Below are 115343 nucleotides of genomic sequence, written 5' to 3'. Positions count from 1 at the left end.
CTGATCGATCCCCATGCCTATGGCGCGATCGACGTGATCCGCGGCCCCTCATCGGCGCTCTACGGCAATTATGCGACCGGCGGCGCGCTCAATTTCCGCACACGGCCGGGCGGCACGATCGACGGCGTCGAATACGGCGTCGACGGCGGCAGCTATGGCTACCTCAACAATTACCTTGAGGCCGGCAAGAAGGTCGGGAATTTCGAGGGTTCTCTGTTTGCGAGCGACACAAGAGGCGACGGCTATATCGGCAATAGTTGGTTCAATACGCAGACCGTCAACTTCCTCGGCACGCTCAAGGCGACGCCGGACGACCGCTTCACGGTCAAGATCATCAACAACGATCTCAGCGCGCGGCTGCCGCTTCGACAGTCGCTGAACCAATTCTACACCAATCCCTTCCAGCAGGGCTGTGCGACCGGTGCCACGGCGGCGCCCGGATGCGGTACGGTCAGGCTGTTCAACAATGGCTTCAACGCGACCGCCGGGACCGATACGGAGACGGCCGTACAGGCCGGGCTCGGCCGCAACGACCGCCGCACCATCGTCGGGGGCCGGTGGGAGCACGATTTCGACAACAATACGACCTGGCGCAACCAGTTCGTGTTCGACGACCGGAACATCAGTCAGCCAACTGGCTCCACCAGCTCGATCGGCGACTTCCCGTCCTACAACTACATGAGTGATCTCACCAAGCGCGGAGAGATTCTCGGCCTGGAGTCCACCGCGTTCTTCGGCGCCTTCTACAACACCCTGACGGCATCGAGCGATACGCGAAACGTGATGCCGGGAGGCAACGCGACGCTCGGCAGGCTGTCGAGCAATCTGTACAGCGAGACGACCAATTATGGTGTTCGTGCCAGGGAAGAGCTCAAGCTCACATCGTCGCTAACGGCCGTTGCGGGCATCGGTTGGGAGACGACCTTGCTCAAGGGCACCAACACGGCCTATTCATATGCTGGTCCCACCGGCATCACCACGACGACGCCGACGACCGCGGACCGGCAGTTTCAAAATACTGCGCCAGAGTTGGCGTTGCTCTACAACCTCAACAACGAATGGCTGTTCCGGGCACGCGTTGCCACGGGGTATGGCACACCGCAGGTCTCAAATCTTTTCGTCGCTCAGACGGGATTGCCGGGCAACAATACCCAGCTCCAGGCCCAGAAGAATCTTGGCTACGATCTCGGTTTCGATTGGACGCCGAACAGCGCGTTCAAGCTCAGCGCGACCGGCTTTTACGAGTTTTTCCGTAACGAGATCGTCAACCAGGCGACGTCGGTCGCGGGTGTAAACTACTCGTTCAACGCGCCGCGATCGGAGCATCGGGGCATCGAGCTTGCCGCCGACTGGAAGTTCTATCCGGGCTGGCGGTTCATGGCGGCGTACACCTATCTCGACGAGGTCTACACCGAATATGTCGAGAACATCACCAATGGCGCCGTCTTCAGCTTCAACCGTGCGGGCAACAAAATTCCCGGTATCTCGCCCAACGAGCTGACGGCTCGAATTGGCTACGACGAGTTCGCCGGCCCGCTGGCAGGTCTCGGTGGCTTCGTCGAGGTCCAGTGGAAGGACTCTTTCTACATGGACAACGCGAATCTGCTGAAGGCGCCGGGCTACGAGCTGGTCAACGTGAACGTCCACTACAAGACCGACCTGATGTCCGACACCTTCAGGTCGCTTAATCTCTTCCTCGAAGTCAGGAACGTATTCGATCGCACCTATGTTGCGTCGGCAAACAACATCGCAAACACCGTGACGGCGGCCGGCCTGCAAATTCCAGGGAACACGCTCGCAAGCACGGCACCGGGGTCGATCTATGCGGGCTCGCCACGCCTGTTCGTTGCAGGTATGAAGGTGGCCTTCAAATGATCCGGGCTCTCGAAGGGAATAGGGCCATGATCCGAACTGGCTTGCTCGCGATAGCCGCTCTCGCATGCCTGCAAGGTGCGGCGCTGGGGCAGATGCACGGCAAGCACGCGTCCGAAGCTGCGTGCGAGGAGCCGACGCTGCGCTGTGCGACCAAGGCGACGCCCGCCTTCGGTCCGGACGGGACGCTGTGGCTGGTCTGGATGGCGGGAGGGCAGGTCTCGGTCGCAAGTTCGCAGGACGAGGGCCGAAGTTTCTCGACGCCCACTCAGGTCACGACGAAGCGGCTGAACCTCGATTGGGGGCCGGATGCGCGGCCGAAGATCGTGGTCGACCGCAAGGGGGGCATCGCGCTCGCGTTCTCGACCTTCAGGGACGAGGCCTTCAACGGTCAGGTGTTCACCACGCGCTCGGCCGACGGCGGGAAAAGTTTCGCGCAGCTGAAGCCGATCACCGCCAGCAACGAGAGCCAACGTTTCGAGGCGCTGGCGCTCGATCAGGATGGAACAGTATTTGCGGCGTGGCTGGACAAGCGCAATCGCATTTTTGCGAAGGAAGCGGGACAGAAATACGAGGGGGCCGGGCTGTTCTTCACGTCGTCCAGCGACGGCGGCACCACCTACGCAGACGCGAAGCTGGCGCGTGAGGGCACCTGCGAATGCTGCCGGTTGGGGCTGGCATTCGCTGCGTCCGGGCGGCCGGTCGCAATCTTCAGGAACATTTTTGAGGGCGGCGTGCGCGACCACGCGGTGATGACCTTCACCGACGTCGCGACGCCAGGCGAAGTCCGCCGGGTCAGCAACGACGACTGGCAGATCAATGCCTGCCCACACCATGGGCCGAGCCTCACCGTTGCGCCGAACGGCACCTATCACGTCGCCTGGTACACCAACGGAAAGGCGCGGAAGGGACTGTACTACGCCCACTCGCGCGACGAAGGCCGCACGTTCTCTTCGCCGATGGCGTTGGGGCGGCCGGATCGCAATCCGACTCGCCCCTTCGTGCTCGCGGGCGCGCCGGGAACGGTGATGGTCTGGAAGGAGTTCGACGGCGAGAAGACCTCCGTCCAGATGACGATCTCCCGCGACGATGGCGAGACGTGGTCGCCGCCGAAGACGATATCGAGCACGACCGACACGTCCGACCATCCTTTGCTGGTCTCCAACGGCAAGCAGACCTACCTGTCGTGGATGACGAAGGCGGATGGCTATCGGCTCAGGGCTATCGAGGACCAACCATGAGATTTCGATTTGTAGGCATTGCGGGTCTTGTCGTTCTGATCGCTTCAGTGGCTGCGCTTGCCGCATCTCCCGCTTTGAAGCCATTCGAACGCGGCACTTGGCAAAGCGTCCTTAGGGGGCACGCCGGCCGCCCCGTGCTCGTGCATTTCTGGGGCGTGACCTGTGGCCCCTGCAAGGTCGAGCTGCCGCTGCTCGGCCAGTTTGCCAAGGATCATCCTGACGTCGACGTCGTCACTGTCAGCGCCGATCTCGTGCCGAACCTGCCGGCTGCCACGCAATCGATGCTCGACAAGGCGGGTCTGTCGTCGACCGAAAATTTCATCTTCAACGACGGCTTTGTCGAGCGTTTGCGGTTCGAGATCGATCCGGCTTGGCAGGGCGACATCCCCAGGACCATGCTCATCTCCCCGGAAGGGACCGTCACGACGATCGAAGGCTCGGCTGAGATTGCCGATCTCGAAAAATGGTCAGCGCAACAACGCTCCAAACACTGAAGTTCAGTCTGCAAAGGGAATACCGATATGAAGACAATCTCGAAAAACGTGCTGCTCGCTGCGTTCGCTCTCGCGATCTCTGCAGCACCGGCCGTCGCCGACGACGTCAAGGCCGGCGATCTCGTCGTCTCGCAGGCCTGGAGCCGGGCGACGCCGGGCGGCGCGAAGGTCGCCGGCGGCTATCTGACCATCGAGAACAAGGGCACGGCGGCCGACAGACTGGTCAGCGTGTCCGCCGATATCGCGGGCAAGGCTGAGATCCACGAGATGGCGATGGACAATGGCGTGATGAAGATGCGCCCGCTCGACAAGGGGCTGGTGGTCGATGCCGGCAAGACGGTGAAGCTCGCGCCCGGCGGCAATCATTTGATGCTCCAGGAGCTGAAGGGCGCGTTCAAGCAGGGCGACAAGGTGCCGGTGACGCTGCAATTCGAGAAGGCCGGCAAGGTCGCGGTGTCCCTCGACGTCCAGGGCGTCGGCGCGCAGGCGCCTGGCGATGCCGGGCATTCAGGTCATATGGACATGAAGAAAATGCCGGATCACTCAGGAATGAAGATGAAATGAGACGGATCTGGACTCTCGGGAGACCGAACATGTCGAAGCAATCCTGCCTGATCCTGGTTGCCGCGCTCGCCGCCTCGCCGGCGGCGGCGCATGTGTCGATCGAGACCAAGCAAGCCACGGTCGGTACGTCCTACAAGGCCGTCTTCACCGTGCCGCATGGCTGCGCGGGCTCGCCGACGGTGAAGATCCGGGTGCAGATTCCGGAAGGTGTGATCGCGGTGAAGCCGATGCCGAAGGCCGGCTGGACCATCGATGTCGTCGAGGGCAAATATGCCGGTGAATACGACTATCACGGCAACAAGCTCTCCTCCGGCGTCAAGGAGGTGGCGTGGTCCGGCGGCAAGCTGCCAGACAAGAACTATGACGAATTTGTCCTCAGCACGTTCCTGACCGACAGCCTGAAGCCGAACACGGTTCTGTACTTCCCCGTCGTTCAGGAATGCGAGGCCGGCGTCAGCCGCTGGATCGAAATTCCGGCGGCGGGGGCAGGGCATTCACATGAGGGCAAGTCCGAGGGCAAGTCGCCGGCGCCGGGCGTGAAACTGCTGCCAAAACCCTGATGCGCCTCTTCGCCACGCTTGCGACGCTGCTCCTCGTTGCCGGCTTCGCGAGCGGTGCGTTGGCGCATGCGGCGCTGGTCTCGGTCGAGCCGGCGAGCGGCAGCATGCTTGCGACCGCGCCGAAGGCGGTGGAGCTGCGCTTCAACGAGACGGTAACGCCGGGCGCGATCCGGCTGATCGATGGTAGGGGCAGGGCGCGGGATGATGCGCGCGTCAGCGCATCGGGCGAGACCATTTCGGTCGCGATGCCGGCGGATCTGCCTGAGGGGACCGCGGTCGTCAGCTATCGCGTGATCTCGCAGGACGGTCATCCCGTCACCGGATCGGTGATCTTCTCGATTGGCATGCCGACCGCGACGAAGCCTGCCGCCGCTGAGGATAGCGGGTTGAACGCGCTGATCTGGCTGGCGCGCGTCGGCCTGTACGTTGGGCTGTTCATCGGCGTCGGCGGCGTGTTCTTCGCGCGCTGGGTTGCTTGGTCGATGACCGGCATGGCCGTGCCGCGCATGGCGCTCGCGCTCGGTCTCCCGAGCGCGGTGGCGTCCGTCGGCGCGTTGGGCCTCGATCTCCTCGGGCTGCCGCTGGCAGCCCTCGCGACCGCTGCTCCCTGGAAAGTCGCGCTCGCGACCAGCGCCGGCCCTGCGCTGCTGGTTGCCCTGCTTGCAATGCTACTCGCGTTGATGGCGCTGCGCAGTGCGTGGTACGCGCGTGCTCTTGCGATCATGGCGTTGGTCGGCGTCGGTCTGTCGCTCGCCATGACCGGGCACGCCGCAACGGCCCCGCCTGAGGCGTTGACCCGGCCTGCAATCTTTCTTCATGGCCTCGGTGTCACCATCTGGATCGGTGCTCTCGCGCCGCTCGTGGCGCTGGTATCGAAGCCGACGATTGCGACGCTCGCGATTGTGAACCGCTTTTCCCGCATTGCTGCGCTCGCGGTCGGCGTGTTGGCCTTGACCGGTCTCGCACTCGCGATCGTGCAGCTCGAAAAGCCTGGAGCGCTGGTCGAGACTCGCTACGGGCTGATCCTCTCGGTCAAGCTAGTTCTGGTCACGGGATTGCTGGCGCTGGCCGCGCTCAATCGGTTCCGGTTGACTCCGGCTCTGGCCCGGAACGAGACAGGGACGCCCGCGCTCAAGCGCTCGATCGTGCTGGAAGGTACGATTGCTCTCGCCATCCTGGCGGTGGTCGCCGGCTGGCGCTTCACGCCGCCGCCGCGGACGATCGTGCCGGAGACGCCTTTGGCGATCCACATCCATAGCGACAAGGCGATGTTCCAGGTCCTGGTCTCGCCAGGCAAGGCGGGGGCCAATGATGTGGTGCTCCAGCTCATGACCGGCGAGGGGACGCCGCTGGCGGCCAAGGAGGCGACGTTGACCCTGAGCCTGCCCGAGCGCGGCATCGAGCCGATGGAGCGAAGGGCCTCGCTCGGGCCCGATGGTTATTGGCATGTGCGCAAGGTCGAGCTGCCCTTTGCCGGCCGCTGGCACTTGCGGATCGACGCGCTGGTGACCGACTTCGAGCAGATCACGCTCGAAGATGAACTCGACGTCACGCCGCCGTGAGACGCAGCTCTGCTGAACCTGAAGTCCGACGGAAAAATGACAGGAATTCCGCTGCGTTAGCGGCTTTTCCTCATTCCCGGTCTTGTGTTTTCGCTCTCAATCCGGTTTCACTGCAACCCATCACTGATTCCCAGAGTATTACCATGCGGTTGTCGCGGTTCTTTCTGCCCATCCTGAAGGAAAATCCGAAAGAGGCGGAGATCGTCTCGCATCGGCTGATGCTGCGCGCCGGCATGATCCGGCAGGAGGCCGCTGGTATCTATGCCTGGCTGCCGCTCGGCTTCCGCGTGCTGAAGAAGATCGAGCAGATCGTGCGCGAGGAGCAGGACCGCTCCGGCGCGCTGGAACTGTTGATGCCGACGCTCCAGCTTGCCGATCTCTGGCGCGAGAGCGGCCGCTATGACGCCTATGGTCCGGAGATGTTGCGCATCGCCGACCGCCACAAGCGCGAGCTCTTGTACGGGCCGACCAACGAGGAAATGATCACCGAGATCTTCCGCGCCTATGTGAAGTCCTACAAGAACCTGCCGCTGAATCTCTATCATATCCAATGGAAATTCCGCGACGAGCAGCGTCCGCGTTTCGGCGTGATGCGCGGCCGCGAGTTCCTGATGAAGGACGCTTATTCGTTCGACCTCAACGAAGCCGCGGCGCGCGTCGCCTACAACAAGATGTTCGTGGCGTATTTGCGCACCTTTGCGCGGATGGGGCTGAAGGCGATCCCGATGCGCGCCGAGACCGGCCCGATCGGCGGCGATCTCAGCCACGAGTTCATCGTGCTGGCCGAAACCGGCGAATCCGGCGTCTTCATCAATCGCGACGTGCTGGACCTGCCGGTGCCGGGCGAGGACGTCGACTACGACAGCGACCTGACGCCGATCATCAAGCAATGGACCTCGGTCTACGCCGCGACGGAGGACGTCCACGACGCCGCGCGCTTCGAGCAGGAAGTGCCCGCGGACAAGCGGGTGAACACCCGCGGCATCGAGGTCGGCCAGATCTTCTATTTCGGGACCAAATATTCCGACGCGATGAAGGCCCTGGTGGCGGGACCTGACGGCGTCGATGTGCCGATCCATGGCGGTTCCTACGGCGTCGGCGTCTCGCGCCTGCTCGGCGCGATCATCGAGGCCTGCCATGACGATGCCGGCATCAAATGGCCGGAGGCTGTCGCGCCGTTCCGCGTGTCGATTCTCAATCTCAAGCAGGGCGATGCCGCCGTCGATGCGGCCTGCGAGAAGCTTTATGCCGAGCTCACCGCCAAGGGCGTCGACGTGCTCTATGACGACACCGACCAGCGCGCCGGCGCCAAATTCGCCGCCGCCGATCTGATCGGTATCCCCTGGCAGATCATGATCGGCCCGAAGGGGCTCGCTGACGGCAAGGTCGAGATCAAGCGGCGAGCCGACGGCTCCCGCGAGACCATGTCGCCTGCGGACGCGGTCGCAAGACTTGTGGGCTGATAAGCCTGGTCGGCTGAATATTGTTCATCGCCCGATATCGCGGCCGCCAATCCGGCCACAATTGACCCCGAATCATGGGATTATCGAGCGATGGATGAGACCATGACCGAAACCGTGCAAACCGCGCCTTTTGCGCCATTCGAGTGGATGCTGTCGGCGCGCTATTTGCGGGCGCGCCGCAAGGAGGGATTCATCTCGGTCATCGCCGGGTTCTCCTTCCTCGGCATCATGCTGGGCGTGGCGACGCTGATCATCGTCATGGCCGTGATGAACGGCTTCCGCAAAGAGCTGCTCGACAAGATCCTGGGGCTGAACGGGCACATCCTGGTCCAGCCGCTGGAATCGCCGCTGACCGACTGGAAGGACGTCGCCGACCGCCTCAGCCAGGTCAAAGGCATCCGGCTTGCAGCGCCCGTGGTCGACGGCCAGGCGCTGGCGTCCTCGCCCTGGAACGCCTCGGGCGTGCTGGTGCGTGGCATCCGCTCCGACGACCTCAACAACCTCACCTCGATCGCCAAGAACATCAAGCAGGGCTCGCTCGAGGGCTTTGACGACGGGCAGGGCGTCGCGATCGGCCGGCGCCTCGCCGACCAGCTGTCGCTGCATGCCGGCGACAGCATCACGCTGGTGGCGCCGAAAGGCGCGGTGACGCCCATGGGCACGACGCCGCGCATCAAGCCGTACAAGATCGTCGCCGTGTTCGAGATCGGCATGTCCGAGTACGATCTCGGCTTCGTGTTCATGCCGCTCGCGGAAGCGCAGGCCTATTTCAACCGCAGCAACGACGTCACCTCGATCGAGGTGTTCACCACCAATCCCGATCAGATCGTCGCCTTCCGTCAGGCCGTGACCGAGGCTGCGGGCAGGCCGGTGTTCCTGGTGGATTGGCGGCAACGCAATTCGACCTTCTTCAACGCGCTCCAGGTCGAGCGCAACGTGATGTTCCTGATCCTGACCATGATCGTGCTGGTCGCAGCGCTCAACATCGTCTCCGGCCTGATCATGCTGGTGAAGGACAAGGGCAGCGACATCGCGATCCTGCGCACGATGGGGGCCTCGCAAGGCTCGATCATGCGCATCTTCCTGATCACGGGCGCCTCGATCGGCGTGGTCGGCACGCTGGTCGGCTTTGTCGTCGGCCTCGTGATCTGCCTCAACATCGAATCCATCCGGCAATTCCTGTCATGGCTGACCAGCACCGAGCTGTTCTCGCCAGAACTCTATTTCCTGTCGAAACTGCCCGCCGAGATCGACGTCGGCGAGACCACGGCCGTCGTCATCATGGCGCTGACGCTGTCGTTCCTGGCGACGCTGTACCCGTCGTGGCGCGCCGCGCGCCTCGATCCCGTCGAAGCGCTGCGGTACGAGTGAGGGGTTGATGGAGCAGCAGCAGGGGGCGGAAGACGTTCCGGTCATTTATCTCCACGAGATAAAGCGGCAGTACTTGCAGGGCGAGGTGCCGCTGACGATCCTCGATGGCGCCAAGCTCGCGCTGTGGGCCGGCCAGTCGGTGGCGCTGGTGGCGCCGTCAGGCTCGGGCAAATCGACGCTGCTGCACATCGCGGGGCTATTGGAAGCGCCCGATTCCGGCGAGGTCTATGTCTCGGGCGCGCCGACTTCGCAGCTGCCCGACATCGAGCGCACCCAGCTGCGCCGCACCGATATCGGCTTCGTCTACCAGTCGCACCGGCTATTGCCTGAGTTCTCGGCGCTGGAGAATGTCATGATGCCGCAGATGATCCGCGGTCTGAAGAAGTCCGAGAGCGTCAAGCGCGCCAAGGAGATATTGGGCTATCTCGGCCTCGGCGACCGCATCACCCATCGCCCGGCCGAGCTGTCCGGCGGCGAGCAGCAGCGCGTCGCGATCGCGCGCGCGGTGGCCAACGCGCCACGGGTGCTGTTTGCGGACGAGCCGACCGGCAACCTCGATCCGCACACGGCGGATCACGTGTTCCAGGCGCTGATGCAGCTGGTCAAGGCGACCAAGGTGTCGATGCTGATCGCGACCCACAACATGGAGCTCGCCGGGCGCATGGACCGGCGCGTCTCGCTGTCGAACGGCCAGGTGATCGAGCTCGAATAGAAAATCGCGAAAACAACCCCATGCACAGTAGCCAAGTGCTTGGCGGGGCTCGCGAAAAAAATCGCCATTTCGCCGCACCCTGAGACTCAAGGCCGGATCACCGTCAGCTTGAATGGCCCGCCATTGGCCGCGGCGTGCGCCACCGCCTCGTTGGCGTGGTCGAGGTCGAAGGCCGTCGTCTCATATTCCTCCAGCCTGAGCAGCCCCGCGCGCACCAGCGCGATCAGACGGCTCGCGGCATCGGGCGGGTACATCCAGACGCCGTGGATACTGATGCAGTTGCGCATGATCCAGGGATAGGGCAGCTCGAGGCCCGCGCCGCCGGCCATGCCGACGCCGCCCATCAGCACGACGCGTCCATAGGGGCGCACCGTCATGATCGCCGCGCGCACGACCTCCGTGCTCACCGAGGGCGGCATGATGTCGAACACGCAATCGATCGGGCCTGATGCAGCGCGCTTCATCGCCTCGCGGTCGTGATCTTCATTGCCCGTAAGCCTGACCGGTTGCACGCGGCTGCCGAAGCGGCGGACGAGGTCGGCGAGGATTTTCTCGTTGCGGCCGGGCGCGACCACGCCGGCTGCGCCCATCGCGAGCGCGACCGAAACGGCGGCGCTGCCGAAATTGCCGGTGGCCCCGCTCACCAGCACGGTCTCGCCTGGTCTAAGGTTGGCGGCGAGAAAGCCTCCGTAAGGCACCAGCAGCGTGCCGAGCGCGCACCATTGTGTGGCTTCCTCCGGCGTGATCGCGCCGAGCCGCTTCACGTTCTCGGTCGGCACCATCATTTGCTCGGCGAAAGAGCCGTGGCGAAAGTGCTTCTGCAGAAGCATGCCGCCGGGGCCGGCGGCGGTGAGCCCTTGCAGGGCGATATCGGGCGCAACGTTGTCGTCGCGCGAGCGCACCGTCGGGTCGCAAAACACCCAGTCGCCGACGCTGAGCTTGGTGGCATCCGGGCCGATCGCGCGGACCCGGCCGATGCCGCCGGGACCGGGGATAACAGGCAGATCGAGCGCGTAATTGCGCGTCCCGTCAAATACCTCGTTCATGTAGGACAGCACGCGCGTGGCGACGACGTCGACGACAACCTCACCGGTTCCGATGATTGGCTCCGGGACATGCTCGATCACCAGCGGCGATCCAAAGGATTTGAGTACGGCTGCTTTCATGGATGTTCACCTCAAAGTCGCGGTGAAACCCATATGCGCCGCCTTGGAGAGGGCAAGAAGGCCTGGTATTATCCTAGTATTCCCGGGGCCCTCCATGTGGGAGTGACATCATGGCCGATCCGCGCCGCGTTGAATTCGGCGACTTCCTGAGGTCTCGCCGCGAAAAGCTATCGCCGAAGACCGTCGGGCTTCCGATCGGCGGGCGCCGGCGCACCGCGGGGCTACGCCGCGAGGAGGTCGCGCAGCTCGCCGGCATCGGCGTCGACTGGTACATCCGCCTCGAGCAGGGCCGCACCGTCAGCCCTTCGCTCACCACCGTCGACGCGCTGGCCCGCGCGCTGCGCCTCAGCAAGACCGAGCACGCGCATCTGAAGGCGTTGGCGCGCGACGGCGCCAGGGGGGCGTTCACGCGCGAGATCGTGCCGCCGCCCATTCGGCGGATGATCGAGAGCCTGCACCAGCCGGCCTATATCACCGGGCGCCGCTGGGATGTGCTGGCCTGGAACGCGGCGGCCGAGGAGGTCTTCGGCTTCGGGCAGTTGCCCGAGCAGGATCGCAACACGCTGCTGCTGGTGATGACCAACAAGCAGACGCGAAAATTCTACGGCGCGAGTTGGACCGACGTCGCCAGGAGCATGGTCGCGATGTTCCGCGCCAATCACGACGTCTGGGCCGGCGATCCCGCTTTCACGGAGCTGCTGACGCGGCTGCGCCAGGGCAGTCCGGAATTCGTCAAATGGTGGGAAGCCCACGACATCCGCAACACCGCCGCGGGTCTCAAGACCATGAACCACCCGACCAGGGGCGTGCTCCGGTTCGAGCACACCAGCTTCCAGGCCAACGACGATCCCGCGCTGAAGCTCGTGATCTACACGCCGGTCGAGAACTGAGGGAGGGGCAGGCTCCAGCTCTTGAAGACTGCTTTGCAAGCCTGCGCGCTACGGCAACTGCGTGGCCGCGGGCGTTGCGCGGGCGTTCGGCAGGGTACCGCCTGCTGTCCATGGACTGTCCGTCCAGGGTGTCGGCTGCAGAGAATTCGCCGGCCAGGGTTTTGCCGGGCCTGTCGCCACCGAGGTGCACGATGTCCCGAGCTGCGTCCATACCGAGGCCAAACCGGTCGTGTCGATGTTGAAGCTCGTGACGTCAGCCCGTCCCTCTGGTTCCGGCGTGGTTTCCTGGACCTGCAGGGAGTGCGAGGCCAGTACCGCCTTGACCATGTCGGGGTCGACGGCGCCGTTCCAGACCTCGTACTTCCCGAACCGCACCGGAGGCCCTCCGGCTTGCTTGCTCATGTCGGCGCTGGCTGCGATGAGAATCGTTTTCTTGCCGGCGGCCGATGCGTCGATCTCACCCGCGAACATCAGCGGCACGCGCTTCTTGTTTTCGCAGTACAGGCGCCATTCCATGGTCCGGAACGAGGCGTCGCTCTCCTTCTTCACCGCGGCGATCTTGCTGATGAAGGGCCGCGCTCCCTTTTCCAGCCGCCACATCGTCTCGGCCAACGGTCGCGTGTCGATCCCGAACCGGTAGAGCTCGGGCCGCGTCAGCACGTGCAGGCTTTCGAACTTCACGGTGCTGATCAGCGCATCGAGCTCGCGGCTGATTCCCATCGCCGCAATGAACGCGGCGCGGTCGCGGTCGGCGCCGGCGATCCGGCGCCGCCGCGCTTCGGCGACCACTTCCGGAGGCGGATCGCCTCGAAACCGGAGGATCAGCCTGGAGTTATGGACCGCCAGCGCGGCATCGGGCGCAACCTCGCGAGAGGTCGCTCCGAGAAACAGGTAGCCGCAGGCCGAGTTGCACATCGCATGATAGGTGGTGAGTTCGGCCTCGACCTCGCCGGTCGCGTTCTTGATCTTCAGGCATGCGGCGTCGATCTGCGTGCCCGCGGCGCACGCCGTCGCGATCGTCCGGCCAACCCGGGCGATCGCCTTGCGGCTGCGCAGCAGCCGGGCGATGGCATAGGACTGCTCAACGTTTCCACCGGGCGAATGGAGGTAAATCGGACGCTGCAGGTCCTTGACGCCGGCGAGGAAGCGGCGAATGCGGGACGCTGCGTCCTGATCGATCTGGCCCTCGATCGCGATCCAGCGGTCGCAGCCCGGCCCGCACGCGTCGGGCGCGCCTTTGGCGAGATAGATCGTCAGCCTGGAGGCAAAGCCGGGTTTCTCGGCCGGGGTTCCTTCGGCACGCAATGCGCCGGGAAGCGACAGCAAGGCCAGCAGAAGCAATATTCGGGCGAGCATGGAGCGATCGACTACGTATGGTGAGGGACCGTGACTGACGCTATACGACGATCGGCGTGGTCACAACTTGCGGTGGCATGGCGGTCCACGTTTTTTTCGCCGGGATCCGGAGTGGACATCTCGAACGGCACAGGGACGCGGATCAAGGATTTGACCGTAACCATTCCGAAAAGGCGCGGATGGTTCTCTCGCGCGGATGGCCTGCCTTGCTGACCACATGGAAGCCGTAGCCAGGCAAGCTCAACTTGAACGCCTTCACGAGCGTACCGGCGGCGAGGTCGTGTGCCGTGAGCACATCACTGAACACTCCGATTCCTTGTCCCGCGATCACCGCCTCGATGGCGTGCAATTCCTCGCGGAAACTCAGATGCTGCATGTCCTTGAACGGGGGCACAGCACGCCATCTGCGCTGAGCCGCGGAGAGCCATCGCTGCCAGGTGGGCGGCTCACGATCGGCCGGCGACCAGTAAGAGTGGATCAGGACGTGATTTGCGAGGTCGACCGGTCGCTTCAGGCGCCCCGTTGCAAGCAGGCGCGGACTGCAGACGGCCCAGAATGTATCGGTGAAGAGATCTTCGACGATGCCGTCTGTCGGCCGTACTCGGCTGGTCGCGTAGCGAATGGCGACGTCGCCGTCTCCGGCCTGCAGATCGAGCACCGTGTCGGTGCCGATGACCTCTAGCGGCACGTCGGGATGCAACTTGCGCCACAGGGGCAGGCGGGGCACGAGCCAGCGGCTGGCGAATGCGTTGGTTGTCGTCACCCGGAGAGGCTGTTGGGCGCCTTCCTGCTTGACGCTCGCAATGGCCGCGGCAAACACCTCGAGCCCGCCGCGTATGGCGGGGAAAAGCCGCGCTCCGGCATCGGTCAACGAGAGCGGCCTTGGTCTGCGGCGGAACAGAGCGCGACCGCAATAAAGCTCGAGCAATCCGATCTGGTGGCTGATCGCCGTTGGCGTCACGCCGAGTTCTGCCGCTGCCTTCTTGAAGCTCAGATGGCGGGCGGCGGCTTCAAAAGCCCGAAGCTCGATCAGGGGCGGGAGCTTGTGCATGCCGTCCAGTCTAGGTGAAACTAATTCATCGTCACCTGAATTCTTCGGATTTGCGCGGAGATAGTGCGCGGTCAAGGATATGGCGGGTCAAGCTGAGGAGATCAGGTCATGTCGTCCATCGCATCTGTCGCAAGCGCTGCCGCCGATCTTGGCACCTCCTTTGGAGGGCAACTCCTCAAACCGGCGGACGAGGGCTATGAGGAGGCGCGAAAGGTCCATAACGGGCTGGTCGACAAGCGGCCGGCATTGATCGCCAGGTGCCGCAGCGTGGCCGACGTCGTCGACGCCGTCGCTCTTGCGACCAAGCTCGGCCTCGAGGTCGCCGTTCGCGGCGGCGGCCACAATGTAGCAGGACGCGCGACCATCGACGGGGGGATCATGATTGACCTCTCGCCCATGAAGGGTGTCCGGGTCGACCCTGTTGGCAAGACCGTTTGGGCGCAGGGCGGGGCCACCTGGGGCGAGGTCAATCGCGAAACGCAACTTCACGGACTTGCGGTCACCGGCGGCGTGGTCTCGACCACCGGGATTGCCGGCCTGACCCTCGGCGGAGGACTGGGCTGGCTGATGGGCAAGTACGGTCTGGCACTGGATAATCTGCGGGCCGTCGAACTCGTCGCCGCCGATGGCAAGGTTTTGCGCGCCAGCAGGCAGGAGGAGCCCGATCTGTTCTGGGCCCTCCGCGGCGGCGGCGGAAACTTCGGGATCGCCACCAGTCTCGAATACGATCTTCATACGGTCGGACCGATCATGACCGGCGGTCCGATCGTCCATCCCATCGAACGCTCCCGTGAGGTGCTCGAATTCTTCCGGACCAGCACACGGTCGCTCGCGGACGAGCACATGCTGTTTGCGTCCCTGACGCATGCGCCGGACGGCTCCGGCACGGAGGTCGCGGTCCTGGTCACCAGTCACTGCGGACGGCTGGCGGATGCCGAACGAGCGGTGCGGCCGCTGAAACAGTTCGGGACTCCGATCCTGGATGCAGTCGGGCCGATTCCCTATTGCGACCTCAACCGCATGCTCGACGCCAACTATCCGAAAGGCGCCTTCAACTATTGGAAATCGAACTTCCTCGCGGAGCTCAGTGATGGCGCGATTGCGACCATGATCGAATGCTTCGCGCGCTGCCCGACTCCCATGGGGCAGTTCCTGGTCGAACACGTCCACGGCGCGGCGGCCCGCGTCGATGCCGGGGATACGGCATTCCCGCATCGGCAGGAGGGCTATAATTTCCTGATTCTCGCGCAGTGGATGCAGGCCAGCGATACCAGCCGCTGCATGTCCTGGGCGCGCGACACCTACGAAAGGATGCGACCTTTCTTCGCCTCCGGCCGATATGTCAATTATCTCGACGATGACGAGACGGGCGATCCTGTCGCGGCCGCCTATGGACCGAACTACCGGCGCCTGCAGCGGATCAAGGCGAAATACGACCCGACGAATTTCTTTCGGATGAACCAGAACATCCGGCCCCTGGCCTGATGGCCGGTTGAGGATTTCGTCGCTCTCATGGCCGTCTTCGGGAGAATTCGAGAATGGCTGTCGTGTGCCGACCCGCTTGTAGCGACGATTTGGCGAGAGCCGACGAACTCGTGGTCGCCAGCATCAACGAACTCACGGAACGGCGGGGGTTCGGCAAGATGGCGTCCTCCCGCCCGCAGCATTTTCAAGCCTTCTCGCTTGCGGATGATCCCGAAGGTCTATGGGTTGCGGAGGATGACGGAGACATTGTCGGCTTCGCGTGGAGTTGGGTGTGTGGCGAGCTTTGGTTCTTGGCGCAGCTGTTCGTGGCGCCTGATCGGCAGAGCGACGGCATTGGCAATCAATTGCTCGGCAAGTCATTCGCTCACGCGGCAACGCGCGGAGCATCCGTCAAAGCGTTGATCACCTTCGCCTTCAACAACGTGTCGCAGGGCCTCTACATCCGTCACGGACTATTCCCGCGCTGTCTGATCTACATGGTCAGCGTGCCCAGCAAGCGCTTGGCGTCGCGGCTGGCCGAGCCGCTGCTCCGTCTTGAACCACTTGCCGCCGGGACGGCCCGGTTCGAAAACCTGGTGCCGATCGATGTCAGCGCTCTCGGCGTCTCCAGAGCGAAGCATCATCGATATCTCATCGGCGACAGCACGACGAACGGGTTCACCATTCACGCCGGCCGCGAGTGCGTCGGGTATGTCTATATTTCGGATGGTCACATTGGTCCGCTCGCGGTCCGCCGGCCGGATCTGGTTGGCCCCGCCTTTGCGGCTGCGCTTTCGTTGGCGGCGCGGAGCGATGTTGCAACCATCTCGGCCTTCCTGCCGGGTTCGAGCGAGCCGGCGCTCAAGGTGGCGACCGACCACGGCATGCATCTGACGTTCCCGATGCTGCTGATGTCCAATCGACAGTTCGGAGATTGGGTTAGTTACCTTCCGCGCAATCCGGGCTTCATGTAGGTCTGGCAGGACTTGCGATCCCGCGTTGGCGGAACGCTGACGCGGCTGCGCGAACGATTCTGGCGTACCTGCTGCGTTTGCAAGCCGACCTTGCAGGGGCTATGTCCGGGCCTCCCGGACAAGAGCCCTGACATGACAATCTCCGATGACAACGACCTGACGCGCCTGAAAGAGATCGGTCGCATCGTCGCCAATGTGCTGGAGGCGATGGGGAAGGCGATTGAGCCGGGCATGAGCACCTCCGAGCTCGACCAGATCGGACGAAAGTTGCTGGAGGCCGCTGGCGCGCGTTCGGCGCCGGAGCTGGCCTATGATTTTCCCGGGGCGACCTGCATCAGCGTGAACGAGGAGATCGCTCACGGCATTCCGGGCGAACGGCGGATCGCGCGCGGCGACCTCGTGAACATCGACGTGTCAGCCGAGAAGAACGGCTTCTTTGCCGATACGGGAGCCTCGTTCGCCGTTCCCCCCGTAAACCGCGCGATCGAACGTCTTTGCCGGGACGGCCGGCGGGCGATGTGGACCGGCCTGCAGCAGGTTGGCGCCGGCAGGCCGATTGCCGGCATCGGCCAGGCGATCGGGACATTTGCGCGAAAGAACGGCTACAGCCTGGTCAGGAATCTGGCCAGTCACGGCGTCGGCCTGTCGCTCCATGAGGAGCCGACGGAGATCGCAACCTGGCCCGACCGCTCCGAACGCCGCATCATGAAGGATGGCCTCGTGTTCACCGTCGAGCCGTTCCTCTCCATGGGTGCCGAATGGGCGGAGAATGGCGACGACCCATGGACGCTCTACAGCAGCCCCGAGGCGCCGACCGTTCAATACGAGCACACGGTTGTCGCCACCCGCAACGGACCTTTGATCGTGACGAGGGCGGGTTAAGGCCGCCGAGGTCGGAGTCGGATCATGTCAGACGGTCGATGATCTGAAGGAGCCGGTCGCAGGACGCGTCGATCCTTTTGAGTGGAGACGTCGCGACGCCCAGCATCAGTCCCGGACGCGCCGAAGCCTTCGAGGCATACCAGAGCGAGAGCGGCGTGGGCCCCAGTCCGAACGATGCAGCTTGCCTGGCGATGGCGAGATCAGGCGCTCCGTCCGGCAAGCGCAGGACCGCGGCCAGTCCTGCAATCGCAACGTTCGTGGTGCGCGTTCGAAGCTGCTTCAGCAATGCATCGCCTTGCGCGGTGTAGGCGCGCTTGGTGCGCCGCAGATGCCGCAGATAATGGCCTTCGCGGATGAAGTCTGCCGTGGCGAGCTGCACCGCTGGTCCGGGTGCCGGCGCGAGGCACGCCGCAGTCTCGGCAAATCGCGACGCCAGAGCGGCCGGTGCAACGACAAAGCCAAGCCGTAGGGCAGGCGTTACGGTCTTGCTGAAGGAGCCAATGTGAATGACGCGGCCGGCGCGATCGAGCGAGGCGAGCGCCGGCGTGGCCCGGCCCTTGAGCTGAAGTTCGCTGAGATAGTCATCCTCGATCACCCACGCGTTGTTTTGGGTTGCCCAGTCGAGCAGGCGCGATCGACGTGCCAGTGACAGCGTGGATCCGAGCGGCGCCTGCTGCCCCGGTGTCACGACAACCAGCGCGGCGTCGGGCGCTTGTTGCAGGCCGTCGTCGACATCGATCCCATCTGCGTCAACCTTGATTGGCACGATCGACAATCCCGCAAGTTCGAGGCCGTGCCGGGTGAAGGGAAAGCCGGGATCCTCCATCCAGACTTTCTTCCTTTGCCCGACGTCGAGGACACGGAGCGCCAGGCCGAGGCCGCCGCTGAAGCCGCTGGTGATGATGATCTGGGACGGTGCGCATTCGATCCCGCGCGCCAGCGCAAGATAGGCCGCGATCTCGCGGCGCAAGTCCAGCTCGCCGCGCGGATCGGGGTAGATCGCAGGTGCGCTCATCTCGACGCGAATTGCCCGTGCGCGCATTCGCGCGAGCAGCGTCGCAGGAAAGGTCTCCTGCGAAGGCACGCCCATCTGGAAGATCGCCGGCCCCGCCGTGAGCTCCTGGTACATCTCCATGAACGAGCCGGGGTCCGGCGCCTTGTCCCGCCGCACGGGAATGGACGGTCGGTCGGCGACGTGCGTGCCTGTCGCGCGGGCCGCGATGATCAGTTGGGCCGATGAGAGCTTTTCATAGGCTGAGCGCACGGTGCCGCGCGCGACGCCAAGCTGGGCCGCCAAATCCTGCCATGAGGGCAGGCGCGCGCCCGGGGCGAGCACGCCGCGCTCGATGGCGGCCCTGATCCCCCTGTGGATTTGCTCCGCCAGCGGCGTCTTCGCCGACCGGTCGAGCTTCAACCGCAGCGATCTGGTCATGATCCTTGGTACACGATTTTCTCGCGTTCTTGGTTCTTTTTTATAGACCACGACAGGGGCATCTGAGGGAGGAAAGAGGGGCTTCCTCGATGATCAAGGAGAAAGCGGATGAGTGAACGTCTCAACTACAACCACATTGCGCCGGCAGGCGCGAAGGCACTCGGCGGCGTCTATGGCTACGTGATGCAGAGCGGGCTTCCCGCGACGCTGGTGACCCTCACTTACCTGCGCATCTCGCAGATCAACAACTGCGCCTACTGCCTCGACATGCACACGCGGGATCTGCTGAAGAGCGGTGTGAAGGTCGAAAAGCTCGCGCTGCTGCAGGCTTGGGCCGAGGGCGGCGATCTCTTCGACGACCGCGAGCGCGCGGCTCTCGCCTGGGCCGAGACTGTCACCCGCGTCGCCGAGACCAACGTGCCCGATGAGGCCTATCAAGCCGCCCGCAAGGTCTTCAGCGAGCGCGAGCTTGTCGATCTTACGATCGCAATCAGCCTGATGAATGCGTACAATCGCATGTCGATCAGCTTCCGAAATACTCCGCAGGCCGCGCTCGAGAAGGCGGCCTGACGGATCGCGCGGCATCAGCCGAAACGCAAAGCAGGAGCTTGAAGATGATGAGTGTGATTTCCGGCGTCAAAATCCCCGACAGCAAGCTGGCGCGCGAGGCGGCTGAACTGGTGCGCAGCTACGAAGACGACATGCTTTTCAACCATTCCGTCCGGGTCTACGTCTTCGGCGCCGTGAAGGGGTTGCGTCAGCAGCTGAAATTCGATCCCGAACTTCTCTATGTCGCGGCGTTGTTTCACGATCTCGGCCTCGTCGACCATTACCACACGCAGACAAAGCGATTTGAGGTTGACGGAGCCGACGCTGCGCGTGAGTTCTTGCGGGCGCGCGGCATCGCCGAGCCGCAAGCCGATCTGGTGTGGGAGGCAATCGCGCTGCACACCACGCCCGGCATTCCGCAATTCATGCGGCCGGAAATCGCGCTCACCAACGCGGGTGTCCTGGTGGACGTCGTCGGCATTGGGTATGACGACTACACGCCGGAGCAGCGCGGCCAGGTGATCTCGGCGTTTCCGCGCGGTGACTTCAAGAACGAGTTCCTGAAGGTGCAGACCTGCTCGGCGCTGAAGAAGCCGCAGACGACGTTCGGGACGGTCAATTTCGACTACATCGAGGATCACGATCCCAGCTTCCGCAAGCCGAATGCGTGCACGCGCATCCGCAGCACGCCCTGGCAGAGCTGAGCCGATCGCCGCACGCCTACGCCGCCCTATCTCCGCCGGAAACTGGACGGTTAGGATCCGGGGCGAGGCGGCGGGCTCGAGCGGCGAGGGCGCGTTGGTTTCTTCAGCGGAAAATACGGGTTCATCACGCATGTCGCCGAACGCCCGACGGCGAGATATCGGCACTGCTCGAACGAGCCGTAGCGGCAGTCGAAATAGCCGACCTGGCCGTAGATCTGCATGCACACGGGATAGCTCGGATCATAGGTCTGCGCGCATGCAGATCCGCCCGCGAGAAGCAGGCCGATCACGGCCAGTGCGAGGCGAGCGCAGCGCATCTCAGCGCGGCAGGAAGTAGCCCGGTGAATAGCCCTGCGTCTGCGCGCGCGGACGATTCTGATAGGCGTAGGGGTCGTCGCTCTGTCCGACGAAATACGGATTGGCGATGCAGGTCAGCGCGCGTCCCGATGCGCTCGCCTGACATTGCGCATAGGTGTCGAACCTGCAATTGCTCAGGCCCGGCCATTCATCGCCGGTGAGGCAGAATGGATGATGCGTGCCGAACGCGCGCGCGGGTGTGGATGCGCTCGACACGAATGCGAATGTGGCGAGTGCGAGCGAAAGTGTGGCGACAATGGGGGGGGCAATTCGTCTGCGCATCTTCAATTCTCCATCACGCGAATGTGCGCGCGACGTTGTTACGCGCGCATGCAATTTATCTCGTGTCGCCGACAATGGAACTACAGAAAACACTTATTTCAAAGGGTTTCCAGAACGCGCTGATAAATCTTCATTAATGAAGCGCGGGCCTTTGGAGCGAACTGTTGCGTCGAGGTTACAGCAATTCCGTCGATCACTGTTATGACCACGCTGCGGCCAGGGGGCCTAACGACGAAACTGGAACGGGACTCAAATGAAGAAGAATTTGTTGCTTGCCGCTGTGAGCCTTGTCGCGCTGAGCGCGACTGCGCCGGCGCTGGCTGCTGACCTCGCAGCTCGGCCGTACACCAAGGCACCGCCGGCGGCGATCGCCGCGGTCTATGACTGGAGCGGCTTCTATATCGGCGTCAACGGCGGCGGCGGTTCGGCGGACACGTCGTGGAACCTGGTTAACTTCGGTGCGGAAGGCTCGCACAACTCGACCGGCGGCACGGTCGGTGGTCAGGTCGGTTACCGCTGGCAGTCCGGCCAGTTCGTGTTCGGCCTCGAAGGCCAGGGCAACTGGGCCGACTTCTCGGGTGACAACATCAGTGGCATCACCGGATTCCGGAATCGTACGCGCGTCGACTCGTTCGGTCTGATCACCGGCCAGGTTGGCTACGCCTGGAACAACGTCCTGCTCTACGCAAAGGGCGGTGCGGCTGTCGTCAGCAACAAGTACGACGTCTACAGCACTGTTACGGGTGCAAACCTCGACCGGGCTGACGAGACCCGCTGGGGTGCCACGGTTGGCGCGGGCCTGGAGTATGGCTTTGCTCCGAACTGGACGGTCGGCGTCGAGTACAACCACATCTTCCTCGGCGACCACGACATCACCTTTGCCAGCGGCGCTGTCGAGCGCGTCAAGCAGGACGTCGACATGGGTCTCGTCCGCCTGAACTACAAGTTCGGCGGCCCGATCCTCGGCCGTTACTGAGACTGATCGCTCGTCATCGAGCGGTCCTCGAAAAGCCCCGGCTTAGGCCGGGGCTTTTTTATTGCGTGAATTCAGCGAGTTAACCATTGCCTTTGGAGGTCGTCCGCCAGGCTTGACTCTTGAGAACGAAATGAGAACAATGTTCTGCATACGTTCCAACAAGGGAGCAAGCCATGTTCAGGGTTTTCGTGGAAGAGGCCGCCGCACTGGCGTCGATCACGCTGTTCGTCGGGATGATCGCGATCTGGGCGCAGGTCATACCGCAGCTCTAGGGGCAGCGGTTTTGTAAACCGATGCTCTCCCGACCGGTGCCCCTTGGGGAAAAGCGGGACGACGCGGCCAATTGGCCGCTCCGGCGTGGACTCTGAAGCTGCGACACCTCACCATCGCGAGGCGAGTCGGCAAGCGAAGGCAAATGGCGAGTGCATGATGCCTTTGAGGAGCCGGCGACCGCTCCATTCCATCTGCAAGAGGCCGTCACGCGACCATGCCGAGCGCCGGATTTGTCCACCTTCACGTTCACTCGGCCTATTCGCTGCTCAAGGGCTCGATCAAGATCGCCAAGCTCGCCGAGCTTGCCAAGAAGGACCACCAGCCGGCGCTGGCGCTGACCGACACCGACAATCTGTTCGGTGCGCTGGAGTTCTCCGACAAGATGGCGGGCTCCGGCATCCAGCCGATCGTCGGCTGCGAGCTGGCGATCGATTTCGGCGACCAGGATCCGAATGCGCGCAACGCGATGGGGCCGTCGCGCGTGGTGCTGCTGGCCGCGCAGGAGCGCGGCTATCGCAGCCTGATGCGGCTCAACTCGCGCGCCTTCCTCGAGTCGCCGGATAGCCACGCGCCGTTCGTCAAGCTCGACTGGTTCGAGGGCGAGACCGAAGGGCTGATCGCGCTGACGGGCGGACCCGACGGGCCGATCTCGCTGGCGCTTGCCGGCGGTCATGCCGAGCTTGCCGCCCTGCGCTGCGAGCGTCTGGCCGGCCTGTTCGGCGACCGCCTCTACATCGAATTGCAACGCCACAACACCGAGAAGGAGCGGCGCGTCGAAAGCGGCCTGATCGACATCGCCTACGCCAAGGGACTGCCGCTGGTCGCGACCAACGAGCCATATTTCGCCGCGACCGACGATTACGAAGCGCATGACGCGCTGCTGTGCATTGCCGGCGGGCGGCTGATCGCCGAGACCGAGCGCGAGCAGCTGACGCCGGATCATCGCTTCAAGACCCGCGCCGAGATGGCGGTGCTGTTCGCCGACATTCCAGAGGCGCTGGCCTCGACGGTGGAGATCGCCGAGCGCTGCTCGTTCCGCCCGATGACGCGCAAGCCGATCCTGCCGTTCTTCACCGTCGGCGCCGCGTCGAGCTCGGACGCCGCCGCAGTCGAGGCGGTGGAGCTGAAGCGCCAGGCGGAGGAGGGGCTCGCCAATCGCCTGCGGGTCCACGGCCTGTCGCAGGGCACGACGGATGAGGATTACAGCAAGCGCCTGGCGTTCGAGCTCGACGTCATCATGCGCATGAAATACGCGGGCTACTTCCTGATCGTGTCCGACTTCATCAAATGGGCGAAGGGCCAGGGCATTCCGGTCGGGCCGGGCCGCGGTTCCGGCGCAGGCTCGCTGGTGGCGTGGGCGCTGACCATCACCGACCTCGACCCGATCAAGTTCGGCCTGCTGTTCGAGCGCTTCCTCAATCCCGAACGTGTCTCGATGCCGGACTTCGACATCGACTTCTGCCAGGACCGCCGCGGCGAGGTGATCAGGTACGTCCAGGAGCGCTACGGCCGCGACCAGGTCGCGCAGATCATCACCTTCGGAACGCTGCAGGCGCGCGGCGTGCTGCGCGACGTCGGCCGCGTGCTGCAGATGCCCTATGGCCAGGTCGACAAGCTGACCAAGCTGGTGCCGCAGAATCCGGCCGCGCCCGTCACGCTCGCGGCCGCAATCGAAAGCGAGCCAAAACTCCAGGCGTTCCGCGACGAAGATCCGATCGTGGCGCGCGCCTTCGACATCGCCCAGCGCCTCGAAGGCCTCACCCGCCACGCCTCGACCCATGCCGCCGGCATCGTGATCGGCGATCGCCCCTTGAGCGAGCTCGTGCCGCTCTACCGCGATCCCAAATCCGACATGCCGGTGACCCAGTTCAACATGAAATGGGTCGAGCCCGCGGGCCTCGTCAAATTCGACTTCCTCGGCCTGAAGACGCTGACGGTGCTCGATGTCGCCTGCAAGCTGCTCAAGCCGCGCAACATCGACGTCGATCTCGCGACGCTGCCGATCGACGATGCCGAGAGCTACCAGATGCTGGCGCGCGGCGAGGTGGTCGGCGTGTTCCAGGTTGAAAGCCAGGGCATGCGGCGCGCGCTCGTCGACATGCGCCCCGACCGTTTCGAGGACATCATCGCGCTGGTGGCGCTGTATCGCCCGGGTCCGATGGCGAACATCCCGACCTATTGCGCGCGCAAGCACGGCGACGAGGAGCCGGAATATCTGCATCCCGTGCTGGAGCCGATCCTGAAGGAGACCTTCGGCGTCATCATCTACCAGGAACAGGTGATGCAGATCGCGCAGGTGATGTCGGGCTATTCGCTCGGCGACGCTGACCTCTTGCGCCGCGCCATGGGCAAGAAGATCCGCGCCGAGATGGACAAGCAGCGCGACATCTTCGTTGCGGGCGCGGTGAAGAACGGCGTGCCGAAGGGGCAGGCCGAGACCATCTTCGAGCTCCTGGCGAAGTTCGCCGACTACGGCTTCAACAAGAGCCACGCGGCGGCCTATGCGCTGGTGTCCTATCACACCGCCTACATGAAGGCGCATTATCCGGTGGAGTTCATCGCGGCGTCGATGACGCTCGACCTGAACAACACCGACAAGCTCTCGGAATTCCGCTCCGAGGCGCAGCGCCTCGGCATCAAGGTCGAGCCGCCGAACATCAACCGCTCCGGCGCGACCTTCGAGGTCGGCGACAAGGTCATTTACTACGCGCTCGCAGCGCTCAAGGGCGTCGGCATCCAGGCGATCGAGCAGATCATCGAGGAGCGCACCAAGCGCGGGCTGTTTACCTCGCTCGCCGACTTCGCCGCGCGGGTCAATCCGCGCGCGATCAACAAGCGCATCATCGAAAGTCTTGCCGCCGCCGGCGCGTTCGACACGCTGGAGCCGAACCGCGCCCGCGTCTTCGCCGGCGCGGACTCGATCCTGGCCGCCTGCCAACGCGCGCATCAGGCCGAGACCATCGGCCAGAACGACATGTTCGGCATGTCGGCGGATGCGCCGACCATCATGCTGCCGCAGATCGAGCCCTGGCTGCCGGCCGAAAAGCTCCGCCGCGAATACGACGCCGTCGGTTTCTTCCTGTCGGGCCATCCGCTCGACGATTACGCCACCGTGCTGAAGCGGCTGCGGGTGCAGTCATGGGCCGAGTTCTCGCGCGCGGTGAAGATCGGTGCCACCGCCGGCAAGGTCGCGGCCACCGTGGTCTCGCGCATGGAGCGGCGCACCAAGACCGGCAACAAGATGGGCATCATGGGGCTCTCCGATCCCACGGGCCACTTCGAGGCGGTGCTGTTCTCCGAAGGTCTCGCGCAATATCGCGACGTGCTGGAGCCGGGCGCTGCCGTGCTGCTGCAGCTCGGCGCCGAGCTGCAGGGCGAGGACGTCCGCGCCCGCGTGCTGCATGCCGAGCCGCTGGATGACGCCGCAGCCAAGACGCAGAAGGGCCTGCGCATCTTCCTGCGCGACACCAAGCCGCTGGAATCGATCGCCAAGCGCTTGGCCGGTCCCGACATGGCCGCCTCGAACGGCGCCGCGCCGAAGGTCGGCAGTCCCGGTATCGCGCCGCGCTCGAATGGCGACGGCGAGGTCTCGCTGGTGATGATGCTCGACCTCGAGACCGAGGTGGAGATGAAGCTGCCAGGCCGTTTCAAGGTCTCGCCGCAGATTGCCGGCGCGATCAAGGCGGTCGCGGGCGTGGTGGACGTGCAGCAGCTCTGACATTGCCGGCGCCCCCGCAAACCAAAGCTTAACTATTTGGCTCCCGCCCGGTTTCGAAGTCGCTCGCACGCAGCTATTAGTTGTTGTTCCGAGAATCTCGATTGGCGAAGCCAGGAAGAACAACAGCCATGTGCGACAAATGCTCTGAAAATCTGCATCAATCGGTTGCCCCCTCCCGGCGCTCGATGATGCTTCTTGCCGCTTCGGCACTCGGAGTGGCGGCGTTTGGCGGGACCGCATTAGCCAAGGAGGCGAAGGCGCCGCCCAAACCCCAGAACGTGCTTTCGCCCGATGCGGCGCTCAAGCGGCTGATGGAGGGCAATTCGCGCTATGTGTCGGGTGTGTCGCGCCGCCACGACTTCACGCATGAGCGCGAAGCGCTGGTCGGCGGTCAGAATCCCTACGCCGCCGTCTTGAGCTGCGCCGATTCGCGCATCGCGCCCGAATATGCGTTCGACAGCGGACGCGGCGATCTGTTCGTGTGCCGCGTTGCCGGAAACTTTGCCGGCGACGAGACGGTTGCGAGCATGGAATACACCGTCGCCGTGCTGGGCACGCCCCTGATCCTGGTGCTCGGCCACGACAATTGCGGCGCGGTCGATGCGACCATCAAGTCGCTGAAGGACGACAAGCCGCTGCCGGGACACATCCCCACGCTGGTCTCCGCGATCGCACCTTCGGTGAAGACGGCCGCCAAGCAGAGCGGGAACGCGCTCGACAACGCCATTCGCCAGAACGTCATCGACAACGTTGCCAAGCTGAAATCGGCCGCCCCGCTTCTCAACGCAGCGGTCGAACAGGGCAAGCTCAAGGTGGTCGGCGGCATCTACCGGCTGAGCACGGGGACCGTCGAGCTGATCGCCCAGGGCTAGAGCCCGGCGTTTGGAGCATCGGGCGTCGTGTGCAGCAGCTCCGACGCCCGGCCCGCGCCATCCACGCGATGGTTGCCGGGCGTTGTTGCAACCTGTCGCTGATTCCAGCTAGCATGAATCCCGGGGAATGGACTGGGGTGTGCGATGCTGCGACGGGGCGCGTTGTTGTTGGCCGTTGGTGTGATGCTGGTGGGCTGTGTCAGCGATCAGGTCGGGACCGACTTTGCCTCTGTGTCAAGAAAGGTCGGGCCTCCGCGCGCCGGGCACTCGCGCGTCGTCCTGCTCCAGGACAAGAGGAATGGCCTCAGCATGGCGATCTGCGCCTGCGAGGTGAAGCTCGACGGTGCTGCACTCGGCAAAATCGTCGCCGGGAAATATGCCTATGCCGATCGTCCCGCGGGTCGCCATGAATTGCTGGTGACGGAGCTGATGTTTCCGGGCGACACCAAGCGCGAGATCGTGATGGAAGCCGGCCGGACGCATTTCTATCTCATCAAGAGCAGCCCCAGGCACGACGCCGCGACGGGCGGCGCGGTCCTCGGCGGCCTGGTCGGGCTTGCGGCTGTTTCCATCGCGACGGCAGGAGAGGCGAATCCGGGGCCGGCCGAACTCATTGCGCTGGACGAGGCGACCGCGCGAACGAAGCTCGCCGAGCTGCAAGCTGTGGAGTAAGGTGAGGCTGACCTGAAGCTGACGCCAGCAGCGGCGTGGCCACGCCACTGCCTCAATCCGAGCTTTTCGTTCAACCGCCGTTCAGCCGGCCGCGCGCCTCATGCGTGGTGGCACCTCAACTACAGTAGCGGGCAAGCAAGCCATGCGTGGGACGTTCCGAGTCTTCATTTGCCTTCTCCTGCCGATCGTGGCCCTTGCCGCCGGTACGCCAGGAGCAGCAAACGCGCAGCAGCAGGAGAAGCGCATCGCGCTCGTGGTTGGCAACGGCGCCTATGCCAAGTCGCCGCTGGCAACGACTGCGAACGACGCCGGCCTGATCGCGCAGACGCTGCAGGCGGCCGGCTTCGACGTCGTCGGTGCCCGAGATCTCGACGGCGACACGCTGCGCAAGAGTTTTCGCGACTTCATCCAGAAGGCCCAGGCCTCGGGGCCGGGCACGGTCGCGATGATCTATCTCGGCGGCTACGGCGTGCAGCTTGCCGGCGAGAACTATTTCATCCCGGTCGATTCCAACATCACCCGCGACACCGACGTTCCGACCGAGGCGTTGCGGATCAGCGACTATGTGCGCCAGCTCGCCTCGATCCCGCTCAAGGCCAACATCGTCGTGCTCGATGCGGCCCGCGCGCAGCCCTTCATCGAGGGCGGCCAGCCGATCGCGAGCGGTCTGGCGCTGGTCGAGCCCGAGCCGAACATGCTGATCGCGTTCAACGCCGCGCCCGGCACGGTCGCGCCGGAGGAGCCGGGGCCCTACGGCATCTACGCCCAGTCGCTGGCCGAGATGATCCGGACCGGCGGCCTGCCGCTGCCTGAGGTGTTCGACCGCGTTCGCCTGCGCGTCAACGAGGCCTCCAAGGGCGCGCAGGTACCCTGGAACGAGCAGAAGATCTCGGCGCCGTTCTCGTTCTTCGAGCGCGGGCCTGACGCGCCGCCGCCGGAGGCCGCGCCCGACCAGGTCGCCGCGATCCGGAGCAAGCCGATCCGCGATCTCGGCGTGCGGGATGCCTATGCCGCCGCGCTCGAGCGCGACACGCTGCCGGCCTATGAGGAGTTTCTCGCCGCCTATCCCGGTGATCCCTTGGCGAAGCGCGTGATGGCGATCGTCGCGGCGCGCCGCGAAGCGATCACCTGGCGACGCACTTACCGGAACGACACGCCGGAAGCCTATTGGTCGTATCTGCGCCGCTATCCGCGCGGGCCGCATGCGGCGGACGCGCGCCGGCGCCTCGCGATCCTCACGGCGCCGGCCGAGCCGCCGCCGAGCTTTGCGATGATCGACTACGACGTGCCGCCACCGCCGCCGGAGGAGGTGGTCTATGTCGACCGTCCGGTGCTGTATTTCAGCGATCCCGATTTCGGCTTCGCGCCGCCACCGCCGCCTCCGGTCTATTATCTGCCGCCGCCGCCGCCGGATTTCGTCGTGTTGCCGCCGCCGCTGCCCGTGGTCGGCCTGTTCGTGCTGCCGCAGCCGGTGTTCGTGCCGATCCCGGTGTTCGTCAGGCCGCCGGTCTATGTCGCGCCGCCGCCGAACAACATCATCTACCAGAACATCCATAATACGACGGTGATCAACACCGTGATCAACCGCCTGCCGGCACCAGCACCGGCTACCGGGGCAGGGGCCGGACCGGGCAATCTGGCGCCAGCGATTGCCGGCCGTGCCAACCCAGCCGGGCCTGCCGTTCCGCAGGCGGTCGTGCAGCGCGCCGCGCTGATCCAGCAGGGCAAGGCGCCGATGCCCCCAAGCGCGACGATCCAGCCGACGGCGAGGCCCGGCGCGCCTCCGGTGACGCCGACGACGGCAGTCGCGCCGACCGCAGCGCCGACCGCAGCGCCAACGGCTGCGCCGCAGACGGCGCCGACACTTGCTCCGCAGACCAGGCTGCCCCAGGCCAACACGCTGCCGGTTCCTGGTGCCCATGGCGGCCCGCCGCCACCGCCAGCGGGGGCAGGGCCTCTGCCGGGCGGAAGGCCCGTACCGCCGACGGCGACCGCACCCGGTGTGACACCGCCGGCTCGTCCGGCGGCGCCGACCACAGCTGCTCCCGGCACAACGGCCGGTCCCGGCACAACACTGCCTGCTCATTCCAATGCGCCAACGGCTGCCGCGCCGGCAACCGCTGCGCCCGCCGTGACCAACCCGACTGCTGTGCCCGGCCAGCCCCCCAGGCCGCCGGTGGCGCAGACGCCGCCCGGCACCGGGCCTGCGGATCGCGCCAAGTCTGCGACCCGTGAGCCTGCTGGCTCGCCGCCCGCCGCTGCAGGCGCGCCGGCGACACCTCCGGCCGCGGCCGGGAGGCCGATCGCGCCGCCGCCTTCAGCGGCACGTGAGCCGATCAGGCCGCAGCATCTGCCATCTGCGGCCCCGCCGCAGGCGGCCAGGCCGGCTGCCCCGCCGCCGCGGCCGCAGGCCGTGGCGCGGCCCACGCCACCACCCCCGCCGCATGTGTCGGCGCCGCCACCGAGGATGGCCGCACCTCCGCCGCCACGCCCGGCTCCTCCGGTTGCCGTCGCGCGGCCGGCGCCTCCGCCCATGGCGCGGCCCGCTCCACCGCCGCCGGTGGCCCGACCGGCACCCCCGCCGCCGCCGCGTATGGCCGTTGCGCCACCACCCCCGCCGCGCCCGGCCGCGCCTCCGCCGCGTCCCGCACCTCCGCCGCCGGCGGCCAAGAAATGCCCGCCGAACCAGCCCAGATGCTAGTCGGGCGCTAGGGAGCGGCCCGGTCTCCAGGGAAAGGGCCTCTCGCGGGCGAAAACCGCCTCTGAACGGCCCTTATTTCCTTGCTTCTGGCCGAAATGGCGCTATATAGCGCGCCATCTCACACGGAAACATGGCTCACAAGGCCGTCCGGTGGCAACCGGGGCGAGGACGCTCCGTTTTGCTCACACGTTTCCGGAGGAACCAACCGGAGAATTAGAACGATGGCGCTACCCGATTTCACCATGCGTCAGCTGCTTGAAGCTGGCGTGCACTTTGGTCACCAGTCTCACCGCTGGAATCCGAAAATGGCTCCGTTCATTTTCGGCGCTCGCAACAACATTCACATCGTCGACCTCGCGCAGACCGTGCCGATGCTGCACAACGCCTTGCAGGCGGTCAGCGACACCGTCGCCAAGGGCGGCCGCATCCTGTTCGTCGGCACCAAGCGCCAGGCGCAGGACGGCGTCGCGGACGCTGCCAAGCGCTGCGCGCAGTATTTCGTCAATTCGCGCTGGCTCGGCGGCACGCTGACCAACTGGAAGACGATCTCGGCCTCGATCAAGCGTCTGCGTCACCTCGACGACGTGCTCTCGGGCGGCGATGCCAGCTCCTACACCAAGAAGGAGCGCCTGACGCTTCAGCGCGAGCGCGACAAGCTCGACCGCTCGCTCGGCGGCATCAAGGACATGGGCGGTCTGCCCGACCTGATCTTCGTGATCGACACCAACAAGGAAGACATCGCGATCCAGGAAGCCCAGCGGCTCAACATCCCGGTCGCTGCGATCGTCGACACCAATTCGGACCCGAAGGGCATCACTTATGTGGTGCCGGGCAATGACGACGCCGGTCGTGCGATCGCGCTCTATTGCGACCTGATCGCGCGTGCCGCGATCGACGGCATCTCCCGCGCCCAGGGCGATTCGGGTATCGACGTCGGCGCTTCGGCCCGTCCGCTCGCTGAAGAGCTGCCGGCGGCTTCGTCGAGCGGCTTCCAGGGCCTCGCAGGTCCGCGCGGCACCGCCGACGACCTCAAGAAGCTCCCGGGCGTGTCGGGTGCGATCGAGAAGAAGTTCAACGACCTCGGCATCTTCCACTTCTGGCAGCTCGCCGAGCTCGATCACGACACCGCGCACACGATCGGCGAAGAAGTCGGTCTGCCGAGCCGTGCGGACGCCTGGGTGGCCAAGGCCAAGGCGCTGACCGCGGAAGCGGAATAGTCAAGAGAGCGATGGGTTGGCCGGACAAGATCCGGCCACCATTTCAGTTGACGCGAATCCCTGAGATGGACCGCGGCGGGGCGCTTCGATGCCACGCCGCGGCGAACCAGCAGGCACAAAGGATTTTCAACGATGGCAACGATCACAGCTGCGATGGTCAAGGACCTGCGCGAGTCGACTGGCGCGGGCATGATGGACTGCAAGGCCGCGCTGACCGAAAACGACGGTAACATGGAAGCGGCGCAGGATTGGCTGCGCAAGAAGGGCCTGTCCAAGGCCGCCAAGAAGTCGGGCCGCGTCGCGGCCGAGGGCCTGATCGGCGCCCTGACCAAGGGCACCAAGGGTGTCGTGGTCGAGGTCAACTCCGAAACCGACTTCGTCGCGCGCAATGGCCAGTTCCAGGGCCTCGTCAAAATGGTCGCCCAGGTCGCATTCGACGCCGGCTCCGATGTCGAGAAAATCAAGGCCGCCAAGGTCGGCGACGTCACGGTCGAGGCCGCCATCAATGACGCGATCGCCACCATCGGCGAGAACATGACGCTGCGCCGCGCAGCTTCGCTCGAAGTGGGCCAGGGCGTGGTGTCGAACTACGTCCACGGCGCGGTCGTCGAGGGCGCCGGCAAGATGGGCGTGATCGTGGCGCTGGAATCGCCCGGCAAGGCCGATGAGCTCGCAACGCTCGGCCGCCAGATCGCGATGCACATTGCCGCCGCGAATCCGCTGGCGCTCGATCCGTCCGGCCTCGATCCGGCGGTCGTCAAGCGCGAGAAGGACGTGCTCGCCGACAAATATCGCCAGCAGGGCAAGCCCGAGAACGTGATCGAGAAGATCGTCGAGTCCGGCCTCAAGACCTACTACAAGGAAGTCTGCCTGCTCGAGCAGGCCTTCATCCACGACACCGGCAAGTCGGTGGCGCAGGCGTTGAAGGAAGCCGAAGGCAAGGTCGGCGGCGCTGTGAAGATCGCCGGCTTTGTGCGCTATGCTCTCGGTGAGGGAATCGAGAAGCAGGAAAGCGACTTCGCGGCCGAGGTCGCTGCGGCCAGCGGCAAGAAGTAAGCGCCGGAACGTTCCTTCCGGCGTGCCGCCGGAAGCGGCGCCCGGACAAGGAAAGTGCTCATGTCTGATCCGGTCTATCGTCGCGTCGTGATCAAGCTGTCCGGCGAATATCTCGCGGGACAGCAAGGCTTTGGCATCGATCAGCCGACCGTCGACCGGGTTGCGGACGATCTGATCGCGGCCCGCAAGCTCGGCACCGAGGTTGCAGTCGTGATCGGCGGCGGCAACATCGTGCGCGGCGTCGAGGTCTCCTCCCGCGGTGTGTCGCGCCCGACCGGCGATACCATGGGCATGCTCGCCACCATGATGAACTGCCTCGCGCTGGAAGCGGCGATCGAGCGCAAGGGCACGCCGGCGCGCACGCTGTCGGCCTTCGTCATGCCCGAGATTTCCGAGCTGTTCACCCGCACTGCGGCGCACAAATATCTCGCCGAGGGCCGGATCGTGCTGCTCGGCGGCGGAACCGGCAATCCGTTCTTCACCACCGATACGACCGCGGTGCTGCGCGCCGCCGAAATCGGCGCCCAGGCGGTGCTGAAAGCGACCAATGTCGACGGCGTCTACTCGGCCGATCCGAAGAAGGATCCGTCCGCCACGCGGTTTGACCGGCTGACCCATTCGCAGGCGATCGAGGGCGGCTACAAGGTGATGGATGCGACCGCCTTCGCGCTTGCTCGCGAGACGTCTCTGCCTATCATCGTATTCTCGATCGCGGAGCCGGGTTCGATCGGCGCGATTCTACGTGGCGTCGGCCACGGAACCATTGTCGCCGGCTGACCGCTCATCCGTCGCGTGCCTTTAGGGAAGGTCGCGGAGCGGTCGCCGGGATCTTGAAGGAGAAACGTGATGCCCACGGGTACTTTCGACCTCAACGAAGTGAAGCGCCGCATGCAGGGCGCCGTCCAGTCCCTCAAGCACGAGCTCGGCGGCCTGCGTACGGGGCGCGCCTCCGCCTCGATGCTCGATCCGGTGCAGGTCGACGCCTATGGCAGCCACATGCCGCTCAATCAGCTCGCCACCGTCAGCGTGCCGGAGCCCCGCCTGATTTCGGTGCAGGTCTGGGACAAGTCGATGGTCAAGGCGGTGGAGAAGGCGATCGTCGATTCCAACCTCGGCCTGTCGCCCGCGACCGAAGGCCAGGTGCTGCGCCTGCGCATCCCCGAGCTGAACGAGGAACGGCGCAAGGAACTGGTGAAGGTCGCGCATAAATATGCGGAAGCCGCCAAGGTCGCCGCGCGCCACGTCCGCCGCGATGGCCTCGACGTCCTCAAGAAGCTCGAGAAGAACCACGAAATGTCCGAGGACGACCAGAAGCGCCACGCCGACGAGGTGCAGAAGGCGACCGACGGTACGATCACCGAAATCGACCAGTTGCTGGCCGCCAAGGAAAAAGAAATCCTCACCGTCTGAAGCGCGATGAATGTCATCGCGCTTCAGGTTATTGTAAGCGCATGATCTTTTCGGAAAACCGCTTCGCACTTTTCCGGATCATGCTTTAAGGCCACCTTCAATGTCGAACGCCGCCGCGCCCGCAACGGAAGGACCCGATCGGTCCGAGGCGCCCGCGCATGTCGCCATCATCATGGATGGCAACGGGCGTTGGGCGGCCGCGCGCGGTCTGCCGCGTGCGGAAGGGCATCGCCGCGGCGTCGAGGCCTTGCGTCGCGTCGTGCGTGCCTCGCACGAGCTCGGCATCCGCTACCTCACCATCTTCTCCTTCTCGTCGGAGAACTGGTCGCGTCCGGCGAGCGAGATCGGCGATCTCTTCGGTCTGCTCCGCCGCTTCATCCGCAACGACTTGGCGAGCCTGCATCGCGACGGCGTCAAGGTCCGCATCATCGGCGAACGCGATGGGCTCGAGAGCGACATCTGCGCGCTGCTTAACGAGGCCGAGGAATTGACGCGCGACAACACGCGCCTGACGCTCGTCGTCGCCTTCAATTACGGCTCGCGGCAGGAGATCGCGAAGGCGGCGCAGAAGCTGGCGCGCGAGGTCGCGGAAGGTAAGCGCGATCCTGCCACGATCGACGCCGAAACGCTGGGCGCGCATCTCGATGCGCCCGACATTCCCGATCCCGATCTCATCATCCGCACCAGCGGCGAGCAGCGCCTGTCCAATTTCCTGATGTGGCAGGCCGCCTATAGCGAGCTCGTGTTCGTGCCGATCCACTGGCCCGATTTCGACAAGGCGGCGCTGGAAAGCGCGATCGCCGAATTCGCCAGGCGCGAGCGCCGTTTCGGCGGCCTGGTCGCGAAAACCGCCTCGTGAGCGAACAAGACGCCGCACCGGCGGGCGCCAAGCCTGCCCCGAACAATCTGGTGATGCGGGTCCTCGCAGCGCTGGTGCTGGCGCCGCTGACCATCGCGGTCGCTTATGCCGGCGGCTGGCTGTGGGCGCTGCTCGTCACCCTGGTGTCGATCGGGCTGTTCGCGGAATGGCTGACGGTGGTGGGCGCGGGCTCGGCCGCGCTGACCGGGGCGGGGACGATCGTCATCGCGATGATGGGGGCCGCCGTCGCTTTTGGCGGGCTGAAGACCTCAATCATCGTCGGCCTCGTCGGCGGCGCGATCGTGACGCTGATCGCGCGCGGCAAGTTCCTCTGGGCGGCGACCGGATTCGCTTATGCAGCGGCAGCGCTGCTGGCCTCGATCCTGGTGCGGAAGGATCTCGTCAACGGCTTCTCTGCGCTGATGTTCGTGCTGCTGGTGGTTTGGGCGACCGATATCGGCGGCTATTTTGCCGGTCGCAGCATCGGCGGGCCGAAGCTCTGGCCGCGGGTGAGCCCGAAAAAGACGTGGTCCGGGGCGCTGGGCGGCTTCGCCGCAAGCCTTCTGGTTGCGGTGGGCTTTGCGACTTGCGGGTTCGGAAAGATGGGACCATTGCTGCTCGTCAGCGCCATCCTTTCGGTGGTGTCGGCACTGGGTGATCTGTTCGAATCCGCGGTGAAGCGGCGCTTCGGTGTCAAGGATTCCAGTCACTTAATTCCCGGCCATGGCGGGCTTATGGACCGCCTGGACGGTTTTGTCGCCGCCATCCTGGCGGCATGGATTATCGGCTTTCTCCGCCATGGTGTGCATAGCGCCGGAAGCGGTCTTATGGTTTGGTGAGGATATGAGCGCTGTTCCATTGCGTAATAACAAGGCTGCGGCGTCCAGCGTCCGCAGCGTCACGGTTCTCGGCGCCACCGGCTCGATCGGCGACAGCACGATGGATCTGCTGCGCGCCTCGCCCGAGCGCTATCGCGTCGAGGCGCTGACGGCGAACGGCAATGTCGAAGCGCTGGCCAAGCTCGCCAAGGAATTCTCCGCGCGCTACGTCGCGATCGCCGACACCTCCAAGCTCGCCGAGCTCAAGGCCGCGCTCGCCCGGACCAGCACCGAATGCGGCGCCGGCGAAAGCGCGGTGATCGAAGCCGGCGCGCGTCCGGCCGATTGGGTGATGGCGGCGGTGAGCGGCGCTGCCGGATTGAAGCCGGCACTCGCCGCGGTCGACCGCGGCGCGCATGTGGCATTGGCCAACAAGGAATGTTTGGTCTGCGCCGGGGATTTCTTCATGCAGCGCGCCGCCAAGGCCGGCGCCTGCATCCTGCCGGCCGATTCCGAGCACAATGCGCTGTTCCAGGCGCTTGCCTCGGGTAATCGGGACGAACTCGTCCGCGTCATCATCACCGCGTCGGGCGGCCCGTTCCGCACCTGGAAGCCGGCCGACATCGAGCAGGCGACGCTCGAGCAGGCCCTGAAGCACCCGAACTGGAGCATGGGCCAGAAGATCACGATCGATTCGGCGTCGATGATGAACAAGGGGCTCGAGGTGATCGAAGCGTCGTACCTGTTCGCGCTGTCGCCCGACGAGATCGACGTCCTCGTGCATCCGCAGTCGATCATTCACGGCATGGTCGAGTTCTCCGACCGTTCGGTGATGGCCCAGCTCGGCGCGCCCGACATGCGCACCCCCATCGCGCACTGCCTGGGCTGGCCCGACCGGATCAAAGGGCCGGCGGCCAAGCTGGACCTCGCCAAGATCGGCCAGCTGACCTTCGAGGCGCCCGATTTCGAGCGCTTCCCCGGGCTACGGCTGGCTTTCGACTCGCTCCGGACCGGGAAGGGGGCGACCACCGTCTACAACGCGGCCAATGAGGTCGCGGTCGCCGCGTTCATCGCCGGCAAGATCCGGTTCGGCGCGATCGCCCGGCTGGTGGAGGCAACACTGGACGACTGGATCCGCAGCGGGAACCAGGCGCCCCTGACGTCCGCCGATGATGCAATCTCTGTTGACCATGTTGCTCGAAATAGAGCTGCCGCCCTATTGCCTCAAATTGCCTTAAAGGCATCCTAGATGGTTCGGGGCCAGGGCCTTGCGGCGCTGGATGAGGGAATTCGATGATCGACTTTTTTGTCCATAGTTTCAATACGTTGAGCCATGGGCTCCTCGGCTACGCGGTTCCCTTCCTGTTTGTCCTGACGATCGTCGTGTTCTTCCATGAACTCGGCCATTTCCTGGTCGCGCGCTGGGCGGGCGTTCGCGTGTTGACCTTCTCGCTCGGCTTCGGACCTGAGCTGGTCGGTTTCAATGACCGCCACGGCACCCGCTGGAAGATCTCGGCCATCCCGCTCGGCGGCTACGTCAAGTTCTTCGGCGACGAGAGCGAGGCCTCGACCCCTTCGGCCCAGACGCTCGCGGCCATGACGACCGAGGAGCGCGCCGGCAGCTTCCACCACAAGAAGGTCGGCCCGCGCGCGGCCATCGTCGCGGCCGGACCCATCGCCAATTTCATCCTGGGCGCGCTGATCTTCGCGGGCATGGCGCTGTATTACGGCAAGCCGAGCACGATCGCGCGGGTCGATGGCGTCGTCGCCGATGGCGCCGCGGCCGCGGCCGGCTTCAAGATCGGGGACGTCGTCGTCCAGATCGACGGCAAGCCGATCGAAAGCTTTGCCGACATGCAGCGAATCGTTGCGATGAATGCGGGTTCGGCGCTTGCCTTCCAGGTGAAGCGGGACGGCGCCATCGTGTCGCTGACCGCAACGCCGGCCCTGCTTGAGCGCAAGGATCCGTTCGGCAACAGCCACCGTCTCGGCGTGCTCGGCGTCGAGCACAAATCGCAGGCCGGCGAGGCCTCGACCGCCCCGGTGGGCATCGGTGAGGCGCTCAAGATCGGGGTCGAGCAGGTCTGGTTCATCATCACCAGCACCTTCAAGTTCCTGGGCTCTCTGTTCGTCGGAAATGGCAATCCCAACGAGGTCAGCGGCGTCCTAGGCATCGCGAAAATGTCGGGGCAGGCGGCCAGCGCCGGGTTCCAGTTCGTGATCAATCTGTGCGCGGTGCTGTCGGTGTCGATCGGCCTGCTGAACCTGTTCCCGATCCCGCTGCTCGATGGCGGCCACCTGATGTTCTATGCGGCGGAGGTCGTCCGTGGCCGACCCCTGTCCGAGCGGACTCAGGAGATGGGGTTCCGAATCGGGCTCGGTTTGGTGCTGATGTTGATGGTGTTTGCGACCTATAACGACATCCTGCGGATGGCGGCATCTTGATGGAGGCTTTTTTGTGGCGTTGCTGATGAGCAACGTCTTGGAATGAAATTGAAATTACGGCGCTTTCGGCCGTTTGCGGCGTCGGTGAAATTGGCTACAAGCGGCCTGAACTTGGGGAATCTTCCAGACCGGCGTTGGGGTTGGGTCTGGCTCGGAATGATAAGGGCGCGTTGCGCGATGAAGTTTGGACTGCGACTCCGGGGGGGCTTGCTCGCAACCCTGATCATGTTCGGCGCGCCGGTGATTGCCCCGGTCGGGGCTGTTTTTGTGTCTTCGTCTGCGCTCGCTCAGACCGTGCAGTCGATTTCCGTCGAAGGAAATCGCCGGGTCGAGGTGGAGACGATCCGCTCCTATTTCAAGCCGGGTCCGGGCGGCCGCCTGGATCAAGGCGCCATCGACGACGGCCTCAAGGCCCTGATCGAGACCGGCCTGTTCCAGGACGTGAGAATCAACCGCGGCGGCGGCGGTCAGATCGTCGTCTCCGTGGTGGAAAACCCGGTAATCGGCCGCATCGCCTTCGAGGGCAACAAGAAGATCAAGGACGAGCAGCTCACCACTGAGGTCCAGTCCAAGGCGCGCGGCACCTTCTCCCGCGCCATGGTGCAGTCCGACACGCTGCGAATCGCTGAAATCTACCGCCGGTCCGGCCGCTACGACGTGCGCGTCACGCCCGAGGTCATCGAGCAGCCGAACAACCGCGTCGATCTCATCTTCACGATCGAGGAGGGCGCCAAGACCGGCGTCAAGTCGATCGAGTTCATCGGCAATGTCGCATTCTCGTCCTATCGCCTCAGGGACGTCATCAAGACCCGCGAATCGAACCTGCTGAGCTTCCTGGCCAGCGGCGACATCTATGATCCCGACCGCGTCGAAGCCGACCGCGACCTGATCCGCCGCTTCTATCTCAAGAACGGTTTCGCCGACGTCCAGGTGGTGGCCGCGCTCACCGAATACGATCCGGAGAAGAAGGGCTTCAACGTCACCTTCAAGATCGAGGAAGGATCGCAGTACCGCGTCGGCGCGATCGACTTCCGCTCCAGCATTCCGAACTTCGATCCCTCGTCGATGCGCGCCTATTCGCGCGTCAATGTCGGCTCGCTCTACAACGTCGAATCGGTCGAGAAGTCGGTCGAGGAGATGCAGATCGAGGCCTCGCGCCGCGGCTATGCCTTCGCCGTGGTCCGGCCCGGCGGCGACCGCAATTTCGAGGCGCACACCGTTTCCGTCGTGTTCAACATCGACGAAGGTCCGCGCATCTATATCGAGCGCATCAACCTGCGCGGCAACACGCGTACCCGCGATTACGTGATCCGCCGCGAGTTTGATATCTCCGAGGGCGACGCCTACAACCGCGCCCTGGTCGACCGTGCCGAGCGGCGCCTGAAGAACCTCGACTATTTCAAGAGCGTGAAGATCACGACGGAGCCCGGCTCGTCGAGCGATCGCGTCATCCTGATCGTCGACATGGAAGAGAAATCGACCGGCGACTTCTCGATCTCGGGCGGTTACTCCACCACCGACGGCGCGCTGGCCGAAGTCTCGATCTCCGAGCGCAACCTGCTTGGCCGCGGTCTGTTCGCCAAGGCGTCGGTGACCTATGGCCAATACGCACGCGGCTACTCGCTGTCGTTCGTCGAGCCGTATCTGCTCGACTACCGCGTCGCGCTCGGCCTCGACCTCTATCAGCGCCAGCAGCTGTCCAACAGCTACATCTCCTACGGCACCAAGACGCTCGGCTTCTCGCCGCGCCTCGGCTTCTCCTTGCGTGAAGATCTGGCGCTCCAGCTGCGCTACTCGATCTACCAGCAGGAAATCACCCTGCCGAACTACTTGGCGAACTGTAACAACGTTGCCGGCTCCGCGGCATTCAATCCAAGCCCGGCTTACGCCGCCGCTAACGGCATCAGTCTTGTCTCCACCAACGGCCTCGGCTGCTACAGCGACGGTGAAGCCTCGCTGCCGGTGCGCAAGGAGCTTGCCAACGGCAAGACTTTGACCTCGGCGCTCGGCTACACGCTGACCTACAACACGCTGGACAACAACAAGAACCCCACCGACGGTCTGCTCATCGACTTCCGTCAGGATTTCGCCGGCGTCGGCGGCGACGTCTCCTACATGAAATCGGTCATCGATGCGAAGTACTACACTCCGCTGGTGTCGGACATCGTCGGCCTCGTCCGCCTGCAGAGCGGCATGCTGAACAAGATGGGCAGCGATCTGCGCATGCTCGATCACTTCCAGATGGGTTCGAACCTCGTCCGCGGCTTTGCTCCGAACGGCATCGGCCCGCGCGATTTGAATCCGTTCGGTACGCAGGACGCCCTCGGCGGCACCAAGTACTGGGGCGCTTCGCTCGAATTGCAGATGCCGTTCTGGTTCCTGCCGAAGGAAGTGGGTCTGAAGGGTGCGGTTTATGCCGACGCCGGCGGCCTCTACGACTACCAAGGACCAACCAGCTGGGCGTTTAACGGCGTCTCAGGCACCAACGAAGTCAATGCACCTGGTTGTATCCCGTCGTCGATCAATCCATCGAGCGCCGGAACCTGTACCGGCCTCGTGTATGACGACAGCAAGGTGGTCCGCTCGTCGGTTGGTGTCGGCCTGATCTGGCAGTCGCCGTTCGGTCCGCTGCGCTTCGACTACGCCGTGCCGCTCAGCAAGGGCAAGTACGATCGCACGCAGGAGTTCCGGTTCGGCGGCGGCACCACGTTCTAATTCGATCAGCACGGCACGATCCGGATCACTGGAACCGGTTTCCGAAAGGGATCGTGCCGATCCAAGAGATGGAGCATGATGCGGCTCGACCGCTTCATGCCGAAGCCGGACCGCGACGGGGTGGAATGGCGCAGCCGACCTTCTTCACAAAGCCGCCTGCCTCAACGCTGGCTGACATCGCCACGCTGACCAAGGCGCAGCTGGTCGATCCCGCCAGGGGCGGCCACATCATCACGGGACTCGCTTCGCTTGACGAAGCGGGCCCGATGCATCTGGCGTTCTTCGACAACCTCAAATACGCCGATGAGCTCAAGGCGACCAAGGCTGGCGCTTGCCTGGTGAGCCCGCGCTTCGAGCCCCAAGTGCCCGCGCACGTGGCCGTGCTGCGGGCGGCGCAGCCGTTCCGGGCCTTTGTCAGGATCGCGCGGGAATGGCACGGCGAAGCGCTGAGGCCGCAATCCTGGGTCGGCAATGACGGCATCGCGCCGTCGGCGATCATCGATCCCTCGGCCCGGCTCGAGGACGGCGTGATCGTCGATCCCCTGGCCGTGATCGGCCCGGACGTGGAGATCGGCAGCGGCACGGTGGTCGGCGTCGGGGCAGTGATCGGGCCCGGCGTCAAGATCGGCCGGGACTGCAATGTCGGCGCGCGCACCGCGATCCAGTGCGCCCTGATCGGCAACAATGTGCTGATCCATCCCGGCTGCTCGATCGGCCAGGACGGCTACGGCTTCATCTTCTTCGGCCCCGAGGGCCATCTGAAGGTGCCCCAGACCGGGCGGGTGCTGATTCAGAACGACGTCGAGGTCGGCGCCGGGACCACGATCGACCGCGGCAGCTTGCGCGACACCGTGATCGGCGAGGGGACGAAAATCGACAATCAGGTCCAGATCGGTCACAATGTTACGATCGGACGGCACTGCCTGTTGGCTGCCCAGATCGGGCTCGCCGGCAGCCTGTCCATTGGCGACAACGTGGCACTCGGAGCGAAGGTTGGCATCAACAACCACCTCAAGATCGGGGACGGGGCCCAGGTGACCGCGATGAGCGGCGTCAAGGACGACATCCCGCCGGGCGGACGCTGGGGTGGCTTTTTCGCCAAGCCGACCAAACAATGGTTCAAGGAGATCATCGCGGTGGAGCGCTTGGTACGCGACAGCAGGGCTGATCCGAAGGATGAGGGACGGGAATGACGGCGGAATCACCTGTTAAGTTCGAGCTGGTGGACATCAATGCCATCCTCCAGACGCTGCCGCACCGCTTTCCGATGCTGCTGATCGACCGCGTGATCAACATCCGCGCCGACTATAGCGGCATCGGCATCAAGAACGTCACCTTCAACGAGCCGGCCTTCCAGGGGCATTTCCCCGAGCGCCCGGTCTATCCCGGCGTCATGATGATCGAGGCGATGGCGCAGACCGCGGGCGTGATCGGTATCAAGTCCGTCGAAGGGACCGAGAAGCCGCGGGCGGTCTATTTCCTCACCATCGACAAGTGCAAATTCCGCAAGCCCGTGCTGCCCGGCGATACCATCGAGTATCACATGCGCTCGGTCGGCCGCCGCAAGGCCATGTGGTGGTTTCACGGCGACGCCAAGGTCAACGGGCAGGTGGTCGCGGAAGCCGACGTCGGCGCCATGCTGACGGACTGAGCGGCACGCGGGCCGCGCTGGACGGATTCCTCACGCGCCGCAATCGTAGCGGCCGCCGGGTGCCTCGCGCTTAATGTTTTGGTTGAAGAACTGGCCCATGGACGGTGCGCCCAGGAGACGGTCGGCTGTCTCGGCCGCGACGCCGCAATAGCGCGTATAGCTGCCGCCAGTCGCGACGACGAGGTCGCGCTGCGTACGGTCGTAGCAGACACGCTGAAGCACCGTGCTGCGGTTGATGTCGCGGCATTCGAATGTCGCGAGGTCGATAGGGTGGCGTTCGCCGGTCTCGACCGTCTCGGACACGATCGGTGCGGCCGCGAGCTGTGCGAGCAGAAGTGCCAGGGCCCTGACCATGAAAGCTGAAGCTCCGCATGAAGTTGTTGAGGAGCCGGGAAGGCACCTCATCCGGTACTTGAAACAGGCAGAGATGATACGTCACTGGACAGATCGGGCATAGTCGCGCTAACCACCGGAAAACTGAGCGACTTCAATGCATAACCAGACCTTCTTGACGAGTAAGATTGCTTGATGAGCAAGATTGATCCCACCGCACGGGTCGAGGACGGCGCCGTGATCGGCGAGGGCACCGAGATCGGGCCGTATTGCATCATCGGCTCAAATGTCGTGATCGGCGCGAACTGTAAGCTGATTGGGCATGTTACCGTCATCGGCCATACATCGATCGGGGACGGCGGCGTGATCTCGCCGTTCGCGGTGCTCGGCGGCGCGCCCCAGGATCTCAGCTACAAGGGCGAGCCGACGAGGCTCGAGATCGGCTCTGGCTGCGTCATCCGCGAAGGCGCGACGATGAACGTCGGCACCATCAAGGGCGGCGGCCTGACGCGCGTCGGCAACGGCGGCTACTTCATGAACAACAGCCATGTCGGCCATGACTGCATAGTCGGCAACAACGTGATCTTTGCGACCTCGGCGACGCTCGGCGGCCACTGCGAGATCGGCGACGCCGTCTATATCGGCGGCCTCTCCGCAGTGCACCAGTTCACGCGCATCGGTCCATATGTGATGGTCGGAGGGGTCTGCGGCGTGCGCGACGATGTCATCCCGTATGGGCTCGTTAACGGCCAGTATGCGGTGCTCGAAAGCCTCAACCTGATCGGCATGAAGCGGCGCAAGTTCACCAAGCAGCGACTGGCGACGGTGCGCGGGTTCTATCAAAAGCTCTTCCATGGGCCCGGTACCTTCGCCGAGCGGCTGGAATCGGCGCGCCCGCTCGCGGGCGAAGATCCGGCGATCGCCGAAATCCTCGACTTCATCGGCAAGGGCAAGCGCCCGCTCTGTCTTCCCGCCATTGCGAAGTGATTTCGGGATGGCCGCGGACATGACATCGGCGGCGTCGGACATCTCATCGCCGGTCGGCATCGTCGCCGGCGGAGGCGCGATGCCGTTTGCGGTTGCCGACTCGCTTGCCGCCCGCGGCATCACGCCGGTGCTGTTTCCGCTGCGCGGGGCCTGCGATCCTGCGCGGGTGGAGAAATTCCGCCATCGCTGGATCTCGGTCGGCCAGCTTGGTCGCGCAATGCGGCTGTTCCGCGAGGAGGGCTGCCGCGACCTGATCTTCATCGGCACATTGGTGCGGCCCTCGCTCTCCGAGATCCGGTTCGACGTCAAGACGATGCGGCTGCTCGGCAATGTCATCCGCGCCTTTCGCGGCGGCGACGATCATCTCCTGTCCGGCGTCGGCCGCATCCTCGAGCAGGACGGCTTTCGCATGGTCGGCATCAAGGACCTCGCACCCGATCTCCTGATGCCCGAAGGCTGCATCAGTCGCGCCTGGCCCAGCGATACCAGCAAGACCGACATCGCGCGCGGCCGCGCAGTGCTGACCGCGCTCGGCCCGTTCGACATCGGCCAGGCTGCGGTGGTGATCGACGGCCATGTGGTGGCGGTCGAGGACATCGAGGGCACCGACGCGCTGCTCGCGCGCGTCGCGCGGCTGCGCGAGGAGGGACGCATTCGCGCGGCCGCCGGCCGCGGCGTTCTGGTGAAGGCGCCCAAGAGCGGCCAGGATCTGCGCTTCGACCTGCCGACGATCGGCCCGCGCACCATCGAGGGCGTCGCGGCAGCCGGCCTTGCGGGCCTCGCCGTCATCGCCGGCAACACCATCGCCGCCGAACCGCAGGCGATGATCGGCCTCGCGGACGCCAAATATCTCTTCGTCATCGGACTGCCGGCGTGATGCAGTCGCGCGATCCCAAGCGCAAGATCTTCCTGATCGCCACGGAGGAATCCGGTGACCGGCTCGGCAGTGCCTTGATGAAGGTGCTGCGCCAGCGCCTCGGCGACGGCGTGCAGTTCGTCGGCGTCGGCGGACGTTCCATGGCGCGCGAGGGGCTGGAATCGCTGTTTCCGATCGAGGACCTGTCGATCGTCGGCTTCGCCGCGGTGGTGCAGCAATTGCCGAAAATTCTGCGGCTGATCCGTGAGACGGCCGACGCCGTGGCCGAGGCGGCGCCGGACGCGCTCGTCATCATCGACAGTCCCGACTTCACCCATCGCGTCGCCCGCCGCGTGCGCGCGAAGAATCCTGAGATCCCGGTTGTCGATTACGTCTCGCCCCAGCTCTGGGCGTGGCGGCCGGGGCGGGCGCGGACCATGCTCGGTTATGTCGACCATGTGCTCGGTCTGCTGCCGTTCGAGCCCGAGGAATACCGCAAGCTCGGCGGACCGCCATGCAGCTATGTCGGCCATCCCCTTATCGAGCAATTGCCCTCGCTGCGGCCGAACGCGGAGGAGCAGGCACGTCGCGACAGTGAGCCGCCGGTGCTGCTGGTGCTGCCCGGCAGCCGCCGCAGCGAGGTCAGGCACCATCTCGACGTGTTTGGCGGGGTGCTCGGCCGCTTGCAGGCGGAAGGCCGTGCCTTCGAACTGATACTGCCGACGATGCCGCATCTGGAAGCCACCATCCGCGAGGGCATCGCGAGCTGGCCGGTCAAGCCAAGGGTTGTGACCGGCGAGAACGAGAAGCGCGCCGTGTTCCGCATCGCTCGCGCGGCGCTGGCCAAATCCGGTACGGTGACGCTGGAGCTCGCACTGTCGGGTATTCCGATGGTGACAGCCTACCGTGTCGGTGCAATCGAGGCCTTCATCCTGCGCCGCGCGATCCGCGTCTCCTCGGTGATCCTCGCCAATCTCGTGATCGGCAGGGATGTGATTCCGGAGTACCTGCAGGAGGAGTGCACGCCGGAGAAACTGGCGCCGGCGCTCGCCGAGGTGCTGACGGATTCGCCGCTGCGCAAGCAGCAGGTCGAGGCCTTTGCCCAGCTCGATGAGATCATGTCGACCGGCAACAAGTCACCGAGCGTGCTCGCCGCCGACATCGTGCTGGCAACGATGCGCAAGGGCAGGCGGTAACGGAGGTCTCGCAGGGTGGGCAAAGGCGCGTCGCGCCGTGCCCACGATTCGTCGCGATGAGAAGAATTCGTGGGCACGCTTCGCTTTGCCCACCCTACGAGACCGTGAAAGTTGCGCCATTGTGGCCGGATCAAGTTCTACGCAAGTCCTGCATCTACCCGAAAACACTGGCTGGTGATGCGCTGGCTTTCGTCGGAGGCGAGGAATAGCGCCATGTTGGCGATGTCCTCCGGCGTCACCGCGTCGGGCACGGCCTGACGCGAGCGCATCTCGGTGATGACCTGCTCGTCCGGATACCACAGCCGGCGCTGGCGCTCGGTGATCACCATGCCCGGGGCAATCGCGTTGACGCGAATGCGGTCGGGGCCGACCAGCCGGGCCAGCGAGTTGGTGAAACCGACGATCGCCGCCTTGGCTCCGGCGTAGACCGGCAGCCCCGGCGCACCGCGCATCCAGGCGATCGACGACATGTTGATGATCGAGCCGCCGCCGCGCGCCTGCATCTGCGGCACCACCGCTTGCGCGGCAAAGAAGACGTGCTTGAGATTGACGCCGATCATCCAGTCGAACTCTGCCGGCGTCACTTCGGCCAGCACCTGGCGTTGATCATTAGCGGCGTTGTTGACGAGCACTGCGGCATCCCCGAGCGATCGCTGCACCTGTGCCATGGCGGCGCGCAAGGCCTCGATGTCCAGGAGGTCGCATGGCAAGAACAAGGGCGCGGTTTTGGACGCAGCGCTCACCTCCGCGACCAGAGCCCCGCCGGCTTCTTCATCCACATCGAGGAACGCAACGCGCGCTCCCTGCGCCACGAAGGCGCGCACGAAGGCGGCCCCGATGCCGCTGGCGCCGCCGGTGATCAGTACGACGCGGTCCGCAAGTCCGGCATAGCTCGTCTTTGTCATGCGATCAGTCGCTCCGTCTCGGGGTCGAACAGGCAGATGCGGCGCGTGTCGAGCGCGAAGGGGGCTGCCGTCCCCGGCGGGGGGCGGATGTCCGGCGTGATGCGCGCCAGCGCAGACTCGCCGCCGAGCCGCAGCAGCACGATGGTTTCGGCGCCGGTGGGCTCGACCATCTCCACCGGCGCGTGGACGACGATGGGTGCACCGCCGGAGAACACGCGGTTGCCCTCCGCGATGCATTCCGGCCTGATCCCGAACACCACCTCGCGGCCGAGATAAGGTGCCGCTGCATCGTATCCCTGCAGACGAAGGCGAACTTCGTCCGGCCGCCCGGCGCCAATCACGACCACAGGACCACCGGCGTCAGCCTCGAGCCGCGCCGGCATGGTGTTCATCGGCGGCGAGCCCATGAAGCGTGCGACGAACAGATTGGCGGGATAGCGGTACACGGTATCGGGATCGGCAAACTGCTGCACCACGCCGCGATGCATCACGGCGATCCGGGTCGCCATCGTCATCGCCTCGATCTGGTCGTGGGTGACGTAGATGATGGTCGCGCCGATGCGCTGGTGCAGCCGCTTGATCTCCATCCGCATCTCGACGCGCAGTTTTGCGTCGAGATTGGACAGCGGCTCGTCGAACAGGAAGAGCAGGGGATCGCGCACCAGCGCACGGCCCATCGCCACCCGCTGGCGCTGGCCGCCGGAGAGCTGCGATGGCTTGCGGCCGAGCAGTGCCTCGATCTGGAGCAGTTTCGCGACATTCGCGACCGCAGTGTCTTGCTCCGCTTTGGGTACGTGACGGCATTCCATGCCGAAGGTGATGTTCTGGCGTACCGTCATCGACGGGTAGAGCGCATAGGACTGGAACACCATGGCGATGTCCCGATCCTTGGGTGGGACGTCATTGACCACGCGTCCGCCTATCTCGACGGTCCCTGCGCTCGGATGATCGAGCCCGGCGACGATGTTGAGTAGCGTGGACTTACCGCAGCCGGATGGCCCGACCAGCACCGTGAACTCGCCGCTTTCGATGTCGAGATCCACGCCCTTCAGCACCTCCAGATTGGCGTAGCGCTTCGACAGGGTTCGAATGCTCAGTGCTGCCATGACAACTCCATCATTTCACGGCCCCGGCAGTCAGGCCGCGGACAAAGTATTTGCCACCAAGGAGATAGATCAACAGCGTCGGGAGCGCCGCGATGATCACCGCGGCGCTCTGCACGCCGTGCTGCGGGATGTCTGCGACTGCAGCGGACAGCGCGATGAGAGCGGCCGTGACGGGCTGCTGCTGGCCGCTCGTGAACGTCACGCCATAGAGGAACTCGTTCCAGATATGCGTGAACTGCCAGATCACGGTGACGATCAGGATCGGCGGCGAGAGCGGCAGGATGATGCGCCAGAAGATGCGGAAGAACCCGGCGCCGTCGATGCGCGCGGCCCTGATCAATTCATGGGGGATGGCGACATAATAGTTGCGGCAGAACAGCGTGGTGAAGGAGAGCCCCTGGATCGTGTGAATCAGCACGAGGCCCGCCAGCGTGTTGATGAGACCGATGTCGCGCAGCACGATGGTCCAGGGAAGCAGGCGCATCTGCTGGGGCAGGAAGAGGCCGAGGGTCACGATGCCGTAGATCCAGGTGTCGCCGCGAAAACGCCAGAGCGATACGGCGTAGCCGGCGACGGCACCGAGCAGGGTCGAGAAGATCGTCGCAGGAATCGTGACGAGGGCGGAGTTCAGCATGTACGGCCGGATGCCGGCGCAGGTCTCGGCGACGCAGAAGCCGCTCCAGGCAGCCAGGTAGTTGCTCCAGGCCCAGTGCTGCGGCCAGCCGATCATCGAGCCCTGCGCGATTTCCTCGTTGCTGCGGAGCGAGTTCAGCACGACAACAGCCAATGGCGCGAGCCATGCCGCAGCGATCAGCAGGACGATGAGGTAGATCAAGATCCGGCTTGGTGCGAAGGTCCGCTCACGCATGGGCGGCCCGCCGTCGCTGGACATATCGCCACGCCGCATACGGCAGCAGCACCGCGAGAAGAATGAGCAGCATGAGGACTGCCGCCGCCGCGCCCCGGCCGAGCAGGCTGCGCTGGAACATCAGGTCGTAGACGACCAGTGCCGGCAGCTGGGTCGCGATTCCCGGTCCGCCATTGGTGAGCGCGCGGACGAGGTCGAACGTCGAAATCGCGAATTGCAACTGGATCACGACGACGGTGATGGTGATCGGCCAAAGCGACGGCAGAATGATGCGCCGGTAGATTCGGATCGGTCCCGCGCCGTCGATCTGGGCGGCCTTGATGATGTCGGTGTCGACCGAGCGAAGGCCGGCAAGGAACAGCGCCATGGCGAAGCCCGAGGATTGCCAGATCGCGGCGATCACAATGGTCCAGATCGCCATGTCGCGGTCGATCAGCCAGTCGAACTTGAAGGAGGTCCAGCCGAGGTCGTGGACGAGCTTCTGGATTCCAAGGCCAGGATTGAGCAGCCAACTCCAGACCGTGCCGGTGACCACGAACGACACAGCAAGGGGATAGAGGAAGATGGATCGCAGCAGGTTCTCGCCGCGAATGCGCTGATCGAGCAGGATCGCAAGGGCGAGGCCTGTCACCAAGCTCAGCAGCACGAAAGCGCTGCCAAACAGCAGCAGATTGTCGAAGGCGATCTGCCAATTCCGCGACGCCGCGACCGCCGAGTAGTTGCGCAAGCCCACCCAGCCCGAGACGGGGATCAGCGTCGATGGCGTGAACGAGATCCAGATCGTCCACAGCGAGAACGAGACGAGGTGCGCGGCCGACAGCAGCAGCGGCACCCAGATCATCAGATATTCGGGCAGCCGGCGCACCCATTCGGGAAGCGCCGGCCGGCCCGGTCTGATCGAGACGGCATTGGTCAACGCGCGCCCTCGACGGCCTCGGCGAGGCGGGTGGCCACCTGCTCGGGCTTGATCGTCTTGTTCTTCACGTACTCCGTGATCACGTCGATCATCGCGGCGGTCATGCCGTTTTCCTGCGCCATGTTGTGCGCAAGGCTCAGGACCGCCTGGTTGCTGGCGATCGCGTCCTTCAGGGCTGCCGCGGTCCGCCGCTGACCGTCCGACCAGCCTTCGCCGGACAGATCGACGTCGGTGCGCACGGGGATCGATCCCGTGATCTGCGAGTACATGGTCTGGATCGCCGGATCCATGACGAGCTGGGCCATCAGGGTCTGGCCGGCCTGCAGGTCAGGCTCCTTGCGCTGCCAGAAGATGAAGGCATCGGCATTCAACAGGAACACCGGCTTGCTGTTGTCGCTCGGACCTGGCGCGATCATGAAGTCCTCGAACTTGAAGCCGGCATTGCGCAACACGCCCTGCGCCCAGCCGCCCATGATCATCATGCCCATGTCGCCGTCGATAAAGCGCTTGAGGTTGGTCGAGAAGTGCTGGGCGCCGACATTGGGGTCCATCCAGTCGGCGATCTTGCGCACCTGCGCGAACGCAGCCTTGATCTCGGGGCCCTCCAGGGCCTTCTTCTCGAGATTCATGATGGCGGCGCGGTATGCGAGGGGACTAATGCCGGCCAGGGCGGCCTCGAATTTTTGCCCGTCGTCGGGGCGGGTGCCGCCGTTGGCGACGGGATAGGGGACGCCGCCCGCTTTCATCTTCTCGGCGAGGTCGTTGAAGTCAGCCCAGGTGACGGGGATCTTGTCGGCCTTGGCCTTGTCCATCGCGCGCTTGGACAAGAACAGCATGTTGGTGCTGTAGATCTGCAACGGCAGTGCGATCCATTTGCCGCCCGGCTTGTGCAATTTCGCAAGGTCCGGCGCGACAACTTTCTCGTAGCCGGCGGCCGCGACCACGGCGTCGAGATCGACAGTCGGGGCAATCTTCGACCAGGCTGCGATCTCGGGACCCTTGAGCTGCGAGCAGGCCGGCGGATCGCCGGCCATGATCTGGGCGCGCAGCTTGTTCATCATCTCGGTGGTGAAACCGGGGACGGGCGAGTGCTGCCAGACGCCGCCTTTCTCCTCGAACTTCTTGCCGAGCGCGGTGATGGCCGCCCCGTCGCTGCCCGCGGACCATTGCGAGATCGCAGTCAGGCGCGGCTTGACCGCGCTTTGCGCGCGAGCAAATGCCGGCAGTGCGAGCGTGGCAACGGATCCAGCGAGCAGACGGCGCCTTGTTGTCGTGATCGGCATGGCAGTTCCTCCCGGTGTGAACTCTCTTGCGCGCGAGCCGCGCAGCTTCAGGCCATCTCAGGCGGCCTCCGTCGACGCGGCCGGCATGCCGCCGCGGCAGGCGAGGCAGAACGCGGCGAAGGCCAGCGCGGCCCTGGGATCATTGCCGTTCGACGGCGGCACGAAAGCCAGCGACACCTGCGCATGCTTGCGGCCGCCGAGCAGGCAGGCATCGACGCCGTCGACCAGCGCTTTCCGATCGCCTTCCGCAAGGAGCGAAGGCCAGCCGGAGATGGCGACGCCGTGACAGGGCTTGACGTTCAGCGTGTTGCCGATCGCGAGCCCAAGGCGATACAGGCGATGCCGCAGCTCCTGGCGCACGCGCGAGGAGATCGGGATCGCAGTCACCCAATCGCTGCCGAGCTGGAGCAACTCCGGCTCGGGCACGCCGAGAAGCTCGGCCAGCGCCGGAAGCGAGGTATAGGCCTCGACACAGCCGAGGTGGCCGCAGCGACAGCGCGGTCCGCCTTCGCCAAACACCATGTGACCGAGCTCGATCGGCTGGAGCGCGTCGGTCTCGACGGGATCATCCATCCAGGCGCCCGCAACGCCATGGCTGACAAACACGAACAGGTGCGTGTCGTTGAACGGATAGTTTTCGGTGCGACAGCGATGGAATGTGGCGTGCGCCACGACCGAATTGGTGAATTCGACGGGCACGTCGGCGAACATCTCGCCGAACATGTCGCTGATGCGCCCGACGTCACAGGGAATGATGGGATTACCCGCGGCGCTGAGCCGGCCGAGGCCCGGAATGGAGACGCCGACCTGCGAAAGGACGACGCGGCGGCGCCGCGTCCAGTCGCGCAACAATGTCATCGCTTCGCGAAAGGCCCGGCCGACGGTCTCGACGGTCGCCGTCTTCGGCAGCGGTACGCGCTCGGTGTAGTGCAGCTCGCCCGACAGGCCGCCGACGCCGACGCTGAGGTGCTGAGCGGTCAACTCGAAGGCTGCGAGCGCGACCGCTCCATCCAGCGACACGAGGCCGGTCGGGCCGCCGACGTAAGGGGCAGGGCGCCGTACTTCCTCGATCAGGCCTTCGGCTTTCAGGTCAAGCAGGATGCGCGACAGGCTCGCTTCGGACAGGCGCACGGCCTTGGCCAGCGGCGGGCGAAACGAGCCGCCCGACTGAAGCAGATGGGTCAAAATGGCAGCGCGCGTCTGCCGCCGACTTCTCGGCTGCTCCGGCATTTCCATCCCTGTCGTCATTCTTACTTAGTGTAAGAATTTGCGCGCGGAGCGCTCCGACTGTCAAGGCGTTTGCAGCCGTAAGCGTGGACTTGTTGTTGTGCGCGGCAGCAAGAATGTCACGGCCCGATTGGTCTCGTAGGGGGGCAAAGCGAAGCGTGCCCACGACTTCGTATCTGTTGCGCTTTGCCCACCCTACGGCACCGCCACAAACAAAAACGGCGCCATCCTGCGATGGCGCCGCTTCGAAAGCCGTATCGGCTTGGAGCTTACTTGCGATCCTTGATCGCGACGTAGTCGCGGCGCGTGACGCCGGTGTAGAGCTGGCGCGGGCGGCCGATCTTCTGCTGCGGGTCCTCGATCATCTCGCTCCACTGGCTGATCCAGCCGACGGTGCGGGCGACCGCGAACAGCACGGTGAACATCGAGACCGGGAAGCCCATCGCCTTCAGCGTGATGCCCGAATAGAAGTCGACGTTCGGGTAGAGCTTGCGGTCGATGAAGTACTGGTCGCTGAGCGCGATCTTCTCGAGCTCGAGCGCCACCTTCAGCATCGGATCGTCGCCATGGCCGGTCTCCTTGAGCACGGCGTGACACATCTTCTGCATGATCTTGGCGCGCGGATCGTAGTTCTTGTAGACGCGATGACCGAAGCCCATCAGGCGGACTTCGGAGTTCTTGTCCTTCACCTTGGCGATGAATTCGGGAATCTTGTCCACGGAGCCGATCTCGGCGAGCATCGCGAGCGCTGCTTCGTTGGCGCCGCCATGCGCCGGCCCCCACAGGCAGGCGATGCCGGCGGCGATGCAGGCGAACGGGTTGGCGCCGGACGAGCCGGCGATGCGCACCGTCGAGGTCGAGGCGTTCTGCTCGTGGTCGGCGTGCAGGATGAAGATCTTGTCCAGCGCGTCAGCCAGCACCGGGTTGATCTTGTAGTCCTCGCACGGCACGGCGAAGCACATGTGCAGGAAGTTCTCGGCGAACTTGAGCGAGTTCTTCGGGTACACGAAGGGCTGGCCGACCGTGTACTTGTAGGCCATCGCCGCCAGGGTCGGGATCTTGGCGATCATGCGCATGGAAGCGATCATGCGCTGCTTCGGATCGTTGATGTCGGTGGAGTCGTGATAGAACGCGGCGAGCGCGCCGACCGCAGCCACCATGATCGCCATCGGATGCGCGTCGCGGCGGAAGCCCTGGAAGAAACGGGCCATCTGCTCGTGCACCATCGTGTGATGGGTCACGCGGTCGTCGAAATCCTTCTTCTGCGCGGCGGTCGGCAGATCCCCGAACAGCAGGAGATAGCAGGTCTCGAGGAAGTCACCGTTCTCGGCGAGCTGCTCGATCGGGTAGCCGCGGTATTCCAGCACGCCCGCGTCGCCGTCGATATAGGTGATCTTGGACTGGCAGCTCGCGGTGGAGGTGAAGCCGGGATCGTAGGTGAACAGGCCGGACTGGCCGTAGAGCTTGCCGATATCGATGACATCAGGCCCGACGCTGCCGCTGTGGATCGGGAGATCGTAGTTCTTGTTTCCGACCGTCAGCGTAGCGGTCTTATTGCTCGGTTTTGCGTCCATCGTAGGTCCCCGATGAAATGTGAAGCGGGCCGGAGCCGGAGGCCCCCTTTGCGAGATGATGGGGCAGGCCGGATGTTCCAGAAGGTACGGGGGAGATGGGTATATTATTGCTGTGTGCGCTGCAAGATCACCGCACGCATGCTCGACTTACGTCGTAGACTGATCTTTAAGCCGGCCGAGGCTTTCCTGGCGTCCCAGGACGTCCAAAACCTCAAATATACCAGGCGACGTCGTCCGTCCGGTCAGCGCGGCCCGCAAGGGTTGGGCGACCGCGCCGAGCTTGAGACTATTTTCCTCGGCAAAAGCGCGCAGCGCAGCTTCGGTGGTGGCGCCGCTCCACGTCTCGACTTTCTCCAGCGCGGAATGAAGCTGGCCGATCAGCTTGCGGTTCTCTGGCGTCAGCAGCGCTTGCGCCTTGGGATCGAGCTCCAGCGGCCGGTCGGCGAAGATGAAATAAGCGCTGTCGATCAGCTCGATCAGCGTCTTGGCGCGCTCCTTCAGGGCCGGCATGGCCTTGAGAAGCTGGGCGCGCGTGGTGTCGTTTAACTTGGCCTTAAGCTCGTCGCGCGCGGGCACGAGATGGTCGAGCACGTCCTCGAACATCTTCACGAGTGATTGATCGTCGGCGTGGCGGATGTAGTGGCCGTTGAGGTTTTCCAGCTTGGCGAAATCGAAGCGGGCGGCGGCACGGCCGACGCTGGCGAGGTCGAACGCCGCGATCATCTCCTCGGTCGAGAAGATCTCCTGGTCGCCGTGGCTCCAGCCGAGCCGGACGAGGTAATTGCGTAGCGCGGCCGGCAAATATCCCATGGCGCGGTAGGCATCGACGCCGAGCGCGCCGTGGCGCTTTGAGAGCTTCGAGCCGTCCGGGCCGTGGATCAGCGGGATGTGGGACATGCTCGGCAGAGCCCATCCCATCGCATCGTAGATCTGCTTCTGGCGCGCGGCGTTGATCAGATGATCGTCGCCGCGGATCACATGGGTGACGCCCATGTCGTGGTCGTCGACCACCACAGCGAGCATGTAGGTCGGGTTGCCATCGCCGCGCAAAAGCACGAGGTCGTCGAGGTTCTCGTTCTGCCAGACGACGCGGCCCTGGACCTGGTCCTCGATCACGGTCTCGCCAGTCTGCGGCGCGCGCAGGCGGATCGTCGGCTTGACGTCGGACGGGGCTGTCGCGGGATCGCGGTCGCGCCACATCCCGTCATAGAGGCGGGTGCGCCCTTCCGCGCGCGCCTTCTCGCGCATGGCGGCGAGTTCCTCGGCGGTGGCGTAGCAGCGATAGGCCTTGCCGTCGGCGAGCAGCTGCTCGGCGACCTCGCGGTGGCGCGCGGCGCGGCTGAACTGGTAGATGACCTCGCCGTCCCAGCCGAGCTCCAGCCATTTAAGGCCGTCGAGGATGGCACCGATCGCAGCCTCCGTGGAACGCTCCCGGTCGGTGTCCTCGATCCGGAGCAGCATCTTGCCGCCGTGCTTCTTCGCGTACAGCCAGTTGAACAGCGCGGTGCGGGCGCCCCCGATATGGAGGAAGCCGGTCGGAGAGGGCGCAAAGCGCGTGACGACGGAATCGGTCATTCTTGGCAGGGCCTATGCTTTGGAGGCGGTGGTGTATAGCAGGAACGGGACATAAACAAAGCCCGCTGGCGGACCTGCCAGGCCCTGCTGAGGGCCTTGCTTAAGCTCTTGGCTCAGCCTCCCGAATTTGGCAGAAGGACCGCTGATTTCCCTGCAGGATTTTCGTAATGACAGAACCGGTGGCGATTGAGGTTGGGCGCGATTTCATTCGTGACATCATCCAGGCCGACCTCGATCAGGGCAAATACAGGGAGATCGTGACCCGGTTCCCGCCGGAGCCGAACGGCTATTTGCATATCGGCCATGCCAAGTCGATCGCGCTCAATTTCGGCATCGCCCAGGAGTTTCCTGGCCGCTGCCATCTACGTTTCGACGACACCAACCCGGTCAAGGAAGAGCAGGAATATATCGATTCCATCCAGGCCGACGTGCGCTGGCTCGGCTTCGACTGGGGCGAGAACCTGTTCTTTGCCTCGGACTATTTCGAGCGCCTGTACGAATGGGCGGAGCAGCTGATCCGCGACGGGCTCGCCTATGTCGACGACCAGACGCAGGAGGAGATCCGCCTCGCGCGCGGCACGCTGACCGAGCCCGGCAAGAACTCGCCGTTCCGCGACCGCAGCGTGGACGAAAACCTCGACCTGTTCCGCCGCATGAAGGCCGGTGAATTCCCGAACGGCACGCGGGTGCTGCGGGCCAAGATCGACATGGCCGCGGGCAACATCAATCTGCGCGACCCCGTGCTGTACCGCATCCTGCATGCGCATCATCCGCGCACCGGCACCAAGTGGCACATCTATCCGAGCTACGATTACGCCCACGGCCAGTCGGACGCCATTGAAGGCATCACGCATTCGATCTGCACGCTGGAGTTCGAGGACCACCGGCCGCTCTACGACTGGTTCATCGAAAAACTGCCGGTGCCGTCGCAGCCGCACCAGTATGAATTCGCGCGGCTCAACCTGACCTATACGCTGCTGTCCAAGCGCGTGCTGACCCAGCTCGTCCGCGACGGCCATGTCGCAGGCTGGGACGATCCGCGCATGCCGACGATGGCGGGGATGCGCCGCCGCGGCGTGCCGCCGGCCGCGTTGCGTGAATTCGTCAAGCGCATCGGCGTTGCCAAGGCCAACAGCGTGGTCGACGTCGGCATGCTCGAGTTCTGCATCCGCGAGGAGCTGAACCGCACGTCGCAGCGACGCATGGGCGTGCTGCGCCCGCTGAAGGTGGTGATCGAGAACTATCCGGAAGGACAGACCGAGGAGCTCGAGGCGATCAACCATCCGGACGATCCCTCGGCGGGCACGCGGAAAATCACGTTCGGCCGCGAGCTCTATATCGAGCAGGACGACTTCATGGAGAATCCGCCGAAGAAGTTCTTCCGCCTGTCGCCGGGCAACGAGGTGCGGCTGCGCTACGCTTATTTCGTCAAGTGCACGGGCGTGACCAAGAACGATAAGGGCGAGGTGGTGGAACTGCGCTGCACCTACGATCCCGCGACCAAGGGCGGCAACGCGCCCGACGGCCGCAAGGTCAAGGCGACGATGCACTGGCTGCCGGCGGCGAATTCGGTGCCCGCGGAGATCCGCATCTACAACCAGCTGTTCGCCAATCCGAGCCCGGACGCCTCGAATTTCGCGGCGGATCTCAATCCGCAGTCGCTGGAGATCCTCGCGGACGCGCGGATCGAGGCATCGGTCGCACAGAGCAATTCGACCGAGCCGATGCAGTTCGAGCGCCAGGGCTATTTCGTGCGCGACAAGGACTCGACGCCCGGCAAGCCGGTGTTCTCACGCACCATCGGCCTGCGCGACACGTTCGCGAAGGAAGTCGCGAAAGGTTGAGGCGCACATGAGCAGCGAAGCCGACGCCATCGTTTCCGCCATCATCGCGAAATGGTGCGCCGGCTTCGCGACGCTCGATGCGGCCGCGCTCTCGTCGCTCTATTCGAAGAACGCGTTCTTCTTCGGCTCCAACCCAAGACTCTATCGGGGCAGGGACGGCGTTGCCGATTATTTCAACGGCCTGCCGCGCTGGCGCAAGCCAAGCGCTGTGTTTTCCGATGTGAACGCAGCGCAGGCCGGCTCTGATCTGATCAACATGGCCGCGACCATCTCGTTCGATCTCGCGGGCGAGCGGGACGATCTCATCGTCAAGATGAGCTGGGTGATCGTCCGCGAGGACGGCGACTGGAAGATCGTCAATCACCACGCCTCGTCGCGGACATCGCTGATCTAGCGGCAGCGGAACGTCCTGCGTCCTGACGCAAGGCGGTTGCTGGGGCCCTTTCCAGCGACATACGTGTCAGGATTGGCGCCCCGGATCAGCGCAGCGGCAACATAACGCAGGTTGGATGGATGCATTTTCATCGGTGCGCCCCATCTAATTGGAAGAGGGGAGGTGAGCATTATGCGCATCCAACATTGGCAAGATGCTGCCAGCCTGTTGGTCGGCGTATGGCTGGTCCTGTCGTCCTTCATCCTGGGCTTGTCCGGAGCGGCTGTCTGGATCACCATCGCGCTCGGGCTCGGCGTCGTGCTCTTTGCCGTAGAAGCGTTTGTCATCCCGTCATATCTGGAAGAGTGGGGAGAAATGCTGCTGGGTCTGGCTCTTGTGCTGGCGCCTTGGACCATTGGCTATGAGTCAGCGTCAGCCACGGTGAGCAGCGTATTGTCGGGCATATTGGTGATCTTGCTCGGCGGCTGGGAACTGATGACCGATCGTGACTTCACCGCCTGGTGGCACGATCGCTGGCATCATCCAGCCGGCTGACAAGAGCGGTTAGCCGAACTTCGCCGACCTCTATCCACTGACGGTCGGAGAGGGGGGATTTGGCTCCGGCATTCCGAAGGAAATGTGCGGTGCAGGGCCTCGCGGTCCTGCACTAGGTCATCCCATCACAAGCCATTACAATGCGGCTCTGGGCTCGATCGGTTGCCAGATGCTGATCTTGCGCGTCTCCGGCATCAGGAAGACAGCGAGCACGAAGCACACCGCGGGGACCACGATCGGGTAGATCAGTGCGTAGCCGATGCTGCCGGTCGCGGCGAATGCCGCCGAGGTGATGAACGGCACCAATCCGCCACCCCAGCCGTTGCCGATGTGGTACGGCACGGAGACCGACGTGTACCTGATCCTGGCGGGGAAGAATTCTGCCAGAAATGCGCCGACCGGCCCGTACACCATCCCGACGTAGCAAACGAGGATGAAGATGATGAAGATCGCGGTCGGATAGTTGATGTTTCCGGGCTGCGTGACCGATCCCAGCCACAGATACAGCGGATAGTACGTGATCGCGGCGAGCAGCATGCCTCCGAGGATCACCGGCTTGCGGCCGATCTGATCCGACAGCCAGCCAAAGAAGATCAGGCTCGGCGTTGCAATGAGCAATGCTGCTCCCACGATGTAGGCCGAGGTCAGCGGGTCCACCTTGGAGACCTGCTGCAGAAAGTATAGCGCCCAGAATTGACCACTGTACCAGACCACGCCCTGTCCGATCAGGACCACGATGGCGATCCCGATGTATTTGATGTTCGAGCTGAGGAAGGCCTCCTTCCACGGATTCCTCGTCATCTGTCCGCGGGCCTTGATCTCCTGGAAGATCGGCGTCTCCTGGAGCTGGAGGCGAATATAAATCGCGATGGCCACCAGCAGGAAGGACACCAGGAACGGAATGCGCCACGCCCATTCGTCGAAGGCCTGATTGCCGGCATAGGTTCGGGTCAGGATGATGACTGCCAGCGATACCACGATCCCGAGAGTCGGAGAGGTCTGTAGCCAGCCGGTGTAGTAGCCGCGCTTGTCGTCAGGCACATGCTCGGCAACATAGGTGATGGCGCCACCATATTCGCCGCCCAGGCACAGCCCCTGGATCATGCGCAAGCCGAAGAGAAGGATCGCAGCCGTCAGCCCGATCGACTGGTAGGTTGGGATCAATCCGATCGCTCCCGTGCCCAGTCCCATTCCGCTGAGCGTGACGAGAAACGTATATTTGCGGCCGACCCGGTCACCCATCCATCCGAACAGGAATGCTCCCACCGGACGGATCAGAAATCCTGCCGTGAACAGCGCGATCGTGCTGAGCAGGGCGGCGATGGGGTGGGACTGTTCAAAGAACTTGACCGATAGAACTGCGGCCAGGCTGCCAAAGATATAGAAATCATACCATTCGATGATGTTTCCTACCGACGCAGCGATGATCACGCGGCGAAAATCGCTCGGTACCTGCATGTGCGCCTCCTATGGTTTCAAAACGCCTCCTCGCTTGATTCAGCGTCGATCTTCTCGCGGAGAGCGTGATGCGCGGCGTTGCAGGCGCCAATTCAAAGAGTTGCGTCGGCAACGTCTGACCTCAGGCGCGTTTGGCGCCACCTGAGAAGAGCTCCGGCGGCCTTAGAGCCGCGAGCCACCACTGCCTGCCCGTCTGTCGGGGAGGCGGGGAACAGTAGTGTAATCCCACCACGGGCTGCCAACTTATGAGACTTTCGGCTCAATCGATCTGACACGGGGCGTTTTTGCGACAGAGATCGCAAGGACTCGAATTGTCCGCGACATCTGGTAATCAGCGAACGGAAAGGCGTCTCAGGCGTTGTGAGGGGGCCGGAAAAGGAACCCACCATGCAGAACATCGCAGAGCATATGGAAGTCATCGGCGCCGACGGCGTCCACGTCGGCACGGTCGATCGCGTCGAAGGCAATCGCATCAAGTTGACCAAGAAGGACAGCGGTGAGGGTAGCCACAAAGGCCATCATCATTTCATCGACAAGGGTCTCGTTGCCGATGTCGAGGGTAACAAGGTGCGGCTCTCTGCCAAGGCGTCGGTCGCCGTGACCATGGAAGAGGAAAAGTAGGGGCGCCTTCTCGCGTTCCCGATCTGTACCGCTATTCGCGCGGTCGCACGTTCCGGTAGCCTCTGTGCCAGTCGCGTCGCGTTAGGTGCAGGGATATGGCGGAGCCGGGCCGGCCAATACGCTCCCAGGGAGTTGCCGGGACGTGGCCGGTCGGCCGTGCTGCACCGGCTGGCGGCTTTGCCCCCGCGGGCTTTGGAGCCTGGCCGGCAATCGTCGAGACGCTGCGTGAATGGGCCCGCGCCGAGGCCGGCGCGGGGCGACTGTTGCCGTGGGTGCCGGTCGCCTTCGGCGGCGGCATCGCCCTTTATTTTGCCGCCGATCATGAGCCAGTGCTGTGGGTCGTTGCCGCGACGGCGATCGCGCTCACGTTTGGCGCGATCCTGTTGCGGCGGAGCCGGCTCTTTGCGCCTGCGATCATGATTGCGGCGGTCGCTTCCGGCTTTGCCGTGGCGACCTGGAAGACGGCGCGCATCGCCCATCCCGTGCTGGCCAAGCCGCTCTATTCGGTGTCGCTGTCGGGTTTCGTCGAGGCCCGCGATATCCGCGAGCGCACCGATCGTTTCGTGCTGCGCGTCACCGCGATGGAGGCGCAGCGCAGCGAGGTCAAGCTGGAGCGCGTCCGGCTGTCGGTGCGCAAGGGCACTGCACCCGAGGTCGGCAGCTTCGTGCAGCTCAAGGCGCGGCTGATGCCGCCGCTTTCGCCGGTGCGTCCCGGCAGCTACGACTTTTCGCGCGACATGTTCTTTCAGGGCATCGGCGCTTCCGGCTTCGTGATGGGCGCGATCACGGCCTCAATCCCGCCCGATGCCGGTGGCCTGCGGCTGCGCTATGCCGCCTTCATGCAAGGCCTGCGCGATACGATCGATGCGCGCATCCGGGCCACGCTCGGGGGCGATAACCGCGCGATCGCGACAGCGCTGCTCACCGGGCGGCGCGATGCGATTTCCACGCCGGTCAACGACGCGATGTTCATCTCGGGGCTCGGGCACGTGCTCTCGATCTCCGGCTATCACATGGCGGTCGTCGCCGGCGTGGTCTTCTTCGCGGTGCGCGCATTGCTGGCCTTGATCCCGGGACTTGCGGCCGGCTTTGCCATCAAGAAATGGTCGGCGGCCGCAGCGCTGGTCGCGGCTGCGTTTTATCTGCTGCTGTCGGGCGCGGAGGTCGCGACGCAGAGATCGTTCTTCATGACGGCGGTGGTGCTGATCGCAGTGATGGTCGATCGCCGCGCCATCACCTTCCGCACGCTCGCAGTGGCGGCGCTGATCGTGCTCGCAGTCGCACCGGAGGCGCTGGTGCATCCGAGTTTTCAGATGTCGTTCGCCGCGACGCTCGGACTTGTTGCGCTGGTGCAGATCGGCATGCCGAACCTGTTTGCGTCCCCCGATCATTCGGCGACAGCGCGGATCGCGCTGTGGGGCGGCCGCGAGATCGCGATGCTGTTCCTGGCCTCGCTGATCGCAGGGCTTGCGACCACGCCCTACGCCGCCTTCCACTTCCACCGCGTCACGCCCTACGGCGTGCTCGCCAACCTCGGCGCGATGCCGGTGGTCTCTGCGCTGGTGATGCCGGCGGGGCTGTTGGGCCTGCTCGCAGCGCCGTTCGGGCTCGACGGCGTGTTCTGGTGGCTGATGGGGATCGGGATCGACTGGATGGTTGCGGTCTCGCGCTGGGTGGCGGCACTGCCGGGCGCGGTCGGCCGCATCCCGGCGTTCGGCATCGCGCCGCTGATCGCAGCGAGCCTGGGGGTCATCGTGATGGGCCTGTTGCGCACGCCCCTGCGCTGGGGCGGTGCCGTGGTGCTGCTGGTTTCCATCGGCTGGGGGCTGTCGGTGCGGCAGCCCGATATCCTGATCGCCGGGGACGGCGCGAGCGTCGCGGTGCGGGGCGCGGACGGGCGTTTGCATCTGATCAGGGCAGGCAAGGACAATTTCCTGCTGAAGGAGTGGTTGTCTGCCGACGCTGATCCGCGCGATGCCGGCAGTAGCGCGCTGGCGAGCGGCATATCGTGCGACGAGTCCGGCTGCGTGACGCCGCTCGCCGACGGACGGCTGGTCGCGCTGGCCTCGCGCATCGACGCGTTGGCGGACGATTGCAGCCGCGCCGCGCTGGTGGTGACGTCGCGGCCCGCGCCGCCGGATTGTGCCGCGATGGTGGTGGATCGGCAGCGGCTCGCTCGCCAGGGCGCGCTGGCATTGACGCAGCGCGGCGACGGCTTTTCGGTTCAGGCGGTGAGGGCGAGCGGCACGAACCGCCCGTGGTCACCGGCCGGTGTCGGCGAAGGTGATTTCGACAGCAGCCTCGTGCCGAAGGCGGCTCCCCGCAGCCGCGATGCAACGCCATCGGAGACCGACTTGCAGGCCGACGATTGATCGGACCGGTTACAGGTGCCAGCCAGCACGGCGTCGAGTATCGCCGTACAGCCGGCAGTGAAGGGCCGACCGTGACGAAGATAGCCAAAAAACAGCGAAATCTCACGTAGGCGTTTGGGGAGCTCTGACGAATTCGAGAAAGCGTTGCCCGAGATCGGTTAGGCGTACGTGCGCACTTGCCGTCTGCTCTTGAATAGTTCTTTCGCCGATCATCGATTGGTTGTTGCGGATCAAGAACGTGGAATACATGTCTGTCAGCAGAGCGTGCTTAAATTCAAAAGCCGATTGATCGTCGTCGACCACGAAGTCTTCCAGAGGGCCTGGTCGACTTGCAATAGCCTGAAGTAGCCGAACGTGCGCAGGCGTCATCCTGGCGAGCACATCAACGAGCTTGAGTCTCAGGCTCTCATCTAAGCTTGCAATCGCTGAGTTGAGAACGGCGTTTTGCAGGATCGTCTTTCTATCCGCGGTAGCCGACGTTGCCGCTAGGCGCACGGCGTCAAGAAAGGTCGCCTGAAACTGCGCATTTACTCTCAAATTCTCGGCCCGTAGCTGATCGAACGCCACCTGCAACTGGGTCGCTTGCTCGAAAATCCCGCGGATGAAATCGTCCCGACGTTCTTGGGCTGGGTCGCCAATGGCAAAAGCAAGAAATTCTACGAGTGGATTACCGACGACAGGCAGCAGGCCGACTGCAGCCCGCAGACCTTTGTTGAGAAAATCTTCCGGTCGATTGGAAAACGTTTCGTTCATCGTGCTTTCAGATCACGCAAGCGAATATTGTTCAGATTAAAATGGATCCTGCTCAACCTGATTCGCATCGTTAGTCCCATCTTGCCTCACAAGCAGAAGACATGGGAGCGAGATAGGGCAAAACAACTGATGAGATCGCAATAATTTCGGCGCTGATCAAATCGCCGGGAGCGCCGCCGTCGGCGGCCAACCTGCAGGCAAAGGATTGAGCGGCTACAGATACCAGGCCAGCACGGCCTCGAGCCTTGCGTTGCCGATGACTGGCAGGCCCACCATCCGGTCCAGCCCGGCTGCGCAGGCCTCGGACCCGGCGACCGAGCCGTCGTGGGTGAGATCGTCGCTGAGCGCCGGCATGCCGGTGGCCCAGGCGCCGCCGATGCTGCCTTCGCCTCGGGCGATGGATTTGTCCGCATAGCGTGCGGCAAGGTCGGTCTGCGCGCTGCAATCGCCGGCGCGAAAGACCAGTGCCGAACGGGCCTCGTTCGGGACCCAGATCTCGAAGCGTCGCGCAATCGGCGTTGCCTGCGCCGAGAGGAATGTCAAAACCCAGGTCTGGTCGGTGCCGGTTCGGTAGGGTACGCCGACCCCCAGATTGATCCCGACCTTGGCGGCGTCCTCCCAGCGCAGGAAGCTCTTGGCGTCGTGCAGGTCCTTGATGATCAGCGGCAGGCCCGCCTTCCAGGTGCGTCCGGGCAGGCCGAAGCCGCGAGGAAACCTGGTGTGGCGGGAGTTGAATTCGAACATCTCCGCCGCGCCGTAATAGCCGTCGACGAGGCCCATCTCGTGGGAGAGATCAGGATCGTTGTGCCAGAGCTCGATCGCGCCGACATGCGCCTCGTCGTCGCCGCAGAACAGCACCATCACGGCTTGCAGGAATTCGCCTGCGAACACCGGCACCGCCACGCCGCAGGTGAGGCCGGCCGCGACGGCCTGATCGGTTCGCTTGAAATAGGAGTTGGCGAATTTCGTGAGGATGACGGGATGGCCGCAGGCCCAGGCCTTGCCTGGAAGCCCCTCGTCATATCCGAAGTGCAGCTCTTCGCTGACGGCCTTGAACGCGGACAGCCCTTCATCGTAGAGGCCGCCGCCAAATTCCAGCCGCATGCGCGTCCGGTCAGGCACCCAGAGTTCAACGACGCGAATGAAGGTTTTCATCGAGCGTGTCCGCCGCCTCAAACCACGACAGCATCGGTCATTTGGCTGCGGAGCGGACGTTTAAAATTCAGGCAGCACGGCTCAAACTTCGTGCGGCGACGAGGCGAGGCGGCGGCGCTCGCCGATCGAATTTCATGAAACAAAAACCCACCGGGCTCGCCGGCCTCGGCCGGCGACGGCATTTCAATCCTGGCCCTCGGCCTATCGGGCGGAGGGCGTCAGCCGATCGGCAGTCGTGTGACCGTCGGGCGACTGTCGGCGATGATCTGCGGCTTGTGCTCGCGCTCGCCGATCGGCTGGGTCACCGGCAGTTGCAGCACGGTTGCGCGCTGGCCTTCGACCAGTTGCGTCACCAGCACGGATTTGCCGTCCGGGAATTCGATCGCGTCATGATGGCGATCGGGAATGTGCGGATCGATCTTGCCGAACTTGCCGACGCGGGAGTTGACGGTGCGCGTCCAGATCCAGCGGTTGTCGTAACGGACGTCGTCGGCGAAGGCGAGCTCCGTCCCCGGCAGCAGGCAGACCGCGACGGAGAGATCGGCTTCGGAGGCGAAGCCGCGCGTCGAGGTGCCGCGGAATGTTGTCGTAACGATCGTCTCGCCGACTTCTGCGGGGCGCGTCGCGACGGCATGCAGGCTGTAGTCACACATCGGGTGCTCCTCAATGCAGAGATAGCGACCCGCACCTCTTTCGGAGGCGCAGGCCCCTACCAGAGTGGAAGCACGTGACGGTCTGCTCGGTTGTAGGCAAATCTGCGGCTGGGATCCGCGAGCCCCGATCACATTATCTTTTCCATCTTTTCCGAATTTGTTAGGAACAAAGTCGGCTTCCGTGCATTTGGCAGCCGCGTCTCGACAACCGCGCGTGTCAACGACCGGCGGAGTGATGCGGTTGCGCGGCAACGCGATGCTGGTGATGCGATCAGCGTTGCTGCGGCTGCACTCAAACGAGCTGCGCATTTGGGCCGTCCCCCCTCGAACTCGAAAGGCCGCGAAGCGATGTTGCGTCGCGCGGCCTGCCGAGGATGTCGCGAAAGGAGGAGGGGCCGGACAATCTGTGCGATACCAGAAAGACTATCCAGCCGGAGCGGACCGTTATCCGCTCCAATCTCTGATCGGCGAGGCCGATCGAAGGCGCGCGCGAGGCGCTAAAGACTTCGGTATCGAGTACTTCCGGTATCAGTACTTGCGATAAAGCCCGATCAGCTTGCCCTGAATCTTCACGCGGTTCGGCGGCAGGATGCGCACCTCATAAGCGGCATTGGCGGGCTCCAGCGCGATCGAGGCGCCGCGGCGGCGGAAGCGCTTGAGCGTGGCCTCCTCGTCGTCGATCAGTGCCACCACGATGTCGCCGGTATCGGCGCTCTCGTTGCGCTGGATCAGCGCCATGTCGCCGTCGAGGATGCCGGCCTCGACCATGGAATCACCGCGCACTTCGAGCGCGTAATGCTCGCCGGAGCCGAGCATGTCGGGCGGCACGCTGATCGTGTGGCTGCGGGTCTGCAAAGCCTCGATCGGAGTACCGGCCGCGATGCGGCCCATCACGGGCACCGCAACGGGTCGCTCGCCCTCGTCCGCGGACGGGCTGGAGCTCGCGCGTAGCTTGCCGAGATTGCCCTCGATGACGCTTGGCGTGAAGCCGCGTCGGTTGCCGGCGGCAGCCTGGAGCTCCGGCAGCTTGATCACTTCAATGGCCCGGGCGCGGTTGGGCAGGCGGCGGATGAAGCCGCGCTCCTCGAGCGCGGTGATCAGGCGATGGATGCCTGACTTCGAGCGTAGGTCGAGCGCATCCTTCATCTCGTCGAAGGACGGCGGCACGCCGCTTTCCTTCAAGCGCTCGCTGATGAACCGCAGAAGCTCGTATTGTTTGCGCGTTAACATCTCGAACAAAGTCCCCCGGTTGATGTCGTTCGATTCCGAGACGATGAGTTCAGCGATAAGCCGCTACATCTCGAAACAAATCATGAACGGACACTATATGTTCGATATGTGTTCCGCAACTGCTTAATTTACCGTGAACAGAACGAAACTCACGGAATGCGTGTGGCGGCGCAGTTCAGACGGGGAGCCGCAGCACCTCGCAGGGGCTGCCGGCCTCGGCCTTCAGCGCAAACGGTGCGCGCACGAGAAGTACCTGTGCTGCAGCAAGATTCGCAAGCAGAGAGGAGTCCTGATGGCTGACGGGAAGGGCGACGAGCGCGCCATCGTCGCGCTTTTCCAGGCGCGCGCGCAGATAATCCTCGCGCTGGTCGTTGGCGCCGAGATCGCGGCCCAGCACGACGCGCTCGCGATGATGATGAATCACCGAACGGCCTGATAGCGCGCGAATCAGCGGCACCATGAACAGGAAGGCGCAGACGTAGGACGACACGGGATTGCCGGGCAGGCCGATGACGCCCATCGCCCCTAACCGCCCGTGCATCATCGGCTTGCCGGGCCGCATCGCGATCTTCCAGAACGCCATCGCGATGCCTTCGTCCTTGAGCGCCTGCTGGACCAGATCGTGGTCGCCGACCGATGCGCCTCCGGTCGTGACCAGGATGTCGGCGCCGCTTTCGCGCGCGCGGCGGATGCCGGCGGTGGTGGCCTCCAGCGTATCGGCGGCGACACCGAGGTCGATGGTCTCGGCGCCTTCGCTGCGGGCGAGCGCGTGCAGGGCATAGCCGTTGGAATAGACGATCTGGCCGTGCCCGGGCGTTGAGCCCGGCATCACCAGTTCGTCGCCGGTGGCGAGAATCGCGACCTTCGGACGGCGGCAAACGGCGAGCTGCGGGTGGTTCATTCCGGCGGCGAGGGCGAGATCGCGCTCCGTCAGACGGGTTCCCTTGCGCAGGAGAACGTCGCCCTCGCGGAAATCGACGCCGGCGGGGCGGATGTGCCGACCCACGATCGCGGCTTCCTTGATCGTTATGTGCTTGCCTTCGGCGATCGTGTCCTCCTGGATCACGACCGCATCCGCGCCGTCCGGAACGACGCCGCCGGTGAAGATCCGCACGGCTTCGCCGGCGCCGACCTTTCCCGTGAACGGACGGCCCGCCGCGACCTCACCGATCATTGTCAGCGTGGAATCCATTGTTGCCGCATCGGCCGCGCGCACGGCATAGCCGTCCATCGCCGACATCGCCTGGGGCGGCTGGGTGCGCCGCGCAGCGACGTCCTGCGCGAGCACGCGATGGTAGGCTTCGTCGAGTGAAACCATCTCTGCAGGCAGCGGCTCTGCACCCGCCAGCACCGCAGCAAGGGCGTCGGAAACCGGCATCAAGGCCACGGCGAAACTCCTGCTCGGCACGTTCGGATGAAATGTTCCGACAGTCTTCTAGCCGAGCGCGGGGGCAGAGGCAAAATGGCGGAGCGGGCAGGATTTATCCTGCCGCTTCCAGCCCAGGATGGAAGGCAGGCTCAGGCTTGGCGTGGCATGATCCAAAGAACGAGACCGATCGGCAGGAGGGTGGCCATGGCGAGGACGAGAATGACGAGCGCCACAGCCAGCATCGCTCAACTCCCGCTCGGCCGGTCCGGCCCGGCGTCCAGCGCGACGTCAGGAGCCTTCGGCCCTTGATCCTTGTCGGGCAGCGGATCGGCCTGGGATTTCAGGTCGGCGGCCTTGCTGATCAGCTTGGCGGAAAGGTCCGAATCCGAGGTGGTTCTTGCGAATTCAAGCAGGAGAGAGGCTTGCTTGGTGAGATAGGTTTTGCCCAGCACGTGCATAAGTCCGGTGTAGAAGTCCCAACGGACTCAAGAGTCCGCAAGGGGCCATTCCGTTCCCGGAACTCCGTACAAAAATACACAAAGCGCTCTGGTTCCTCATTTTGGGCAAAATTGGTTCCGGAAGACTTGGGCGACGTTGGCGTCTCCCGCTGCGCGGAGATCGTCAGATGCCCAATGCCGTCAAGGCGTTCCCGACGTCGCGCGGCGACGTCACATGCACCGCTGTCAGTCCGCGCGACCGCGCGCCTTCAACATTCTCGGCGAGATCGTCGAAGAAAACGATACGTCCTGCGGGCACGCCGATGGCGGCGACGACATGGTCGAAGGCTTCCGCATCCGGTTTGCGCAGGCCGATGCTGGACGACAGATATAGCGCGCGGAAATGGCCGAGCAGTTCGCCGTATTCCTTCGAGAAATAGTCGACATGCGGCCGGTTGGTGTTGGAGAAGGCGTAGAGCGGCATCTGCTTCGCCGCGCGCGGCAGCAGCTCGGCGATGTCAGGCATCTCGCCGGCGAAGATCGCGTTCCAGCCTTCCAGGAACTGGGCGTCCGAAATGCCGATGCCGAGCGAAGCACGCAGCGAGGCGAAATAGTCCTCGTCGCTGATCCTGCCGACCTCGTGCAGCCGGTAAGCCTCGTCACGCACATAGCGCGCGACGATGGCCTCGGGCTGGCAGCCGGCATGTCCCGCCCAGCAGGCGATCGCCTTGGAGAAGTCGATGTCGAGCACCACGCGCCCGAGATCGAACAGCAACGCATCCGCGCTGCCGGGAGAAAGCGAGTTCACTTGCATCCTTTCACTCAGTATCGATAGGGATCGTGGTCGAATAGCGGGAATGCGCTGAACACGCTCGGCGCGTTGGTGGCGGTCGCCGGATGCAGGCAGGATTTGTCGACCTCGGCAAATGACGTGGCGCCCAAAAGGCCGAGGCAGCGCAGCACTTCGTCCTCCAGCAGCTCCAGCATCCGCGCGACGCCGGCCTCGCCAGCCGCCGCCAGCGCCCAGCATTGCAGCCGGCCGATCCCGACCATGTCCGCGCCCGCCGCGATCGCCTTGACGATGTCAGTGCCGCGACAGACACCGCCGTCGACCATGATCTTGGCGCGGCCCTTCACGGCCTCGACGATCTCGGGCAACACATGCATGGCGCCGCGGCCGTGGTCGAGCTGGCGGCCGCCATGGTTGGAGACGTAGATCCATTCGACGCCGTGATCGATCGCGATCAGGGCGTCCTCGGCGGTGGCGATGCCCTTCAGGATCAGCGGAATCCTGAACTTGTCCTTGATCATCTTCACGGTCCGCCACTCCAGGCCCTTCTGGAAATCGCCGCCGGTGGCACGCAGGCGGCTTTCGCGAACGTAGCGCTTGGCGATGTCACGCTCACGACGGCTGTAATGGGCGGTATCGACGGTCAGGCAGAAGGCGGCATAGGCGCTCTTCTCGGCCCGGCTGACGACATCGGCGACAAAGGCGTCGTCGCCGCGGACATAGAGCTGATAGAGCCGCAGCGCATCGGGTGCGGCTTCGGCGGTCTGCTCCAGGCCGGGCTCGGACACCGAGCTCAGCATGTGCGCTGCACCGAAGGTGCCGGCAGCGCGCGCGACGCTCGCCGCGCCATCCGGATCGAAGATCTCGAGCGCGCCGACGGGGGCGAGCACCACCGGCAGGCGCATCCTGCGACCGAACTGCTGAACCGAGCCGTCGACCTTGCGGACGTCGCGCAGCACGCGCGGGCGGAAGGCGATCTCGTCCAGCGCCATGCGGTTGCGGCGCATCGTGGTTTCGGTCTCGGCGGCGCCCACGATGTAGTCCCAGGCGTTCTGGTTGAGGTTGGCCCGCGCTTTCCGAATGAATTCGTGCAGGTTTTGGAACGGCTCGTTGCTGGCGCCGAGCTCGACGTTCCGTTCCGGCCGGATCCGGGGTGCTTCGTTCATTGTTATCCTCCCGAGAATTTGAAGCCTTGTGTCATCGCCTAACCCGTCCAGCGTTCCAAAACCATCCTAAAATGGCATGGCTGCGCGGCGTGGACGGGCGCACCGATTGCCCCTTTAGGTACCTTTGGGGGCGGGCCAGTCCTGCAACGTTGCCAAAAGTTTAGGCCCGAACGAAGCGATTTTTGCGGTGTACCGGTCGGCGGTGCATCCCGGCCTTGAAGAAACCAGAATGGTATTGTGAGAAGTGGATTGGATCGCCAATTGCATGGCGCTTCCCAAGTCTGCTTCCCAAGTCTCGAGAGACGAGCCCAAGCAAGCTCAAGCGAACCGCCAAGCAAAAAGGCAAGCCCATTCATGCGGAAAACCCTGCTGTTCCCTCTGGGCGCGCTCACCGGAGCGTGTCTCACCCTTCTGGTCGCCAGCCCGCACGGTGGTGTATGGGCGGCACGGGCGGCAGCGAGCGCGGACAATGCCTATTCCCAGCTCAACCTGTTCGGCACGGTGTTCGAGCGCGTCAAGGCGAGCTATGTCGAGAAGCCCGACAACGCCAAGATGATCGAAGGCGCGATCACGGGCATGGTGACCTCGCTCGACCCGCATTCGCGCTACATGAATGCGAAGGCCTGGACCGAGATGCAGGAGACCACCTCCGGCGAGTTCGGCGGCCTCGGCATCGAGGTCACGATGGAAGACGGCCTCGTCAAGGTCGTTTCGCCGATCGACGATACGCCCGCCTCGAAGGCAGGCCTGATGTCCGGCGACCTCATCAGCAAGATCGACGGCGAGGCCGTGCAGGGCATGACGCTCGAGCAGGCCGTCAACAAGATGAAGGGCCCGGTCGATACCAAGACCAAGCTCACCATCGTGCGCAAGGGCGCTGACGCGCCGCTCGACGTCGCGATCACGCGCGAGATCATCCATGTGCGCCCGGTGCGCTTCCACGTCGAGAACGGCGACATCGGTTATATCCGCGTCACCTCGTTCAACGAGCAGACCACCGACGGCCTGAAGAAGGCGATCGCCGCGATCTCCAAGCAGGTGCCGCAGGAGAAGCTCACCGGCTACGTGATGGACCTGCGCAACAATCCGGGTGGACTGCTCGACCAGGCTGTGTCCGTGTCGAGCGCCTTCCTCCAGCGCGGCGAGGTCGTCTCGACCCGCGGCCGCAGTCCGGAAGAGACCCAGCGCTTCACTGCGCATGGCGGCGACCTCACCAAGGGCAAGCCGCTGGTGGTCCTGGTCAATGGCGGCTCGGCCTCGGCTTCCGAGATCGTGGCCGGCGCGCTGCATGACCACAAGCGCGCGACCATCATCGGCACGCGCTCGTTCGGCAAGGGGTCGGTGCAGACGGTCATTCCGCTCGGTGCCGGCAATGGCGCGCTGGCGCTGACCACGGCGCGCTACTACACCCCGTCGGGCCGCTCGATCCAGGCCCAGGGCATCGCCCCCGACATCGAGATTTTGCAGGATGTGCCGCCGGAGCTGAAGGGCCGCATGGACACCATGGCGGAGTCCCAGATGCGCGGGCATCTCTCAGCCGGCGAGGGTGGCGAGCAGACCGGATCGCAGTCCTACGTTCCGCCGAAGGAGGAGGACGACAAGGCCCTGCATGCCGCGTACGACTTCCTGCACGGCGTGAGCGCGAATGCAGTGGCCGCAAAGCCCGCGTCGAAGGCTGCAGTGCCGAACTAGGTCTGGCGGCCTCCAGACATCGATCGCCCGGGAGTGGATGTCCGCTCCCGGGCGATTTCGTTTGGGACCTTAGCGGTGTCCGCAGCGGGCCTAACTCGCCTCGCGGCGGCGGGCTTTCGCGCCGCCGCGCTGGGCGAGCCGGCTGCGATGCAGCGCAAACAGCTCCAGCACCTTGTCGGCGGGCTTCGCGGCGCTGAACAGATAGCCCTGCATCTCGGAACAGCCGAGCGCGCGGAGCAGACGCTGCTGCTCCTCGGTCTCGACGCCCTCGGCCGTGGTGGTCATGCGGCGCGCGGCCGCCAGATTGACGACGGCCTGGACGATGCTGGCCGAGCCGTCGGGGCCGGCGATGTCGTCGACGAAGCAGCGGTCGATCTTGATCTTGTCGAACGGGAAACGGTGCAAATAGCTCAGCGACGAGTAGCCGGTGCCGAAATCGTCGAGCGCGATGCGCACGCCGATGGCGCGCAGCTGATGCAGGATCGCCAGCGCCGTGTCGTCGTCGCGGATCAGCACCGCCTCGGTGATCTCGAGCTCGAGCCGGCTCGCCGGCAGGTTGGAAGCAGCGAGCGCCGCCATGATCTTCAGTGCCAACGTGCCGCTCTTGAACTGCACCGGCGAGACGTTGACGGCGAGGCGGATATCGTCGGGCCAGTTCGCAGCGTCCCGGCAGGCGGTCGCCAGCACCCATTCGCCGATCTCGTTGATCAGGCCGGTATCTTCGGCGATCGGGATGAACTCTGCCGGCGAGACCATGCCGCGCGCGGGATGGCGCCAGCGCACCAACGCCTCGCAGCCGGTGATGCGATCGTCCTTCAGGCTGAGGCAGGGCTGGTAATAGACCTCGAGGCCGCCGTCGCGCCCCCCTTGGGCGATGGCGTGGCGCAGGTCGCTCTCGAGCTGCCGGCGCTCGCGGACCTTGGCATCCATCTCCGGCTCGAAGAAGCGATAGGTGCGGCGTCCGGCGGACTTGGCGGCGTACATCGCCATGTCCGCGTTCTTGAGGACCTGGTCGAGCGCCGTGCCGTGTTCCGGCGCGAGCGCAATGCCAATGCTGGCGTCGGTGGTGAGATGGTGGCCCATGCAGTCGAACGGCGCGCGGATGGCGGCGAAGACCCGTGCGACGAGCTCGTTGACCTGGTCGAGCGATGCCACCGCGCTCTGGACGATGGCGAACTCGTCGCCGCCGAGCCGCGCCACGAAATCCGCCGGGCCGGCACAGCGGCGGAGGCTTGCGGCAATCGATTTCAGCAGCTCGTCGCCGACGAGATGGCCGAGCGCGTCGTTGACGCCCTTGAACTCGTCGATGTCGATGTAATGCACCGCGATCTGTTCGTCGTTGCCGACTGCGGCCAGCTCTTCGCGCAGATGCTCGTGGAACATGGTGCGGTTCGGCAGGTCGGTCAGCGCGTCGTAATGGGCGAGGTGGGTGATGCGCTCCTCGATCCGGCGGCGCTCGGTGACGTCCTCATGGGTTGCGACCCAGCCGCCGTCCGTGAGCGGCTCGTTGAGGATGTGGATCGAGCGGCCGTCGGAGGTGTCGACCACCATGGAATTGCGCGTATGGACGCCCTTCAGCACGCGCACGACATAGTCGTCGACGTCGCCCGTGAACGAGCCGGTCGCCTTGCGATGGGCGATGATGTCGTGGAAGCTCGAGCCGGGCTTCACGATCTCGGCCGACAATCCGTACATTTCGAGATAGCGCTGGTTGCAGACCACCAGCCGCTGCTCGGCGTCGAACAACAAGAGTCCCTGCGTCATGTTGTTGACGGCGCGGTCGAGCCGCTGCTTTTCCAGCGTCAGCCGTTCCCGCGAGAGGCGGTGCTGCTCCAGAAGCTTGCGCACGATCGCGATCAGCAAGCCTGCGATGGCGAGTGCGGAAGAGGCGGCGATCGAGATCAGCATGCCGATCTGCTCGCGCCAGTCCGTCAGGGCGGAGGCGCGCGTCGTGGTGGCCATCATCAGGATCGGGAAATGGGGCAGCGCGCGCGAGGAGATCAGCCGGTCTTCTCCGTCCACCGGGCTCGTGAAACGGCCGGCGAAGTGATCGAGGTCGAAAACCCTCTGATGCTGCACCGGACCAGTCTTGAAATTCCGCCCCATCAAGTCGCTGGAGTGGGGATAGCGGGCGAGCAGCGTCCCGTCGCGATGCAGCATCGAGATCGTCGCACCTTCGCCGAGCGCGACGGATGCGAAGAATTTCTCGAAATTGGCGGGCTCGATGCCGCGTCCAACGGTGCCAAGGAACTCGCCGTTCGGCCCGACGATCTTGCGCACGATCAGGACGGTCCAGGCGCCGGAGATGCGACTGTGCAGCGGCTCGATCAGGACATCCGGCGAATTGGGATCATCCTTGAAGGTGCGAAAATAGGCGCGATCGGCAACGCTCACCTTCGGAGCCGGCCATGCCGACGACGAATTGATCAGATTGCCTTCGGCATCGATGATGTTGACGCCCCCGATGTAGGGCAGCGCCTCGATCTTCGAGCGCAGCATCCGGTGGATGTCCTGGCCCGAAAGGCGCTTGCGATAGTCCTCGACGGTCGTGATTCCGGTCGTGCGGACGTGGTCGACGAAATCCTTCTGGATGACCGCGAAGTCCTGCAATTGCTGATCGAAATGATGGGTGAGCAGCAGCACGGTGTTTTCCAGCTCGCGGCTGGAGTTGCGTAGCGCCCGCTCGCGGAAATTCTGCGCCATCAGGACAGAGCCGACGGCGATGGCCGCGATCAGCAGCGTGCCGCCCACGACCAGCCAGCGGATCGGTCCGCTGCGCACGAAGGCCTGGTCAAAGAGGCGGCTGCCGAATCTCGTCATCATGCTGGATCGTTGCCGTGCACACGTCAGGATCAATTCTTGGCCCCAAAAACATCCGTTGGTTTACGGGAACGGTGTGGAGGCGAAGTTAGGAAGCGCGGTTAACGCTGTGTGAACGGCCGCGCAAATGCAACCGAGGTCCGCGATTACAGCGGGCAGGAATTGCCGAAGGCATTGGAGGGCGCCGGTCAATTCCTGCCGGCCACGCCACAATCAACCAAGCCCTAACCATCTAACGTGTTGGGGAGCCTCAAATCGGCGTTGGCACGTGATTTGCGACATGCCTGCTGACGACGACATGCCTGCTGACGACACAGAGAGGACGCAACGATGAAAAACACCCTGAAGAACTTCCTCGCCGACGAGCGTGGGGCAACCGCGATCGAGTACGGCCTGATCGCGGCCGGAATCGCGCTGGCCATCATCACCGTCGTGAACGGCATGGGCTCCAAGCTCAACAGCAAATTCACCGCGATCAGCGCGTCGCTGCGCTGATCGCGCGGGTTCCGCTGCGCGCCAGTATCGCCACCATGATCAGCGCCGCGAGGATGTTCGCGGCGGCACTGGTCAGAATCGGCATCGTGTAGCTGTGGTTGACGTCGTAGGCGAAGCCGGCCGCACTCGGGCCAATCAGCGTGCCGAACGCCACGCTGGTGTAGAGGATGCCGATGATTCCGCTGACATTGCGTCCGCCAAAATAGTCCATGACCACAGAGGGCAGCACCGCGACCCAGCCGCCGTAGAACACGCCGTAGATGAGGGCAAAAGCGGCGAGGGTCCAGACCTCAGCGGCAATGGCCCAGATCGCCATCGCGAGCGCCATTCCGGTCAGGACCATGATCAGCGAGCGGTCGCGGCCCATCCGGTCGGCGAGTGCGCCGAGAAAGAAGCGGCCTGCGGTGCTGCCGGCCCCGATCACGCCGAGCAGCAGCACTGCAGAGGACGCCGCGACCCCGTGATCGCGCGCGTAGGGCACGAGATGGACGAACGGGACGAAGGCTCCGAACGAGCAGACCAGACACGATAAATAGAGGGCGACAAATCGCGTCGACCGGACCGCCTCGCGCACGGATGCGCCGCCGGCGTTGCTGGCGCCCGCGGCATCGCGAGGCGGATCGCCGTCGGGTCCGAGGCCGCGGTGCTTCGGATCGTTCTCGATGAGCAGCGACATCCCGCCGCCCAGCACCAGCGCAATCGCGCCCAGCACCAGATAGGCTCCGCGCCAGCCCACCGAGGCGATCAGCAATGAGGCGAGCGGCGGCATCGCCAGCGTACCGAGCCCGATGCCGCTCACCGCGAGCCCGGAGGCAAAGCCGCGGCGCCTGACGAACCAGCGTTGCACGGCGCCGATGGCCGGAACATAGGCGCATCCGACGCCGAGGCCGACGCCGAGCCCGTAGGCGAGATAGACCTCGACGACGGACCGGGCAGCGCTAGCGGCCGCGAGCCCGACCGCGACCAGGATCATGCCGGCGACGGCCAACGGACGCGAGCCAAACCGGTCGGCGAGGGGACCGCTGACGAGGCCGAGCGCGAAGTACAGAAAGCCCGCGATCGAGAACACCAGCGAGATCGAACCGCGCGAGGCGCCGAAATCGCGCTGGAGCGGCTCGAGGAATGCGCTGAACGTGTAGGCGGAGCCGAAGCCGACGAACATGACGGCAAACGCCGCCGCGACGACGAACCAGCCATGGAAAATACCTCGCTGAGCGAGCGTGGATTGAATGGTCAATGCTGCCTCCGCGAGGTGAGGGAAGGATGGCGACGGTGCCAGGACGTGGCCCGCTGGAAGGCCGCGCCGGCGCGCACGAGCGTGGCCTCGTCCAGATGGGCGGCGACGAGTTGGAACGCGATCGGCAGCCCGTCCGTCGACGCACCGCCTGGCAGCGTGATGGTGGGATGACCGGTCATGTCGAACGGGCAGGTGTAGCGCTGCAGCTTCGCGATCAGATCCGGCTGTTCGCCGAGCGTCTGGATCATGGCAAGCGTCACTGGCGGGAACGGGTGCACCGGGATCAGCAGCAGGTCGATGGTCTCGAACAGCGCAGTCACCCGGCCGCGTAGCGCCAGCCGCCGCAGCAGGATCTTCTGATAGTCGAGAGCAGATAGAGCGCGGCCGGTCTCGAGCACGGAGGCGAGGATCGGACCATACTCATCCTTGCGAGCGGGATAGGTCGCCTCATGAGCGACCGCAGCTTCCACCGCACAGTTCGGCGTCCAGTCGGCGATCGCCTGCGTGACGTCGGGAAATCGGACATTAACGGTGTCGGCGCCAAGCGCGCGGAAGGCATCGATGGCGTCCGCCAGCACGCGCTGGGTCGCAACGTCCACGTCGTCGCTGTTCCAGGCGGAATCGACGCCGATCCGCAGCCCCGCACGTCCTGTGCGGCGGCGGCCAGATAGTCGGGCACCGGATCGACCAGCGACGTCGGGTCGTTCGGATCGTGTCCGGCGATGACGCCGAGCAGCGCACCGACGTCGGCCGCGCTGCGGCCGATCGGTCCGACATGGTCGAGCGTCGCGGCAAGCTCGAACGTGCCGTGGCGGCTGACGCGGCCCCAGCTCGGCTTCAATCCGGTCAGGCCGTTGGCGGCGCAGGGCCAGCGGATCGAACCGCCGGTGTCGGAGCCGAGCGAGCCGAAGCAAAGTCCGGCAGCCGTCGCGACCGCCGAGCCGCTGGACGAGATACCCGGCCAGTAGCTCGCATTCCACGGATTCTTCGGCGGTTTCACCAGCGGATGGTGATCGGCATAGGCGCCCTCGGTGAGTTGCACCTTGCCGAGGATGACGGCGCCCGCGTTCTTGAGCCGGCGCACGACGGTTGCATCTGCACTGGGACGAAAGTCGCGATGAAGCGTGGTGCCTGCCGCCGTCGGAATGCCCTCGGTCCAGAACAGGTCCTTGAGCGCAATCGGCACGCCATGCAGGGGCCCCCGATACCGGCCCTGCGCGATGTCGGCGTCCGCGGCTTCCGCCTCGGCCATGGCCGTTTCCGCCATCACGTGAACGTAGCTGCCGAGATCGCGGTCGATGGAGTCGATCCGGTCGAGTTGCGCGCGCGTCACCTCCAGCGCCGAGATTTCGCGCGCCTTGAGGTGTGCCGCGAGCGCGGTGAGTTCGAGATAGTGCAGGGCGTCGGCCACGGCTCGGTTCTCCATTCCGGTGATAGCAGAGGCGTTCGACCCCGAGGGATCGTTCGACACCAGTATGAGTAAGATACAGGTGTCGCTTGCTGTCAACCAGTAAATCTGTTTTACTGGTGTTCAAATCTTTGGTGTTCCGATGTCGAAAGAGTCGCGCAAATTCCAGGTTCCCGACGCGTTGGCGAACCTCTACGATTTCGCCAACACGCTCGATGTTCGCCACTTCACGCATTTCGGCGTGGAGCACCCGGAGAGCGATGAGCTCAGTGGCCCGAAGGACCTGGCGGACTGGATGCGGGAACGCGGCCTTGGCGCCAAGGGCGGCCATGTCACGCCGGCAATGTTCGAGACTGCGCTGAGGCTGCGCGGGGCGTTGCGTGCCTATCTGCAGTGTGAGCCGAGCGAGCGGCTCCGGAACAAGAGCGTTCTTGGCGCGCTCAATGACGCGCTGGCGCCGTTCCCGTTGCGGGTCGAGGCGCTCGCAGGCCGTGGCGCAACGCTGTCAGCGGCGCGCGAGGATGCGCTCGCCGGCCTGTCGGCCATCGCGATCGAGCTTCATGACGCAACCCTCGTGGGAACGCTGGACCGGCTGAAGATGTGCGCGTCGGAGGAATGCCGCCGGGTGTTCTTCGACCGGTCGAAACCATCGACGCGGCGGTGGTGCATGTCGACGCTATGCGGCAACCGGATCAAGACGCGCGCTTATCGCGAGCGGCAGCGCGAGGCGAAATAGAGCGGATTGCGCAGTCAGGCGCGGTAATGGCCGGACTTGCCGCCGAGCTTTTCGACCAGATGGATGCCCTCGATGCGCACGCCGCGCTCGACCGCCTTGATCATGTCGTAGATGGTGAGGCAGGCGACCGAGACGGCCGTGAGGGCCTCCATCTCGACGCCGGTCGGACCCGTCACCTTGACGCTGGCGCGGACGAGGCAACCCGGCAGTTTTGCGTCGGGCTCGATGTCGAGCGTCACCTTCGACAGCGCCAGCGGATGGCAGAGCGGGATCAACTCCGAGGTGCGCTTGGCGGCCATGATGCCGGCGATGCGGGCGGTGCCGAGCACGTCGCCCTTCTTGGCATTGCCGGATACGATCAGATCGAGCGTCGCCTTGGTCATGACGACGCGGCCCTCCGCGACCGCAAGCCGCTCGGTCGCGGGCTTGTCCGAGACGTCGACCATCCGCGCCTCGCCGGAGGCGCCGATATGGGTGAGGGCCGGGACGGCTTTTTTCGCCGGCTTGCGCGCCATGTCAGCGCGTGCCCGTCGCGCGCGCCGCACTCTGGCGCGCGAGCAGCGTGCGCGTCGCGGCGGTGACGTCGGCCTGCCGCATCAGGCTCTCGCCGACCAGGAAGGTCGACATGCCGACGCGCTCGAGCCGGGCAAGATCGGCGGGCGTGAAGATGCCGCTCTCGCCGACCATCAGTCGATCCCCGGGGATCAGCGGCGCCAGCGTTTCGCTGGTCGCGAGCGTGGTCTCGAACGTGCGAAGATTGCGGTTGTTGACCCCGATCATCGGCGAGCGGAGCCTGAGCGCGCGGTCGAGCTCGGCGCGGTCGTGGATCTCTATCAGCACGTCCATGCCGTAGGCGAGCGCGGCGTCTTCGAGGTCTTTGGCGGTGGTATCATCGAGCGCGGCCATGATGATCAGGATGCAGTCGGCGCCGTGCGCGCGCGCTTCCGCCACCTGGTAGGTGTCGAACATGAAATCCTTGCGCAGCACCGGCAGTGCCGTCGCTGCACGCGCCGCCACCATGAAGTCGAGATGGCCCTGGAACGAGGGCGTGTCGGTCAGTACGGACAGGCAGGCCGCGCCGCCGGCCTCATAGGCCTTGGCGAGCTGGGGCGGATCGAAATCGGCGCGGATCAGCCCCTTCGACGGCGAGGCCTTCTTCACCTCCGCGATCAGCGCGTAGTCGCCATTGGCGTGCTTGGCCTTGATCGCGCGCACGAAGCCGCGCGGTGCGGCTTGCGCCTTGGCCTTCGCCTCGACCGCCGAGAGTGGCTCGGCGCGCTTGGCGGCTGCGATCTCTTCGCGCTTATAGGCTTCGATCTTGGTCAGGATGTCCGACATGTCAGGCTTGGCCGTTCGAGATCGCAATCAGGTGCTTCAGCTTCGCCTTGGCCGCGCCGCTGTCGATCGACTTGATGCCGATCGCGACGCCCTCCTTGAGGTCCTTGGCGCGTCCGGCCACCACCAGCGCGGCGGCGGCGTTCATCAGCGCGACGTCGCGGTAGGCGCTCGGCTTGCCGTCGAGCACGCTCTGCAGGGCGATTGCATTGGCGTCGGCGTCACCGCCTTTCAGCGCGCCGGCCTCGCATCGCGGCAGGCCGGCGTCCTCCGGCGTCACCTCGAAATTGCGGATCTCGCCGTTGTGGAGCGCGGAGACGAAGGTCGGGCCGGTGAGGGTGATCTCGTCGAGGCCGTCGGAGCCGTGCACCACCCAGGCGGATTCAGAGCCGAGGTTCTTCAGCACCTGCGCCAGCGGCTGCACCCATTGCCGCGAGAACACGCCGACCATCTGCCGCTTCACGCCCGCCGGGTTGGACAGGGGGCCGAGCAGATTGAAGATCGTGCGTGTCGAGAGCTCGACCCGCGTCGGGCCGACATTCTTCATGGCCGGGTGATGAGCGGGCGCGAACATGAAGCCGATGCCGCATTCGCGCACGCAGTGGCCGACCTGCTCGGGCCTGAGGTCGATCTTCACCCCGAGCGAGGCCAGCACGTCGGCGGCGCCCGAGCGCGACGACAGCGCGCGGTTGCCGTGCTTGGCCACCGGCACGCCGGCGCCGGAGACGATGAAGGAGGCGCAGGTCGAGACGTTGACCGAGCCGGAGCCGTCGCCGCCGGTGCCGACGATGTCGACGGCTTCCGGCGGTGCCGTCACGCTCAGCATCTTGGAGCGCATCGCCGTAACGGCGCCGGTGATCTCGTCCACCGTTTCGCCGCGCACCCGCAGTGCCATCAACAGGCCGCCCATCTGCGAGGGCGTGGCTTCGCCCGACATCATGGCGTCGAAGGCGGAAGCCGCTTCCTCACGCGACAGGCTGGCGCCGGTCGCCACTTTTCCAATGATCGATTTCAGGTCGTCCATCGCGTGCTTTCAACTCACTGGTTCGCGCCGGTCACCTGCGCGAAGGCGGCCTGATTAATGGTGGTCCCGATGTCGGTTTCAAGCTTGTTGACGTAAGAGGCGACCTGCTCCTCGGTCTGGGCACGGTCGAGGCTTTCCTTCAGCTTCTTGATCGCGTCGGAGGCGGCGTCGACCGCGGGTTCGACGATGTCGGTGACGCGGAACACGATCACCTCGGTGCCGCCGGTCACCGGCGTCTGTCCGACGTCGTCCTTGGCGGTGCGGAAGGCGGCCGATACGACGGCTGCGGGCACGCCGGCGGGCGTATCGTCGCGCTTGAAGCCGGTTGCGGTCTCGACCTTGGCGCCGATCGCTGCGGCTTCATCGGCAAGCTTGCCGCCTGCTTCGAGCTTCTGCACCATCTCGGTCGCCTTGGCCTTGAGCTTGGTGGCGATCTGGTCCTGGCGCCAGCGCGCCTCGACCTGGTCGCGGACCTCGTCGAGATTGCGGTCGCGCGAAGGCGTGATGGCGAGCACGTCGTACCAGACATAGCCGCCCTTGAACGAGATCGAGTCGTTGTCGACGCCGACATCGGTGTTGAAGGCCTGCGACACCACGTCGAGGCCCTGCGGAATGTTGGCGACCGGCTGGCCGTTCGGGGCGCGGCCGGAGCGATCGACCGCGTCGATGGTCACGGCGGTGAGGCCGAGCTTCTGCGCAGCGTCGATCACGCTGGCGCCGCCGCCGCGCTCGTCTTCCATCTTGTCGCGGAGATCTGCGACCTTGACGCGCGCGCGTTCGGTGGCGATCTCGCGCTTGATGTCGCCGGCCAGGCTGGCGTAGTCCGCCTCCTTGCCCGGCTCGATCTTGTCGACCCTGACGATCGCGACGCCAAGCCCGCCCTGGATCGGCTGGCTGATCTCGCCGGCGGGAAGCGCGAAGGCGGCATCGCCGACGGCGGCAGCGAGCGAAGACTTGGTCACGAGGCCGAGGTCGACATCGGAGGCGCTCAGCCCGCGCTCCTTGCCGAGATCCTCGAACGACATTCCGCCGACGAGGCGCTCGCGTGCGGCCTGCGCGTCGGTCACGTTGGGAAACACGATCTGCTGGATCTGGCGCTTCTCCGGCGTGCCGAGCCGGTCCTTGCGCTGCTCGAACATCTTCTTGGCGTCCTCGTCGGAGACCTCGCTCCACTTGCCGATTTCTTCCGGCGAGACCACGACGAAGGAGATCTTGCGGTATTCGGGCGCGCGGAACTGAACCTTGTGATCCTCGAAATAGGCGGCGAGCGCCTCGGGCGAGGGCGCGTCGATCTGGCCGGCCTGGGCGGCGTCGAGCCTGACGAACTCGATGGCGCGCTGCTCGTTCTGGAAGCGCGTCAGCACGTCGATCATGGCTTTCGGCGGCTCGAGGCCGGCGCCGATCGTGCCGGTGATCTGCCGGCGCAGCGACACCTTGCGCTGCTCGGCGACGTAGCGCTGCTCGGTATAGCCGAAATTGCGGATCACGGCCTGGAACCGGTTCGCATCGAAGCTGCCGCCGACGCCCTTGAAGTTGGGGTCGTTCATGATGACCTGGCGGATCTGGTCGTCGGACTGGCCGAGCCCGAGCCGGCGCGCCTCTTCGTCGAGGGCGGCTTCCGCGATCGTCTGCTGCAGCACCTGGCGGTCGAGGCCGAAGGCACGCGCCTGGTCGGGCGTCAGCGGACGGCCGAACTGGCGGCTGATCTGTTGCAGGCGGTCCGTGTAGATCTGGCGGAACTCGTTCAGCGAAATCTCGGTGCTGCCGACCTTGGCCACCGTGGACTGCCCGAAGCCCTTGAAGATGTCGGCGATTCCCCAAATGCCGAAACTGACGATCAACACGCCCATCACCACGGCCATAATCGTCTTGCCGAGCCAGTTTGATGAGGCCTTGCGCATTCCTCGAAGCATTTGGTCCAACTTGTTTGAGCAGGAGGGGAACGGGAGCGCGTCTTAATGCAGATTCAGCAAAAGCGCGTCACCAAATTGATCAATCATCATAAAGTGGTGGCTTTCCCCCCGCAACCTCGGGTCCGGCGACCGTTTGCGGCTGCGGTTAAAAGCCTCTGGTCTCTGGAACTGCAGCAGGTCCTCTGCTAGCGCATGCACAAACCTCATTTTGCTGGAAATTGACATGACCGACGCCATCCGCCCCCTGATCGCCGGCAATTGGAAAATGAACGGCCTGAAAGCCCAGGCTGCCGAGTTCGACGCCATGCTCAATGGTGCGGCCGAGGTGACCGGCAAGGCCGATCTGCTGGTCTGCCCGCCTGCGACCCTGATTGCGGCCTTCGCCGACAAGGCGCGCGGCAAGAAAGTCGCGGTAGGCGCCCAGGATTGCCACCCCAAGGCCTCCGGTGCCCATACCGGCGATATCGCCGCCGAAATGCTGGCTGATGCCGGGGCGACCGCCGTCATCGTTGGCCATTCCGAGCGCCGCGCCGACCACGGCGAGGGCGACGCCCTGATCCGGCAGAAGGCCGAGGCCGTCTGGCGCGCCGGTGCGACGGCGATCGTCTGCATCGGCGAGACGCAAGGCCAGCGCGACGCCGGCCAGACCCTGGACATCCTGCGCGGGCAGCTCGCCGGCTCCCTGCCTGATGGCTCGACGGCCGCGAATCTCATCGTGGCCTATGAGCCGGTCTGGGCGATCGGCACCGGGCTCACCCCCACGGCCAAGGATGTCGAGCAGATTCATGGGTTTATCCGGGAGGTCCTGACCTCCAGGTTCAAGACCGACGGGGGGAAGATGCGCATCCTCTACGGCGGCTCGGTCAAGCCCTCGAATGCGGCCGAGCTGATGGCGGTCAAGAACGTCAACGGCGCCCTGGTCGGCGGCGCCAGCCTGAAGGCGGCCGATTTCCTTGCGATCGCCAAGGGCTGCCCCTAGCTAACCTCAAAGCGGCTGATCCGGTCCCGATCGGGGGTGGCAATGCCCCCTCTGATCGTGTAACACCGCGCAACTTCAGGAAAACCCGCGAAGCGCGATCGGCCGCCGTCAGGCGCCGCCCGCTTGTGACGGAAGGATACTATGCAGACCGTTGTCATCGTCATCCACCTCATGATCGTCGCCGTCATGATCGGCGCCGTCCTGCTCCAGAAGTCGGAAGGCGGCGGCCTCGGCATGGGCGGCGGCGCAGGCTTCATGTCGAGCCGCGGCACCGCGAACCTCTTGACGCGGACCACCGCGATCCTCGCCGCCGGCTTCTTCCTCACCAGCATGTTCCTGTCCTGGCATGCGGGCTACAGCCGCGCGCCGTCGTCGATCATCGGCACCCCGGCCTCGCAGGGCCAGCCGGCCGGCGGATCGCCGATCGCGCCGCCGACGTCGGGCGGCATCCTGGATTCGCTGAAGAAGGTCGACGAGCAGCAGCAGGCGCCGGCTCCGAGCGGCCCGCAGGTGCCTCGTTCGCAATAAAGCAGGGGGGCCATGCAGGGCGGTGGCTACCGTCCTGCATCAACAATCCCCATCAAGGCACTGGCACCACTCTTAGTTTTGGCTCACCCACAGGCCCGCAAAATCTTTGGGGCGGAATACGAATCGCTTTGGCGAATCGAATTCGAGGGATTAGAGGTTAAGTCCCATGGCGCGGTACATATTCATCACCGGCGGCGTGGTTTCTTCGCTCGGCAAGGGTCTGGCTTCAGCGGCACTCGGTGCGCTGTTGCAAGCCCGGGGCTACAAGGTCCGCCTCCGCAAGCTCGACCCCTATCTCAACCTCGATCCCGGAACGATGTCGCCGTATCAGCACGGCGAAGTGTTCGTGACCGATGACGGCGCGGAGACCGATCTCGATCTCGGTCACTACGAGCGCTTCACCGGCCGTCCTGCGACCAAGCAGGACAACATCACCACGGGGCGCATCTATCAGGACATCATCTCCAAGGAGCGCCGCGGCGATTATCTCGGCGCGACCATCCAGGTGGTTCCGCACGTCACCAACGCCATCAAGGAATTCGTCCTCTCCGGCAATGACGATTACGACTTCGTGCTGGTCGAGATCGGCGGCACCGTCGGCGACATCGAGGGCCTGCCGTTCTTCGAGGCGATCCGCCAACTCAAGAACGAGCTGCCGCGCGATCACGCCATCTACATCCACCTCACGCTGCTGCCGTACATTCCGAGCGCCGGTGAGTTGAAGACCAAGCCGACGCAGCACTCGGTGAAGGAGCTGCGTTCGATCGGCATTCAGCCGGACATCCTGCTCTGCCGCACCGACCGCGAGATTCCCAAGGAAGAGCGGCGCAAGCTGGGGCTGTTCTGCAACGTGCGTGAAAGCGCCGTGATCGAGGCGCGCGACGCCGACAGCATCTACGCCGTCCCCGAAGCCTATCACGCTGCAGGCCTCGACGATGAAGTGCTTGCCGCCTTCGGCATCGAATCGCGCATCCCGCCGGTGCTCCAGAGCTGGCACCAGATCAACGAGCGCATCCGCAATCCCGAGGGCGACGTCACCATCGCCATCGTCGGCAAATATACCGGCATGAAGGATGCGTATAAGTCGCTGATCGAGGCGCTCTCGCACGGCGGCATCGCCAACAAGGTCAAGGTCAACCTCGACTGGATCGAAAGCGAGATCTTCGAGAAGGAAGATCCCGCGCCGTTCCTCGAGCACGTTAACGGCATCCTGGTGCCTGGCGGATTCGGTCAGCGCGGTGCGGAAGGCAAGATCCGCGCGGCGCAGTTCGCGCGCGAACGCGACGTGCCGTATTTCGGCATCTGCTTCGGCATGCAGATGGCGGTGATCGAGGCGGCGCGAAATCTCGTCGGCATCGAGGACGCCAACTCCACCGAGTTCGGCCCGACCAAGGAGCCGCTGGTCGGCCTGATGACGGAGTGGCTGCGCGGCAACGAGCTCGAGAAGCGCTCGCAGGCCGGCGATCTCGGCGGCACGATGCGGCTTGGCGCCTATCCCGCCGCGCTCAACCGCGGCAGCCGCGTCTCGCAGGTCTATGGCGGCGCGACCGAGATTTCCGAGCGCCACCGCCATCGCTACGAGGTCAACACCGCCTACAAGGACCGCCTCGAGCAGCACGGCCTGAAATTCTCAGGCTTGTCTCCGGACGGCGTGCTGCCTGAAATCGTCGAGTACGAGGATCATCCTTGGTTCATCGGCGTCCAGTTCCACCCCGAGCTGAAGTCGCGCCCGTTCGAGCCGCATCCGCTGTTCGCGTCGTTCATCGCGGCGGCAGCGAAGCAGAGCCGGCTCGTCTGATGGATCAGCGCGCGGCGGAGTAGTCGCGTGCATGATGAATCGGCGCCAACGCGACCCGCGCTGATGGTTCGGGCGCAAGGGATCCAGTGATCAGCTTCATCTGCGGCCGCCGCGTCAGCCTGTAGACCGCGGCGGGCGGCACGTTCAGCAGGGCGCGATCCACCAGCTTTGCGCGCAGGCCGAGCCGGTCGAGCACCGGCCGTGGCACCGGGCAGCTCATGCCATAGGTGAACTGGTAGAAGGCGCCGCCGGGGCGGACATAGCTGAACGCGCCGCTGAGGATCGAGATGACCTTGCGCCTCGACATGTTGAGCAGCGGCAGGCCGCTCACGACCGCGCCGACGGGGGCGCCGTCGTAGAGGCGCTCGGTCGCGAGCCGGCCTGCGTCCATCCACAGCACGCGCGACCCGGGAAAGCGCATCTGCAGGACTTTCATGAAGTCGGAGCCGTATTCGATCAGCGTGAGGTCCTGCGGCCGCACGCCGCGTTTGAGCAGCTTGTAGGTGAACGCGCCGGTGCCGGGACCGAGCTCGAGAATCGGTCCCGTCGTTGCACTGATCTCGCGCGTGATGAGATCGGCGAGCGCCGCACCCGATGGTGCGATCGCGCCGACCCGACGCGGGGACGACATCCAGGACAGGAAAAAGGAAAGGAAATCGTTGGGCATGCGCACTCCGGCAACTTGAGTTTGCACCTCGATGGAGGTGCGACGCATGCAATGTCGCGGGAGCGCATTGCGACAGCATTGCGCTGTCGGACGTGAATACGATTGAATCAGCTTTGCCGCACCTCCGGCAGCGTCATCCGGAAACAGGCGCCGCCGTCCGGCCCGTCCGCCACCGAGACGTGGCCGCCATGCAGCTGCACGATCTCCCGCACCATGTTGAGGCCGAGGCCGGCACCGCGATCGAGCGGTGTGAGCCGATAGAACGGCTCGAAGATCTGCTCGCGCTGATCGGGAGGAATGCCGGCCCCTTCATCCGTGACCTCGATGCTCGCGGGCTTGCTGACGCGAATCCCGATCGTGCCGCGACGCGGGCCGTGCTGGATCGCATTCTGCACGAGGTTGGTCAGCGCGCGCTCGAGCGCGGCCGCATCGCCGATCGTCTCAACGGGGTTCGCCGGCGCATCGAGGGCAAGCTCATAGCCAGCTGCGATCGCCAGGGGAGCGAGATCGGCGGCGACACTTTGTGCAACGGCGGCGAGATTGACGCGCGTGAACGGATGGCCGCAGCGGTCGAGCCTCTGGATGTCGAGCAATTGCTCGGCAAGCGTCGCCAGCCGCGCGGCATCCTCCAGCAGGCGGGCCTTGTCCGGCCCGGGACTAAGCGACTCCAGGCGCGTGTTCAGGATCGCGATCGGCGTGCGCAGCTCGTGCGCGGCATCCGCAACGAAGCGCTTGTGGCGGGCATAGCCCTGGTCGAGCCGCGCCAGTGCATCGTTGATCGCGGTCACCAGCGGCATGACCTCCAGCGGAATACGTTCCACCGGCAGCCGCGCGCCGCGCTGGTGGATATCGATGCGCCGGGCCTCGTCCGCCGCGGTATCGAGCCCCCTGAATGCGCGCCGCACGATCATCGGCGTCGCGATGAACGTCGCCGTTCCCATCAGCAGTAGGCCGGGCAGGGCGATGCCGAGGAACGCAAGGGATGTCATGAACAGCGCCTTGGCGCCGGTCAGACGCCCTTGTGTCGCCGTGATGACCTGCAAATTGCCCGCATCGGTGTCGACCCGCTTCAGCCGCGCCGCCGGCTGGCGCGGATCGTCCTGGAACATCTGCCAGCCAAGCCGCGCCTGGCTGATCTGGTCGAGGCCGCTGCCGATCGCGGCGAATTCGGCTGGCACGTCGCCTTCGCTCAGCGAGTGGCCCCGCCGGTCCCGCACGAGGAACCAGAGGTCTGGCGTCTCGCTGCGCAACAACCGCAGCTCGGGCGTCGGCCGCAAGGTCAGTCCGCCTTGTGCATCGCGCGTAAGCGCGCGCTGGACGACATCGATGACGCGGTCCTCGTCGCGCTCGGCCAGCACGAAGCCGGAGGCGCAAAGCCCGGCGAGGACGACGGCAACCAGCGCAACGAGGATCGCGGCCTGAAGCGAGAGGAGGCGCCAGCTCAAGCGCGAGCGCAGGCAATAGGGATCGTCGTGCGTGCTCATGGCGCTCATGGCATTTTCTTCAGGAGATAGCCGACGCCGCGAATGCCGTGGATCTCGATGCCTGCGTCGGCGTCCGCGAGTTTTCGCCTGAGACGCGAGACATGCGTGTCGAGCGCGTTGGACTGGATCTCGTCGTCGAAATTGTAGACCGCCTCTTCCAGCGCCGAGCGCAGCACGGTCCGGCCCAGGCGGCGGACCAATTTTTCGAGCACCAGCAGCTCGCGGCGGGGCAGCTCGAACGGGGTGCCGTCGATGCTGGCCTCGCGATGACCGAGGTCGAAGGCAAGCCGTCCGGCGCGGATGACGTCAGGAGAGAGGCCGGCGGGCCGCCGCAGCACGGCGCGCAGCCGCGCCAGCAACTCCTCGACCGCAAACGGTTTTGCCAGATAGTCGTCGGCGCCGCCGTCGAGCCCTGCGATGCGATCGGCGAGCTCGCCGCGGGCAGTCAGGACAATGATCGGCACACCGTCGGCGCGCGCGCGGAGCTTTGGGATCAAAGCGAGGCCATCGCCGTCGGGAAGCTGGCGGTCGAGCAGGACGGCGGCATGGACGTCGGCCGAAATGGCTTCCTCCGCCTCGGCCAGCGTCGGAGCATGGTCCACCACCATGTCGTAGCGCTTCAGCGCCGAGGCCAGCGCGCAGGCCATTTCCGCTTCATCCTCGACCAGCAAAATCCGCATGTGACAGGCCCCGAACCGCAACTGCGCCTTTCTAGCGGCCCGATCATTGCGGCAGCATTGCGGGATCTGGCAGTGCCGGAGCTCAAGCCATGCGCAGAACGCCACATGGGGCGGCCGGGCGGGCTCAAGACACCGTCGGGGCCGGCCGCTATAACCGCCGGACCTGTTCAGGGAGGAACATGAATGATCTACGAAATGCGCGTCTATCGCTGTGTCCCCGGCCGGCTGCCGGCGCTGTTGAAGCGGTTCGAGACCGCAACGCTGAAGATCTGGGAGAAGCACGGCATCAAGCAGGCCGGGTTCTTCACGACCGTGATCGGTGAATCCAATCAGGATCTGACCTATTTCCTCGCCTGGGAGTCGCTCGCCGAGCGCGAGACGAAGTGGGGCAAGTTCATCGCCGATCCGGACTGGATGAAAGCTCGTGCCGAGAGCGAAGCCGACGGCCAGATCGTCGCCAACATCGACAGCCAGATCCTGGCGCCGACGGCCTTCTCCGCGGTGAAGTGAGCGCCGGCCGGCGTTGCGCAGCCGCAATGGGAGCCCCGGCGCAACCCTGATATTCTGACCGTCCGGGCCGAATAGGGTTGATCCGACCCTCATCGCGGCTATGGTCGCGCCGAAACGAGGGATTTGCCTTGAGCTCTTCGCATTCAGCGGCGCCGGTCGTCACCATCGGAAAGGTCAAGTTCGGCAATGATCTGCCGATCTCGATCATTGCAGGACCCTGTCAGCTCGAAAGCCGTCAGCATGCGCTGGAGGTCGCCTCCGCGCTGAAGGAGATCGCTGCGCGGCTGAACATCGGCCTCGTCTACAAGACCTCGTTCGACAAGGCCAACCGCACCAGCGCGTCCGCGGCGCGCGGGCTGGGCCTCGCGCAGTCGCTGCCGATCTTCGCCGAGATCCGCTCTTCGCTCGGCCTGCCTGTCCTGACCGACGTGCACGAGGCCACGCAATGCGCCGAGGTGGCGCAGGCCGTGGACATCCTCCAGATTCCCGCTTTCCTCTGCCGGCAGACCGATCTGTTGCTGGCTGCCGCCGCGACCGGCAAGGTCGTCAACGTCAAGAAGGGACAATTCCTCGCGCCGTGGGACATGGCGAATGTCGTCACGAAGATCACCAGCGCGGATAATCCCAACGTGCTCGTCACCGAGCGCGGCGCTTCCTTCGGCTACAACACGTTGGTCTCCGACATGCGTGCGCTGCCTATCCTGGCGCGCACCACCGGCGCGCCGGTGATCTTCGACGCCACCCATTCGGTGCAGCAGCCGGGCGGGAAGGGGACCTCCTCGGGCGGCGAGCGCGAATTCGTGCCGGTGCTGGCGCGCGCGGCCGTGGCGGTCGGCGTCGCCGGCGTCTTCATCGAGACCCACCCGGATCCTGATCGCGCGCCGTCCGATGGCCCCAACATGGTGCCGCTGCGCGAATTCGAGGGGCTGATCGCCAGACTGATGGCGTTCGACGCGCTGGCAAAGAACCCGCGCTGATGCAGCAAGGCGAGGCGCGGCCGCACGATCACGGCCTGCCGGCCGCCCTCTACGTCATATCAGGTGCGAGCTTCGCCGCGGCGCTTTCGGCGCGCGCACTCGACCCGGTGTTGCCGCATGTCGCCGAGGATTTCGGCGTCAGCATTGCCACCGCCGCGGGCTTTGCCGCGGTGTTCGCCTTCACCTTCTCGATCATCCAGCCCATTGTCGGCGCCGCCGCCGATCTGTTCGGCAAGACGCGGCTGATGATCGGCTGCCTCGCGCTGCTCGGCCTTGCCAACATCCTGGGCGCGCTCTCGTCCTCGTTCTCGGTTCTGTTTGCGACCCGCATCCTCGCCGGCATCGGCTCCGGCGGCGTGTTTCCGGTCGCGCTGAGCCTGACCAGCGATCTCGTCGGGCCCGAGAAGCGCCAGGTCGCGATCAGCCGCACGCTCGCCGGCGCCATGACCGGCAATCTGCTCGGTGCCTCGGCCTCCGGCCTGATCGGCGATTTCCTCGGCTGGCGCGGCGTGCTGGCGGTGCTCGGCGTGCTCGTCATCGCCGCCTCGATCGCGGTTGCCGCCGGCTTTCGCGGCGCCAAGGTCAAGCATCCGCCGAAGACCAGCCTGTCGGCGCTGAAGGCGGGCTATCGCACCATCTTCACCAATCCGAACGCCTATGTCTGCTACTCGGCGGTGTTCATCGAGGGCTGCGTCGTCCTCGGCCTGTTTCCCTACATCGCCTCGTTCCTGTTCGAGCTCGGACAGACCTCGCTCTCGATCGCCGGCATCGTCATCGCCGGCTTTGCGGTCGGCGGCCTGTTCTACACGCTGACGGTGTCGTGTCTGCTGCCGTGGCTCGGCGTCAAGGGCATGATGATCGCAGGCATGACGCTGGTCGCCTCGCAACTCGTCGCCGTCGCGTTCGGTCCGCGCTGGGAAGTGCAGGCGCTGAATCTCATCGTGATGGGATGGGGCTTCTACATCGCCCATGGTTGTCTCCAGGTCTTCGCCAGCGAGCTCTCGGTCGAGGCGCGCGCCACCGCGCTGTCGCTGCATTCGTTCTTTTTCTTCATGGGGCAGACGGTGGGGCCGCTCGCCTATGGCTTTGGGCTCCAGCATGCCGGCAAGATGCCGACCCTGTTCGCGAGCGCCGCGATCATGGTCGTGCTTGGCTTCGTCTGCGCTCAATCGCTCAAGGCGCGGGCACCGTCCGACGCGCGCTGACGTGCATTCGGTGACTTAAGCGGCCTCGGCGCCCATCGCGACACACACGCCAAAGTCGATCTGCTGAGCGCGTATTCCAGTGCGATATCGTCGGGTGCCTGGTAAATATGCAACCTTCTGTTGCCTTACAATCACACCGTAGTGGAAATCGCCGACTCATCCGCCGACGAAACCGATCATCAGTGGCTCGCTGGCGGCGAAGCAGCTAGATTTTTCTCGTTTGAAGAATATCTGGCGATTGAGGGCAGCGTAGGGCCCCAGCGGAATTTTTGATGATCCGGGCGGACGGGGTTGGGCCCACGCGCGTGGCGCTGTTCAGCAGGGCTTTTCTGGCCGGCACAGCTCTTGCGGCGGTTGTATTGCTGCCGTCCTTGGCGCGAGCGCAGGTCTGGCAGGACGGCGGCGTCGCCAACGGCAATTACAGCGAGCCAACCAATTGGTCGACTAACACCGTCCCCGACACCGCAGGCGAAACCGCGACCTTTTCCGCCACGGGCACGACGGCCGTCACCGTCACCCTTGGCCCCATCTCACCCCAGTCCTGGATTTTCGACGCTACGTCCCAGGGCTACGCGATAAGCGGTCAGGCAGTGAATTTTGTCACCGGCATCACCAACAATGCCGTCGGCGTCGGCACTTTCATCTCGATCAGCAACAACATGACGGGCGCCACGATCTCGCAGGCAGGGTCCAGCAGGTTGACGCTGTCCGGCACCAACTCGTTCACCACCACGAGCGTTACTGCCGGGACCTTCGTCAACACCGGCACCCTGACGACGTCGCTGACCGTCAGTGCGATCGCGAGCAATCAAGGTACCCTGATCGGCGACATTACCACCACCACCGGTTTCTCCAATGTCCCAGGCGGTATCATCTCTGCGACGACCATTGCCAACAACGGTGGCATCTTCTTCAACAATGGCTCGATCACGACGACCGGCGGCACGACCAATGCCGCGGGCGCCACTTTCAACACGACGGGCACGGTCAACGGCGGGTTGACGAATTCGGGCACGGCCAACGCGAGGGGCGTGTTCAATGACGGCATCACCAATCAAGGCAGCGGCTCCTTCGCGCTGATCAACGATCTCACCACCAACGGTGCGGTGACCAACAACGCGACGTCGAGCCTGGCCGTGCAGTTCGGCAGCTTCACCGGCATCACGACGCTCACGAACAATTCGACCTCGGCCACCGCGGTCCAGGTCTCGGCTGGCCGGACGCTGAGCGCGACCAGCATCATCAACAACGCCGGCACGTTCACCAACGGCGGTACGGTGACGACAACTGCCGGGACGACGAACGCAGCCGGCGGCACCTTCACGACAACTGGAACGGTCAATGGCGGACTGACGAATTCCGGCACGGCGAACGCAGCCGGCACGCTCAACGGCAACGTCGACCATCAAAGCGGTACCTTCACGGTGACCGGTGCGCTCACCGTCAACGGTACCCTTACCACCGGCGCGGCATCCGACCTCATCGTTTCCGGCGGCGATCTCAATGTCACCACGCTGATCAATCAGTCCAACGCGATGGTTCACGCGGTCTGGATCGACGCCGGGCGTACCGTCAATGCCACCACCTTCACGAACTCCGGGGGCCAAGTCAGCGTTTCTGGAGTGCTGAACGCCACCAATACCATCTTGAACGACGGCAAGATGATCATCGACGCCACCGGCACGGTGAATGCGTCGATCAACAGCATCTCCGAATACATCGCGCTCAACGGAACGATCAACGGGAACGTCACGATCTCGGCCCCTAGCCAGTTGAACTCGGGAGGCGGCAGCGTGTCGGGACGCGTGACCCTCGCCACCGCCGGCGCGATCGCCGACGTTGCCGGTGTCGGCGCGAGCTTTGGATCGGTAGCCGGCGTGGCGGGCAGCGTGCTCGATACCGGTGCCTTCACCATGACGGTGGGCGGCGACAATTCATCCTCGACCTTCGCGGGGTCCTTGACCGGGAGTGGCTCCTTCGTGAAGACGGGCTCCGGCATCATGAGCCTGACGGGCGACGGCAGCGCCTATACGGGCACGACCACGGTCAACGGTGGCACGCTCGTTGTCGATGGCTCGATGGCGTCATCGAGCCTCACCACGGTGAACGCGACTGCAGCGCTGGCCGGCATCGGCACGGTGGGGGCGCTCCAGGTCGCCGCGGGTGGCATTTTTTCGCCGGGTGGTGCGGGCGGGCCGGGAACGTCCATGACGGCGGCAAGCCTCGCGATGCAATCAGGGGCCCTGTTCAGTGTTTTCGTCGATCCCGTAACCTCCAGCTTTGCCAATGTGACGGGAAGCGCAACACTTGGCGGCGCCACCGTCGGTGCGCATTTTGTCGCTGGCTCTTACGTCGCCAAGCAGTACACGATCCTGAATGCGGGCAGCATCAGCGGCCATTTCGATCCCATCGTGGCGAACACCGGCCTGCCGTCGGGCTTCCACACGACGCTGAGCTATGACACCACTCATGCTTATCTGAATCTTGCGCTGAACTTCGCGCCGCCGTCCGGCAGCCTCAATGGCAACCAACAGAGCGTCGGCAACGCCATCATCAACTATTTCAACAGCAACGGCACGATCCCGATGGCGTTCGGTGGCCTCACGCCGGTCGGTCTGACCCAGCTCTCTGGCGAGGTCGGCAGCGCCTCGCAGCAGACCACGTTCAACGCGATGAACCAGTTCATGGGCGTGATGACGGATCCGTTCGTGGCCGGCCGTGGCGATCCCGTCGGCGCCGGCGGCGCGCCGAATGCCTTTGCCGAGGAGAGCATGACTTATGCCGCGAAGGGCGTGAGCCGCTCGAAGGGCGAGCGCGACGCCTATGCCGCGATCTACGCCAAGGCACCGCCAATCGTGCCAGGGTTCGAGCAGCGCTGGAGCGTCTGGGCGGCGGGGTTCGGCGGAGCGCAGCAAACCGACGGGAACACCACCATCGGTTCGAACACCACCACAAGCAACCTCTACGGCACCGCGGTCGGCGCGGATTATCGCATCTCCCGCGATACGCTGGTCGGTTTCGCGCTCGCCGGCGGCGGCACCAACTTCACCGTGACCAATGCGCTCGGCGGCGGCCGCTCCGACCTGTTCCAGGCTGGCGCGTTCTTCCGGCACATCGTCGGGCCCGCCTATATCACCGGCGCGCTGGCCTATGGCTGGCAGGACATCACGACCGATCGCACGCTGACGGTTGCTGGCGTCGATCGCTTGCGCGCCGAGTTCAACGCCAACGCCTATTCCGGCCGGCTCGAGGGCGGCTACCGCATCGTCACGCAGGGCGTCGGCTTCACGCCCTATGCCGCGGCCCAGTTCACCACCTTCGACCTGCCGGCTTACGCCGAGCAGGCCATCGTCGGCAGCAACCAGTTTGCGCTGGCCTACAATTCGAAGAGCGTCACCGACACCCGCACTGAGCTCGGCCTGCGCACGGACAAGGCCTTCGCGCAGGCAGATGGCATTGTCACGCTACGCGGCCGCATCGCCTGGGCGCATGATTTCAATCCTGACCGCGCTATCGGGGCCACGTTCCAAACTCTGCCCGGCGCGAGCTTCATCGTAAACGGCGCGCCAATGGCCTCGGCCTCCGCGCTGGTGACGGGATCGGTCGAGAAGAAATGGCTGAACGGCTGGTCGGCCGCTGGCACGTTCGAGGGCGAATTCTCGGGCGTCACGCGCTCTTACGCAGGCAAGGGCGTCGTGCGGTACGCGTGGTGATCGCAGGCGCGGGACGCGCGGCTCACCCCCGCCCGCGATAGGGCGCGACGCCTTGCTCCGGCACCCACAGGCCCTTGGGTACGCGGCCGGTCTGCCAGAACACGTCGATCGGGATGCCGCCGCGCGGATACCAGTAGCCGCCGATCCGCAGCCATTTCGGCTTGATCTCGCCGGCGATGCGCTTGCCGATCATCACGGTGCAGTCCTCGTGGAAGGCGCCGTGATTGCGGAAGCTCGCGATGTAGAGTTTGAGCGATTTCGATTCCAGCAGCCACGCATCAGGCGCGTAGTCGATCATCAGATGCGCGAAATCCGGCTGGCCCGTCACCGGGCAGAGCGAGGTGAATTCCGGCACGGTGAAGCGCACCAGATAGTCGGTGCCCTTTTGCGGATTGGGCACGCGGTCGAGCTGGGCGTCTTCCGGTGTGTGCGGCCATTCGACCGCGCGACCGAGCTGGAGGGATTTCTTCGCCATCGTCGTCACATCCTGTTTCGGATGCCGGGATGGACGCAAATGCCGCTGCCGTCAACCGGCCGCGATCGTCTGGATCATGACGATGCGATCGTTGCCGGACTCGCAGCCCCAGAGCTCGCCCGGTCGGCCGTCGAGCTGGCGCACATTGGCGTTGGCCCTGTCGCTGGCGAAGACGTTGAACGTCTCAGTGGCGGGATCGAAGCGCACGATGGCGTTGGCCGAAAAATCCGTCAGCCAGACCTTGTCCTTGTGGTCGACAAAGACAGCGTAGGCGCGGGGACGCTCGCCCGGCAGCTTCCAGCTCTTCCAGGATCCGTCGGCGGGATCGTGCACCGAGACTTGGCCGCTGTTCCACTCGCTGACCCAGATCCGGCTCTTCGAATCCGACCAGACGCGCCGCGATCCCTGGTTCGGCGTCGGTGGCGCGACCACGGCGGCATCGCCGCTTGCCGGGTCGATCTTCGCGATATAGCTGCCGGCAAGCGAGGCGTACCAGACCTCGCCTTTGGGCGTCACCGTGATGCCATAGGGGCCGACGCCCTTGGGCGCCTTGAACACATTCATTTCGCCGGACCGCGGCGCGAGGCGGCCGTAATAGCCGGACTGGCCGGTGAACCAGTAGGTGCCTTCCTTGTCGAACACGCCGGTGTTGAGATTGGCCGAGGCGAACTTTTCCGGCAGGCGGAACAGCGTGACCTTGAAATCGCCGGGATCGACCCGTGCGATCGCGTTCTGGCCGCCCTCGGTGATCCAGGGCGCGCCATCGGGGCCGACGGTCACGCCATGCGGCGCGGCGCCCTGACCGAGGCCGACCGTCTTGAAACTGCCATCCCGGGGATCGAGCCTGCCGAGCAAGCCCTTGCCCTGCGCCGTGAACCAGACCGAACCGTCAGGGGCAGGCGTCAGATCGTGCAGGCCGATACCGGCACTGATCGGGAAGTATTTTGTCCGGAACGGGCCCTCCTGGGCAAAACTTGGGCGAGCCACGAACAGGGCGGTGCTGGAAGCAAGAAACTGGCGGCGATTCATGGCGTTACCCCGACTGCTTGGGATTGAGGATGCACGCACAGACCGATGCCCTCGACCTTAATCCTGGCGCCTTCACGCGTCAGTCGAAGTGCCACCCTCAAGCGTTCACATTTGCTTGCGGCCCGTGTAAGACCCGCGGCGAACCGATCAGCTCCAACGAACGGAAGTGCACATCATGACCGCCATCATTGACATCATCGGCCGCGAAATCCTCGATAGCCGGGGCAATCCCACCGTCGAGGTCGATGTCGTGCTGGAGGATGGCGCGCTCGGCCGCGCCGCGGTGCCGTCCGGCGCCTCCACCGGCGCCCATGAGGCGGTGGAGCTGCGCGACGGCGACAAGGCGCGCTATCTCGGCAAGGGTGTCAGCAAGGCGGTCGGTGCCGTCAACGGCGAGATCTTCGAGGCCTTAAGCGGTCTCGATGCCGAGCAGCAGGCCCAGATCGACCAGATCATGATCGACCTCGACGGCACCGCGAACAAGAGCCGGCTCGGCGCCAACGCCATCCTCGGCGTCTCGCTCGCCTGCGCCAAGGCGGCTGCGAATTCGCTCGACATGCCGCTCTATCGGTATGTCGGCGGCACCTCGGCACGCCTCTTGCCGGTGCCGATGATGAACATCATCAATGGCGGCGTGCACGCCGACAACCCGATCGACTTCCAGGAGTTCATGATCCTGCCGGTCGGCGCCTCGTCCTTCGCCGAAGGCCTGCGCTACGGCGCTGAGGTCTTCCACACGCTGAAGTCGGAGCTGAAGAAGGCCGGCCACAACACCAATGTCGGCGACGAGGGCGGCTTTGCCCCGAACCTGCCGTCCGCCGATGCCGCGCTGGAATTCGTCATGAACGCGATCGGCAAGGCCGGCTTCAAGGCAGGGACCGACATCGTGCTCGGCCTCGACTGCGCCTCGACCGAGTTTTTCAAGGACGGCAAATACGTCTATGAAGGCGAGGGCAAGACCCGCTCGATCTCCGAGCAGGCCAAGTACCTCGGCGACCTCGTCTCGCGCTATCCGATCGTCACGATCGAGGATGGCATGTCGGAAGACGACATGGACGGCTGGAAGGAGCTCACCGACCTGATCGGCAAGAAGTGCCAGCTGGTCGGCGACGACCTCTTCGTCACCAACGTCAAGCGCCTCGCCGACGGCATCAAGACCGGCCGCGCCAACTCGATCCTGATCAAGGTCAACCAGATCGGCACGCTGACCGAGACGCTCGCCGCCGTCGAGATGGCGCACAAGGCCGGCTACACCTCGGTGATGTCGCACCGCTCCGGCGAGACCGAGGATTCCACCATCGCCGACCTCGCGGTCGCCACCAATTGCGGTCAGATCAAGACCGGCTCCCTTGCTCGTTCCGACCGCACCGCCAAATATAATCAGCTCCTGCGCATCGAGCAGCAGCTCGGCAAGCAGGCGCTGTATGGTGGCAAGGCCGCAGTGAAAGCGCTGGCATAAGCCAGCGACTCGAGAAAAGACGGACAGGGGAGGATCGACATGAGCGACGGCAAGACCGGACTGCAACTGCGTTCGCTGCTGAAGAAGAGCGGCGAGCTGGAATTGTCCCTCGTGAATGTCCCGACCCCGGAGCCGGCCGACGATGAGGTCGTGGTTCGCGTCGAGGCGACACCGATCAACCCGTCGGACCTTGGACTCCTGATCGGGCCCGCCGACATGTCGGCCGCCAAGGCCTCCGGCACGAAGGAGATGCCGGTCATCACCGCGACGATGCCGGAGGCTGCGATGCGGATGATGGGAGCCCGGCTCGATCAGTCGCTGCCGGTCGGCAACGAGGGCGCCGGCACGGTGATCGGGGCCGGATCGTCGGATGCTGCGAAGGCGCTGATGGGCAAGACCGTATCAATGATCGGCGGCGCGATGTACACGCAGTACCGCGTGCTGAAGGTCCGCGACGTCATGGAGCTGCCGGCGGGCACCACGGCCGCGGACGGCGCGTCCTGGTTCGTCAATCCGCTGACCGCGCTCGGCATGACCGAGACGATGCGGCGGGAGAACCACAAGGCGCTCGTGCACACCGCCGCCGCCTCCAATCTCGGCCAGATGCTCAACAAGATCTGCATCAAGGACGGCATCGGCCTCGTCAACATCGTCCGGAGCAAGGAGCAGGCCGATATCCTGTACAAGATCGGCGCCAAGCACGTCGTGGATTCCAGCGCGGCGAGCTTCACCGAGGATCTCACCAATGCGCTGGTCGAGACCGGCGCCACGATCGCCTTCGATGCCATCGGCGGCGGCAAGCTGGCCAGCCAGATTCTGACCGCCATGGAAGTTGCCGCCAACAAGACGGCGAAGGAATACAGCCGCTACGGCTCCAACGTGTACAAGCAGATCTATATTTACGGCAGCCTCGACAACCGTCCGACCGAATTGAGCCGGTCGTTCGGACTGACCTGGGGCGTCGGCGGCTGGCTGCTGACGCCGTTCCTCCAGAACATCGGTCCGGCCGAGATCGGTCGCCTGCGCCAGCGCGTCGCGTCCGAGCTCAAGACCACCTTCGCCAGTCACTACACCAAGGTGGTGTCGCTGACCGAGGTGCTCGATCCCGCCAACATCGCGGTGTACGCCAAACGCGCCACCGGCGAAAAATTCCTCATCAACCCAAATAAATAATCGTGATCTGCGACCGCAGGTCACCGAAGGAAGGTCTTGCCTTCTGAGCGAAGCCGGAGATTATTCCGCCGCCATTTGAACGCGGAAAAAACCGCGGGGCGCTCAGAAGGGGACCTCTCCATGACTGATCTCAATCGCCGTCATTTGCTCACGGGCGCCGCTGCACTCGGTGCGGCTGCCGTATCCGGCTTCGGGCCGACCGCGGCCAATGCCTCAGTGCCGCCGACCGGCACGCAAGCGCCGGGCTTCTATCGCTACAAGGTCGGCAGCTACGAGTGCACCTCGATCAATGACGGTGCGCGCACCTTCCCGATGCCGGATAAGTTCGTCGCCAACATACCGAAGGACGAGGCGCTGGCGGCGGGTGAGGCGGCTTACATGCCGAAGGGCATGGTCACGATTCCGTTCAACCCGCAGCTCATCAATACCGGCTCGAAGCTCGTCCTGATCGACACGGGAAACGGCATTGCCAATCTCGAGGCGAGCAAAGGCGCTGTCGGCCGCACATTGCAGAACCTCCAGGCTGCTGGCGTCGACCCCAAGAACGTCGACGTTGTGCTGCTGTCGCATATGCATGGCGACCACATCAACGGCATTCGCCTGGCCGACGGCGCGTTGGCCTTTCCGAATGCGGAGATCATGGTGCCCGGCCAGGAGTGGGAGTTCTGGGCCAGTGAGGAGAACGCTGCCAAGGCCGAGTCCAATCAGGCGCTGAAGAACAATTTCGCCAACGTGAAGAAGATCTTCGCTGGCCTCGAGTCCAAGGTGACGAAGTACGAGTGGGGCAAGGAGGTCGCGCCGGGCATCACCTCGATCGCAACTCCGGGTCACACGCCGGGCCACACCTCGTTCGCGGTCGCATCGGGCGATGCCAAGGTGCTGATCCAATCCGACGTCACCAACATCCCGGAATTCTTCCTGCGCAATCCCGACTGGCACGTGATTTTCGACATGGATGCAGCGATGGCGCAGGCGACGCGCCACAAGTTCTACGACATGGCGGCGGCGGAGAAAGCAACCGTGGTCGGCTTCCACTTCACGTTCCCGGCGGTCGGTCATGTCGTGAAGGACGGCGCCAAATACCGCCTGGTCCCGTCGGCGTGGAATCCGACGATCTGATCGGGGTTAGCCGTTCGTGCGAAAGATCGGGCCGCCGCTTGGCGGCCTGATTTGTTTGGAACGAATGTCGCGGATCAATCGTAGCCCGGATGGAGCGCAGCGTAATCCGCGACCAGCGTAGCTTGGGGCAGGGCCCTGGATTGCGCCGCGCTCCATCCAGGCTACGTCCCAAACATCTGCTTTCGTGAAACACAGCGTTTCCAAATCGGGCCGGTTCATGCACTTGCATTAAATGATCCGGATCGCTTAAGTGCCTCCCGGCACTCCAGCTCAAGCCCTCAAGGACAATCCATGGCCTACAACATCGTCACGATCGCCGGCAGCCTGCGCAAGGACAGCTTCTCGCTGAAGATCGCCAATGCGCTGGCCAAGCTTGCGCCAGCCTCGCTCAAGCTCGAAGTCGTCACGCCGGCCGGCATCTCGTTCTTCAACCAGGACCTCGAGGGCGCGCCGCCCGCGGACTGGCTGGCCTTCCGCGACAAGCTCCAGAAGTCGGACGGCGTCATCTTCGTCACCCCCGAATACAATCGCGCCATTCCGGGCGTGCTGAAGAACGCCATCGACGTCGCCTCGCGGCCCTACGGCAAGAGCTCGTTCAACGGCAAGCCGGTCGGCATCGTCTCGAATTCTCCTGGCCCGCTCGGCGGCGTCAGCGCCGCAAAGACTCTACAGAACATCCTGCCGGGCATTGCGGGCCCGATCATGCAGCAGCCGGAGATCTATCTGAACGCAGTCGGCGATGCCTTCGACGCCGGAGGTAACCTCACCAAGGACTCGCTGAAGCCCGTGCTCCAGGCCTATATCGACGCCTTCGCCGCGCATGTGACTAAGCACCACGGCTGAGGCGAATCACGCTCCGTCATGGCCGGGCTCGTCCCGGCCATCCACGTCCTTGCGGACACCAAGAACGTGGATGCTCGGGCCTTCGCCGCGCCGAAGCGTCGGCCGCGCAGGCGGGGCAAAGCCCGGGCATGACGATCGTCGGCAGGGGCAATTAATACCGCCTTAACCAACCTGTCCCATCTTCCCAAGATGGTCTCCCGCGCGCGCCTGAAATCGATCCTGACCGGTCTTGCCCTCTACGCGATGGCGGCCGCCATCGTCGGCTATTTCGGCGTCAACGCCTATACTGGCAAATACGGCCTCAACGCCCGCCAGGAGCTCGACCAGGAGATCATCGCGCTGACCAGCGAACTGGCCCAGCTCAAGCGTGAGCGCGCCAGGAGCGAGCAGCGGGTGTCGCTGCTGCGGTCCGAGAGGATCGACCCCGACATGCTGGACGAGCGGGCGCGCTTCCAGCTCGATTACGTCAATCCGCGCGATCTCGTTCGGATGATCCCCGCGCATTAGCGCTTTCCGCAGCTTTCGAAACCGACAACGAAAGTCGCTGCCGAAATCCGACCACAGTGCCTTTCCTCCTGCGAAGGTCGTAAGTCCGGAACCGGGCGGCCGCCTTGACGGCAGTGCCGCGGCGGGCCCATGGCTTCTGGTGGCACTCTTCCGAAGTTGACGCAGATCAAGCGGGCAGGGCCGGCACGTTCTAGTCTGTCATCCGGAGGAAACAGTGATGAATGGGTCAATGCCCCGGCATCACGCGGCCCGTGTCGAGGCCGCCATCGCGTCAGGCCAGGCGGCACGATCCGCGCTTGTGGCCTCGTGGCGCCGTTCGTCCAGATTGCATCATCTCGATCCCGGCGGCCGCACCTCGCCGATGCGGCTGACCGAAGCCGAATTGCATCAGGCGCGCGAGCGCATCGCGCCGCTGCTGGCCGCAGCGCAAGGCGCGATGGACCGGCTCTATCAGGCCGTCGGCGCGAGCGGCTGCTGCGTGCTGCTCGCCGACGGCGAGGGCGTGCCGGTCGATCGTCGCGGCACAGCGGCGGACGATGCCACGTTTCAATCCTGGGGGCTGTGGACCGGTGCGCTCTGGAGCGAGGAGCACGAAGGCACCAACGGCATCGGCACCTGCCTCGTCGAGCAGCGTCCGCTGACGATCGACCGCGACCAGCATTTCTTCACCCGCAACACGCTTTTGAGCTGCACCGCCGTTCCGATCTACGACCATGAAGCGGCGCTTGCGGGCGTGCTCGACGTCTCCTCCTGCCGCGCCGATCGCACCGACGCGTTTTCCAGTCTGATCGCGCTTGCGACGGGCGAGGCGGCCAAGCGTATCGAGGCCGATCTGTTCCGCACGGCGTTCAGCCATGCCCGCATCGTCTTGACCCAAGCTGCGGACGGTCAATGCGGAGGCCTCATTGCGGTCGATGCGGACGATCTCGTGATCGGCGCAACCCGCTCCGCCCGGGCTGCGCTCGGAATCGCGCCCGGCCGGGCCTTGCAGCCGGTGCCCGCAACCGATCTGCTCGGCGGCGATACCGCGCGCGATCATCTCGCCGGCGGGCAGCGCGCGGTGGTGCAGCGGGCGCTGCTTCGCGCCGGCGGCAATGTCTCGGCGGCCGCCAAGGCCCTCGGCGTCAGCCGCGCCACGCTGCACAGAAAGCTCAAGCGGTTCGAACTGAACCACTGAGCCGCGCTGCTACCTCAATCATCATTGCGGTGTTGATGCCGCGCGCTCGGCACTCCAGGCTCGTGCCCGGACGCAGCGCGTCGCTCTTTTTGCGACGTGGTGCGAGAGTGACGCGGCCCGCGACTGTCGCAGAACTGCGACAGGTCGGCCCCGCCATCGCTCCCATCGGGGCTGACAGAAAACACCTCCCGCGACATCGTCCGCGCAAGTCGCGAGTCACGCGACGAATTGCGCAAACAGCAAACATCGGGAGTGATCAATGAACAAGGTGGAATTCCTCAGCGTCACCAAAGTTCCCTTTGCCGAACGCTATGACAACTTCATCGGCGGCAAATTCGTCGCGCCGATCTCAGGCAAATATTTCGACAACGCCTCGCCGGTGAACGGCCAGGTCGTCTGCAAGATCGCGCGCTCGGACGCGCAGGACGTCGAGCTGGCCCTCGACGCGGCGCATGCCGCCAAGGGTGCCTGGGGCCGTACCAGCGTCGCCGAGCGTGCCGCGGTCCTGAACCGGATCGCCGACCGCATGGAAGAAAATCTCGAGCGTCTCGCCATCGCCGAGACCTGGGACAACGGCAAGCCGATCCGCGAGACCCGCGCCGCCGACATCCCGCTCGCCATCGATCACTTCCGCTACTTCGCCGGCGTGGTGCGGGCCCAGGAGGGCTCGATCGGCGAGATCGACCACGACACCATCGCCTATCATTTCCACGAGCCGCTCGGTGTGGTCGGCCAGATCATCCCCTGGAACTTCCCGCTGCTGATGGCCTGCTGGAAGCTCGCCCCCGCGCTCGCCGCCGGCAATTGCGTCGTGCTCAAGCCCGCCGAGCAGACCCCGGCCTCGATCATGGTCTGGGCCGAGATCATCGCCGACATCCTGCCGCCAGGCGTCCTCAACATCGTCAACGGCTTTGGCCTCGAAGCCGGCAAGCCGCTGGCATCGAGCCCGCGCATCGCCAAGATCGCCTTCACCGGCGAGACCACGACGGGCCGGCTGATCATGCAATATGCCAGCCAGAACCTCATTCCGGTCACGCTGGAGCTCGGCGGCAAATCGCCGAACATCTTCTTCAACGACGTCACCGCCGAGGACGACGATTACTTCGACAAGGCGATCGAGGGCTTCGTCATGTTCGCGCTGAACCAGGGCGAGGTCTGCACCTGTCCGAGCCGCGCGCTGGTCCACGCCGACATCTATGACCGCTTCATGGAACGGGCGCTGAAGCGCGTCGCGGCGATCAAGCAGGGCGACCCGCGCGATGCCGCCACCATGATCGGCGCGCAGGCATCCGGCGAGCAGCTCGCAAAAATCCTGTCCTACATCGACATCGGCAAGCAGGAGGGCGCCAAGGTGCTCGCCGGCGGCGGACGTGCCGAGCTTGGCGGCGATCTCGCCGGCGGCTTCTACGTCAAGCCGACCGTGTTCGAGGGCCACAACAAGATGCGAATCTTCCAGGAGGAGATCTTTGGCCCCGTGGTCTCGGTCACGACCTTCAAGAACGACGAGGAGGCGCTCGAGATCGCCAACGACACGCTCTACGGCCTCGGGGCCGGCGTCTGGAGTCGCGATGCCAACCGCTGCTACCGCTTCGGCCGGGCCATCCAGGCCGGCCGGGTCTGGACCAATTGCTACCACGCCTATCCCGCCCATGCGGCGTTCGGCGGCTACAAGCAGTCGGGCGTCGGTCGCGAGACCCACAAGATGATGCTCGATCATTATCAGCAGACCAAGAATCTCCTGGTCAGCTACAGCCCGAAGAAGCTCGGCTTCTTCTGATCGAGGTGCGGAGAGGGCGGCGCCATCTTGGCGCCGTCCGCTCCGAAGGCCCGGATCGGCATGGTCCATAGTTCTTGATCCGGCCACGAATCTGCACGCGCACGTGGCGCGCATAGATTTGTTGCCCGATCAGCGCCAAAGATTTTCCAATATTTCGGCCACGTTGCACTGCGGCATAATGAAAGTCGTGCCATGCCGCTGCGGTGCTTTCCAAGGGCGTTTGAGTTGGGTTAGAGAGGACGAAAGTTTTCTCTGACCCGGAATTCCCATGGCCGCACCCAAGAAAGCCGCCGCAAGCACTCCACAGGACAAGACCGACGGCGGTTCGCCCCCGGAATTCACGAAGGAGCAGGAGCTCAAGGCGCTCCGCGACATGCTCCTGATCCGGCGTTTCGAGGAAAAGGCCGGCCAGCTCTACGGCATGGGCGCGATCGGCGGCTTCTGCCACCTCTATATCGGCCAGGAGGCCGTGGTGGTCGGCATGCAGATGGCCCTGAAGCAGGGCGATCAGGTCATTACCGGCTATCGCGACCACGGCCACATGCTTGCCACCGGGATGGATGCCAACGGCGTCATGGCCGAGCTCACCGGCCGCCGCGGCGGCTATTCCAAGGGCAAGGGCGGCTCCATGCACATGTTCAGCAAGGAGAAGCACTTCTACGGCGGCCACGGCATCGTCGGCGCCCAGGTCTCGCTCGGCACCGGTCTCGCCTTCGCCAATCACTATCGCGGCAACGACAATGTCAGCGTCACCTATTTCGGCGACGGCGCGGCCAACCAGGGCCAGGTCTATGAGAGCTTCAACATGGCGGAGCTCTGGAAGCTGCCGGTGATCTTCGTCATCGAGAACAACCGCTACGCCATGGGCACCTCGGTCTCGCGCGCCTCGGCGCAGCAGGATTTCTCCAAGCGCGGCGCGTCCTTCAACATTCCCGGCAAGCAGGTCGACGGCATGGACGTCCGCGCCGTCAAGGCCGCCGGCGACGAAGCCGCCGCCTGGTGCCGCGCCGGCAAGGGTCCCTTCATCCTGGAGATGCAGACCTATCGCTATCGCGGCCACTCGATGTCCGATCCTGCAAAATATCGCACACGCGAGGAGGTCGAGAAGGTCCGCCACGACCAGGACCCGATCGAGCAGGTGCGCAACCGCCTCCTGGCCGCCAAGGTCAGCGAGGCCGATCTCAAGGCGATCGACGCCGAGGTGCGCGACATCGTCAACGCGTCCGCCGATTTCGCCCAACATGATCCCGAGCCGGATGCCGCCGAGCTCTGGACCGACGTTTACCGCTGAACGCGCGCAAGCTTTCTTTTGGAGTCGATATGCCAATTCAAGTGCTGATGCCCGCGTTGTCGCCCACGATGGAGAAGGGCAACCTCGCCAAATGGCTGAAGAAAGAGGGCGAGACGATCAAGTCCGGCGATGTCATCGCCGAGATCGAGACCGATAAGGCGACCATGGAGGTCGAAGCGACCGACGAGGGGACGCTCGGCAAGATCCTGATCCCCGAGGGCACCGCCGACGTCGCGGTGAATACGCCGATCGCGACCATTCTCGCCGACGGCGAAAGCGCCGCCGATCTTGCCAAAGCGCCTGCACCGGCAGCGCAGAAGGCTGCCGAGTCCGCACCGCCCGCTGCCGCGAAGGCCGAGGCGCCCGCACCCAAGGCCGCTCCTGCGCCGCAGGCCGTCGCCGAGCCCGATCCGGAAGTGCCCGCGGGCACCGAGATGATCACGCAGACCATCCGCGAAGCCTTGCGCGATGCCATGGCCGAAGAGATGCGCCGCGACGCCGACGTCTTCGTGATGGGCGAAGAGGTCGCCGAATATCAGGGCGCCTACAAGGTCACGCAGGGCCTGCTCCAGGAGTTCGGCGCCAAGCGCGTCATCGACACCCCGATCACCGAGCACGGCTTTGCCGGCGTCGGCGTCGGTGCCGCGATGACGGGCCTCAAGCCGATCGTCGAGTTCATGACCTTCAACTTCGCCATGCAGGCGATCGACCAGATCATCAACTCCGCGGCCAAGACGCTCTATATGTCCGGCGGCCAGATGGGCTGCTCGATCGTGTTCCGCGGGCCGAACGGTGCGGCTGCGCGCGTTGCCGCCCAGCACAGCCAGGATTATTCGGCCTGGTACTCGAACGTCCCGGGCCTCAAGGTCGTCGCACCGTTCTCGGCTGCCGACTACAAGGGTCTTCTGAAGGCCGCGATCCGCGATCCCAATCCGGTGATCTTCCTCGAGAACGAGGTGCTCTACGGCCACACCGGCGAGGTGCCGAAGCTCGACGATTTCGTGATCCCGATCGGCAAGGCCCGCATCGTGCGTTCTGGCAGCCATGTCTCGATCATCTCCTGGTCGAACGGCATGACCTATGCGCTGAAGGCGGCCGACGAGCTCGCCAAGGAGGGCATCGAGGCCGAGGTGATCGACCTGCGCACGCTGCGTCCGATGGACACCGAGACCATCATCAACTCGGTGAAGAAAACGGGGCGCGCCGTCACGGTGGAAGAGGGTTGGGCCCAGAGCGGCGTCGGCGCCGAGATTGCCGCGCGCATCATGGAGAACGCCTTCGATTATCTGGATGCGCCGGTTGCGCGCGTCTCCGGCAAGGACGTGCCGATGCCCTATGCCGCGAACCTGGAGAAGCTCGCGCTGCCCTCGGCGGCAGAAGTCGTCGAGGCCGCCAAAGCCGTCTGCTACAGGTAGACCATGGCGGGCCCGAAGGAGCAGCCACTTCCGCCCGACGTCATGACCCGCGACGACGCGGTCGAGATCCTGCGCGTGTTCGTGCTGGACGGCGGGCTGTCGATGGCGTTCCAGCGCGCCTTCGAGGAGCCCGACATGTGGGGGCTGCTGCTCGTCGATCTCGCCCGCCACGCCGCGCGCGCCTATGCGCGCGAGAGCGAATATACCGAAGAGGACGCGCTGAACCGGATCCTGGAGATGTTCCAGGCCGAGATCGAGCGTCCCACCGACACCGGCACCACGACGCCGCGCGGCAAGGGACACTGACCGTGGCGATCGAATCCCATCATTTCGATTTCATGCTGGAGGCGATCCGCGAGGCGGAGGCCTCGATCGCGCAGGGCGGCCTGCCGATCGGCGCGGTGCTGACGCGCGACAACAAAATCATCGCCCGCGGCCACAACAACCGCGTGCAGGAGAACAATCCGATCCTGCACGGCGAGATGAGCTGCCTGCGCGAAGCCGGCGCGATCTCGTTTCACGACACGGTCATGTACACCACGCTGTCGCCATGTTCGATGTGCGCCGGTGCGCTGGGGCTGTTCAAGGTCAAGCTCGTGGTGATCGGGGAATCCGTCACCTTCGAGGGATCCAAGGACATCCTCGACAAGTTCGGCATCCCCTGGATCGACCTTGCCGACGATCGCTCCATCACCATGATGAAGAATTGGCGTTCCATCCCTGCCAATGAACGCCTGTGGCAGGGCGACATCGGCAACTAAACCTGGTCTGTTCGTCTCCGCTGTCGGAGGCGACGTTTTGCAAAGTTCTTCTTGAGGTCAGCATGCCCATCAACATCCTGATGCCCGCTCTCTCGCCAACGATGGAGAAGGGAAACCTCGCCAAGTGGCTGAAGAAGGAAGGCGACAAGGTCAAATCCGGCGATGTCATCGCCGAGATCGAGACCGACAAGGCGACGATGGAGGTCGAGGCCATCGACGAGGGCACGATCGCCAAGATCCTGGTGCCCGAGGGCACGCAGGACGTCCCGGTCAACGACGTGATCGCGGTGCTCGCTGGCGAAGGTGAGGACGTGAAGGCTGCGGGTGCCGCCAAGCCCAGCGCTTCGGCCGCACCTCCGAAAGCCGCTGAGGCTCCCGCTGCGGCGCCGGCTCCCGCGGCTGCGCCTGCTGCTCCCAAAGCCGCGCCGCCGGCTGCTGCACCTGCGCCGCAGGCCGCAACTCCGGCCGCGCAGAGCAACGGCCAAGGTGGTCGCGTGTTCTCCTCGCCGCTAGCGCGGCGTCTCGCCAAGGACGCCGGCATCGACGTGGCGATGGTATCAGGCACCGGCCCGCACGGCCGCGTCGTCGCGCGCGACGTCGAGCAGGCCAAGTCGGGCAAGGGCCTCAAGGCGCCTGCCGCGGCACCGTCCGGTGCGCCCTCGATCGCGCCCACCATGTCGGACAAGCAGATCCTGTCGCTGTTCGAGCCCGGCTCCTACGACATCGTCCCGCATGACGGCATGCGTCGCACCATTGCCCAGCGCCTGACCGCATCGATCCAGAACGTCCCGCACTTCTACCTGACCATCGACTGCGATATCGGCAAGCTGCTCGCTGCGCGCGAGGAGATCAATGCGGCTGCGCCGAAGGACAAGGAAAAGAAGCCGCTCTACAAGATCTCGGTCAACGACTTCGTCATCAAGGCGATGGCGGTGGCGCTGCAGAAGATCCCGAACTGCAATGTCAGCTGGACCGAAAGCGGCATGGTCAAGCACCACCATTCCGACGTCGGCGTCGCCGTGGCGATGCCCGGCGGCCTGATCACGCCGATCATCCGCAAGGCCGAGACCAAGACGCTGTCCACCATCTCGAACGAGATGAAGGATTTCGCCGCGCGCGCCCGTTCGCGCAAGCTGAAGCCCGAGGAGTACCAGGGCGGCACCACCGCGGTCTCCAACCTCGGCATGTACGGCATCAGCCACTTCACCGCCGTGATCAACCCGCCGCATGCGACCATCCTCGCGGTCGGCACCAGCGAGGAGCGGCCCGTCGTGCGCGGCGGCAAGATCGAGATCGCGCACATGATGAGCGTGACCCTGTCCTGTGATCACCGCGCCATCGACGGTGCGCTCGGCGCCGAGCTGATCGGCGCGTTCAAGCAGCTGATCGAAAACCCCGTCATGATGATGGTCTGACGCGGCGGCAGAGGGCGCAATTTTGCATGTCCGTACCCGCTGGCCATGGATATCGCTGCTGCTCGGAGCCGTCGTCGCGCTCAACCCGATCGGGCTCGATTTTCTGCACTCTGCGTTCTTTGCCGGCGAGCAGCTGGCACGGAACATCGCCCAGCCCATCGTGCTCATTGCTCTGGCCGTCATGGTCCTGGCGCTGATGCTCGAATGGCTGGTGAGGTCTTTTCTGGTCAAGCGCCGCGCCCGCGGCGCCTCTTGAGTTGAACGGGAGCCGCCATGGCCGACACATCCTTCGACATCATCATCATCGGCTCCGGTCCCGGCGGCTATGTCACCGCGATCCGCGCCGCTCAGCTCGGTTTCAAGGTCGCGATCGTCGAGAAGTCGTATCTCGGCGGCATCTGCCTGAACTGGGGCTGCATCCCGACCAAGGCGCTGCTGCGCTCCGCCGAGATCTATCACTACATGCAGCACGCCAAGGACTACGGCCTCTCGGCGGAGAAGGTCTCGTTCGACCCGAAGGCCGTCGTGCAGCGCTCGCGCGGCGTCTCCAAGCGGCTGAATGACGGCGTCGGCTTCCTGATGAAGAAGAACAAGGTGAGCGTGATCTGGGGCGCGGCTTCGATCGACGCGCCCGGCAAGATCACCGTGAAGAAGTCCGACGTCGAGGCGCCGAAGGGCACGCTGGGCGAGGGGAGCTACCAGGCCAAGCACATCATCCTCGCCACCGGCGCGCGGCCGCGCGTGCTGCCCGGGCTCGAGCCCGACAAGAAGCTGATCTGGACCTATTTCGAGGCGATGGTGCCGGAGAAGATGCCGAAATCGCTGCTGGTGGTCGGCTCCGGCGCGATCGGCATCGAGTTCGCCTCGTTCTTCCACACCATGGGCTCGGACGTGACCGTGGTCGAGGTGCTGCCGCAGATCCTCCCCGTCGAGGACGCCGAGATCGCAGGCCTTGCGCGCAAGCGGCTGGAGAAGCAGGGCATCAAGATCATGTCCTCGACCAAGGTGACCAAGCTGGAGAAGAAGGCCGACAGCGTCGTCGCCACCATCGACGATGGCAAGGGCAAGCCTGTCACGACCGAGTTCGAGCGCGTGATCTCGGCCGTCGGCGTCGTCGGCAATATCGAGAATCTCGGCCTGGAAAAAATCGGCGTGAAGACCGACCGCGGCGTCATCGTGATCGACGGCTACGGCAAGACCAACGTCCCCGGCATCTACGCGATCGGCGACGTTGCGGGGCCCCCGATGCTCGCCCACAAGGCCGAGCATGAGGGCGTGATCTGCGTCGAGGCGATCAAGGGCCTGCATCCGCATCCCATGGACAAGAACCTGATCCCGGGCTGCACCTATTGCCAGCCGCAGGTCGCGTCCGTTGGTTTGACGGAAGCCAAGGCCAAGGAGAGCGGCCGGGAGATTCGCGTCGGCCGCTTCCCCTTCGTCGGAAACGGCAAGGCGATCGCGCTCGGTGAGGACCAGGGCCTGGTCAAGGTCATCTTCGACAAGAAGACCGGCCAGTTGCTCGGCGCCCACATGGTCGGTGCTGAAGTGACCGAGCTGATCCAGGGCTACGTCGTCGCCATGAACCTGGAGACCACGGAGGAAGAGCTGATGCACACAGTGTTCCCGCATCCGACCCTGTCGGAGATGATGAAGGAAGCCGTGCTGGATGCGTATGGGCGGGTATTGAACATCTGATGGATGAGCCGGCGGGCTGAGGGACCCGTCATCCTGAGGTGCGAGGCCAGCGGTGCATAGCACGGCTGGCCCAGTTCGAAGGATGAAGGGCCGAGCTGCAGCAGCCGGGCTCGTCGCCCTTCGAGGCCTCCGCTTCGTTCCGGCGCCTCAGGGTGACCGGTTTGATAGAGAAATACGAAAACAAGAAGAGGGAATGAACCCATGCACGACAACGACAACCTCACCATCGAACGCCCGACCTTCGTCACCCATCTCGAATGCGCGATGGAAGGGGATCATTACGCGGCCGACCAGGTCCACAATCTCTCCAAGGCCGGCAAGCCGCTGCTCGTCCGCTACGATCTCGCCGGCGTGAAGAAGGCGCTGACCAAGGACGCGCTCGCGCAACGCCCCGGCGACATGTGGCGCTACCGCGAGCTGCTGCCCGTGCGCAAATGCAAGGACATCGTCTCGCTCGGCGAAGTCACCACGCCCCTGATCCGGCTGCCGAAGCTCGGCAAGAAGCTCGGCGGCGGCGAGATCATCGTCAAGGACGAGGGCCGTTTGCCGACCGGCTCGTTCAAGGCGCGCGGCCTCGTGATGGCCGTGTCGATGGGCAAGGCGCTCGGCATCAAGCACATGGCGATGCCGACCAACGGCAATGCCGGCGCGGCGCTCGCGGCCTATGCGACGTCCTGCGGCATCAAGACCACGATCTTCTGCCCGGCCGATACGCCGGAGGTGAACGTCAGCGAGATCGAGCTGCAGGGCGCGACCGTCTACCGCGTCAACGGCTATATCGATGATTGCGGCAAGATCGTCGGCGAGGGCAAGGCAAAAGTCGGCTGGTTCGACACCTCGACCTTGAAGGAGCCGTACCGCATCGAGGGCAAGAAGACGATGGGTCTCGAACTCGCCGAGCAGCTCGGTTGGGACGTGCCCGACGTGATCTTCTATCCGACCGGCGGCGGCACCGGCCTGATCGGCATGTGGAAGGCGTTCGACGAGCTCGAGAAGATCGGCTTCATCGGTTCGAAGCGCCCGCGCATGGTCGCGGTGCAGGCCTCCGGTTGCGCGCCGATGGTGCGGGCCTATGACGCCGGCACCGAGCATGCGACACGCTGGGAGGACGCCCACACGATCGCGTCCGGCATCCGCGTGCCGCAGGCGATCGGCGATTTCCTGATCCTGCGCGCGGTGCGCGAGAGCAAGGGCTTTGCCATCGCGGTCGACGAGGACAAGATTTCGTTGGCGCTGAACGAGGTCGCGCGCGAGGAGGGGCTGCTGCTCTGCCCCGAGGGCGCCGCCACCTACGCCGCCTACAAGGACAGCCTCGCAGCCGGCCGCGTCTCGAAGGATGACCGCGTCATGCTGTTCAATTGCGCGACCGGCCTGAAATACCCGCTGCCGCCGGTCACCCGCACGCTCGACCGTCACAAGCCGATCGACTACACGCAGTTCTAGCTTGCTTCTCCGTCGCCCCGCTTGCGGGGGCGCGACGAGCTTCGCTCGCGCTGGGAGGGTTGGGGTGAGGGGGAGTCTCCGCGGGGGCGGTGACAGCTGAACTTGCGGAGACTCCCCCTCACCCGAAATCCGCGCTACGCGCGAATTCCGACCTCTCCCCGCAAGCGGGGCGAGGTGAAGAAAAACAAGAACGACATCGCTGGGGAGAAGACAATGACGAAGGCCGTCTGGGCTGCGCTGTTTGCTATTCTCGCTGTGACCGGCGCCGCGCGCGCCGATGACTATCCCTCCCGTCCCATCACCATCATCGTGCCCTTCTCGGCCGGCGGCCCGTCGGATGCGATGGCGCGTGTGCTCGCCGAGCGGATGCGAACTGCGCTCGGCCAGCCCCTCGTGGTCGAGAACGTCACCGGCGCGGGCGGGTCGATCGGCGTCGGCCGTGCCGTGCAATCGCCGCCGGACGGCTACACCATCTCCTTCGGCCATCTCGGCACCCACGTCGCCAATGGCGCCGTCTACAAGCTCAAATACGACCTCGTGGCCGACCTCGAGCCGGTGGTGCTGCTGCCGAGCAATCCGATGATCGTCGTCAGTAAGAACGCTGTGCCGGCGACGTCGCTGAAAGAGCTGATCGAATGGCTGAAGTCACGCCCGTCGCCGCCGACAGCGGGCACCGCCGGCGCGGGCTCCGGCAGCCATATCGCCGGCGTCTATTTCGAGAGCGTCTCCGGCATCAAGCTGCAATACGTGCCGTATCGCGGCACCGCGCCCGCGTTGAACGATCTCATCGCCGGTCAGATCGACGTCATCGTCGACCAGACGTCCAACTCGATCGCGCAGGTCCGCGCCGGCACCATCCGCGCCTACGCCATCACCGACAGCAAGCGCCTGTCCTCGGCGCCCGAGATCCCAACCGCGGAGGAGGCGGGTCTGAAGGGCTTCAACATGACGCTGTGGTCGGGCATGTGGGTGCCGAAGGGCACGCCCAAGGAAATCGTTGCCAAACTCAATGCTGCGGCGGTGGAGGCGCTGAACGATCCCGCCGTGAAGAAGCAGCTCGAAAGCCAGGGGCTGGAGATGACGCCCAAGGATCAGCTCACGCCGGAAGCGCTCGGCACCCGCCAGAAGGCCGAGATCGCCAAATGGTGGCCGATGATCAAGGCGGCGAACATCAAGGTGGATTGAGCACGTCGCATGGCCGCAGGCCTGTCCTGGCGTGGGAATCCGGCGCCGCCGCATCACATCGTGGCGTCACCGGGCTCCGACAGTGCGGTCTCCAGGCACTGCATCAGGGCCGGCGTTGAAAACGGCTTGGCGAGAAAGCAGGTCGCGCCGGCCCTCAGTGCGCGGTCGCGTACGGACTCGTCCGGAAAAGCCGTCATGAAGATGAAAGGCGTGACGTGCCCGAGACCGCGCATATGCGTCAACAGCTCGACGCCGCTCATGACCGACATCTGCACGTCCGTGATCACGCAGCAGGTCGTCTCAAGTTCGGCGGATTGGAGAAATTCGTGAGCCGAGCCAAAGGTGTAGACCGTGTACCCGCGCGACGTCAGGAGGTTGTTCGTCGCAAGGCGAACGGAGGGATCATCATCAATGACGGAAATGATCGAAGACGCTGACAATATGATCGCTCCTGCACGGGGAGCCGCCGGCCGCGATTCAGCCGCTTGGGGAAGGTGGGCCACCGGAGCGAGATTGGAAAGCATACTTAGGTTTGCAGATGACCCCTGTTGCGCGGGATTCCGAGCGCGTCGGTCATTCTGACGAGGTCCGCCAACGACTTCGCTGCCATTTTCCGCATGATCTGGCCGCGATAGATCTTCACGGTGATTTCAGCCAATCCCAGCTCGGCGGCGACTTGCTTGTTCATCAGGCCGGACGCAACCAGGGCGAGCACATCGCGTTCGCGCGCCGTCAGCCCCTCGTAACGGGATCGCACGCCCGAGATCGACTGCTCGGCATCGCGCCGCTTGCGATCGCGTTCGATCGCAGCCTGCACCGCATCCAGCATGTCCTGGTCGCGCACCGGCTTGGTCAGAAAATCGACGGCACCGCTCTTCATGGCTCTTACGGTCATGGGAATATCGCCGTGACCGGTGATGAAGATAATGGGCGTGTGAATATTGGCTTTGGCGAGGTCCGCCTGGAGGTCGAGGCCACTCAAGCCTGGCAGGCGGATGTCGAGCACGAGGCAACTGGGGACAGCAGGCGGTTTGGCTTCCATGATCTCCGCCGCCGAACTGAAGGCTTCGACCTTGAGACCGACCGATTGAAAGAGATTGGTGAGCGCACGGCGCATCGACGGATCATCATCGACGATCAGGACGATCGGATCACCGGCGCTCGCCTGGGCCTGCTTGGCATGATCAGTCACGACGTGTCCTTGTGTGGCAAGGGCAGGGCGATCTGGAATGTTGCACCACTCCCTTCATTTTGAATGGCCGAAAGCCGGCCCGCATGAGCCTCGATGATCGATCGGCAGATCGAGAGTCCCATTCCCAGACCGCCCGATTTCGTCGTGAAGAAGGGGTTGAAGATGCGTTCCTTGACGTCTTTGCCAAGGCCGACACCGCGGTCCGTCACGGTGAGGAGCAGGCGATCGTCGTCCGTCCGGCTCGAGCGGATCGCC

At 64.8% G+C, this 115343-nt stretch carries 103 protein-coding genes and 1 pseudogene (2 of these 104 only partly in view); 65 read left to right on the top strand and 39 right to left on the bottom strand.

From position 1 onward, the window contains the following. The 9 genes from GGD65_RS03520 to GGD65_RS03480 form a co-directional block, all read left to right on the top strand. Positions 1-1875: the 3' portion of a TonB-dependent receptor gene (locus GGD65_RS03520; RefSeq protein WP_183234938.1), read on the top strand. The gene continues 279 nt to the left of window position 1, outside the view; only the last 1875 of its 2154 coding nucleotides appear in the window; the start codon falls outside the window, past its left edge; the stop codon is at positions 1873-1875. Positions 1876-1901: 26 nt separating this feature from the next. After that, positions 1902-3113 carry a sialidase family protein gene (locus GGD65_RS03515; protein WP_183234411.1) on the top strand — a complete coding sequence of 404 codons (1212 nt, stop codon included), beginning with the start codon at positions 1902-1904 and terminating at the stop codon, positions 3111-3113. Next, positions 3110-3607, top strand: coding sequence for a TlpA disulfide reductase family protein (locus tag GGD65_RS03510; RefSeq protein WP_183234410.1), 498 nt, complete (start codon positions 3110-3112; stop codon positions 3605-3607). Before GGD65_RS03515 ends, GGD65_RS03510 begins: the two co-directional genes overlap by 4 nt. Positions 3608-3634: 27 nt before the next feature. Continuing rightward, positions 3635-4171: a copper chaperone PCu(A)C gene (locus GGD65_RS03505; RefSeq protein WP_183234409.1), complete on the top strand. Its 537-nt coding sequence runs from the start codon at positions 3635-3637 to the stop codon at positions 4169-4171. Between the two features lie 29 nt (positions 4172-4200). Next, the gene (locus GGD65_RS03500; protein ID WP_038971449.1) at positions 4201-4731 is read left to right on the top strand and encodes a YcnI family protein; all 531 of its coding nucleotides are present in this window, start codon (positions 4201-4203) and stop codon (positions 4729-4731) included. Then, positions 4731-6293, top strand: a complete 1563-nt coding sequence (locus GGD65_RS03495) for a CopD family protein (RefSeq protein ID WP_183234408.1) — start codon at positions 4731-4733, stop codon at positions 6291-6293. Before GGD65_RS03500 ends, GGD65_RS03495 begins: the two co-directional genes overlap by 1 nt. Positions 6294-6436: 143 nt before the next feature. Beyond that, on the top strand, positions 6437-7756 hold the full coding sequence (proS, locus tag GGD65_RS03490; RefSeq protein ID WP_018320182.1) for a proline--tRNA ligase: 1320 nt from the start codon (positions 6437-6439) through the stop codon (positions 7754-7756). Between the two features lie 90 nt (positions 7757-7846). Further along, entirely contained in the window at positions 7847-9127 is a 1281-nt protein-coding gene (locus GGD65_RS03485) for a lipoprotein-releasing ABC transporter permease subunit (RefSeq protein ID WP_018320183.1), read from the top strand. A 7-nt stretch (positions 9128-9134) separates the two neighbouring features. Then, a complete protein-coding gene (locus tag GGD65_RS03480) occupies positions 9135-9839 on the top strand; it encodes an ABC transporter ATP-binding protein (RefSeq protein WP_092257239.1) in 705 nt (234 codons plus the stop codon). An 86-nt stretch (positions 9840-9925) separates the two neighbouring features. Here GGD65_RS03480 and GGD65_RS03475 read toward each other — a convergent pair whose 3' ends face one another. Further along, positions 9926-11005, bottom strand: coding sequence for a zinc-binding alcohol dehydrogenase family protein (locus GGD65_RS03475; RefSeq protein ID WP_183234407.1), 1080 nt, complete (start codon positions 11003-11005; stop codon positions 9926-9928). Between the two features lie 110 nt (positions 11006-11115). On the opposite strand from GGD65_RS03475, the gene GGD65_RS03470 reads away from it, so the two are divergent. Further along, on the top strand, positions 11116-11895 hold the full coding sequence (locus tag GGD65_RS03470) for a helix-turn-helix transcriptional regulator (RefSeq protein WP_183234406.1): 780 nt from the start codon (positions 11116-11118) through the stop codon (positions 11893-11895). 48 nt (positions 11896-11943) lie between these two features. On the opposite strand, the gene GGD65_RS03465 is transcribed toward GGD65_RS03470, so the two are convergent. After that, a complete protein-coding gene (locus tag GGD65_RS03465) occupies positions 11944-13251 on the bottom strand; it encodes a hypothetical protein (protein WP_183234405.1) in 1308 nt (435 codons plus the stop codon). A 142-nt stretch (positions 13252-13393) separates the two neighbouring features. Beyond that, positions 13394-14302, bottom strand: coding sequence for a LysR substrate-binding domain-containing protein (locus GGD65_RS03460; protein WP_179738751.1), 909 nt, complete (start codon positions 14300-14302; stop codon positions 13394-13396). Positions 14303-14410: 108 nt separating this feature from the next. Between GGD65_RS03460 and GGD65_RS03455 the strand changes: the two genes are divergently transcribed. The 3 genes from GGD65_RS03455 to map all read left to right on the top strand — a co-directional run bounded on the left by GGD65_RS03455 (position 14411) and on the right by map (position 17622). Then, positions 14411-15787, top strand: coding sequence for an FAD-binding oxidoreductase (locus GGD65_RS03455; protein ID WP_183234404.1), 1377 nt, complete (start codon positions 14411-14413; stop codon positions 15785-15787). 110 nt (positions 15788-15897) lie between these two features. Beyond that, positions 15898-16740, top strand: a complete 843-nt coding sequence (locus tag GGD65_RS03450; protein ID WP_312017682.1) for a GNAT family N-acetyltransferase — start codon at positions 15898-15900, stop codon at positions 16738-16740. A gap of 132 nt (positions 16741-16872) precedes the next feature. Beyond that, a complete protein-coding gene (map, locus tag GGD65_RS03445) occupies positions 16873-17622 on the top strand; it encodes a type I methionyl aminopeptidase (RefSeq protein WP_092257216.1) in 750 nt (249 codons plus the stop codon). A gap of 22 nt (positions 17623-17644) precedes the next feature. On the opposite strand, the gene GGD65_RS03440 is transcribed toward map, so the two are convergent. After that, complete coding sequence (locus GGD65_RS03440; protein WP_183234402.1) at positions 17645-19054, bottom strand: PLP-dependent aminotransferase family protein; 1410 nt, start codon at positions 19052-19054, stop codon at positions 17645-17647. Between the two features lie 108 nt (positions 19055-19162). Between GGD65_RS03440 and GGD65_RS03435 the strand changes: the two genes are divergently transcribed. Together GGD65_RS03435 and GGD65_RS03430 are read left to right on the top strand one after the other, a co-directional pair. Further along, positions 19163-19624, top strand: coding sequence for a carboxymuconolactone decarboxylase family protein (locus GGD65_RS03435; protein ID WP_018320193.1), 462 nt, complete (start codon positions 19163-19165; stop codon positions 19622-19624). Between the two features lie 44 nt (positions 19625-19668). Next, positions 19669-20307, top strand: a complete 639-nt coding sequence (locus GGD65_RS03430; protein WP_183234401.1) for an HD domain-containing protein — start codon at positions 19669-19671, stop codon at positions 20305-20307. Between the two features lie 50 nt (positions 20308-20357). Here GGD65_RS03430 and GGD65_RS03425 read toward each other — a convergent pair whose 3' ends face one another. Further along, entirely contained in the window at positions 20358-20624 is a 267-nt protein-coding gene (locus tag GGD65_RS03425) for a DUF3551 domain-containing protein (protein ID WP_183234400.1), read from the bottom strand. A gap of 1 nt (position 20625) precedes the next feature. Beyond that, a complete protein-coding gene (locus GGD65_RS03420; protein WP_183234399.1) occupies positions 20626-20946 on the bottom strand; it encodes a DUF3551 domain-containing protein in 321 nt (106 codons plus the stop codon). A gap of 253 nt (positions 20947-21199) precedes the next feature. Between GGD65_RS03420 and GGD65_RS03415 the strand changes: the two genes are divergently transcribed. The 16 genes from GGD65_RS03415 to fabZ all read left to right on the top strand — a co-directional run bounded on the left by GGD65_RS03415 (position 21200) and on the right by fabZ (position 42329). After that, on the top strand, positions 21200-21922 hold the full coding sequence (locus GGD65_RS03415; protein ID WP_018320197.1) for an outer membrane protein: 723 nt from the start codon (positions 21200-21202) through the stop codon (positions 21920-21922). Between the two features lie 487 nt (positions 21923-22409). Next, complete coding sequence (dnaE, locus tag GGD65_RS03410) at positions 22410-25913, top strand: DNA polymerase III subunit alpha (protein WP_183234398.1); 3504 nt, start codon at positions 22410-22412, stop codon at positions 25911-25913. A 128-nt stretch (positions 25914-26041) separates the two neighbouring features. Next, complete coding sequence (locus tag GGD65_RS03405; protein WP_183234397.1) at positions 26042-26785, top strand: carbonic anhydrase; 744 nt, start codon at positions 26042-26044, stop codon at positions 26783-26785. A gap of 144 nt (positions 26786-26929) precedes the next feature. Continuing rightward, on the top strand, positions 26930-27457 hold the full coding sequence (locus GGD65_RS03400) for a DUF2846 domain-containing protein (RefSeq protein WP_018320201.1): 528 nt from the start codon (positions 26930-26932) through the stop codon (positions 27455-27457). Between the two features lie 142 nt (positions 27458-27599). After that, on the top strand, positions 27600-30158 hold the full coding sequence (locus tag GGD65_RS03395) for a caspase domain-containing protein (RefSeq protein ID WP_183234396.1): 2559 nt from the start codon (positions 27600-27602) through the stop codon (positions 30156-30158). A 221-nt stretch (positions 30159-30379) separates the two neighbouring features. Next, complete coding sequence (locus GGD65_RS03390) at positions 30380-31375, top strand: 30S ribosomal protein S2 (protein WP_018320203.1); 996 nt, start codon at positions 30380-30382, stop codon at positions 31373-31375. A gap of 132 nt (positions 31376-31507) precedes the next feature. Beyond that, entirely contained in the window at positions 31508-32431 is a 924-nt protein-coding gene (gene tsf / locus GGD65_RS03385; protein ID WP_183234395.1) for a translation elongation factor Ts, read from the top strand. A 60-nt stretch (positions 32432-32491) separates the two neighbouring features. Beyond that, on the top strand, positions 32492-33208 hold the full coding sequence (gene pyrH, locus GGD65_RS03380; RefSeq protein WP_026202317.1) for a UMP kinase: 717 nt from the start codon (positions 32492-32494) through the stop codon (positions 33206-33208). Positions 33209-33277: 69 nt separating this feature from the next. Beyond that, a complete protein-coding gene (gene frr, locus GGD65_RS03375) occupies positions 33278-33841 on the top strand; it encodes a ribosome recycling factor (protein ID WP_026202318.1) in 564 nt (187 codons plus the stop codon). Positions 33842-33941: 100 nt separating this feature from the next. Next, a complete protein-coding gene (locus tag GGD65_RS03370; protein WP_018320207.1) occupies positions 33942-34700 on the top strand; it encodes an isoprenyl transferase in 759 nt (252 codons plus the stop codon). Further along, positions 34697-35539 (top strand): phosphatidate cytidylyltransferase, encoded by an 843-nt coding sequence (locus GGD65_RS03365; protein WP_183234394.1) that lies wholly within the window; start codon positions 34697-34699, stop codon positions 35537-35539. The genes GGD65_RS03370 and GGD65_RS03365 overlap by 4 nt, the downstream gene beginning before the upstream one ends. Positions 35540-35543: 4 nt before the next feature. Continuing rightward, positions 35544-36767: a 1-deoxy-D-xylulose-5-phosphate reductoisomerase gene (dxr, locus tag GGD65_RS03360; RefSeq protein ID WP_179738738.1), complete on the top strand. Its 1224-nt coding sequence runs from the start codon at positions 35544-35546 to the stop codon at positions 36765-36767. Positions 36768-36811: 44 nt separating this feature from the next. After that, positions 36812-37963: an RIP metalloprotease RseP gene (rseP, locus tag GGD65_RS03355; protein ID WP_038949774.1), complete on the top strand. Its 1152-nt coding sequence runs from the start codon at positions 36812-36814 to the stop codon at positions 37961-37963. A 177-nt stretch (positions 37964-38140) separates the two neighbouring features. Beyond that, positions 38141-40678 carry an outer membrane protein assembly factor BamA gene (bamA, locus tag GGD65_RS03350; protein ID WP_183234393.1) on the top strand — a complete coding sequence of 846 codons (2538 nt, stop codon included), beginning with the start codon at positions 38141-38143 and terminating at the stop codon, positions 40676-40678. Between the two features lie 125 nt (positions 40679-40803). After that, complete coding sequence (gene lpxD, locus GGD65_RS03345) at positions 40804-41871, top strand: UDP-3-O-(3-hydroxymyristoyl)glucosamine N-acyltransferase (RefSeq protein WP_092257194.1); 1068 nt, start codon at positions 40804-40806, stop codon at positions 41869-41871. Beyond that, the gene (gene fabZ, locus GGD65_RS03340; protein ID WP_018320213.1) at positions 41868-42329 is read left to right on the top strand and encodes a 3-hydroxyacyl-ACP dehydratase FabZ; all 462 of its coding nucleotides are present in this window, start codon (positions 41868-41870) and stop codon (positions 42327-42329) included. Before lpxD ends, fabZ begins: the two co-directional genes overlap by 4 nt. 30 nt (positions 42330-42359) lie before the next feature. Here the strand turns inward: fabZ and GGD65_RS03335 are convergent, their stop codons facing one another. Further along, complete coding sequence (locus tag GGD65_RS03335; protein WP_092257190.1) at positions 42360-42683, bottom strand: KTSC domain-containing protein; 324 nt, start codon at positions 42681-42683, stop codon at positions 42360-42362. Positions 42684-42857: 174 nt separating this feature from the next. Here GGD65_RS03335 and lpxA point away from each other — a divergent pair, with 174 nt between their 5' ends. From lpxA to lpxB, 3 genes are read left to right on the top strand one after another with little or no spacing between them, the layout of a single operon-like run. Continuing rightward, the gene (gene lpxA / locus GGD65_RS03330) at positions 42858-43649 is read left to right on the top strand and encodes an acyl-ACP--UDP-N-acetylglucosamine O-acyltransferase (RefSeq protein WP_092257187.1); all 792 of its coding nucleotides are present in this window, start codon (positions 42858-42860) and stop codon (positions 43647-43649) included. A 19-nt stretch (positions 43650-43668) separates the two neighbouring features. Next, the gene (locus GGD65_RS03325) at positions 43669-44526 is read left to right on the top strand and encodes an LpxI family protein (protein WP_049814974.1); all 858 of its coding nucleotides are present in this window, start codon (positions 43669-43671) and stop codon (positions 44524-44526) included. Beyond that, a complete protein-coding gene (gene lpxB / locus GGD65_RS03320) occupies positions 44523-45701 on the top strand; it encodes a lipid-A-disaccharide synthase (RefSeq protein ID WP_183234392.1) in 1179 nt (392 codons plus the stop codon). The genes GGD65_RS03325 and lpxB overlap by 4 nt, the downstream gene beginning before the upstream one ends. Positions 45702-45838: 137 nt before the next feature. Here the strand turns inward: lpxB and GGD65_RS03315 are convergent, their stop codons facing one another. From GGD65_RS03315 to gltX, 8 genes are all read right to left on the bottom strand, one after another. Beyond that, a complete protein-coding gene (locus tag GGD65_RS03315) occupies positions 45839-46606 on the bottom strand; it encodes an SDR family NAD(P)-dependent oxidoreductase (protein WP_183234391.1) in 768 nt (255 codons plus the stop codon). Beyond that, positions 46603-47712: an ABC transporter ATP-binding protein gene (locus tag GGD65_RS03310; protein ID WP_092257180.1), complete on the bottom strand. Its 1110-nt coding sequence runs from the start codon at positions 47710-47712 to the stop codon at positions 46603-46605. Before GGD65_RS03310 ends, GGD65_RS03315 begins: the two co-directional genes overlap by 4 nt. A gap of 10 nt (positions 47713-47722) precedes the next feature. Further along, a complete protein-coding gene (locus tag GGD65_RS03305) occupies positions 47723-48580 on the bottom strand; it encodes a carbohydrate ABC transporter permease (RefSeq protein WP_179738723.1) in 858 nt (285 codons plus the stop codon). Further along, positions 48573-49496, bottom strand: a complete 924-nt coding sequence (locus tag GGD65_RS03300) for a carbohydrate ABC transporter permease (RefSeq protein ID WP_018320221.1) — start codon at positions 49494-49496, stop codon at positions 48573-48575. Before GGD65_RS03300 ends, GGD65_RS03305 begins: the two co-directional genes overlap by 8 nt. Next, complete coding sequence (locus tag GGD65_RS03295; protein WP_183234390.1) at positions 49493-50779, bottom strand: ABC transporter substrate-binding protein; 1287 nt, start codon at positions 50777-50779, stop codon at positions 49493-49495. The genes GGD65_RS03300 and GGD65_RS03295 overlap by 4 nt, the downstream gene beginning before the upstream one ends. Positions 50780-50836: 57 nt before the next feature. Beyond that, a complete protein-coding gene (locus GGD65_RS03290; RefSeq protein WP_183234937.1) occupies positions 50837-52015 on the bottom strand; it encodes an ROK family transcriptional regulator in 1179 nt (392 codons plus the stop codon). Between the two features lie 260 nt (positions 52016-52275). Continuing rightward, on the bottom strand, positions 52276-53580 hold the full coding sequence (gene gltA, locus GGD65_RS03285) for a citrate synthase (protein ID WP_018320224.1): 1305 nt from the start codon (positions 53578-53580) through the stop codon (positions 52276-52278). A 147-nt stretch (positions 53581-53727) separates the two neighbouring features. Next, positions 53728-55155: a glutamate--tRNA ligase gene (gltX, locus tag GGD65_RS03280; RefSeq protein WP_092257170.1), complete on the bottom strand. Its 1428-nt coding sequence runs from the start codon at positions 55153-55155 to the stop codon at positions 53728-53730. Positions 55156-55322: 167 nt separating this feature from the next. Here gltX and GGD65_RS03275 point away from each other — a divergent pair, with 167 nt between their 5' ends. The 3 genes from GGD65_RS03275 to GGD65_RS03265 all read left to right on the top strand — a co-directional run bounded on the left by GGD65_RS03275 (position 55323) and on the right by GGD65_RS03265 (position 57927). After that, positions 55323-56999 (top strand): glutamine--tRNA ligase/YqeY domain fusion protein, encoded by a 1677-nt coding sequence (locus tag GGD65_RS03275; RefSeq protein WP_183234389.1) that lies wholly within the window; start codon positions 55323-55325, stop codon positions 56997-56999. A gap of 7 nt (positions 57000-57006) precedes the next feature. Beyond that, positions 57007-57393 (top strand): nuclear transport factor 2 family protein, encoded by a 387-nt coding sequence (locus GGD65_RS03270; protein ID WP_183234388.1) that lies wholly within the window; start codon positions 57007-57009, stop codon positions 57391-57393. Between the two features lie 171 nt (positions 57394-57564). Then, the gene (locus GGD65_RS03265; RefSeq protein ID WP_018320230.1) at positions 57565-57927 is read left to right on the top strand and encodes an SPW repeat protein; all 363 of its coding nucleotides are present in this window, start codon (positions 57565-57567) and stop codon (positions 57925-57927) included. A gap of 135 nt (positions 57928-58062) precedes the next feature. On the opposite strand, the gene GGD65_RS03260 is transcribed toward GGD65_RS03265, so the two are convergent. Further along, complete coding sequence (locus GGD65_RS03260) at positions 58063-59385, bottom strand: MFS transporter (protein ID WP_018320231.1); 1323 nt, start codon at positions 59383-59385, stop codon at positions 58063-58065. A 387-nt stretch (positions 59386-59772) separates the two neighbouring features. Between GGD65_RS03260 and GGD65_RS03255 the strand changes: the two genes are divergently transcribed. Both GGD65_RS03255 and GGD65_RS03250 read left to right on the top strand, forming a co-directional pair. Then, a complete protein-coding gene (locus tag GGD65_RS03255; RefSeq protein ID WP_024341296.1) occupies positions 59773-60006 on the top strand; it encodes a DUF2171 domain-containing protein in 234 nt (77 codons plus the stop codon). 95 nt (positions 60007-60101) lie between these two features. After that, positions 60102-62378, top strand: coding sequence for a ComEC/Rec2 family competence protein (locus tag GGD65_RS03250; protein WP_183234387.1), 2277 nt, complete (start codon positions 60102-60104; stop codon positions 62376-62378). A gap of 102 nt (positions 62379-62480) precedes the next feature. Here the strand turns inward: GGD65_RS03250 and GGD65_RS03245 are convergent, their stop codons facing one another. The 8 genes from GGD65_RS03245 to GGD65_RS03210 form a co-directional block, all read right to left on the bottom strand. Next, the gene (locus tag GGD65_RS03245) at positions 62481-63131 is read right to left on the bottom strand and encodes a hypothetical protein (RefSeq protein WP_183234386.1); all 651 of its coding nucleotides are present in this window, start codon (positions 63129-63131) and stop codon (positions 62481-62483) included. A 213-nt stretch (positions 63132-63344) separates the two neighbouring features. Next, positions 63345-64286, bottom strand: a complete 942-nt coding sequence (locus tag GGD65_RS03240) for a GAF domain-containing protein (protein ID WP_183234385.1) — start codon at positions 64284-64286, stop codon at positions 63345-63347. A 218-nt stretch (positions 64287-64504) separates the two neighbouring features. Then, positions 64505-64939, bottom strand: a complete 435-nt coding sequence (locus GGD65_RS03235) for a hypothetical protein (RefSeq protein WP_018320255.1) — start codon at positions 64937-64939, stop codon at positions 64505-64507. Between the two features lie 528 nt (positions 64940-65467). Continuing rightward, positions 65468-66169, bottom strand: coding sequence for a transcriptional repressor LexA (gene lexA, locus GGD65_RS03230; RefSeq protein WP_026202323.1), 702 nt, complete (start codon positions 66167-66169; stop codon positions 65468-65470). A gap of 175 nt (positions 66170-66344) precedes the next feature. Next, entirely contained in the window at positions 66345-67556 is a 1212-nt protein-coding gene (gene glp / locus GGD65_RS03225) for a gephyrin-like molybdotransferase Glp (RefSeq protein WP_183234384.1), read from the bottom strand. A gap of 227 nt (positions 67557-67783) precedes the next feature. Next, entirely contained in the window at positions 67784-67990 is a 207-nt protein-coding gene (locus GGD65_RS03220) for a hypothetical protein (RefSeq protein WP_049814976.1), read from the bottom strand. A gap of 169 nt (positions 67991-68159) precedes the next feature. Continuing rightward, complete coding sequence (locus GGD65_RS03215; RefSeq protein ID WP_183234383.1) at positions 68160-68789, bottom strand: HAD family phosphatase; 630 nt, start codon at positions 68787-68789, stop codon at positions 68160-68162. A gap of 8 nt (positions 68790-68797) precedes the next feature. Continuing rightward, positions 68798-69931, bottom strand: coding sequence for an alpha-hydroxy acid oxidase (locus GGD65_RS03210; protein WP_018320262.1), 1134 nt, complete (start codon positions 69929-69931; stop codon positions 68798-68800). Between the two features lie 354 nt (positions 69932-70285). On the opposite strand from GGD65_RS03210, the gene GGD65_RS03205 reads away from it, so the two are divergent. Next, entirely contained in the window at positions 70286-71623 is a 1338-nt protein-coding gene (locus GGD65_RS03205) for a S41 family peptidase (protein WP_018320263.1), read from the top strand. Between the two features lie 90 nt (positions 71624-71713). On the opposite strand, the gene GGD65_RS03200 is transcribed toward GGD65_RS03205, so the two are convergent. Continuing rightward, complete coding sequence (locus tag GGD65_RS03200; protein WP_183234382.1) at positions 71714-74446, bottom strand: EAL domain-containing protein; 2733 nt, start codon at positions 74444-74446, stop codon at positions 71714-71716. A 327-nt stretch (positions 74447-74773) separates the two neighbouring features. Here GGD65_RS03200 and GGD65_RS03195 point away from each other — a divergent pair, with 327 nt between their 5' ends. Further along, on the top strand, positions 74774-74938 hold the full coding sequence (locus GGD65_RS03195; RefSeq protein WP_091965750.1) for a Flp family type IVb pilin: 165 nt from the start codon (positions 74774-74776) through the stop codon (positions 74936-74938). On the opposite strand, the gene GGD65_RS03190 is transcribed toward GGD65_RS03195, so the two are convergent. Beyond that, positions 74919-76175, bottom strand: coding sequence for an MFS transporter (locus GGD65_RS03190; protein ID WP_183234381.1), 1257 nt, complete (start codon positions 76173-76175; stop codon positions 74919-74921). The two genes, GGD65_RS03195 and GGD65_RS03190, sit on opposite strands and share 20 nt — an antisense overlap. After that, a pseudogene (locus tag GGD65_RS03185) lies at positions 76172-77601 on the bottom strand (amidase). The gene GGD65_RS03190 and the pseudogene GGD65_RS03185 overlap by 4 nt, the downstream one beginning before the upstream one ends. A gap of 124 nt (positions 77602-77725) precedes the next feature. Between GGD65_RS03185 and GGD65_RS03180 the strand changes: the two are divergent. Further along, a complete protein-coding gene (locus tag GGD65_RS03180) occupies positions 77726-78319 on the top strand; it encodes a CGNR zinc finger domain-containing protein (RefSeq protein ID WP_183234380.1) in 594 nt (197 codons plus the stop codon). Between the two features lie 14 nt (positions 78320-78333). Here the strand turns inward: GGD65_RS03180 and moaC are convergent, their stop codons facing one another. From moaC to GGD65_RS03160, 4 genes are read right to left on the bottom strand one after another with little or no spacing between them, the layout of a single operon-like run. Then, the gene (gene moaC, locus GGD65_RS03175; protein WP_018320268.1) at positions 78334-78834 is read right to left on the bottom strand and encodes a cyclic pyranopterin monophosphate synthase MoaC; all 501 of its coding nucleotides are present in this window, start codon (positions 78832-78834) and stop codon (positions 78334-78336) included. A gap of 1 nt (position 78835) precedes the next feature. After that, positions 78836-79657: an indole-3-glycerol phosphate synthase TrpC gene (gene trpC / locus GGD65_RS03170; RefSeq protein ID WP_183234379.1), complete on the bottom strand. Its 822-nt coding sequence runs from the start codon at positions 79655-79657 to the stop codon at positions 78836-78838. A 1-nt stretch (position 79658) separates the two neighbouring features. Further along, a complete protein-coding gene (gene trpD / locus GGD65_RS03165) occupies positions 79659-80678 on the bottom strand; it encodes an anthranilate phosphoribosyltransferase (RefSeq protein ID WP_183234378.1) in 1020 nt (339 codons plus the stop codon). A 14-nt stretch (positions 80679-80692) separates the two neighbouring features. Beyond that, positions 80693-82591: a SurA N-terminal domain-containing protein gene (locus GGD65_RS03160; RefSeq protein WP_183234377.1), complete on the bottom strand. Its 1899-nt coding sequence runs from the start codon at positions 82589-82591 to the stop codon at positions 80693-80695. A gap of 223 nt (positions 82592-82814) precedes the next feature. On the opposite strand from GGD65_RS03160, the gene tpiA reads away from it, so the two are divergent. From tpiA to GGD65_RS03145, 3 genes are all read left to right on the top strand, one after another. Beyond that, entirely contained in the window at positions 82815-83570 is a 756-nt protein-coding gene (tpiA, locus tag GGD65_RS03155) for a triose-phosphate isomerase (RefSeq protein WP_018320273.1), read from the top strand. 141 nt (positions 83571-83711) lie between these two features. Further along, on the top strand, positions 83712-84098 hold the full coding sequence (gene secG, locus GGD65_RS03150; RefSeq protein WP_183234376.1) for a preprotein translocase subunit SecG: 387 nt from the start codon (positions 83712-83714) through the stop codon (positions 84096-84098). Positions 84099-84264: 166 nt separating this feature from the next. Further along, on the top strand, positions 84265-85896 hold the full coding sequence (locus GGD65_RS03145) for a CTP synthase (RefSeq protein ID WP_183234375.1): 1632 nt from the start codon (positions 84265-84267) through the stop codon (positions 85894-85896). 4 nt (positions 85897-85900) lie between these two features. Here the strand turns inward: GGD65_RS03145 and GGD65_RS03140 are convergent, their stop codons facing one another. The 3 genes from GGD65_RS03140 to GGD65_RS03130 form a co-directional block, all read right to left on the bottom strand. Continuing rightward, complete coding sequence (locus tag GGD65_RS03140; RefSeq protein ID WP_179736460.1) at positions 85901-86563, bottom strand: class I SAM-dependent methyltransferase; 663 nt, start codon at positions 86561-86563, stop codon at positions 85901-85903. A 107-nt stretch (positions 86564-86670) separates the two neighbouring features. Then, a complete protein-coding gene (locus GGD65_RS03135; protein ID WP_183234935.1) occupies positions 86671-88047 on the bottom strand; it encodes a HAMP domain-containing sensor histidine kinase in 1377 nt (458 codons plus the stop codon). Between the two features lie 5 nt (positions 88048-88052). Then, a complete protein-coding gene (locus GGD65_RS03130; protein WP_179736462.1) occupies positions 88053-88727 on the bottom strand; it encodes a response regulator transcription factor in 675 nt (224 codons plus the stop codon). Between the two features lie 183 nt (positions 88728-88910). On the opposite strand from GGD65_RS03130, the gene GGD65_RS03125 reads away from it, so the two are divergent. The 4 genes from GGD65_RS03125 (at position 88911) to GGD65_RS40065 (ending at position 95132) form a co-directional block, all read left to right on the top strand. Then, complete coding sequence (locus GGD65_RS03125) at positions 88911-89237, top strand: NIPSNAP family protein (RefSeq protein ID WP_179736464.1); 327 nt, start codon at positions 88911-88913, stop codon at positions 89235-89237. A gap of 128 nt (positions 89238-89365) precedes the next feature. After that, on the top strand, positions 89366-90214 hold the full coding sequence (kdsA, locus tag GGD65_RS03120; RefSeq protein WP_183234374.1) for a 3-deoxy-8-phosphooctulonate synthase: 849 nt from the start codon (positions 89366-89368) through the stop codon (positions 90212-90214). After that, on the top strand, positions 90214-91419 hold the full coding sequence (locus tag GGD65_RS03115; RefSeq protein ID WP_183234373.1) for an MFS transporter: 1206 nt from the start codon (positions 90214-90216) through the stop codon (positions 91417-91419). Before kdsA ends, GGD65_RS03115 begins: the two co-directional genes overlap by 1 nt. A 272-nt stretch (positions 91420-91691) precedes the next feature. Next, positions 91692-95132: an autotransporter domain-containing protein gene (locus GGD65_RS40065; RefSeq protein WP_246783184.1), complete on the top strand. Its 3441-nt coding sequence runs from the start codon at positions 91692-91694 to the stop codon at positions 95130-95132. A 22-nt stretch (positions 95133-95154) separates the two neighbouring features. On the opposite strand, the gene queF is transcribed toward GGD65_RS40065, so the two are convergent. Then, positions 95155-95607: a preQ(1) synthase gene (queF, locus tag GGD65_RS03105; protein ID WP_177237123.1), complete on the bottom strand. Its 453-nt coding sequence runs from the start codon at positions 95605-95607 to the stop codon at positions 95155-95157. Between the two features lie 51 nt (positions 95608-95658). Then, positions 95659-96636: a lyase gene (locus tag GGD65_RS03100; RefSeq protein WP_183234372.1), complete on the bottom strand. Its 978-nt coding sequence runs from the start codon at positions 96634-96636 to the stop codon at positions 95659-95661. A 175-nt stretch (positions 96637-96811) separates the two neighbouring features. On the opposite strand from GGD65_RS03100, the gene eno reads away from it, so the two are divergent. The 16 genes from eno to GGD65_RS03020 all read left to right on the top strand — a co-directional run bounded on the left by eno (position 96812) and on the right by GGD65_RS03020 (position 113896). After that, entirely contained in the window at positions 96812-98095 is a 1284-nt protein-coding gene (gene eno / locus GGD65_RS03095; protein WP_183234371.1) for a phosphopyruvate hydratase, read from the top strand. A 39-nt stretch (positions 98096-98134) separates the two neighbouring features. After that, positions 98135-99268 (top strand): zinc-binding dehydrogenase, encoded by a 1134-nt coding sequence (locus GGD65_RS03090; protein WP_018320282.1) that lies wholly within the window; start codon positions 98135-98137, stop codon positions 99266-99268. Positions 99269-99388: 120 nt separating this feature from the next. Further along, positions 99389-100387, top strand: coding sequence for an MBL fold metallo-hydrolase (locus tag GGD65_RS03085; protein ID WP_183234370.1), 999 nt, complete (start codon positions 99389-99391; stop codon positions 100385-100387). Between the two features lie 291 nt (positions 100388-100678). Further along, positions 100679-101230, top strand: coding sequence for an NADPH-dependent FMN reductase (locus tag GGD65_RS03080; protein WP_018320285.1), 552 nt, complete (start codon positions 100679-100681; stop codon positions 101228-101230). A 189-nt stretch (positions 101231-101419) separates the two neighbouring features. Next, positions 101420-101737 carry a septum formation initiator family protein gene (locus GGD65_RS03075; protein ID WP_018320286.1) on the top strand — a complete coding sequence of 106 codons (318 nt, stop codon included), beginning with the start codon at positions 101420-101422 and terminating at the stop codon, positions 101735-101737. A gap of 217 nt (positions 101738-101954) precedes the next feature. Continuing rightward, positions 101955-102914 (top strand): GAF domain-containing protein, encoded by a 960-nt coding sequence (locus GGD65_RS03070; RefSeq protein WP_183234369.1) that lies wholly within the window; start codon positions 101955-101957, stop codon positions 102912-102914. Positions 102915-103173: 259 nt separating this feature from the next. Beyond that, on the top strand, positions 103174-104691 hold the full coding sequence (gene adh, locus GGD65_RS03065; RefSeq protein ID WP_018320288.1) for an aldehyde dehydrogenase: 1518 nt from the start codon (positions 103174-103176) through the stop codon (positions 104689-104691). A 268-nt stretch (positions 104692-104959) separates the two neighbouring features. Next, positions 104960-105982, top strand: coding sequence for a pyruvate dehydrogenase (acetyl-transferring) E1 component subunit alpha (pdhA, locus tag GGD65_RS03060; protein ID WP_092256959.1), 1023 nt, complete (start codon positions 104960-104962; stop codon positions 105980-105982). 29 nt (positions 105983-106011) lie between these two features. After that, entirely contained in the window at positions 106012-107397 is a 1386-nt protein-coding gene (locus tag GGD65_RS03055) for a pyruvate dehydrogenase complex E1 component subunit beta (RefSeq protein WP_183234368.1), read from the top strand. A gap of 3 nt (positions 107398-107400) precedes the next feature. Next, complete coding sequence (locus GGD65_RS03050; RefSeq protein ID WP_018320291.1) at positions 107401-107703, top strand: DUF5076 domain-containing protein; 303 nt, start codon at positions 107401-107403, stop codon at positions 107701-107703. A 2-nt stretch (positions 107704-107705) separates the two neighbouring features. After that, positions 107706-108158, top strand: coding sequence for a nucleoside deaminase (locus tag GGD65_RS03045; protein WP_183234367.1), 453 nt, complete (start codon positions 107706-107708; stop codon positions 108156-108158). A gap of 62 nt (positions 108159-108220) precedes the next feature. Then, the gene (locus GGD65_RS03040; RefSeq protein ID WP_179736484.1) at positions 108221-109573 is read left to right on the top strand and encodes a pyruvate dehydrogenase complex dihydrolipoamide acetyltransferase; all 1353 of its coding nucleotides are present in this window, start codon (positions 108221-108223) and stop codon (positions 109571-109573) included. Between the two features lie 22 nt (positions 109574-109595). Next, the gene (locus tag GGD65_RS03035) at positions 109596-109829 is read left to right on the top strand and encodes a hypothetical protein (protein WP_018320294.1); all 234 of its coding nucleotides are present in this window, start codon (positions 109596-109598) and stop codon (positions 109827-109829) included. 17 nt (positions 109830-109846) lie between these two features. Then, positions 109847-111268, top strand: a complete 1422-nt coding sequence (lpdA, locus tag GGD65_RS03030; protein WP_018320295.1) for a dihydrolipoyl dehydrogenase — start codon at positions 109847-109849, stop codon at positions 111266-111268. 201 nt (positions 111269-111469) lie between these two features. Next, positions 111470-112711: a threonine synthase gene (locus GGD65_RS03025; RefSeq protein WP_183234366.1), complete on the top strand. Its 1242-nt coding sequence runs from the start codon at positions 111470-111472 to the stop codon at positions 112709-112711. 213 nt (positions 112712-112924) lie between these two features. Further along, positions 112925-113896: a tripartite tricarboxylate transporter substrate binding protein BugD gene (locus GGD65_RS03020; RefSeq protein WP_183234365.1), complete on the top strand. Its 972-nt coding sequence runs from the start codon at positions 112925-112927 to the stop codon at positions 113894-113896. 53 nt (positions 113897-113949) lie between these two features. Here GGD65_RS03020 and GGD65_RS03015 read toward each other — a convergent pair whose 3' ends face one another. The 3 genes from GGD65_RS03015 to GGD65_RS03005 form a co-directional block, all read right to left on the bottom strand. Further along, a complete protein-coding gene (locus GGD65_RS03015; protein ID WP_183234364.1) occupies positions 113950-114336 on the bottom strand; it encodes a response regulator transcription factor in 387 nt (128 codons plus the stop codon). A gap of 86 nt (positions 114337-114422) precedes the next feature. Continuing rightward, positions 114423-115088, bottom strand: a complete 666-nt coding sequence (locus GGD65_RS03010; protein WP_018320299.1) for a response regulator transcription factor — start codon at positions 115086-115088, stop codon at positions 114423-114425. Continuing rightward, positions 115085-115343: the 3' portion of a PAS domain S-box protein gene (locus GGD65_RS03005; protein WP_183234363.1), read on the bottom strand. It continues 2165 nt past the right edge of the window; 259 of the gene's 2424 nt are visible here — the last part of the coding sequence; the start codon falls outside the window, past its right edge; the stop codon is at positions 115085-115087. The genes GGD65_RS03010 and GGD65_RS03005 overlap by 4 nt, the downstream gene beginning before the upstream one ends.

It is taken from the genome of Bradyrhizobium sp. CIR18 (assembly GCF_014198295.1).
GTDB lineage: Bacteria > Pseudomonadota > Alphaproteobacteria > Rhizobiales > Xanthobacteraceae > Bradyrhizobium.
Note: the sequence above shows the minus strand (reverse complement) of the source record. Positions and strands in the feature narration are given on the sequence as shown.

Excerpts from the sequence above, each read along its gene's own strand:
- GGD65_RS03515 (WP_183234411.1), top strand. The coding sequence starts at position 1,902 with ATGATCCGAACTGGCTTGCTCGCGATAGCCGCTCTCGCATGCCTGCAA.
- GGD65_RS03510 (WP_183234410.1), top strand. The coding sequence starts at position 3,110 with ATGAGATTTCGATTTGTAGGCATTGCGGGTCTTGTCGTTCTGATCGCT.
- GGD65_RS03505 (WP_183234409.1), top strand. The coding sequence starts at position 3,635 with ATGAAGACAATCTCGAAAAACGTGCTGCTCGCTGCGTTCGCTCTCGCG.
- GGD65_RS03500 (WP_038971449.1), top strand. The coding sequence starts at position 4,201 with ATGTCGAAGCAATCCTGCCTGATCCTGGTTGCCGCGCTCGCCGCCTCG.
- GGD65_RS03495 (WP_183234408.1), top strand. The coding sequence starts at position 4,731 with ATGCGCCTCTTCGCCACGCTTGCGACGCTGCTCCTCGTTGCCGGCTTC.
- proS (WP_018320182.1), top strand. The coding sequence starts at position 6,437 with ATGCGGTTGTCGCGGTTCTTTCTGCCCATCCTGAAGGAAAATCCGAAA.
- GGD65_RS03485 (WP_018320183.1), top strand. The coding sequence starts at position 7,847 with ATGGATGAGACCATGACCGAAACCGTGCAAACCGCGCCTTTTGCGCCA.
- GGD65_RS03480 (WP_092257239.1), top strand. The coding sequence starts at position 9,135 with ATGGAGCAGCAGCAGGGGGCGGAAGACGTTCCGGTCATTTATCTCCAC.
- GGD65_RS03475 (WP_183234407.1), bottom strand. The coding sequence starts at position 11,005 with ATGAAAGCAGCCGTACTCAAATCCTTTGGATCGCCGCTGGTGATCGAG.
- GGD65_RS03470 (WP_183234406.1), top strand. The coding sequence starts at position 11,116 with ATGGCCGATCCGCGCCGCGTTGAATTCGGCGACTTCCTGAGGTCTCGC.
- GGD65_RS03465 (WP_183234405.1), bottom strand. The coding sequence starts at position 13,251 with ATGCTCGCCCGAATATTGCTTCTGCTGGCCTTGCTGTCGCTTCCCGGC.
- GGD65_RS03460 (WP_179738751.1), bottom strand. The coding sequence starts at position 14,302 with ATGCACAAGCTCCCGCCCCTGATCGAGCTTCGGGCTTTTGAAGCCGCC.
- GGD65_RS03455 (WP_183234404.1), top strand. The coding sequence starts at position 14,411 with ATGTCGTCCATCGCATCTGTCGCAAGCGCTGCCGCCGATCTTGGCACC.
- map (WP_092257216.1), top strand. The coding sequence starts at position 16,873 with ATGACAATCTCCGATGACAACGACCTGACGCGCCTGAAAGAGATCGGT.
- GGD65_RS03440 (WP_183234402.1), bottom strand. The coding sequence starts at position 19,054 with ATGACCAGATCGCTGCGGTTGAAGCTCGACCGGTCGGCGAAGACGCCG.
- GGD65_RS03435 (WP_018320193.1), top strand. The coding sequence starts at position 19,163 with ATGAGTGAACGTCTCAACTACAACCACATTGCGCCGGCAGGCGCGAAG.
- GGD65_RS03430 (WP_183234401.1), top strand. The coding sequence starts at position 19,669 with ATGATGAGTGTGATTTCCGGCGTCAAAATCCCCGACAGCAAGCTGGCG.
- GGD65_RS03425 (WP_183234400.1), bottom strand. The coding sequence starts at position 20,624 with ATGCGCTGCGCTCGCCTCGCACTGGCCGTGATCGGCCTGCTTCTCGCG.
- GGD65_RS03420 (WP_183234399.1), bottom strand. The coding sequence starts at position 20,946 with ATGCGCAGACGAATTGCCCCCCCCATTGTCGCCACACTTTCGCTCGCA.
- GGD65_RS03415 (WP_018320197.1), top strand. The coding sequence starts at position 21,200 with ATGAAGAAGAATTTGTTGCTTGCCGCTGTGAGCCTTGTCGCGCTGAGC.
- dnaE (WP_183234398.1), top strand. The coding sequence starts at position 22,410 with ATGCCGAGCGCCGGATTTGTCCACCTTCACGTTCACTCGGCCTATTCG.
- GGD65_RS03405 (WP_183234397.1), top strand. The coding sequence starts at position 26,042 with ATGTGCGACAAATGCTCTGAAAATCTGCATCAATCGGTTGCCCCCTCC.
- GGD65_RS03400 (WP_018320201.1), top strand. The coding sequence starts at position 26,930 with ATGCTGCGACGGGGCGCGTTGTTGTTGGCCGTTGGTGTGATGCTGGTG.
- GGD65_RS03395 (WP_183234396.1), top strand. The coding sequence starts at position 27,600 with ATGCGTGGGACGTTCCGAGTCTTCATTTGCCTTCTCCTGCCGATCGTG.
- GGD65_RS03390 (WP_018320203.1), top strand. The coding sequence starts at position 30,380 with ATGGCGCTACCCGATTTCACCATGCGTCAGCTGCTTGAAGCTGGCGTG.
- tsf (WP_183234395.1), top strand. The coding sequence starts at position 31,508 with ATGGCAACGATCACAGCTGCGATGGTCAAGGACCTGCGCGAGTCGACT.
- pyrH (WP_026202317.1), top strand. The coding sequence starts at position 32,492 with ATGTCTGATCCGGTCTATCGTCGCGTCGTGATCAAGCTGTCCGGCGAA.
- frr (WP_026202318.1), top strand. The coding sequence starts at position 33,278 with ATGCCCACGGGTACTTTCGACCTCAACGAAGTGAAGCGCCGCATGCAG.
- GGD65_RS03370 (WP_018320207.1), top strand. The coding sequence starts at position 33,942 with ATGTCGAACGCCGCCGCGCCCGCAACGGAAGGACCCGATCGGTCCGAG.
- dxr (WP_179738738.1), top strand. The coding sequence starts at position 35,544 with ATGAGCGCTGTTCCATTGCGTAATAACAAGGCTGCGGCGTCCAGCGTC.
- rseP (WP_038949774.1), top strand. The coding sequence starts at position 36,812 with ATGATCGACTTTTTTGTCCATAGTTTCAATACGTTGAGCCATGGGCTC.
- bamA (WP_183234393.1), top strand. The coding sequence starts at position 38,141 with ATGAAGTTTGGACTGCGACTCCGGGGGGGCTTGCTCGCAACCCTGATC.
- lpxD (WP_092257194.1), top strand. The coding sequence starts at position 40,804 with ATGGCGCAGCCGACCTTCTTCACAAAGCCGCCTGCCTCAACGCTGGCT.
- fabZ (WP_018320213.1), top strand. The coding sequence starts at position 41,868 with ATGACGGCGGAATCACCTGTTAAGTTCGAGCTGGTGGACATCAATGCC.
- GGD65_RS03335 (WP_092257190.1), bottom strand. The coding sequence starts at position 42,683 with ATGGTCAGGGCCCTGGCACTTCTGCTCGCACAGCTCGCGGCCGCACCG.
- lpxA (WP_092257187.1), top strand. The coding sequence starts at position 42,858 with ATGAGCAAGATTGATCCCACCGCACGGGTCGAGGACGGCGCCGTGATC.
- GGD65_RS03325 (WP_049814974.1), top strand. The coding sequence starts at position 43,669 with ATGACATCGGCGGCGTCGGACATCTCATCGCCGGTCGGCATCGTCGCC.
- GGD65_RS03315 (WP_183234391.1), bottom strand. The coding sequence starts at position 46,606 with ATGACAAAGACGAGCTATGCCGGACTTGCGGACCGCGTCGTACTGATC.
- GGD65_RS03310 (WP_092257180.1), bottom strand. The coding sequence starts at position 47,712 with ATGGCAGCACTGAGCATTCGAACCCTGTCGAAGCGCTACGCCAATCTG.
- GGD65_RS03305 (WP_179738723.1), bottom strand. The coding sequence starts at position 48,580 with ATGCGTGAGCGGACCTTCGCACCAAGCCGGATCTTGATCTACCTCATC.
- GGD65_RS03295 (WP_183234390.1), bottom strand. The coding sequence starts at position 50,779 with ATGCCGATCACGACAACAAGGCGCCGTCTGCTCGCTGGATCCGTTGCC.
- GGD65_RS03290 (WP_183234937.1), bottom strand. The coding sequence starts at position 52,015 with ATGGAAATGCCGGAGCAGCCGAGAAGTCGGCGGCAGACGCGCGCTGCC.
- gltA (WP_018320224.1), bottom strand. The coding sequence starts at position 53,580 with ATGGACGCAAAACCGAGCAATAAGACCGCTACGCTGACGGTCGGAAAC.
- gltX (WP_092257170.1), bottom strand. The coding sequence starts at position 55,155 with ATGACCGATTCCGTCGTCACGCGCTTTGCGCCCTCTCCGACCGGCTTC.
- GGD65_RS03275 (WP_183234389.1), top strand. The coding sequence starts at position 55,323 with ATGACAGAACCGGTGGCGATTGAGGTTGGGCGCGATTTCATTCGTGAC.
- GGD65_RS03270 (WP_183234388.1), top strand. The coding sequence starts at position 57,007 with ATGAGCAGCGAAGCCGACGCCATCGTTTCCGCCATCATCGCGAAATGG.
- GGD65_RS03265 (WP_018320230.1), top strand. The coding sequence starts at position 57,565 with ATGCGCATCCAACATTGGCAAGATGCTGCCAGCCTGTTGGTCGGCGTA.
- GGD65_RS03260 (WP_018320231.1), bottom strand. The coding sequence starts at position 59,385 with ATGCAGGTACCGAGCGATTTTCGCCGCGTGATCATCGCTGCGTCGGTA.
- GGD65_RS03255 (WP_024341296.1), top strand. The coding sequence starts at position 59,773 with ATGCAGAACATCGCAGAGCATATGGAAGTCATCGGCGCCGACGGCGTC.
- GGD65_RS03250 (WP_183234387.1), top strand. The coding sequence starts at position 60,102 with ATGGCGGAGCCGGGCCGGCCAATACGCTCCCAGGGAGTTGCCGGGACG.
- GGD65_RS03245 (WP_183234386.1), bottom strand. The coding sequence starts at position 63,131 with ATGAACGAAACGTTTTCCAATCGACCGGAAGATTTTCTCAACAAAGGT.
- GGD65_RS03240 (WP_183234385.1), bottom strand. The coding sequence starts at position 64,286 with ATGAAAACCTTCATTCGCGTCGTTGAACTCTGGGTGCCTGACCGGACG.
- GGD65_RS03235 (WP_018320255.1), bottom strand. The coding sequence starts at position 64,939 with ATGTGTGACTACAGCCTGCATGCCGTCGCGACGCGCCCCGCAGAAGTC.
- lexA (WP_026202323.1), bottom strand. The coding sequence starts at position 66,169 with ATGTTAACGCGCAAACAATACGAGCTTCTGCGGTTCATCAGCGAGCGC.
- GGD65_RS03215 (WP_183234383.1), bottom strand. The coding sequence starts at position 68,789 with ATGCAAGTGAACTCGCTTTCTCCCGGCAGCGCGGATGCGTTGCTGTTC.
- GGD65_RS03210 (WP_018320262.1), bottom strand. The coding sequence starts at position 69,931 with ATGAACGAAGCACCCCGGATCCGGCCGGAACGGAACGTCGAGCTCGGC.
- GGD65_RS03205 (WP_018320263.1), top strand. The coding sequence starts at position 70,286 with ATGCGGAAAACCCTGCTGTTCCCTCTGGGCGCGCTCACCGGAGCGTGT.
- GGD65_RS03200 (WP_183234382.1), bottom strand. The coding sequence starts at position 74,446 with ATGATGACGAGATTCGGCAGCCGCCTCTTTGACCAGGCCTTCGTGCGC.
- GGD65_RS03195 (WP_091965750.1), top strand. The coding sequence starts at position 74,774 with ATGAAAAACACCCTGAAGAACTTCCTCGCCGACGAGCGTGGGGCAACC.
- GGD65_RS03180 (WP_183234380.1), top strand. The coding sequence starts at position 77,726 with ATGTCGAAAGAGTCGCGCAAATTCCAGGTTCCCGACGCGTTGGCGAAC.
- moaC (WP_018320268.1), bottom strand. The coding sequence starts at position 78,834 with ATGGCGCGCAAGCCGGCGAAAAAAGCCGTCCCGGCCCTCACCCATATC.
- trpC (WP_183234379.1), bottom strand. The coding sequence starts at position 79,657 with ATGTCGGACATCCTGACCAAGATCGAAGCCTATAAGCGCGAAGAGATC.
- trpD (WP_183234378.1), bottom strand. The coding sequence starts at position 80,678 with ATGGACGACCTGAAATCGATCATTGGAAAAGTGGCGACCGGCGCCAGC.
- GGD65_RS03160 (WP_183234377.1), bottom strand. The coding sequence starts at position 82,591 with ATGCTTCGAGGAATGCGCAAGGCCTCATCAAACTGGCTCGGCAAGACG.
- tpiA (WP_018320273.1), top strand. The coding sequence starts at position 82,815 with ATGACCGACGCCATCCGCCCCCTGATCGCCGGCAATTGGAAAATGAAC.
- secG (WP_183234376.1), top strand. The coding sequence starts at position 83,712 with ATGCAGACCGTTGTCATCGTCATCCACCTCATGATCGTCGCCGTCATG.
- GGD65_RS03145 (WP_183234375.1), top strand. The coding sequence starts at position 84,265 with ATGGCGCGGTACATATTCATCACCGGCGGCGTGGTTTCTTCGCTCGGC.
- GGD65_RS03140 (WP_179736460.1), bottom strand. The coding sequence starts at position 86,563 with ATGCCCAACGATTTCCTTTCCTTTTTCCTGTCCTGGATGTCGTCCCCG.
- GGD65_RS03135 (WP_183234935.1), bottom strand. The coding sequence starts at position 88,047 with ATGAGCACGCACGACGATCCCTATTGCCTGCGCTCGCGCTTGAGCTGG.
- GGD65_RS03130 (WP_179736462.1), bottom strand. The coding sequence starts at position 88,727 with ATGCGGATTTTGCTGGTCGAGGATGAAGCGGAAATGGCCTGCGCGCTG.
- GGD65_RS03125 (WP_179736464.1), top strand. The coding sequence starts at position 88,911 with ATGATCTACGAAATGCGCGTCTATCGCTGTGTCCCCGGCCGGCTGCCG.
- GGD65_RS03115 (WP_183234373.1), top strand. The coding sequence starts at position 90,214 with ATGCAGCAAGGCGAGGCGCGGCCGCACGATCACGGCCTGCCGGCCGCC.
- GGD65_RS40065 (WP_246783184.1), top strand. The coding sequence starts at position 91,692 with ATGATCCGGGCGGACGGGGTTGGGCCCACGCGCGTGGCGCTGTTCAGC.
- queF (WP_177237123.1), bottom strand. The coding sequence starts at position 95,607 with ATGGCGAAGAAATCCCTCCAGCTCGGTCGCGCGGTCGAATGGCCGCAC.
- GGD65_RS03100 (WP_183234372.1), bottom strand. The coding sequence starts at position 96,636 with ATGAATCGCCGCCAGTTTCTTGCTTCCAGCACCGCCCTGTTCGTGGCT.
- eno (WP_183234371.1), top strand. The coding sequence starts at position 96,812 with ATGACCGCCATCATTGACATCATCGGCCGCGAAATCCTCGATAGCCGG.
- GGD65_RS03090 (WP_018320282.1), top strand. The coding sequence starts at position 98,135 with ATGAGCGACGGCAAGACCGGACTGCAACTGCGTTCGCTGCTGAAGAAG.
- GGD65_RS03085 (WP_183234370.1), top strand. The coding sequence starts at position 99,389 with ATGACTGATCTCAATCGCCGTCATTTGCTCACGGGCGCCGCTGCACTC.
- GGD65_RS03080 (WP_018320285.1), top strand. The coding sequence starts at position 100,679 with ATGGCCTACAACATCGTCACGATCGCCGGCAGCCTGCGCAAGGACAGC.
- GGD65_RS03075 (WP_018320286.1), top strand. The coding sequence starts at position 101,420 with ATGGTCTCCCGCGCGCGCCTGAAATCGATCCTGACCGGTCTTGCCCTC.
- GGD65_RS03070 (WP_183234369.1), top strand. The coding sequence starts at position 101,955 with ATGAATGGGTCAATGCCCCGGCATCACGCGGCCCGTGTCGAGGCCGCC.
- adh (WP_018320288.1), top strand. The coding sequence starts at position 103,174 with ATGAACAAGGTGGAATTCCTCAGCGTCACCAAAGTTCCCTTTGCCGAA.
- pdhA (WP_092256959.1), top strand. The coding sequence starts at position 104,960 with ATGGCCGCACCCAAGAAAGCCGCCGCAAGCACTCCACAGGACAAGACC.
- GGD65_RS03055 (WP_183234368.1), top strand. The coding sequence starts at position 106,012 with ATGCCAATTCAAGTGCTGATGCCCGCGTTGTCGCCCACGATGGAGAAG.
- GGD65_RS03050 (WP_018320291.1), top strand. The coding sequence starts at position 107,401 with ATGGCGGGCCCGAAGGAGCAGCCACTTCCGCCCGACGTCATGACCCGC.
- GGD65_RS03040 (WP_179736484.1), top strand. The coding sequence starts at position 108,221 with ATGCCCATCAACATCCTGATGCCCGCTCTCTCGCCAACGATGGAGAAG.
- lpdA (WP_018320295.1), top strand. The coding sequence starts at position 109,847 with ATGGCCGACACATCCTTCGACATCATCATCATCGGCTCCGGTCCCGGC.
- GGD65_RS03025 (WP_183234366.1), top strand. The coding sequence starts at position 111,470 with ATGCACGACAACGACAACCTCACCATCGAACGCCCGACCTTCGTCACC.
- GGD65_RS03020 (WP_183234365.1), top strand. The coding sequence starts at position 112,925 with ATGACGAAGGCCGTCTGGGCTGCGCTGTTTGCTATTCTCGCTGTGACC.